Origin of the sequence: Vibrio pectenicida, from assembly GCA_024347015.1 — a bacterium.
Classification (GTDB): Bacteria; Pseudomonadota; Gammaproteobacteria; order Enterobacterales; family Vibrionaceae; genus Vibrio; species Vibrio pectenicida.
In genome coordinates this window covers 403,435-518,777 of sequence record AP024890.1, presented here as the reverse complement: position 1 = coordinate 518,777, position 115,343 = coordinate 403,435, and the positions used below count along the sequence as shown (strand labels likewise).

Sequence of the window (115,343 nt, the reverse complement as noted above, 5' to 3'; positions counted from 1 at the left end):
AATCACTGTCTGTATATTCGGTAATGGTTTCAGATTGAAAGTCCCTGTACTGAGCTGGTTTTACTTTGTCTAATGCAGGTTGATTGATCCAAATTTGAAAACCATGCAGATCACCGTCTTCCATAATCGGCATTTCACTGTGGATCACACCTTTACCAGATGCCATCCACTGGGCACCACCTGAGCGTAATTCGCCAATATTGCCCATATGATCTTTATGCTGAAAGTGGCCTTTTAGCATGTAAGTTAGAGTTTCTATACCCCGGTGAGGATGTGGTGGAAAACCTCCAATATAGTCATCTCTGCTATCAGATTTAAGCTCATCTAACATTAAAAATGGAGAAAAATTTGGTTGATTAAATCCAGCTACACGACTAATTTTCACCCCGTCACCATCAGAAGTCAGCCGAGAACGGATAATTTGAACAATCTCTCTTCGATAATTCATAGCAAAGCTCCTCAGTTGTAATAGCTACAGTCTATTGCTTAAAAGCGGAAACTAAATCACAAATCATCGATTCACTCGTTCAAAATATTTGAATGTCTAATTATCAATATACTTTGAGCAGTTCCCCATATGCCTATAGGCACACTATATGGGTACAATTTGCTTAAACACTCAAGTTGAGCTCAAAATAACCATTAAGATAGCGATCAAATGTTGGTGTTCGCTCGTGCAAATCGTATAATTTGGTTATTAGTCTGTTGTATCTGGATTCTGCATATGTCTTCAAAGTTTATTGAACGAGCTTGGTCTCATTCCTGCGTGACCATGGAAGAAAAACTTGTTCTGCTCGCCTTAGCAGAGCTGTCTGATCGTAGCGGTGCCGTCATCACTACCATGGCTGAACTGCAAGCCATGACTAATGGCTCTGAGTCAAACATTGATCATATACTAGGAAAACTCGCTATTGAGCAAGCCATTATATCACTGAACAAAACACAGACTCGTAAACAAGGAAGTATCAAGTGCAAAATCAATGTTGGTAATCAACATTCGCTCCCTGTCTATGCGACATCTGAGCCTATTGCAAAAGTCCCTCAGTTTCATAAAACCCAAGTTAAACCGCTACAAAAGTCAGAATCCACAGGAAAAACCATCAATATAATAGAACTTTCTCCAAATATCATAGAGTCTTGGGCTGAGGTGATTATGTTTAGGTCTGGGTTCGCTAGCCAAACCAATGTTTGGGCAAGTTTTGTTGAAAAAGTGAAGGATCTTGGACAGCCCTTGATGAGCCAAGATGACATTAATAGCCGCCTTCATGCTCATTTACATTCAGAAAAAAGCTATGGACAAAATAAAGGGTTCAAAAACAAACAAAATACTAGCAAAATGTCACCCAATCAGGCCTTCAAGAAAAAGATGGCGAACTTCAACTTTGATTTTGACGATTAGGTAAGTAATGAAAAACATCAACGAAATCGCCTCTAATTGGCAGGAAAAAGGGCAAGATAAATCCTTTCGCGTCACTAAGCCAAACACTAAAAAAGAAGATACCACAAACGTAACGACAGCTACGTCTGTAACGACACCTCCTGCATCAAAGCAAATAAGTGGCGAATTCAATCAGAATCTAAAAGATGTCTTACGCCCATACTCAGTTGAGCAACGCAAGCATATCATCGCTTTTTTCGGCAAAATGCAGGAAAACTTTTCAACTCAATTCACGCATATGTATGGTTCAGAGCCTGATGACGAATTTGCAGCATTTGCTGCTCAATTGTCTGTCGAGGACGTAGAAAGGATCGTTTATCATCTACGTGAACGCTTACTCGCTGGTAAAGAATGGCCGCCTGCACTTGCCTTACTTTCAATGCTAAAAGACTTACCACTCAATACTGAAGTCCTGGAAGCTCGCCATAGAATATTGATCAAAAAAGAACCGACTACTCGAGTGGAAAAGTATATTTTTAATCGTAAAACCAGCTACCTCAAGTCCCTATCCGAGAAGAACCTTTCTGAAGAATTCAAGCTGTTATATATCAGCGCCTATCAGGAAGTACAAAATAACCTTGATCTGAGCTTGAACCAAAAAGAAAAAGACGTTGAACAAAATGTCCTCAAAATAGAACCGACTCAAATCGATCTTGAGGTGCAGCGACGAATAGAGCAAGGCATTCGGCCAAATGGAAACGTCGGTCACCTTCTTTCACGAATCGACAAGCTTCGCCATGATCACCGCCCAATTTCTCAAGAGCCTCAACCTTTATGGCAAAACTCAGCTCAACCAAGCCAAGATGTTAACAAAGAGAAAATTGATAATGAACAGCAAGCTTTAATGGAGCAAATTCTACGCGAGACTAACGGTGATAATGAGAACGTTTAATATTTTAAAGAAAGATAGAGATTTTTTTCTCGCCTCGATTGGTAAGTCTCATTGTAAAATCATTATCGATGACTACAGCCGTGATCTACCAATTGGAGAGGCCTCGCTTCATGTCGAAGAAGTCTCCAATAAATATAAATACTATTCAAACGAGGCCATTTTTAAGCTTACTTTACCCTTAGGTGAGCAAAGCAATATCGATATATGCACATTAAGTAGTGGACGAAAGAATCAATTCATCTATAAGAAATGCCTTAAGTTAGGTGGGAAATGGGAACCCATTCTCGGTCAGTGGGTTTTTTCAGCGTCTGTAGAAAATAAAGTACGTGAATTGGAAAGTATCATTCGCTCAGAAGAACAATATGTAGAGGTCACATTTAAAGAAACGGTGACTATTAATAATCAAGATCTCACATTATATGGATACCCGATAGTGCTTTCGACTAATCCGAAGTCAGTTAAGACAAAAAAAGGAGTCAAATTGCACAGAGGTGATATCGCAGTGATGGGTAAAAGTACAACTGTAATTGCTGGAACTAAAATTCGTTTGTTTGTACCACACGCCATAAAAGAGCATCCCGATTTTCGTGAAGATTATCTCTGCGCAACTCAAGTTGCAAAAAAACGCAAACCGAATAAAAGAAAAACTTACTCTTGGGAGTAAGTTTTTCTGCTGAATCAACCATACCTAATACTATACTGCTAACTCATTGATTTTTAATCTTTCATCGTTCCCCTCTTCTTGCATCTCGCTTTGATTTTCTGCGATCAATTCATCTAAAACTTGGTACAGCTGAGTAGGATCAACGGTGGTTTGCCCAGCAATAATAATGTGCGCAATATTGTTGGAAACCGCTAAATGATATTTACGCCACAACGCCTCCGAGGGCTTCGGAAACACGACTATCGGAGAGTTTGCATGACGCCAGGCAGAAATACCGTTTTTATTCAATGTTATAACTACTTGCTCTGCAAGCTCCAAACAGTCATACACACGCTGCTTTTTTTCCTGTTCACTACTACTTCGGATAAACTTCCACAAGAATAAAGGTGTTAAGCCGCTTCGAGAACCTGTTAACGTCTTATCTGGCGCAGCAATGTACTCAATTTGATGGCTGACTTTGTCCGTATGCTTTGTTAACGCTAGGACCATACCACAAGGGATAGGCGACCCTAACATCTTGTGGCCTGAGACAGATATAGAATCAATGCCATGCTTAAATGAGAATCTTGGCGGATTATCTAGATATGGAACGATCATACCATGGCAAGCAGCATCGGCATGGATATAGTATTGCTCACGGGGAATGCCGACCTTTTGCAAACGCTGCTGAATTTGCTTCAAGTCATCAATGGCGCCCAGCATAGTGGTCCCTATGTTCGCAAATATAACCGGTGATTTACCTATATTTGCTCTGAGCGAAAATTCAAGATCGTCATAATCCATTTCTCCCATATCATTCGATGCCACCATCTGATATTCAATATTTAGAAATCGAACAATTTTCATCACTGAATAATGAGTATCATCGGAAAAATAGACAATACCTGATGGGAATTTTTCTCTGGCAAGATAACAACCATACATATTGCCCTCTGTACCACCGTTCGTTACATAACCCCATGCTTCATCAAGTGTGGTGTGATAGAGCTTACAAAAATATTCAACTACATCTTGCTCAAACTCAAAGGTGTCCATCGGGTAATTTGATGGTTCAGCCCAGTCACCAATATTATTAATCGAAAACTGAAAAAATGACCATAGATCTCGATAATCGTAATCGGTAGCAACTGGATAGCCAAGCATCTGATGCTGACTTTCAGTACACACTTTATATAAATCCCTAAGCCTTTGAGTATCCACATAAGAAAGCGGCATTTGTAATCCCTTACATTGATTTTATTAACGCTTTAATGCCTGTTTTGTGGCCCAATTACAATCATGCTTAAGGATTAAACTCTCATTCTGTGAATCAATAAATATATTCAACACATATCAATTAAGAATATAACTCAACCTACTTACTCCATCGATACAATAAGCATCAAGCTTAATGAGGAACGTTAGTAAACGCATCGGCTGCGTATCTTCTGCAAACGTCAAAGCAAGCTTATTTTTGGACGAGAAAAGCGCATTATCTACCATAACTAAAGTACTTCCATCTATCACAAGTTTGAGCTTTTCTTGATCATGTTGAGCCAATGCCACCATACCAAGAGGAGTATGCTCGATCCACGCTTGCTCCGGAACATGTTGTGCCAAAAAAGCGACCACTCGCTGTGCATTATCGATATTAGCCCCATTTAGGTAAACTACAGCTTGGTCTGTTAACGAACCAAATTTCTCAGGTGCAAGAATTTTTGCCTGTCTCACTACGTCAGCAACATCACCAGAGTAAAGTTTTGAGAAAGCGGCGATGATTTGAGGTAAGTATTGTTTTGAAAAGTTAAGCGTCAACCTAGAAGTAAACAAGGGATCAACTTCAGGTTCAGTATAAAAAGTTTCTGGGATGAAGCGTGCTGATGTGGCGTAACGTATAAAATCATTTTTCCTAACGTTAGCGATTGAACTCTCATTAAACCCTTGAACATTAATTCGAAATTTTTCTGATGACAGGTTTTTCTCAATTAATAAACGATATACATTTTCACTTTCCTGCTGCGTGAGTGGCTGTAACACCTTTGGCTTATCTGAAGAATAAGCATCGTAAAAGTTTTGATGAACCCTTTCTTTAAGAAAGATATAGTTTTGCCGCATATTTATCGTCCAATGACCGTCTTTGGCCAAACCCTGTTTAATATTTTGTATCAGCTGTTGGATTGTAGAACTTGCTATAATGCTGTTTCGTGTTTTACGCATGACATCAAGAAATACATCAAACCCTTTTTGGTACTGGCTTTGCTCAATGGGTAAACTCAATAAGTAGCTAGAGTTTACTGAATTGATATCATTACTGTTGTTTGAATTAACCGAATATGACGTAAGAAATAGTGAGGAAAAAACCGTTGATATGATTGTTTTTTCATATTACTTTTAAGTAAACACAAGCAAAAAAAATACAAATATCAAATATCAAATATCAAATATCAAATATCAAATATCAAATAAATTAAAATCAATAAAATCAATAAAATCAATAAAATCAATAATCAAAAAGAATAGATCTGAGTAAAAATAAATTTACTTTTCTTATAAATGGATAATAAAAATTTTCTATTTATTTAAAATAATTAATTGGTGATGATTTACAGTTCATCACCATATTTATTACTTATTTATTTAGAATACCTTTCAAACTCTCTGGAAGTTCTAGCATCCAATAATTACCATACTTTTTCAAGATTACTACTTCATTCCTTGTGATTACTTTACCAAATATTTTTTCTCTTTTCTCAACATTAATGTACTGCTTATCATTATATTCAAATACATTGATTACTTGAAATGACTCTAAGTTAGCCGTGTTATTACCTGATGAATGGGCAATAATAGAAAGGAACTGATTCATAAAATCAGCAGCTGCCATTAGAGCAATATCTTCCTTAGTGATCGATTTACCAAAAGCGATATCTCTTATAAGTTTCATACTAGGATCATTATTTTCAAGTCCCAATACAACCATGTCTTTCAAACTGTTAATGTCATCGGGGTGATAAAATGCTGCAGATTGATCAAATCCAACTTTATTAATAAAATCATAATATTGCTGGATAAATTCTTTAGGTATCTGTGATAAAGATAATGTTCCATCAACAATTACACGTACATCAGTTATAACAGACGATGATGAGCTATAAGGAGTAAAGGTCATATTCTTGTCGGCTAACCAATTCTCGTACACCCAGTTAGATTCATCAATACAATGTTCAGACACTCTGTCTAAGTTGATTCTATCACCGATAGTCGTATTGTTGACTTTTTTTCCATTATTGTCTTGTGCATAAGTATAAATAAGTACACCAGATTGAGGTGAGTCCGTATATTGATCGATATGATTGTATGATGTCTGAATGCAGACTCGCTCAACACTAGTCAAAGCAATAGGAAGTTTTGCTATTGCCTCCGCACGTTGCTCTAAATAACCTTCTGTCAAATCGAAATAATCAAATTGAGGTTCTTGGTATAAAACAGGCTCACTAATAATAGCAGGTAAACCATTTTTTATATCTGGCACAATAGATAATGTATCAGCAATAGATGGTACAGAAAAAAATAATATTGCTAGTATGTTATTTTTATTCATTCATTACTCCTTAATTTCAAGGTGCAATATCAAATATTATATGAACTCTTTCAAGTTTTAATTTTAAAACACAATATATTAATATTTTTATGTGATTATTATCAACTAATATTGAAGGTTTAAATATAAATAAAACAATACCCGATTTAATTTATTGTAATTTACACAGTAATAGAAACATTAAAATAAATATTAAAAATCAGTAACCTCTATAAAAATATTAGTTTTTTAACCCATACTTAAGCCAGCGTTGTGCCGGTACTTCAATAAATGTGTAGATGATATGCGCTGCAAGTAACGATATCCCAACATACGCTAGGGTAGGGAGTAATAAAGCGACACCTGACCAATCAGGCAACAATCGACCAAATGCACTGTTTAGAACCATAAAGACGACTCCATGACATAGATAAACTGAGTATGAGATTTTACCCAAATAAACAGCAGCACTGCTGGACAACCAACGACTAGCAAAGTGACTCTCATCGGTTAAAGAGAACAAAAGCAAACCAAACGCTATGATCAAAACCCAGTCCCAACGACTAGGAGTATTGAATAGGCTCATTAACACAATAACCGCTAGAGCCACTAGGGCCACAGGAAACAAAGTACGGAACTTAGAAATTTGATAAATTCTAAAAATTATCATCCCAACTACAAACTCACTCAGTACTCGCAGCAGAACAAACTCCCAGCCTGCAAAATAGCTTTGCCTACTTGTTAAAAACCAACCCAAACTGATCGTCAATATAAATATTGCACCAATAATAGAGATACACTGACGTACGGAAAGCGGTGTTCTAAATATTGATGCCGCCAAAAATGGAAAACACAAATAAGCGAAAAACTCACTACTCACCGACCATGAAGGAGCGTTCCAACCAATGGAGTTCCCAATACCCATACCATTAGTTAAGCTCAAACTAAACAACAGTTTGGGCAATGAGAAGGCGTCCACAGCAGACTGATAATTGAATTGACTACTTGCTAGCAAAAAAATAGGTATCAATGCTAGCGTTGTCACTAAATGAACAGGATAGATCCGTGCAATACGAAGCCACATAAAACGTCGCCAAATCGAAAAAGAAATCTGATTGCTAAAGTCATTATGATGTACATAAGCAATCACAAAGCCGCTTAAAAGAAAAAATAAATCAACGCCAAGCCAGCCTTTTTCAGCAATGTTTGTAATCAGATGAGGTAATTTTCCTTCGAGCGGATATTGAGTGACCAAGTGGTGCAATAAAACCCACAATGCAGCAACCCCTCGAATCCCTGTTAGTGCACCTATGTGCTTCTTTATCATGCTCTATTCTCTCTAGACTCTGCTTGTTAGAGTGTAGCTAGCCATCAATAAATTGCCGAGTGTTACAAGACAAGATTTACTTTAAACCAGATCGGTCAGCAAAACCAATAGAATTCAATATACTTCTGATTTACACTTTAAGTGCTAATCCGACACACCGATCTATTATGCTTAAAATTTCAAATACGGTTACACTTCAGGCTTGGGAAATTAGGCTCACTGCGATACGAGCACAAGGTGCTGGTGGGCAAAACGTTAACAAAGTCTCTTCTGCGATACATCTCCAGTTCGATATTATTCACTCTTCACTCCCTGCCATCTATAAAGAACGCTTAATGTCACTCAGTGATACCCGAATTTCAAAGCAAGGCGTGATCACGATTAAAGCCCAACAATTTAGGACAAAAGAACAAAATAAGGAAGATGCGCTCCATCGACTCACACAGATAATACGCAGTGCTACAGAAGTACCCAAAAAACGCCGCCCAACTAAACCTAGCAGAGCGGCTAACGAAAAGCGCCTAAGATCGAAAGGAACTCGCTCTCAAACTAAATCTCTTCGGGCGCGAGTCAATCATTAACAATTTAACCCAGTGAAACATTTTATTACCTTGATTCCAACGGGTAAGAGCGATAGCTCCACATGCCGTAAGTTCGTAAAGCATCACGATAAATACCAAGCAGCTCACTATCACTGATCTGTCTTAAATCTTTAAGTGGTTTATCCGCGTATGCGACGGTATCAAAGGTAACTCCTGTTGGGCCGGTTTGCCAACTGGCAACCTCAAATAGAACCTGACCACGACGGACATGACTGGCCGAACTGATGATTGTTGCGTGTTTGATCTTATGTCTTGCAAGCGCATAGCTGCTAAATAGCGCGTTGCCCACTGTGCTAGTAGCATAATTTTCTTCAATAATACGATCTGCTCTCACTCCTTTAGCAATCAGCCAATCAGCCATGAGTTTTCCTTCCGTTTTGTGGTTTTGTGGTACGCCCCCTGTCAGAACAATAAGTGCTTTAGGATTCGCTTTAGCAAGTTTTAACGTAGTCTCAAGCCGCTCAACTAAAATTGGGTGCATTGAGCCATCTGGGTTTAACGCATACCCCAGCGTTACGATTGCTCCACGATCACTAAGCACGCCCTTATCCGCTTTCTCTTTCAGCGGCGTCGCAACCACTCGGTCAATCGTTTGTAAAATTCGGCTTAAATCTTGCGCTTTGCCCGTATTGAGCTTGATCAGAGTCTGTCTATGCTTTTGTGATTTTTCCTCGTTACCCTTAAATTTTTGCCACACAGCCAAATACGTGTGTAAATCAATATCATCAGGCACGGCTGATAAAGCTTGCTCAAATAACTCAATCGCTCGATCAACATTCTTGTTATAGATTTGCGCATTCGCCGCTGAAATCAACAAATCCGTTCGGTAAGGTTCGAGTTGGTATGCTTGCAAGAGGCGATCGGTCACTATTTCCATATTGCTTGGCATTTTCGCTGTAAAACCAGCGTGAGAAACTCGTGCAGGCGACTTAAATGCGCTTACCGCATCATTTAAAAGCTTATCGACTACCTCACGTTTTGTTACCAAATCTGTGTATTGCGCAGAGGCTTGTACGGCTTGCTCTGAATCTGCGATTGCAGGTGTTGACGCACCGAGTGTCAGTGCACTTGCGAGTAGTAGCGAAATCAATGTTTTGTTCATGCAAAGTCCTAAGGATCTTATTTATCTCAATACGAAGTGTGAAGTTTATAAAATATTTACAGAAAAACTGTGATGAAAATTAAGTTTTTTCATCTCGAGAGCAACAAAGAACTCAAAGCCAGTGAGGAAGAGAAAATGTCGAGACATGCAACAAATACCAAAATCAGACAACCTTTTTTGCCAAAAGAGCTAACTAGGTGTGGTAAGACTCAATGGGGTCTACTTCTTAGTATGCCCATTGAGCTTTATTGATTGTTTTTTATTCAGCAATGACGTTTTGTATCTATTACACTACGGTATGTTGGACATACCTTACATCCAAATGTTAGGGAGACACAACCTTATCAACTGGCGGTACTATGTCATCAGAAAAAAGAACTTCTTGGCTTGTTTCATCTGCTACCTGGCCAACGCTGTTCTCACCATTTACTGCGATAAGTAATGTACCTTGCTGCCACTGGGAAATATCTTCATCAATAGTATGCCAAAGGCCATCAGGCCCAACCTTTGCTTTTTTTGTATAATTCTGACTAGGAATATTTTTTGTAGTAACACTAATCGTTAGCTCAGCATTATTTTCAAATCCCTTTGAACTGCCAGAAACAGAAAACATCCTTGTATCACTCGCCAATAAGTCATCAATAGGATCCATAATGAGCACAGGCTTGAGTGCTATTACTTTACTAAACACCATACCCTCATGAGGCTCCAAAGCTGTATCTTCATACCCAGAAACATCCAGTACAGATGTAGCAGTATTAGTAGGTAACTCCAGCACATCTACCCTACCGACCCAACTAATTGAAACATCTTCCATCATCGGTTGATCTTCAAAAATAACACTTTGCCCATTTAGTGTTGCCGTAGGCTGCGTAACTCTCTCATTAAAAGCCAAGGTTACTAAAGCGGATTGACCATCTATAAGTACTTCTTGCATGTCACTCACTTTTTCTAGCGTAGTAGGCAATACTTCTATCACAGACTGGACAACTTGGGGCTGGATATGATCCACATATCTAGATCGTTTATTGGCTGTGACCTGACCTACCGAGAGAATTTCTGGGCCCATGACATGCACTGTAAAATCAGCTTCCTCCCAAAACGTCATATTTTGAGAAGGTGTTAGCCAACTACCATCAGGACCATTTGTTGTAACCTCTATAGGACCAAATTTATCTTCAGGACGTTTATCGGAAGCAACGGCTACAGTCAAGGTGGTACCACTCTCATAACCTTTAGTGGTACCACTAAATACAACTTGTGTAATCTCATCATTTTCACCATTAACGATATTATCTTCAGTAACGTCATCAACTGTGATCGTGGGAGTAACAAGAATTTCTTCTATAAATTCCTGATGGTGGTTATTCACTTCATCATGGTAAGTATCTTTAACAATGAGTTGTTTTGACGCTTCATCGGCTTTAAGTGTAATAGGCTCAGACGTCTCACCAGTCCAAACAAATTGATACTCCTCTGCATTTTCAAATACAACATCAATTCCATCAAAGGTCGCTTCAACATCAGCTACTGGTTCTGAGAACTCGATAGAGAAAGATACGGTGTCATCCTGAGTTGGAAACTCCGGAGATACAAGAACACTTGCTTTTTGTGGTGCTTGGTTATCAACATAATAAGTTGATACTATGATAGGGCCTATTCTATTTTCTACCCCATCTTTTGCAGTGACTTCAATTTCAAATTGTTTGACATCCTCAAAAATTACTTCTTGAGAATCAATAACAAAATCATAAACTTTCCTATATTTTGTAGACTCATCGCTATTCACAAAATCAATATCAGTAATTAATTTTTTTTTTGAATTATCGACACCAAAAACCTTTAAACTCTCAACATCAACTGTTGCTGAATCTTCAATGATCAATGTTGAAGTGACTTTGCCAGCTATTTTGAAGTCATTTCCAGAGCCAGTAGTAGTAAATGCTCCTTCTTCTTGTACCTCATTTGGCGCAAGAGTAACTAGCGGCGGTTCTCGATCAATACTACCACCTTCATCATCAAATACAGTAACACTGCCATATGTAGGGTTTGCTGTAGCAAAGTGATCTGCTTGAGCAAGTGCATACTGAGATTCAATACCCGCATCAGTGACTATCTCATAATAATACCTAGCCAAACTATCTCGATAAATTTCAGAATTCAGCTCATCAAAACCAACAAGGATTTGACCGCTTTCTCCTTGCCCGTCAGCCTTACCATCATAAGATAAGTCTTCATAAAAAGCGCTAGCGTAATCAATGGAGCTGGCGTCACTTGCGCTGTTTTCATGTGCCATCTCTGTCAAACTTTCAAGCAAAAAGCGGTAGATATATTCGTCACTCAAAATGGGGGGGAGGCTAGAACTCAGCATTTCATTAGTCGCATAAGGAGTACCAACAGGATCAAAACCAAGCATTGAGTTTGCTTGATTGTTCAATGCACTTTTTACCTCCACTAGTATTTGTTCAGCTTTCGCTACCGTTTTTCACCTGAATCCAAACTATCCCATTGGCTATCGAACAAACCTGTGTGGTAACTTGAAAACTCGGTAATATAAAGTGTTGTTTTATCAGCAGAAGAAAAATATGCACCAAGGTTATCATTTGTAGAAATAGCGACCGGTATTGATTCATCTTTACTCCACTGATAGTAGTGAGTACGACCATCACTCTTAACAAATACTCGGAAAAACTCATAGTCAGCCGAATCATAAGTTATCGTACAACTTGCCACATCATGTGCTTGACCTACTTGCTGTGTAGTACAAGATTTAAGATAATTGAATGCGCCGTTAGACTTAAGTCCTTCGAGCCTTACTTGAGCATTTATAAAGGGTGAAACAATGGTCACCTCTGGCATATCAAATGTTGACCTAAAATAAACTTCTTGAGGAGCGCTCTCATTGCCAGATGCATCAATTACCGAAATAACCAACTTCTGTATATCTTCGGAAGTCTTATCCCCAAAATATAAATCAAGAACCTCCTTTGAATAAGGTATGTGGTATGTCATTCGAGGAACATTACCATCAGCATCATACTCAAGAGCTTCAAACGGAATGGCTACATTTTTTCCGGATGCAGCATCACTAGCTTTTTGCGTGGTTTCTGTCTGGTATATGAATGAATCTCCCCCTTGTTCCTTTGAAAAATACTTGACCTTTAAAGTCAAATTATCAGCAGATGAACCATAGACATTTTCATCACTAGTATCGTCAAAGATTGTAGCGCTTACAAAAGGTAAGGAGACATCAATTAATGACTGCTTATTAAAATCTGTAAAATCTAACTCTGGATGAACTACCGATACCCCTCTTGATGCATAATCATAGAGTATCTTCAGATACTGAGTTGAGCTTCCGACAGACAAGTTATTATACGTTGCCTCTGAATATTCCGCATCAAAGCTAATTCCCTGATCATCTTCAAAATTAAAGAACTCTTTTGGATATTTCACCTGCAAAATAGGTACAACGTTATCATTATATAAAGTAAAGTTGGATTCACCTATATTCCCATTAAGGTCTTCAGTCGTTATCTTAAAATTGGCTGTATCCCCAAATGCTGCTGTCGAGTAACCATTAGTTTTAAACTCACACCATGTTTGAGAACCAAAGATTTTTGCCGTACATAAATAAGGTTGTGGCGCTCCACTCGATAGTGAAACGTAAACAAACCCATTAACTAACGACTCGGGGTCTTCTTTTACTAACCCTTCTAGAAGGTAGGTCGGTGTTGATTCATTAATTGTCTGTGCCGAAGTGATCTCAATAATTGGCGCTATGTTATCCCAAATGAGTGGTAATAAAGTGCCGGACATATCTTCATTACCCATGACATCAGAAGTTTGAACCAGTAAATAGGCTTCTGGAGATAAACTTTCATCCTCAGAATCTAAATATGTCGTATTTATATTGACTTTTAGACTGGTTTCCCTAGGTCCAGTAACAAAATCACTATCATCAATCCAACATAAAACATCAACTCTATCCCTATTAGAGCTACAAGTGATGTCGTTCCATTGCTCTGATTCATCGAATCTATGCCGAAGGGTGATTTGGGTATCAGACACTCCTGTATCATCGCTAATGAGCAACTCTACTGTATCCAAACCTTTAAGAACAGAGTTGCCATCACGCTCAGCACTAGGGGGAGTTTCGTCAATCTCTATTTTAGTTCTGGATAAAATGACTCCTTCATTACCTTTAACACCTCTATTATTAAGATAATTTGCCATGCTCTGGTAACGATCAAAAGCCGCACCATCCATAAATTTGTCAAAATGTTCACTATCTAGCCCAGATGCTAAGTTAATCTCTGGATCGGTGACGACAATCATTACCTGCTGAGCAATCGAATTAGTATAAAAATCCGTATCAATACGCTCATTACCAAAATAGATGGGCTGCGAAAACGAAGCTGTTCTATCTAACTCTTTTCCATCAAGATATCCATCCGCCAAAACATCACGATAACCAATGTCGGATAAATTCATAGAGGTATACGCATCCCCTCCATTAGCACTTTCTTTCAATAAATCGTAAGCAAATGAGGCGTATGCTGTTAACAACGCACCGTATAAATGACCATCAGTTGCAACACCAGAAACACCACCTTTTGTGATATCAATGGGTAAAACAGAATTAATGTTAAGTTCTTCAGCTCCGTACATAGAACTGACGGTACTTATCGAATCATCAATGGCTTGTGCAGCTGGAACCCCATTTTTTATCTTAAACTCAGCCAAGCCAGTAACAATGTAAGTTAGAGGGGTTACCATTACCTGTTGAGATATTCCCTCTGTATAATTGAATACACTGGCCATATGTATCGGTTTACCATTACTGAACTCTACGCGATCTCCCGAAAGTGGATCTTCATATATCCCTCCCTTCACTTCAATGTATAAAGGCATCGAAGCTGAGTCGACATCAATTACATACTCCCCCTTTACAGAAGTCGATACTGTACCTAGCTCACGCCCTAGCAAACCATTGTTAAATTCGTATATTGTCACATCAGCTTTTGATACTGGCGCATCAAATACCACACCTGTAATTGTTGCTGTTGTTCGAGAACGAGGGGATGAATCACCTCCTCCATCTCCTCCACAAGCACTAAGAATCAACATCGATATAAAAACAAATATGAATTTTTTAAAAGGTAAAAAAACCAGCATAATAAAATATTCTTGTTAGTTAAAACTATAAAAAATTATATTTACAGTGAGTTCAATAACAACAAGACAAAACATCTAAAAATAGACACCAAAAACAGTCAAATATTTAAAATAAACATTTAATTCGAATTTTACCTAAAAAAAATAACTATATGAGCAGTTAATTTGACTTTAACATATGGTAATTAATATCTATTTTATTTTATATTTAGGACGCAGGTAACACATTAAAATAAATTTTATCAATGTCTATTTCATAAACATAACGATGCTATATTATTTGGTAAATAATATATTTAACATTATAGCTTGTGGTGATTTTTATTGGATTATTTATATTTTAAATAACAAATTTAGGGTTCAATATTTAAAATGTATATATGAAATATACATATTGAAATTTTCATCAGATTATATGATGTTAGAATTTAAAATAGATTATTCTACTATTTAGTAACATTTAAATGTTCAAAAATAAAAAAGCAGCGAATGTTATTAATTTTCGCTACTTTTTTATCATCAATATTTATTCGGTGGGAGAAATCGTCACTGGTTTAAAGGTTGCTACAACATTACCACCAGCTCCGGGACGCTCAACATAAGGAGTGTTTTGCATCAGGGTATAGTAAGAATCAAGATAGTCATCATCGTTGGTTAATACACCGTCTGGAATAACATCAATAATTCTATTAGTTATTTGAGCAATGATGGCATAACCTTGAATTTCTGGGTCAGGGATCATTTTCAAAATATCTCCTGCGGCTTTGACTAAGATTTTCGCCAGCTCTTTATAGTCAGTCCCGTCGTCTTGCTCCATCAAGATCATATCCACAGCACCCCAACGATAACGTGGCCAGAAAATCATGGTTTGGCTTGGATAGTAATCTTTACCATCGTAATCTAAATACGGCATATCAACCAAGTCAATTTCAGGTTCGACTCGGCTTGGATCGACACCTGTAATAATGGCGTACACTTCTGCCTTGCCTGAGATCCATGGCTCTTCATCATCATCAAGTCGAATTTTAGTTAATTGCGTAGTATTAAGTGGTTCCACATCGCTGAGTTTCGCCGATCGGTTAATGTCTTTCTTGGCATTAGAAAGCGTTTTAGAGCTGTCATTGGTGATCAAATTAGAATCTTGGCCCAAGCGATTCATCTCAGCTCGCATTGCCATTAGCCCAGCACGAAGCTCTTTCGCTCCATTACTGTCAACCACAAGTACTGGCACATCTGGCATTTGGTAAATATCCAATTCATGGACTTGCCCGTAAACATCATAAGCTTCGATGTATTGCCAATTTGAATCATCACCTGAAGGTTCAAATGCGAACAGCGGACTTTCTCCTTCCTTCCAATCTTTAACCATTGACGCATCGGCAATTCTTAGCTCCATAACAGAATCGGTATACCGGGTAATGCCTTTAGTTTGACGGTATTGATAGTCTGCCTGTTGCATCTGCTGTTTGAACGCTGAGTATGGTTGAGCACTGTCTACAGAATCCAAACCAGTAGCCAAATTTTTCTCTGTGATTTGTGATTTGATTGATTGCTCTAAATCGGCATAGAGCGCACTAATTTGCAAAGCAAGCGCCTGTTTCTGTCGTGCAATCTCCTCAGATTTTGATTGCGAATCTGTTGTGTTTACAGTTTTTGCATTCAACTGGAAGCCAACCATAGTTGTCGCAAGCATCAAGCTGATAGGTAGGTTTGGTCTCATAAAAATGGTCCTTATTTGAATTTTTATCCCTAATAGAGCTTTGCCCTACCCCTCCCAACCTATCACCTGAATCAATAAGTGGAACAAAAACGATCGATTTTTGTTCTATTTTTCAGATAGAGATCACTTAATGAACAAATTGTTCGAAATTCAATCTATGCCGACTTGGAATTTTAAAATTGATTAATCAATTAATATGCAAGGGATAGTATTATCAGTTAAATTAGTAAGTTAGAGGTTAAATGCACCTTAATGTAAAGTCATTATTACAAGCTTTACAGCCATGGTAACGATTGATATTCTTGAAGAGTAAATACTCTATCTTTACAAAAATCTTTAAATGTGGATAAACAAGAACAATGATAGAGGTGGAGCACAGGTAACAATTCATTTTAATCTATTGATAACGAAAATAGTCTTTGCGAAATTTACTGATTTCTTTCTCAGTGTATGTTTGCCATTCACTATCTGACAGGTTTGTGATCTGCCTTTGAGCTCTTAGAGATTCGTTTAGCGCTGAAAGCTTGGTTTGGTATTGGTCTACCTTGTCATTTTGCTGCACTACTTGCTGCTCTCTTGCAATAATTGCACTGAGGTCTTTATCGGTTAGATATCGCTTCGCTAGCTGGTTTTTTATCTCTTGAACCTGATCTGGTGAATATGTGATTGGGATAATACTGACACCCTTTTCATATTTTGAGTGATCACTTTCAAGCACCAACAATACCTCTTGTCTTTGCCATTTGGCCAATAGTGCTTGGTAGTCATCAACAAACTCTTCCACTGAAGTATCAGATAGGCTACCTAGCTCAAGGCTAAAATCATAAAGAGCAAATTCATCGGCAAAAATCACATTAGCAAAATCACCCCAAACCATAGCTGCAAACTGCTTAAATTCTGCCACCTTATCCGAAAGCGAAACCAAATGATTAAGTTCAGTATCTACCCAAATTCGTTGCCAGTCTTTATTGAGATCAAGATAGCGCAAGAGCAACTGATAGCGAGACTTAGATAATTGCAGTTTGAGGTTGGAGAGTTGGAGTGCGCAGTCATCAAGACGCTGACACTCTCGCCAAAATTGCTCTAAAGCGACAACTAGCTCCCTGCCTTGACTATTGGCTAATTGTACCTTCGAAGACGTTTTAACTGTCTCTACTGCATAAGTGGAAGGCGTTTTGACTGTTCGGTCTGCTGAGTGCTTGTTCATTGCCTCTAAACTCAACTCAAGTTGTTGCGCATTAGTCTTTCCCGCAGCATCAACTCTGACCTCTTCTTCTGGCCAGAGATAAATGCCCGCTATCACCGCGAGCATAAATAAAATATAGTGATAAGCCATCACTTAATCACTGCGCTAACGGGAAAATGATCTGACAGGTTGTAGTGCTTCCAAAGCCTCTCATCGGTAGTACGAGGTACATCTACACGATTATTGTTATGCATTTTCATAGCATATTCGTTGCTCACCATAACATAATCGAGGTATTCAACATTTTCTCCGCCCGATAAAGCCTTACCGGAAAAGTCATTAATACGGGGATCAAACGTCGATTCTGTGTACCCCGAGTAATCAGGTTCTATAACACTCAGATTTTCCATCATACGTTGATAGTCAAAGGGAAATTTCAGTTTATTAACATTAAAATCACCACTGTAGACTACCGTTTCTTGAGAAGGAATTTCTAAGGATTTAGCCAGAGCACGGATCTGTTTAAACTGACGCTGACGATATTCTCTAGCTTTATCCGTGTCAGAAGAGGCCGTATGTGTAGCAAACACATGATAAGCCTTGCCTCCTTTGATTATCTCTGCGTAGTTAACACCTTTATCAGCAAAACAATCTGTGCCCGCACAATCTGGAAATACATACTGCGTCTGTCTCACAATAGGAAAACGACTGACAATGATGACACCACCATCGTGTATGTTCGGCCCCTTCTTATCTAACATCTCAGTTTGGTATGGGTATTCCTTCGCCAACTCACGCAAAAATTCATTACGTCCACTGGCAAACACTTCTTGCAAAGCCAACACATCATAGCCCAGTACATGATCAGGAATAATGTCGTAGCGATCGCCTATATGAGAAGCCATTACCGGTAAAGCCCAGATATTATACGTCATGATCTTGAGTGTATTTTCGTCCGGTTCGGATACCTCTCCAGTTTTCACTGGCGTAATCGTATAGTGAAGGTCATCATAGCGAGCAGTTTTAGAAGACTTAAAGCTTAGCTCCGCATTGTGTTCACCAAATGCAGAGGTACTAAAACGGTGCACTTCTCGATCATCTCGCAAAGCAAGTGCCAAATCTGAAGAAGACACACCATATTGAATTGTGGAATTATACCAATGCCCATTCATCACCTGATTGAGCTCTATACTTTCCCCAACGGGGTTCGAAACCACTGTGCTGAATCTATATATTTGGCCCGATTTTACCCCTTCCCAACGATTAAAACTCAAAACCGATTTCGTTTCCCATGGGCCGAGTGTCTCTATAGGTTGCTGCCATTCCTTCCCATACTCCAATGTGTCAGAACCATCATGACTCACTTGTATGGTTAATGGCTGTGATGAATTATTGGTCAAGTAGACGTCTGTATCTGCCATAACAGGCATTACAACGAGTGAAACTAGCAAAATCTTCCACTGCTTAAAACTCATGTTATCTTCCTTTATCTGAATTTACGGTTAAAATTTAGACTAAATATGTTTCATATTTGTTATAAATAAATTAAGAGACATGATTTATAGTGTTAATTATAAAACGTGATGACAAAGGGCTTTTTAACACATTAAAGGCTCAAAGTTTGAACTCGTTTAAACATTCAGAACTCTCAATGCAATCATTGTTTTTATCAAAATGAAGCCCGAAAACAAGTATCTTTGGGTATTAGATTTTTCACTATTAAGAAAAATTTCAAGATTCAAACACTAGTATGAAAATTGTTCGATATTGGAGCTGGATAATTGCTCATTAAAAAGGGATTTTTAGGCACTGTATGCTTATGAAAAATTTAAAGAAACTCAGTCTTTTTCGCCACTTTTTAGTGCTAAATATAATTTGAGCTGTAAGCAAAAAAAAACCACCAAAATGGTGGTTTTTCTGGATATGATGAGTTGAAAAGCGCAAATATTATCGCTTTAGACCTTATTTTATTCAGATGATTAACTAAATTTAATCATCGTCTTTAGGTAAGACTTTCTTTTTCGGAATAAATACCGAATCACCTACAGCAACATTTTGGTAAAAACCTTTGTCGCGTTGCGTTGGTTTTTTGCTCAGTTTTTTATTATCTGGCTTAGACTTCTTGACCACTTTATTCTTAGTCCGGTAGTCTGTTTTCTTGGGTTTTAAGCCTTTGAACTTACCTTTAAGCCCTTCTAATTCAGAAAAAGTGATATCTTGCTGTAAATAGGTTTCAACACGCTTAAAGCTATCCCAATCTTTGGGGCCAACTAAAGAAAGAGCATCACCTTTATTTCCCGCTCTACCTGTACGGCCAACACGGTGAACGTATTCTTCTGTATGCTTGGGCATATCAAAATTGACTACATGTGTCACATTAGCGATGTCCAGCCCACGAGAGGCTACATCCGTTGTAACCAAAATTTTAAATACCGCACGCTCAAATTGGCTCATGATCGTGTTGCGCTGAGTTTGATTAAGATTGCCACTTAAGGCGACAGCTTTTAGCTTATTAGCATTGAGCTTCTCCGTCAGACGCTCAGTATCAACACGAGTTGCTGTAAATATAATCAACTGTTTATACTGAGCATCCTGTAATATACGTTCCAAAATCAGCTCTTTGTGATCGAGGTGATCACAAAGATAAAATGTCTGCGTAATGTCCTTATGTTGCTCGTTCGAAACTCCAATCGCAATTCGCTTGGGAGCATCCAACATTTCAAACGCAATACTGTTTACTTCAGCATGATCAAGTGTTGCTGAGAACATCAAGGTTTGGCGGCGACGATGCTTGGCTGCACTGCTAATCCGGCGTAATTCAGGGGCAAAACCTAAATCCAACATACGGTCAGCTTCATCTAGGATAAGAGTTTCCAGCCCATCCAAATATAGCGAGCGATGTTCAAGATGATCAGCTAAACGCCCAGGTGTAGCGACAATAAACTTTGGATAACGGCGTAACGCTTTAACTTGGTCGTTAAAGTTTTCACCACCAACAATTAACGTTGCCTCGTACGACAATCCAGCCAGCATAGAACGTAGCTCACCATACACCTGTTTTGCCAATTCTCGGGTAGGAGCAAGAATAACACCTCGGGGGTCTTTGGCAGAAAATGCTTTGTTCTTTAGAGACTTGTGTAGCATAGGTAACACAAACGCAAGCGTTTTTCCTGAGCCTGTTTTTGAAGAAGCAAGTAGATCTTTTCCAGCGATCGATACCGGTATGGCCTGTTGCTGGATTTCTGTAGCTTGCTTAAAATCAAAATGCTTAAGATTTTTCAATAAGCGATTGTCTAACCCTAACTCTCTAAAGTGCAAAGTATTCTCCAGTTTAATATGTGTCTCAGTCTTGTTCTTGATTTAAAACCAAACACGGAAATTTTAAAAAACGCGCCATGATACCCTGAAAGCGTAGGAGTGGATAGAGATCACATAAAATTATCTATTTCAGCTGGGTTTGGTACTCATTCTAGTTAGAACATTAACATTTACATCCACTGGCTGTGAGACATGTATCAATTAATTCGATAATTGCTTAAATTCTTGGGTTTTTTTGACTTTTTCTTGCTTTTTGACAGGCAGAATAGAGTCTACACTTTAGGAATCGTCACTATATGAGCGTAAAAGTATAGGACGTCTTTTTGATACTTTACATGCAAGGAGTTCTTCTATGAACAAAATGTTGATCGCAGCTGCGGCCTCTTCTGTACTTTTTCTCGCAGGTTGTGCTTCAGGCCCAGACAAAGCATCTTCAGCAAAACTTGACGAGCTAAGCAATCAGGTTAGCCAACTAAGCAAAGATGTACAGGCACTTAAATCTGAGTCAATGTCAGCTCGTGAAGAAGCTGCACGTGCTAACGAGCGCATCGACAACATTGCCCAGTCTTACACAAAGTGAGTCTGTCAATATTCGATTAGAAAGGGCCTGCTAACACAGGCTCTTTCTGTTTTTGTCAGCAGCAACTCATCAATCGATAAAATCAGGTGAAACTACCTCAACAGGTACACCATTTTGGGCAAGGATGACCGCTTTTGCTTTAACATCAGATAGGTCAAATTCATCTAACCACCAGCGTAGCTCCTTAGGTAAGACTAATGCTTTTTTACTGCCATCGCTACGCGTCAATGGCTCATGCGCTTCAACAAATACGCTCCGATCAGGCTCAAGTGCAACTTTGATTGGCTCATTAATGATTCTCACTTTTTCGCCTAAATTCACTTTTGGAAACAACCAATCAATATCTTTCGGATCCATACGAATGCAACCAGAGCTTACACGAAGCCCAATGCCAAAATCTTTGTTTGTCCCATGGATAAGATATTCACCAATGCCGTACGCCAGTCGCATAGCATAATCTCCAAGCGGGTTATCAGGGCCGGCTGGTACAATGTTTGGCAAGTCGATGCCTTTCTCTCGGTATTCTTTGCGAATTGATTTTGGCGGCTTCCAGGTCGGATTACGCTTTTTCTGGCTGATACTTGTCGCCATTTCCGGCGTATCCCTACCAATTCGTCCAATCCCCACTGGAAAAATATGCACCACATTATTTTCTGGCTGGAAATAGTACAAGCGAAGCTCAGCAAGATTAATAACAATACCTTCTCTTGGTACACTCGGAAGTATGATACGAGTTGGGATAATCAAGACATAGTTTTCAGCAGGCAAGAAAGGGTCGACACCTTTGTTAGCCGCCATTAAAGATAAAAAACCGACATCATAGCGCTTTGCTATGTCTGAAAGGCTTTCACCTTCTACCACTTGGTGATATTGGGTGCGCCCAACAATATTGCTCCCTTCTGCTGGCATTTGATAAGTTACCGCCAACACATTCAGACTAAAGCAACATAAAAGAGGGAGAAGAATACGCAGCATGTTAAGCGTCCTTAGCTTCCTTATAAAGGCGTAAGGTTACTTCCCTCTCGACCTTATGATCAACTATTGGATCAGGATATGACACGTTTCTTACATCCGGACACGCCCAAGGCTTATGAATATAGGAATCTGGTACCTCGGCTAATTCAGGTAACCAGTGTCGGATGAAGGCTCCAGATGGATCAAATCGCTCTCCTTGCGTAATAGGGTTAAAGATCCTGAAATAGGGTTGTCCATCGCACCCAGTAGAAGCACACCACTGCCACCCTCCATTATTGGAGGCGTAATCACCATCAATAAGATTATTGATAAAATATCTTTCACCTATTCGCCAATCAATATGCAGGTCTTTAATCAGAAAGCTGGCAACAATCATTCTAAGGCGATTATGCATCCATCCTGTATGATTAAGTTGTCGCATTGCAGCATCCACTATTGGGTAGCCCGTCTGTCCCATTTTCCACTCTTCAATCCATTGGCTATCGTTGTGCCAAGTTAAACGTTCACCCCAGTTAAGAAAGCAACGTCCCTTACTAAGCTTAGTTTCAAAATGGATAAGGTGCTGGTAGAACTCTCGCCATATCAACTCACTTTGCCACACTGCTCGACCTTGGCTTAAAGGTAGTGTTTGACCATACATAAGTCGAGCCATACATTGGCGAACCGATAAAGCCCCTATTGCTAGATAAGGTGACAACCTACTGGTTCCGGAAATTGATGGAAAATCACGATCACTAGCATATTGATCCACATGCTGAGCATCAAACTCTCTTAGCTCAGCTATGATGGAGCTTGAATCTACCTTCCATACCTTACTGTCTTTTCTTGGGTAACTAAAAGGAGAGTCTTGGTTAAACAACAGTAACCTCACTACATCTGGTAGAGGTCCTAGCTTTCCCTTTTGGGTTTTTTTAACCTCAAACGACTGCTGCCCGAGCTTTACAAGATATGCATTTTTAAACGGAGTAAATACTTTAAAATAGCTGCCTTGTTTATTGACTATTGTTCCGGGTGCAAAGATACACTTGTCTTCACAGCATTGAAAACGAATATGATAGGCTGCTAATTGACTAGCAAGGCCATCATCACGCTGACATTCATTAACTTCATGTTCACGGTTTACAAATACTGTGTCAGCATTCAGGCTTTTAGCAACATCAGCAACCCGTGAAGCACTGTCCGAAAACTGTGGAACTTCGTCGTATAACAACTCAATATTTAACGCCGCCAACTCTTGACTAAGTTGCTGTAACCTGCGAAATATTAAGTCGGCTTGAATAGGCGCTAAACCATGGTCTTTCCAAGTTTCAGGCGTTGCGATATAAATACAGACAACAGGCTGGCCATGGCTAAGGGCTTCAATTAACGCAGTATTATCATCAGCTCTTAAGTCTCGTCTTAACCAAACAAGCTTCACTGTTCACACCGTAACTGTTTTAGGAGTTCAGAAACGACTATTTGTCCTGAGAACTTTGCCTCTAGTTGGTTGAGCGCCGTCAATTGAGCTTCACCGATCGCTCGGGCACTATAGATGCCAATAAGAGAAAACTCTTCAATTGCCGGATGAATAAGTAATCCTGATAAGTCCTCTACTTCTTTCAACATGGTAATATTAAATCCCTTTTCAACCAACGACAGTGCCATCAAGCAAGAACCTATATCGGCATTACCTAATATACTAATAAATAAAGCCTTTCCAGAGCGAGTTGCTTTATTTTCAGCATCGATGATCGAGTTAAGCTTATTCAGCATTAATGACTGAAACAAGCCAAGTTGAAGTGTGCGTAAACATTGTCTAACGGAAGATAGTGCTTTCAATATCGGTTGAATGAACTGTCCATCCACGACCTTAAGAGGGTATTCTTTTACCACAGCATTGATAAGAGTTTCAGCCTTACCTCTATTTAGATTGGCTAAAGCATCAAGTACAGGTTCAACATCATCTAGTTGAGCATCGTTATATGTCATATCGATAGAATTGCCGTTACCCGACTCAATCAAAGCTTTGATTTTGCCAATTGATACTCCTTTGTTCAACCATCCTTGAATTTTGTCAATTAGGTCGATATGTTTTTGGGTATAGAGCCTGTGCCCTTTTGGCGTTCTTTCAGGTTCAATCAAACTGTATCTTCTCTGCCAAGCCCTCAGGGTCACGGGTTTAACCCCTGTCATTTCAGAGATTTCTCTAATAGCGTATTTCTTCATTTTATAATCCGTATCTCAACCTCATTTCCTGAGGGTGAGGCTGCAAAAATTTTTGCTCTAATAAATACTCGTCAGGGAAAGCTGCTAAATAATGCTTAATTAGAGTAATTGGAGCCAGCAGGGGTAAAATCCCCTGACGATATTCCTCAATAACTCTGCATAATTCAACTTTTTGCTCTTTACCTAGCACTCGTTTGAAGTAGCCTTGTAGGTGCATTAACACATTAGTGTTGTTTTTCCTGCTCGCCCGATGTACAACAGCTTTCATTAAGCCTTCTCTATACATTTGGTAAAAATTAATTAAGTCATAGTCTTTGATGTTCGCGACTAAGCGACCCAAGTCTTTGTAAGATTGAGGATGGTGAGACATCAAGGTCAATTTGTAGCGTGAATGAAAGGCCACTAATTTTCCTGCGGTAGGTTCATCTCCCATCGAGTCATAAAAATCTCTCAACACAAAAATACGTGCAATAAAATTTTCTTTTAGCACCGGATCATTTAATCGTCCGTCTTCCTCAACAGGTAACCAAGGCATTTGCTTCATCAATTCCTGAGTAAACAATCCTACGCCAGTATTTTCCGCCCCCCCTTTGCGATATATTTTGACTCGCTCCATACCACAGGTAGGTGATTTAGCACACACTATGTATCCACACAAATCTTGACTCTTCAGTTCCCCAACTTTTTGCTCGGAATAATCCAGCATTTTAGCCGTGTGTTCAATGTCAGGATTTTTGGTCTCTACAAGAGCAACCCTTTCTTGATTAGATATCAGGCGAATTGTAGGGCGAGGTACAGGCATTCCCATGCCAACTTCAGGACATACAGAAACAAATTCAAAATACGGCGCTAATTCTTTGGTCACAAATTTGCTGGTTTTATGCCCAGAGTCAAAACGAACGTTTTCTCCTAACACACAAGAGCTGATACCCACTTTAATCGAGTTTGTCATTTTCTGATTCCTCAGTTGGATAGTATACAAAAATATATATTGTATAAGAAATAGCACAAGCTCATTTATTTGTACAATATTTAAATTTGTATAATTTAAAACTTGACACGCATTCACAACACTTTGAGGTCAAATAAAAAACAATCCTCTTTTGCAAATCGATTGCTTTAACTCTTTCAACATAAAAGGTTATCACCACCAATAACAATAACGATAGCAGTGACTTTTGTGATGAATATCTCATGGTAATACGCTAGATCTAGCTAGTATTCACCTACAAATTTCAAATCAACACAATTAGTAATCAGAAGTTAATATTTCTAATCATTCGGAGTAACGACTATGGCAACCCCACACATTAATGCTCATCCAGATGATTTCGCAGAAACGGTTTTAATGCCAGGCGATCCGTTAAGGGCTAAATACATTGCGGAAACTTTTCTTGAAGATGCCAAACAAGTTTGTGATGTACGCAATATGTTCGGCTATACAGGTTCATACAAAGGACACCGTATTTCAGTTATGGGGCACGGTATGGGAATCCCATCATGCAGCATCTATGTACATGAACTGATTACAGAGTATGGTGTGAAAAATATTATCCGAATAGGCAGCTGTGGTGCCGTAAGAGATGATGTTAATTTAATGGATGTCGTCATTGGTATGGGCGCGTCAACAGACTCTAAAGTAAACCGTATCCGCTTCAATGACCATGACTTTGCTGCAATTGCAGACTTTGAGCTATTAGAACAAGCAGTTAAACAGGCACGGTCACAAAATGTGTCAATCAAAGTTGGTAACGTTTTCTCAGCTGATCTTTTTTACACACCTGAATCTGAGATTTTTGAAAAGATGAAAAAGCTCGGTATCTTGGGTATCGATATGGAGGCTGCTGGTATTTATGGCGTTGCAGCTGATCATGGAGCAAGAGCACTGACTATTCTGACTGTCTCTGATCACATTATACGTGGCGAAAAACTCAGTTCAGAAGAACGCCAAGAATCTTTCGATGACATGATGAAAGTGGCACTAGAAACGGCCATCAACATATAAAAAATCATATTTTTCTACCAAGCGGGTTGCTTAGGTAGCTCTGATAATCCCGAGGGGGAAATAGTGACGTCTGGCAAACTGCCCAAGGAAGCAGATGGGTTGCAACTCAATTTTTGTAAAACATTAGCGTGTAGCAATTTTGGACTGAGTGAAGCACATAGATATGTGTTGCAACATGCAAACCCCAAACGGCCGACGATGGTTTGTCGAGAATGTGGCGCTTTTCCCCCTTTACTTAACAACCAAGAAGTCATAAACGAGTTACAACGTTTAAGGCAACTTCACAACGACGGTTTACCCGCCTGCCGAAATAGTCACTGTGAACACTTTGGTCTTTCTGTTCATACTCACAAACACGTCTATCATGCTTTTGGCTATAGTGGAGACCGCCAACGTTATCGTTGTAAACTATGTCAATTAACCTTTGTTGATAAATGGTCTGGCACTAATCATAAACTCTCTTTCCAAGAGAGCTTACTGGGTTTTCTTTTTACTGGATACTCTGTGCGGGAGATTTGTCGCAAGTTAGAAATCAACCCAAAAACCTTCTATGACCACTTAGATCATATTGCCAGTAGATGCCGTCGCAAACTGGCTATGTTCGATGCTCGTTGGGTTAATCACGCCAATCAATATGAATTAGCATCCGATTACCTACCGCTACAACCTAAAAGCAATAATGGTGTTCTTTGGTTCGTTACTGGTGATGCTCAAACTGGCTACATTCTATGCCAACACGTTAATTACTCTGGAAATGAGGAGCCACAGGGCAGTATTGACCACGACCCCTATCAGCCCTCTTCACGGCTTGTAAGTCATGAATATTCACTAGAGGCATATACACCAATTCCCTCAGGATCTATGATATTGAAAGAGCGAATTGATCAAAAATACCAAGCCATTCTAGCAAGAAGTAATGTCGAAGATCCCATAGGTAACTTAAGCCAACTTAATTACCCTACCAAAGGTGCTCTAATCAGGCCACCTTACACCTCATACGCGCACTTTTTACATGTTCTTTCACATTGTAACAATGAACGAAGAGTGACTATTTATCTCCCACAAGACCCTATTTTGCGCTCTGCTGCATTAAGCGTTGGTCTCTCAAGAATCCAGCGTCAAAATATCGACCTTATGTATGTAGAGGAAGACAAATACTGGGAGAATAATAATAGTATCGACAAAATTGATATTCTTCATATGGGATGGTGGCGAGACCGCTGGGCAATCACCACCGCCGAAGGTTCTTCTAAGGGCATTTGTTATCTTGCGGGAAATAATAATCAACCTAAAGAATGGCTTAGAAAAGCAAGCGTGCGCCAAACCTCCTTTTATCAGCATAGGTTTCAAGCACTTTTTGAAGACTTCATCAATGAGCCTAGACGTAAACTCCGCCCTGGAGGTTTATTACCATTACTGGATATATTCAGAGCATGGCATAACTTATGCTATCAAGATAAGAATGGTATGACAGCAGCGCAAAGCCTCGGTTTGACTCAAATGCCTCTAACATTGAGAGAACTGCTTTCATAATTGCTATATTTGAAATAAGCCATTAAGTCTTAAGTGTATTCGTGCTGCAGCTGTACCAGTCAATCTTTATGTAATGGCGATGAATACATATTGTATATTTGGCAGTGAAGGGGTTGGCTCATTGGATAAAAACCAGAACCTTTTAGATACAGAAATTGAACAGCTTCGAGCACGCATTGAGCATGAACCGGAGAAGGTTTTAGCTATCGCAGAACAATGTGTCACTCGTGCAAATCAGGTTTTATACCCTGAAGGTGCGGTGCAATGCCTGATTATTATGTCTCGATGCTCTTTGTGTCTGACGGACTACAAACTTGGGCTCAAATACATCAAGTCAGCTCTTAACACACTCAATACGCTCGACACCGATGACTATTTGGCTGAAATCCTTCATATCCACGCCCTCCACTTTTGGGGGCAAGCCAAATATTATTCCGCGCAACAATTTTGGATCAACGCACTTGAGCAAGCAACGTTAGTAGATGAGATTAAGATTCAGATTGAATGCTTAATTGGGTTGGGCAATGTTTGGCGTATCACCCATCAATATAACCTAGCTAAAACGACTCATGAGCTAGCGGTTATTGTTGCCAATAATGCTCGTATTGCTTCTCTTGAGGGCAAAGCTCGAATACTTCTCGCTTGGGATCTTTATCTTCTCAGCAATTATGTCGAAATGCTTACTATACTCGACGGGGCAACTGAGACACTAAAGCAACATGACAATAAAACATGGCAGGCAGAAGTTTGGGATTTTAGAGGACTTGCTTTACTTGGACTTAAACGAATAGAAGATGCAGAAGTGGCGACAGCAAAAGCACAAGCGCTTGCTGAGGAATATAATCTAGTCTGGATGAAGGCAAATTCTTATGTCAGCTTAGCGCGTCTAGAGCTCATGAGAAAATGTCCAGACAAAGCAGCACAGCTGTTAATTCAGGCTGAGCGCTCTGCCCACACTTTTGACAATGGTGAATTACTTTCACAAATCTGTTTTCAGCAATCAAGGGTTGCAGAAGAACAAAGCGATTACAAAGCCGCTCTCAACGCATTTCAGAAATACCGTAAATACTCCATTAGCAACTTAAAAGAACAAATGGCACGCGTCACTAAAGACAAAGCTTGCGCATCGAAAAATCAATTAGAGCAACGAGCACGTAAGCTCATCAATCGAATTCGCGGGCAGCACGAGTATGGCCCAGAAAAACAGCTCAGCCAGATGGTTTCTGAAATTTATTGGTGGGAGCAACTTATACTATCTAAGATGGAATTAAAGCGATCTAATCATGCTGTTATCACTATCCAACATAAGGATTCCGACTACATTGAAGTGTGTTCTGAACTTGCCCATTCATTATGTACCCAGAAAGATTTACTTTCCCGCTTAAGTAACGATAGGTTAGGTATTCTCCTTGCTGAAAAAGGCGATGCCGCTGCGCAGGTATATCAAGTATTAGCTAATATGATCGAAATCTATCCTTGGCATCGAAAAGGACTCGACAAACCTCTACCCAAAGTTGAACTACAAGATATCTTAATGTTCCCTTTTACTCTGGAACAGTTAGAAGACGACCAACTCATGGAAGAATAAAATGGAAGATTTACTACACAAGATTTCTGAGTCTGGGCTAGATGCCTCTTCCGTATTAGGTGAAGAAGCGATTATTTTTTGGAATCACATCCTCCAACATATCGCCACAACTGCTCAAGAAAAAGCAATCTGCTTAGCAATCAGTGCAGAATATCGCAGACAACTAAAACAGCCAAAATCATGTATTGAAGAGCTCAAACTTGCGACAGAACATCTCATTTTACCCAATGATTCTGAGCTTATTCTTGAAATTAGACACTGTTTAGCAGAGCGACTAGTAGAAAGCGGCGAGTACTCAGCAGCGTTGCAAGAATATATTAGCTGTTCAACTATCGCCGTCGATAATAGTCATATCGACGCCTACGTATTAGCTGTAGTAGGCATGGGAAATTTATGCGCTACCTATGGAGACCATGCCCGTGCACTAAGGTACTACCAGAAAATTGATGCTATTGATCATGCTATATCCAGTCGTTCTCTGCGCCTAAGATATAAGCTTTACATACTTACTTGCTATATTGAACTCAATCGTACAACAGCAGCCAAGGATATTCTCAAAGAATGCTCAGAACTTGCAATATTGGTTAGTGATAAAACCTTTACTAGCCAGGTTTTTCTTTATCAAGCCAAGCTCTACCGTAAACAAAGTGAGCACGGCAAAGCTATGGAATGCTTAGGTAATATTCAATATACGGCTGGGAATGTGAATTCAATGTGGTTATCTAAAATGGTCCGTTTTGAGTTGGCCCACTGCCTAAACAACACAAACAAGCCACACCTTGCTAACTGGGTATTGGACTCAGCGCAAAAAAAAGTGACTCCTTATACTTCTCCGATACTTGCTCTCAAACTTAATACGGTATTAGGTGAACTATATGAACAACAAGGAAAATTCAGACCAGCGCTAGAATGCCAAAAACGCGCATTTCGAATTGAAAGCGATCTAATGAAACAAGTGCCCATTGCCGAACTTGGTGCATCTCAGCTACGTCGCCTCGCCAGATTTGAGTTACACCTAAAACTTATTTTGTCTGAAATAGAAAATCGGGAGCTAAAAGAAACCACAGAAAATCAGAAAAATACCGTTGCCAAGCTTAAGCAAGATGTATTTACTGATCCCCTAACCAATCTAAGTAACCGCCGCTGGCTAGACGTGAAACTTAAAGATTTACTGCTGCATGATGTTCCATTTGCATTACTGATCGTCGATATCGATCACTTTAAATCGATTAATGATGAATTGAGTCATCTCGTCGGTGATAAAGCCATAGTGAATGTATCAAGTGAACTCGCTACTTACTTCAAATTCAGAGGAGCATCTTGTGTACGCTTTGGAGGTGAAGAGTTTCTAGTCATCATTGAGCGATGTACAATTGAGCAAGCCACTATGCATGCAGAAAGCTACCGCGAACGTATATTTCAGTTTGGTTGGCAAGATATACTTGGCGAAAGAGGCCTCAGTGTTAGCATCGGTATCACCTTACATCGTGAAGGTGAAAATACCCAACGGACCTTTCATCGAGCAGATAAAGCACTCTACAGAGCTAAAGCAAATGGCCGAAATCAAGTCTGTACTGAGTAGCAAATTTCTCAATTTGTTAAAAGGTAAAGCTATAAAAAAATAACTAATTCATTATTCTTACTAAAATATCCACTTAAATCATGATTAAAATTAGCTACAAACATAAAGAGGGAGCAAATTTATGTTTTTGGATTACTTCGCACTTGGTCTATTGATCTTTGTCGCGCTGGTTATATTTTACGGCATCATTGTGATCCACGATATCCCCTACGAGATTGCAAAAGAAAGGCAGCATCCACATCAAGATGCAATCCATTATGCAGGGTGGGTCAGTTTATTTACACTCCATACAATTTGGCCTTTTCTTTGGATATGGGCGACCTTGTGGCGACAAGAAAGAGGTTGGGGGTTCCAAAAACTCGAAGAAGAGCAGCATGACATTCATCATAGAATGGACCGAATTAGTGAACAATTAGGCCATTTGCAGCAGCAAATTGATACGATAAATATCAAATCAAAACCCCAAGCAGAAATATATTCTGAAAATAATGAGGAGAAACAATAATGGATTTACTCCTTATCTTAACGTACGCCGCTTTATGTATAGCTATTTTCAAAGTATTCAACATTCCTCTCAATAAGTGGACTGTACCCACAGCGGCTCTCGGAGGTGTGGTGCTTGTCGGCACTTTGATCTTACTAATGAACTACAATCACCCTTTCACACAGCTTGGGAACCAGGTGTTTTCCACCACACCGATTGTTTCTGGCGTTAGAGGGCGAGTTATTGATGTACCTGTTGAAGCCAATAAATCTCTCAAGCAAGGAGATGTGCTCTTTGTTATCGACCCTACGCCTTTTGAAGCAGAAGTAGATAAGTTAAAAGCTAAGATCAAAGAAGCTAGTCAAAATGCTCTTAGCCTGCAAGCTGATGTTCTGGAGGCTCAAGCAGCTTTGACCCAATCGATTGCTGATCGTGATAAGGCACAGCGAGAATTTTCGCGCTACAAACGTGGTTATAAGAAAGGGGCGTTCACTGAACAAGAGCTTGATACACGCCGTCAAGAATACAAAGCATCCGAAGCTGCTGTCGATGTATCGAAAGCGAGGGTTAGCCAAGCAAAAATTGCACTAAACTCTGATATAGGCGGTGAAAATACACTAGTTGCTCAATATCTTGCAGAACTTCGCCAAGCAGAGTTCGATTTAGAGCAAACTATCGTGAGGGCACCAACTGATGGCTTTGCTACCCAACTAGCACTACGACCTGGTGTGATGGCAGTGCCTCTGCCACTTGCCCCTGTGATGACTTTTGTCCATACAGAAGACACTCTATATGCCGCCGCATTTAGACAAAATTCCCTTCAACGCCTACAACCTGGCTATGAAGCTGAGTTTCTCTTTAGAGCCATTCCGGGCAGAGTATTCAAAGGAAAGGTCGTAGAGGTATTGCCTGCCATCGGCGAGAGCCAATTTCAAGCTCGAGGTTCTCTACTGGGTACTGAGGCACTTCGCACCAGCGGCCGTGTTTTTGTCACCCTAGAGATTACCGATGATCTATCTAGTTACCACCTACCAATGGGTACTGCCGTAGAAGTCGCTGTGTATTCAAATAAGTTCACCCATGTTTCAATCATGCGTAAAGTACTGATCAGAATGAAGAGTTGGCAGAACTATTTGTACCTCGACCATTAAGCCGAATATCTATTATTAAATACTGCAATAAGCCCCAGCTTAACTTCCAAACTGGGGCTTATTTGTTGAGTAGCCTCGGAATTGGTTTAACCTATAAGTGAGATGTAGCCCTGTAGAATAATCAGATTCACAATGTCGATAAAAAATGCACCAACAATTGGCACAACAACAAAGGCTTGAGGAGATGGGCCATACTTGTTCACCAATGACCCCATATTCATCACGGCGGTCGGGGTTGCCCCTAAGCCAAAGCCACAATGGCCACCCGACATAACAGCAGCATCATAATTCGAACCCATTACCTTAAAGGTAACAAAATAGGTAAACACACCTAACACCACTGATTGCACAGACAATATGATTAAAAATGGTATAGCCAGATCAAATATATTCCAAAGTTTCAGGCTCATTAGAGCCATTGCCAAAAAAAGTGACAAAGATACAGTACCGAGAATATCCACGGTTTCAACATCCATTCGATTGACTTTGGCCACTTCCATGACGTTAGTAATGAATACACCGATAAATAGAGCATAAACAAAATCCGGGATCATTAACCAACTAATTTGCAGGCTAGTCACCCATTGCTCAAGATACTTTGCACCTGTGACACAAATCAGCAAGACAAACAAAATTTCAATGACCTTTTTTGCTGTAACCTTATCTTCTTCGTACTCGTTATAGGTCACCAAATCAGGAAACCTTTCATGGGTGTTTGCCCCACTCCCATAGTCAGACTCAAAGCCATTTTTATTAATCAATTTTTGCGCAACTGGGCTACCAATAATTCCGCCAACAATTAGGCCAAAAGTTGCAGATGCCATGGCAATTTCTAGGGTGTTACTAAGCCCATAAGTCTCTGAAAAAGTCTGCGCCCATGCAGCACCAGTACCATGTCCTCCAGATAAAGTAATTGAGCCTGCAATTAACCCCATTAAGGGATCTAGGCCAAGAATCGTTGCCAATGAAACACCAACAGCATTTTGGATAATAATGTAAAAAGAGGCGACCGCGAGAAAAATAAACACCTTGGCCCCGCCTTTTATCAACTGAGTATAATTTGCCGCGAGCCCTACAGTGCTGAAAAACATCAGCATAAATGTATTTTGTAATGGCAATGAAAACTCTAGGTTGATCCCTTCAAAGTGCATCATTGTGATGACAAACGCCACAATTAATCCACCGACAATTGGCTCTGGAATGTTAAATTTCTTAAGAATGGGGAGCTTTGAATTTACAAAATGGCCCAGAAATAATACACAAATAGCGATTAAGAAAGACTCTAATGGCCCAACTGAAATTACCTGATTCATATAACCTCTTTATTGTCTGTCGCCCACCTTCCATAACTAGGCAACTGCATAACGTTTCGACATCTTTGCTAACCTATACCCTAGTTAGTCAACGAGTATTAGTTGCGCAATTCTAAACTGAAACCTATCGCCAGCTATCTCTATTAAAAATACATTTAAACAATAAAACCGTATGCATACCGTTTTAAATGCAAAAACAAAGCGCACATTATGGATATAATCTAAGAGACTTGTCGAGATCTGACTAGAAATTTGTCTCTTTTATTGGTGTAAACTTAACCGAAGGTCAAAACCAAAAAAAAGCCAACCGCAACAATTGCGATTGGCATCTATATTTTGTGAACAAATCTATTCACTAACAACGTCAGTTGGCTAGGTGACCCTCGGCTTAATAAGGGTCAAACAGTATAATGCATTATGCGTGCCAACATAAAAAGCACATTAAAACGATACTTTGCTTCAGATTTTCATCCGGTTATCGTGATGGATTTGCAAAACGCAAATCGCATTTTGCAAATCCATGCAAATAAATATAAAATAAGACTCCTATTAATTTGGAGCCTTATTCATAATTTGGTACTGTTTGACAGTCATTATCGCTATAATCCGGTTACCCACACTAACTTGCTCTAAAGAATGAAATATCTATCAACTTTCGTAAAAGGTTTAGCCATGGGAGCAGCTGATGTTGTCCCAGGAGTATCTGGCGGTACCATCGCTTTCATAACGGGAATATACGACACTCTGCTAGAGAGCATTCGCCGTATTAACCCACAACTCATTGGTATTCTTAGGCGTGATGGTGTCAAAGCGGCTTTTGTGCATATCAACGGCTTTTTTCTTATTGCATTATTTGCTGGTGTTTTCACAAGCATTGCAACGCTAGCAAAACTCATTTCATGGCTACTAGTAACTCATCCGATTCCACTATGGTCGTTCTTTTTTGGCCTGATCGTGGTTTCAGTCTTTCATATGCTCAAACAAATAGAGAAGAAAAGTCTGAGCCGACTGTTATTACTTCTTTTCGGTATTGGCTTCGCGTACAGCATTACTATACTTCAGCCACTACAACTTGAACCAACCAATATCAATATCTTACTCGCAGGTGCCATTGCAATTTGTGCCATGATACTCCCTGGCATCTCAGGCAGTTTTATTCTCCTTCTCATAGGAATGTACACACCCATCTTGGGGGCAGTAAAGTCTGTAGATATTACTGTGCTACTGCTTTTCATTTCCGGATGCGTCACTGGATTACTGAGCTTTTCACATGTACTCACTTGGCTTCTCAAACATTTCAGAGACCTTACTTTGATTTTCCTTACCGGGTTAATGGTCGGGACATTACCTAAAATATGGCCTTGGAAAGAAACACTTAGTTGGAGAACTAACTCTAGTGGCGAGCAAGTACCATTGATTGAGCGCAATCTCTCACCCCTCGATTTTGAAGCAATAACTTCACAACCCGCGCAAATAACGGTAGCTATTCTTCTTATGCTGAGTGCGATTGTCTTAGTCCTAACTCTCGAAAAATTCGCTACATCTTCCAAAGCTCAATAGCATAAAAAATCAATAATTTAAGACAAGCAGCAAGTCTGCTGCTTGTCGCCTCCTCTATACTCATTCCAAAACTCATAACTCTCGACTTTTGTCAGTTGCGGATCTGCTTATTGTTGGACAGTATTAAAGTATCAACCTTTATGGAGCTCTCTCATGTCCAATGTATTTCATCGACACTGCCACAACATTTTACCTACCATCAGCCATGGTGAGGGTATGTATCTTTTTGATAAAAATGGCAATTCCTATCTTGATGCATGTGGGGGTGCAGCTGTATCAAACCTAGGCCACAACCATACTGCAGTAAAACAAGCGATTACAGAGCAGGTTAAACATATTCCGTATGCTCACACAGGTTTTTTTACCAACCAACCGAGTGAACAATTAGCCGCAAGGCTATGCTCTCTAATGCCTGCTCAATTCAATCGCGCCTACTTTGTGAGTGGTGGTTCTGAAGCTGTAGAAGCTGCGCTTAAAATGGCTCGCCAGTATTTTGTTGAACAAGAGCAGTCAAGTAAAACGGAGTTTATTGCGCGTAGGCAGAGCTACCATGGTAATACTTTAGGTGCCCTTAGTGTTGGGGGCAATGAGTGGCGACGTGAGCCTTTTAAACCCTTACTTACAACAGCCCATCATATAGATCCATGCTATGCGTATCGTTACCAACAGCAAGATGAGACTGAACTGGAATATTCAACTCGCGCTGCAAACCAGCTTGAGGAAAAAATTCTTGAGCTTGGCCCGCAAAATGTCATGGCATTCATTGCAGAACCTATTGTCGGGGCAACGTCAGGGGCTGTGCCAGCCACACAAGGTTACTTTAAACGTATCCGTGAAATTTGTGACCAATATGATGTGTTACTTATTTTGGATGAAGTTATGTGTGGTATAGGAAGAAGTGGAAGTTTATTCGCCTTTGAACTTGAAAATGTCGAGCCTGACTTGGTATGTATTGCTAAAGGTCTAGGCGCTGGATATCAACCTATTGGTGCAACGATAGCAAACGACAAGGTGTACCAATCTATCGCTAATGGGAGTGGATTTTTCCAACATGGACATACTTACATGGCTCATCCCGTCGCCTGTGCGTGTGCACTCGCGACCATTAATGCCATAATAGATGAGCAGCTTATTAGTTGCGTAAATCATTTTGGAAGCAAACTAAAACAAGCACTTATTAATGAACTTGGGCCTCTACCTAATATCGGCGACATACGCGGAAAAGGATTATTATTGGGCATTGAATTAGTCAAAGACAAACAAAGTAAAGCACCGCTCCCCGCCACTACTCAAGCCCATAACATAGTAAAAGCTCAGGCTATGCAAAACGGTCTTATGTGCTATCCGATGGCAGGCACAATTGATGGCAACAATGGGCATCACATTCTGCTCGCCCCGCCATTTATCCTTCAAGACCAACACATAGAAGAAATAGTTACCAAGTTAAAAAGTACTCTAAATGAGGTGTCGCAAACATGGATTTGACCTCATCTTATAATAACAACCACTCATATAGAGCCATTATTGTCGCACCCAACGGTGCTCGTAAAACCAAGCAAGATAACTCTAATATTCCATTAACTGATACGGAAATCATTGAAGAAGTTATCGCTTGTCGAGATGCTGGAGCCGCTATGGTTCATCTTCACTGCCGCGACAATCAAGGGGTTCACAGTCTTGATATCAACCTTAATAAACACCTTTACAAGTGTGTTAAGCAGGCAGTGGGGGGCAGTATGATTGTCCAATTGACCACTGAAGCTGTAGGTATTTACCATCCAGAACAACAGAAACACTTAATAAAATCAGTAAAGCCAGAAGCTGCCTCATTCGCACTGCGTGAGTTAGTCTCAGAAAGTATTCATCCCAATGATAGCCAAACCTTTTTTCGCTGGGTAACAGAGCAGGGAATCATCAGTCAAATTATTCTTTACGATCAGTCCGATATCTCAAGGTATTTTCAACTGCTCAAACAAGATGTTTTACCTAGCCAAAACCAACATGTGTTGATCGTACTAGGTCGTTACAAAAATAGTCATGATCCAGCCCCAGAAGACTTGGTTAATTTAAAACTCGAACAATTTCATCAACGAAATATTCGTGTTGCAATTTGCGCTTTTGGCAGGCAAGAGCATCACTGCCTAACCCATGCATTAAAACAAGGTCTGGATGCTCGTATCGGCTTTGAGAACAACCATCTTGGTCTCGATGGAAAACCTGCTGTCAATAATGCGCAACAAGTGATAAACCTCAAAGAATCGGACAAATTATTAAATATTAACTATCATGATGCATATAGTTTTCGAAAAGCTCTACTAAATAACTCACCATTTTCCTAGTAGCTTACAATGTTAAGAAGGAATGAATATGGCATCAATTAAAAGCGTATTTCCGGTAGTTTTTGCAACCATACTTTTGACTGGCCCCATATCCTCCTCGGCAAAAGACCAATATGTCACTATTGGCACCGGTGGTGTGACAGGAGTCTACTACCCTACTGGTGGTGCCATTTGTCGTCTAGTCAATAAAACCAAAGCTTCTCATGGAATTCGATGTTCTGTTGTTTCGACTGGTGGGTCCATTTACAATGTAAACACCATAAGAGCAGGGGAACTTGAGCTTGGTGTTGTTCAATCAGACTGGCAATATCATGGCTATAACGGTACGAATAAGTTTACCGAAGCCGGACCTTTTAAAGAACTTCGCTCGGTCTTCTCTGTTCACCCAGAACCTTTTACCGTGGTTGCTCGTGCAGACTCAGGAATTAAAAGCTTTGAGGACTTAAAAGGCAAGCGGGTAAACATAGGTAACCCTGGTTCGGGTCAGCGAGGAACTATGGATATATTAATGGAACGATATGGGTGGGGGGAAAAGGACTTTAAACTGGCATCAGAACTAAAAGCCTCTGAGCAATCCAGAGCTTTATGTGACGGAAAACTCGATGCAATGATCTACGTAGTTGGTCATCCCAGCGCTGCTATTCAAGAGGCCACAACTTCATGTGACAGTAAAATTATTGAAGTTACCAGCCCTATAGTTGACAAGTTAGTATCGGATGCAAGCTATTACAGAGACGCTAACGTACCTGGTGGTATGTATAAAGGTAACCCCGATAGTGTTAAGACATTCGGTGTGGGTGCCACTTTTGTTTCTTCTACCGCAGTACCAGAGGATGTAATTTATCATGTGGTTAAATCGGTATTTGAAAACTTCAACAACTTTAAGAAACTGCACCCTGCCTTTGCTCACCTAAAAAAAGAAGAGATGATAAAAAGTGGACTTACAGCGCCACTTCATTCTGGTGCACTCAAATACTATCAAGAAGTCGGACTTATTGAATAATAACTTAACCATAAATATTAGCAGAACCTAACGATTTGGCAGGAAAACTTCACCCAACATACAACGCACGCTGCCACCACCAATTGACTCTATTGTTTGCACATTAAAATGCATCAGTTTAGCGTGGCTGGACAATTGAGCTCTCTGAGCTGGAGAAAAGGCATCATAAGCCGATTGCGACATAGCAATCACCTTATCGCCAGTCCTCGTTTCCAATTCAAGGATATTGCCACAAAACTGGTTCATCTGCTCAAGACTAATCGATATCACTTGCTTATCTTTCGCCAGTGACTTAGTCACAAAACGACGCTCAAACTCAGGGATAACTTCATCACAAATCACACAGAAATGCTCACCAATCGCCATCATTACATTAGTGTGATATATCGGTTTGCCAGAAGGGAGTGCGGTTTGGAAAGACACCACGCGATCATAGCCAATTCGCTCGGCATAATCTTCTAACACTTCACGATCACAACGCTGAGAAAGTGCGGCATAAATGGTTCGATTAAGGTGATCGATAACCATAACACCTGTGCTTTCTAAGTGCGCATCCTGTTCCAGATAATCAACTAGTGAATCTTGTGACTCAACATTGCGCCCTGCGCTTTTTAAGGCAGCACGTAAAGCATCAGGCCTAACCTCTTGCTGACGGTTCTTACACGCCATCGGAAAAGTATACAAAGCCCCATCAGAGGTGGTGCTAAACCAGTTGTTTGGGAACACCGCATCTGGCGTTTCAATCTGACCGATTGGATAATCAAATTCGATCACTTGTACGCCAGCATCACTAAGCTGATCAGCCATGACTCGAAACTCTTGCAGTGCCAATTTTCGAACTTGCTCGGTCGTTTGGTTTACCTGATGCTGAAACTCATTATCAAGAGCAGTCTCCGCATTAAAAGCAAATTCCTTAGGTGGAACCATCACTACACAATTAGCGTTTTGCACTGTAGAAACGGCTTTTTGTTGTTTTGGTTGTTGTTTTAACATTGCAATAGCTCATAGTTCTTCACTCACTTGGGAGAATTGTAGACATAATGTTAAAATAACAATCACTGTAATAACTCCCATTTATGTTATAGAACGGGCAATATTACTTAAAATTTCATATATCTCAGTTATTTTTTCTGAAAAGCGGCAGATTTAAGATTTTCGGCTGGATATTATGCAGCAATTCCGATAACAAAAAGTTGATAGATGGTTACATTCTAAATATTAACAAGATACCATTGACACAATACGCTATTGGTTTCAATGGCTTTTCAACGTCGTAGATTTGAAGGCTAGTTATGTTTAAGATATTTGAAGGGTTTACAAAACCTTTTCCTAACAAAGAACCAGCACAGCCACCCCATGGGGTTTTGGCATTTTGTCGATATTATACTCGAGGCTTTGAACGCCCTTTAATACTGATGTCTCTAATGGCGACTATCATAGCCATTGCAGAAGTTTCCTTGTTTGGTGCAATGGGAAATCTTGTTGACTGGTTGTCAAGCAGCAGCCCAGAGACGTTTTGGCAGGAAAATAAAACCGAACTAATGCTATATGGAGGTCTGCTGCTGATCATAATGCCCATCCTAGTGATCGCTTATTCCCTCGTTATTCATCAAACACTACTTGGCAACTATCCGATGTCTGTTCGTTGGTTAGCCCATCGCTATCTGCTTAAGCAAAGCCTCAATTTCTATCAAGATGATTTCGCGGGACGTATTGCAACCAAAGTCATGCAGACATCACTAGCAGTGCGTGAAACCGTGATGAAGACCATGAACGTGTTTGTTTATGTAGCGGTTTATTTTACCGCCATCATCGTATTATTAGCTCAGGCAGACTGGCGTTTAATGGTTCCGATGTTGGTTTGGCTAGTTTGCTATATCTGCATTCAGCTTTATTTCGTACCTAAATTAAAGAAAGTTGCGTCAAAACAAGCGGATGCACGCTCGACTATGACAGGTCGAATTGTCGACAGCTATACCAATATCGCCACGGTAAAGCTATTTTCTCATAGTAAGCGTGAAACCGACTACGCAGAGAAAGGCATGCAAGGCTTTCTCGACACTGTGTATCGTCAAATGAGACTGGTTACGGGGTTTGATGTTGCGGTCGAAATTACCAATTATTTGCTCGTATTTTCCGTTGCATCGCTGTCAATTGTACTGTGGATGGACAGCTCCATCAGTATTGGAGCAATTGCAATTGCCATTGCCCTAGCGCTACGTATCAATGGTATGTCAATGTGGATTATGTGGGAAGTCGGTGCCTTGTTCGAGAACATGGGCACAGTGGTAGACGGCATGAAAACACTATCTAAGCCAATTGACATTCAAGATAAAGACAATGCTAAGCCGTTGAATGTTCAACAAGGTGCTATTACATTCGATAATGTGAGCTTTCATTACGGTGATGAAAAAAAAGGGGTTATTAGCAATTTGAACCTCAATATAAAACCTGGTGAGAAGGTGGGATTAGTCGGCCGTTCAGGCGCTGGAAAATCAACCTTAGTTAACCTATTACTGCGCTTTCATGATGTTGAAGGTGGCAATATAAAAATCGACGACCAGATCATCTCTGATGTCACGCAAGACTCTCTGCGCTATAACATAGGCATGGTGACTCAAGATACGTCACTCCTTCATCGCTCTATTCGTGACAATATCCTCTATGGCAACCCAAATGCGACAGAAGAGGAGCTGCTTCGAGCGACCAAGCAAGCTCATGCCCACGAGTTTATCCAAGCCCTTAATGACCCCTTTGGCAATCACGGCTACGATGCTCAGGTGGGCGAACGTGGAGTCAAACTCTCTGGCGGTCAAAGGCAACGTATCGCCATTTCACGAGTCTTACTGAAAGATGCCCCGATCCTTATTCTTGATGAAGCCACATCAGCGCTTGATTCCGAGGTCGAAGCCGCTATTCAAGAAAGCTTAAATGAATTGATGCAAGGCAAAACCGTTATCGCAATCGCGCATAGATTATCCACCATTGCAGCCATGGATCGCCTGATCGTGCTCGATAAGGGTCAAGTCATCGAACAAGGCACACACAGTGAGCTTATCCAAAACGAAGGCATTTACGCTCAGCTCTGGGCACATCAAACGGGCGGGTTTATTGGAGAGGAAGCCGAGCAAAAACAAACCGCTTAATTGACCAAACAAATACCCCAATACTAGAAGCTTACCTTAGGAAAAGTCCAATATTGGGGTTTTGGACAGAACCTTCTTGGCTTAAATGACTCAGTAGCATCAGTTCAGATAAGAAAAAGTATCTTGAAACCTTAAACGTTTGTTATGCGATTGGGCACCTTTTTAGTGACTTTGCAAAATAAAAGTCTTTAGCACTTTCAATGCTTTGCTTATTAACTGCTGCCACTTCTTTGTAAGTTAAAAGCTTGTCGGGTAAATTTGCAGCAAAAACAAATTTAGGCGAAACAGGAATAATACAAAGCTCATGATAACTGTCTGCACATAAAAAGTGCCCTTTCTTCGCTTGTAGTAATCCCCAACGAGTATTTTTAAATTCCAGCATTAGTTGGTCAATACCAAGCTGAATTTGACTACCTGTAAGTTGCCTAGCCGGAATTTCACCATCAGAGTTCACATAACCAACATGCATCACTTCTAAATTTTCTTGCTGTTCCTTTGTTAAGTCTTCACCTGAAATTCCATTTAGTTGAGCATTAGATAAACGATTTAAGTGCGCTTGGTGACGAAGCCGCCACAAATTAAAATATCTAGATATTGCAGAGTGATCTCTTTCCGCAGCCGTACCAAGGTTATCTATTTGAGCATGAAAGTCATGCTCGATATTTGCCATATACCCATGCTCAGCTCGTTCATCCCAATTTCGCTTGGTACAGAATATTTTAGACCTTTTACGTCGAGGGAACGTCGACGAAGTGGAGATTTTAAATATTTCAACGCTTTCATTATGATCATGAAACTTACCGATTGAATGAGCACTATGGAAATGCTGTTCAATCGTGATTCCAAGAGGATTTTTCTTTCTGGGTCTTTCGTATTTCACATTTACCTCTTAAATCACATAGCATTCTTAATAACAGGCAGTCTCGTTTTTCTGTCTGCCTGTTTATCAAAATAATTTATCATAAACCACTAAAAATTAAAGCAAATACATCGAGCTATGTATTCTGTCATCATATAAAAACGCTCCAGCGTGTTATCACTTTTTAACAGTGCCTGTTATCTAAGGCATTATTCTCACAAACATTATAACAAACAATAGTTTACCAAACATTCCATTGACAAAACGAGACTAAGCACTCAACAAAACAAGCCATTATTCCATACTCAAACCAGATTAAAACTTAATAAACTGTATAGATACACAGAAAAGAAAATAAAGATGATGAGTAAATTATCCAAAACTTGATATTAGGATTTGTAGGGAAAACGCACGCCCTTAAAATGTGTAGAGCATTTGATCTAACAAGTTTTGGGGCAAAAACATTCTAGATCTGCACCACCAAGGTGTCGGCTCACCAAGAGATTCTATATCTGGGCTTGGCGGTATTGCTGCCCCAATTAAAGGGGCGAACCTTACTAATCACAAAATCTCTGATACAGCCAGCGGTTTCCTAACTAGAGCTAGCGGTTTGCCCTCAATACAAAGTATTGATAGGTAAAGTCTTTAGCAGCGCTTTGCTCATATATTGAAATCTCTTTCTCGATATCTGCAATGGCTTGAGAATTGGGCATACTAGGTTTTAAATCCTCAATTCTTTGCTTGAGCGGTAGCCAGTAGTTTTTCCATGCTTCAATATCTAGTGAGAAATGCTCCACCACCTCATAGCCCTGCTGCTTAAAAAGCGTGAGCCGCTCAGGTATCGAGCTAATATCCGGATAATCTGCCAGCCAAAATTTCATGGCGTCTTCATCTGGGGTATCTGTCAGCCACACCAAATCACTCACCATCAGCATACCTTGATCTTTTAGTAGCGGTTTCCACTGCTTTAGAGCGTTTTCCATACCCATAATGTACACGCAGCTTTCGGCCCAAATAGCATCAAAGCTTTTTTCCTTAAATGGCAGCTCCGTCATTGATGCACAAACTGGAGAGATTCGTTCCTCAAACTTCAAGCTTTGTACTCTTTGGTGAAGATGCTCAATGGCCATGGGTTCGTTATCGACGGCCGTAATATGCGCTGTACTATTCTCGGCAAGAAGTATGGTCGATAGCCCTTTACCAAATCCTACTTCAAGTACTTGGGACATTGACTCTAGCGATATCAAAGATAGAGCTCTTAAAGAATCCTGTGTACTGCCTGGGCCCCATCGATCTAATGTTTCAAATACCGTCATAAAGTCTTGCATATAAGTATCGTGTTGGTTCATATCTTTTGATAACCATTTTAATCTGAGGGCTTCTTTCTCACTGTAGCCCTGTGCATGTAACCAATTGAGATAAGCGTTAGGCGCATTTTTACCGAGAGATTGATGTAACTCTCTTTGTGAACCTTTTCCAAGCAATGCCATCAGTAATTCACGAGCATACTGCTTTTTCTCAATCTCCTCATTGAGTTGATTTAATCGGCTCTCCAACAAGCTTTTATCCATCTTGGCTTGCAAACATTCTTGACACTCTTTGAGTGAAAGGCCTGCACTTTGCAATTGCTGAATAAGAATCAATCGCTGAAGGTCGCCTTCACTGTAATAACGGTATCCATTATCAAGGCGCTGCCCTGTCACTAACCCCAGTCTTTCGTAATAAAGCAAAGTAGTGCGAGATACCCCTACCTTTGCCGCCAGTTCTGATATTAGATACATGTTAAATACAACCCAATTGTGTTTAATCTAGAGAGAGTATGAAGTGTAAAGCGGTAGACAGGTCAAGTAGATTAGCGGAATTTTTAATGTCGATTGGATAACAGGCGACGAAGTACAAGATCTCACCTATAAGGTCAATGTTTAACCACAACCATTGATTGCAAATTAAGTTCATTTGGTCAAACACATTTAGACTATGTGAGCTTAACTTTATAGATTGACTCTGGCTACAGCTCAACTAAAGAGCATAAACCCAGATTGAGAGATCTGGGTTTATTATTGCAAATTAACAGCACCTTCTCTTTAACAGCCTAACTGTGGCTATCCATAAGAGATTGCAACAAGGTGATTTCTTCGACCGTAGCACCTCTCAAAGGGCGGCGGGGTAAACCAGCAGAAATACCTTTTAGTACCAACCCTGCTTTTATGGCTTTAGGGATGCCACCAGAGACAATAAAGTTCAACATAGGGAGCTGCTGATAAAATATCTCTCTTGATTCATCAAGTTTACCTGCGACAACACTTTGGTAAAGTGCCTTGGGTTGCTTGCCAATCAGGTTGGGGGCAGCAGAGCACCAGCCTGATGCTCCTGCACAAAGAGCCTCTAGGGCCAGAGGATTACTGCCATTAAAGAAAGGCAGCTTGCCAGAACTCAGGGTATACAACTTGTGCATACGCTGAATGTCTCCGCTGCTCTCTTTCACCATGGTGACATTGTCTATTTCATTAAACATCTGAACCAGCAATTCAGGGGACATATCAATGCCGCTGGTTGCTGGGTTATTGTATATCATGATAGGAAGGCTGATGGATTCAGATATTTCTTTGTAATAATTAAAAATTTCTTTTTCGGTCAGCTTCCAATATGAAACGGGGATAATCATCACGGCATCGGCGCCGATAGACTGCGCATATCTTGCTTTGCTGATCGCCTGTAGAGTCGTTAACTCAGAAATACCCACGATTACAGGCACTCGACCTGCGACAGTTTTCACCGTGAAGTCAGCGACTTGACGCCACTCTTCTAAGCTCAAATAAGCACTTTCTCCTGTGCTACCCAATGGCGCGATAGCGTCGCTGCCATTTTGAAGAAGAAGTTCCAGCGTCTCACCAAGAACATCAAAATTGATGCTGCGCTCATCGGCGCTGAATGGAGTAATTGGATAAGAAATAATACCAGATAGTTTCACGTTGTTGTCCTTATATACAGTCGGAATGAGTTTTCAGTACTTGCCTTACGTAGTAAGCAAAATTCACTTTGTTTCGTTTGTCTGTGGATACCCAATCGTGAGCTTCATTAGCGAGTGCCGGTGGAATGGGTTGGATCTGCCCAGCTGCCATCGCGAGCAATTGCAACTTTGCTGCTCGCTCAATCAAAATGGCGAGGTTGCACGCTTCTTCAATGGTTTTTCCTGTCACCAACTGCCCATGATGAGAGAGCAAAATGGCTCGGTTGTTTCCCAGCGCATTCGAAATAAGGACACCTTCTTCATTACCTACAGGGACGCCAGGCCAATCACCAAGGAACGCACAATCATTGTAGAGGCCACACGTATCCATATGAGATATCGTTAATGGAACTCTAAGCATGGAGAGTGCGGCGACATAGGTTGGGTGGGTGTGAATGATGCAATTCACTTCGGGGTGTTCTTTGTATACCCAAGTATGAAAGCGATTGGCTGGGTTGGCCATCCCTTGCTGATCCAGTGGCTCCAGATCTTGGTCTACTTCAAGAAGATTATCAGCGGTGATTTCATCAAACCCTAGACCAAATCTTTGAGTAATGAAGGTATCTGGTTTATCTGAGCGACAGGTGATTTGTCCTGCCAGTCCTGAATCATGCCCCTTGGTGAATAAAATCCGGCAGGTTAATGCAAGCTTCTGCCGATCGGTTAAATAAAGATCAGGGATGGTGGCCTTCATACTGTTCTTGGCTATTTCCATTAGGGCTTGTTTACTGAATGTGTCAGTCTTCATTATCTTTCCTCCCAAAACTGTTGCGTCTTCTAAATTTCACTCTCATAATATTGACTCTCTGGACCCTTATTAACCGCCAGATTATCTTTCCTTACTGGTCCAGATGGAGGTGTGTTTGTTACGTCCTTGGCAGACTAAGATTTGGCTTTCACGCAGAAGTGGAGAGTCCATTTATACAACGCTGAGTAATCAGATCGCAGAAGACATTTGTTCTGGGCGTTTGGCTTCTGGTCACATGATGCCAGGCTCTAGAACCTTGGCGCTACAATTGGGGATTAACCGTAAAACGGTTCAGCAAGTCTATGAAGAGCTGGAGTCTCAAGGATGGCTGGTTTCCAAACCACGTCGTGGAACCTATGTGGCTGAAATGTTGCCAGAGCTGTCTTTGTCGTGTGAAAACCAAGAGTTAGTAAGTCGTGCACAAGCCGCTTTGACCACGGGAAACTCGTTCGAAGAAAAACTGCTTTCATCCCATAATGCGATGGAGTCCAGTTCTATTAATGACGGTGTTCCTGATACGAGGCTGATTCCATTTGAACTGCTGTCACGTGCTTTTCGTCGAGCAATAGTACAAACGAGCAGACAGCCTTATTTGGGCTATGGCGATCCCAAGGGCACTGACGCTTTACGTCAATCACTCCAGCATATGCTCAATATGGATAGGTTTATGAATGTCACGACAGACCAGATTTGCGTTGTCCGTGGTAGCCAAATGGCGATTTATCTCTCATCAAAGGTGATGGATCCTGCGCAAGGTGTCATGGTGGTTGAAAGCCTTTCTTACTCACCGGCAGTGGCTGCATTTGAATCCAACGGATTTAACGTTGTTCGATGCCGACAAGATGAGCGGGGATTGGATGTTGAAGACTTGGAAAAGATCTTATCGTGTTATCAAGTTGCGGGTGTCTACACAACGCCACATCATCAATACCCAACGACAGTCAGTCTAACCATGGATAGGCGCCTTAAACTTTTGCAGCTCTCCAAACTGCATGAATTTGCCGTATTGGAAGATGATTATGATCACGAATTTCACTATGAGAGTCGCCCCATTCCACCGCTAGCCAGCCTCCCAAATAGTGAGAACGTAATTCATATTGGATCATTATCGAAAGTATTTGCCCCTGGATTAAGGCTTGGATACATGGTGTCCAGTCCGGTATTTATCAACCGTGCTGCTGAGGAAGTTACCCTGATTGATAGGCAAGGCAGTACGGTAACTGAACTGGCTGTGGCGGATCTGATGCAATCGGGCGATGTCAAAAGACACATTCGTAAAGTTCGTAAGGTATACCAAGCTCGGCGAGATCATGCAGCAAGTGAATTACAGCGTATTTTCAACAACAATGTTTCGTTTCGCCTACCGCTGGGTGGGTTAGCACTATGGATCGATATTTCGCAACTGTTGACAGTTTATGGTGATGATAAGTCAGAAGATTTTTTATCAAACTTACCCGTTTTGTCAGGCAGCAAACTGTTTACCAGTGCAGAGTCAATATTGCCAGCACACGTAAGATTTGGTTTTGGTGCACTGACAAAAGGTGAAATTACCACTGCTCTGGAACAATTTGCTGGGCAAGTGATGTGAAGGCGATGAAAAAAGAAGTTCAGGACGTACACTAAAAGAGCTACTAGCCTAAATCGACGACAATATTTCTCAAATGTTTTGGTTCGTCAAAACAAACCGAAAGTGCCAAGCGTTGTGAATCCGTCTTAAACGCTATGTTTAGTGCTTAGGGTTGTAGAGTGGATGAACAAGTACAGAGCAAAGCCCATTGTTTCGCGCCCCCACTTCAAGCACGCATCAAATGCGCCTTTAGGCAGCTCAACATCTTTGAATGCAGCAGTATGAAAGGTAACTTGATCTAAATACGAGTCCAAATTTTCCTTTGCTTTAGCCATTTCTAATTCGTCTATTTCAATGACAACCGCCTGGCAGTTAAACTTGTCTAAAACCTTTTTAATTAATTCACCATTCCCGCAGCCAACATCTAAGACTAAAGAGTCCTCATTGAGCCATAGCTCATCTAGTAAGTTATCTATACAGCTTGTGTTAATAGGATTGTTATACTTCACAATTACCCTCCATGGGATCTTTTAATTCAGACACTTAAAAGAATTGTTGAGATCACGAGTACCTTATATTCTTAATACCAGTCAGTCTGGTTTTTCTATAGGCCCAACTTTCGGTAAATCTACCATAACCCACTAAAAACTAAAGTAAATGTATCATGTTGTTAATTCTGTCATCACGTAAAAACATTCCAGCGTGTTATTACTTTCTGATAAAGAACGTTATTTGACCTGTAACGCTAATCGCCCCAATTTGGGGCGATTATTCAAGGTAGATTTGGTTTTCTGTGGCGCTAATCCATCGCTTGCTAGAGCACCTGTGACATACCTGTATCATGGCTACTAACCAATAATAAGCCGATGGCGATTAGGAGTAAGCCACCAAAAAGCTGCACATAATAGCCAGCAAGCTGCCATGGCGCAGTGTTGTCACTGCTGGTTGCAGCAAGGTAACGTTTGACTATCTTCTTACTGGTCAAGGTTAAGATCGCAATGATTGAGGTTGTCAGTGCAGTTCCACCAGCCATGGCAAGTGCACTCATCACGCCTAACCAATAGGTGCCTACCATATTGGCAAACAACAGCGCCATAATAGCACCAGTACATGGCCTAATCCCTATGGTCGCAACAATACCAACGTATTCCCTCATCGTTGATGCCTCGTTAATCGCATCTGCACCGGCTACATGTTGGTGCCCACAGCCACATTTGTCGTGAGAGTGCTCAGTGGTATACAAAACGTTTTGCGGCATAAGTAACGAACCAGGGGCACTCATCGACATCGCTGGTTGCGCGGCAATTGGGGTCAATGCTTTCACTTTCAGCTTAGGCGCTCGAATAGCTCGATAAATCTGCTTGCTCGCTTTCCAACAAATCAGAAGGCCAAGCACCACAACCAAAACACAGCTGAGCGCGACAAAAGTAGCCGCTTTTTCATTCACCACTCGCATTGACGCATTAAAGCCCCAAATTAAAACACTCACCAACAAGATGGCAACCAAGGCTTGGCATATGGCGGAAATAATGGTCAGCATCAGACTCGCTCTTACTTTTGCTGGGTGCGTCGCTAAGTAGGTAGACACGATCACCTTGCCATGACCAGGCCCAAGCGAATGAAGCATCCCATAAAGAAAGCTGAATCCAACCAAATAGCTACCCGACACCAGTGGCTCACTTTGCGCACTGTAGAGCAGGTCAGCAAGTTGGCCATTCACTTCTCTCTGCCATTCAATGGCCGCCAACACCAACGAGGGCCAGATGAGCCATACCTGATAGGCACCGATCATTAGCATCAATAAAGAACTGATAGCAACTAACCAACTTGTTTTTATTTTTTGACTTAGTTTCATAGGACTAAACCTTTTTATATTGCAATGAAAATTCACGCTTTGGAATTAAAAGAGACACTCTGTGACCACTAACTAGCGACCAGAGCACAATGCATTTTCACCATCTGCGTGAACAGCTGCCCAAGGGTATTATCAGGATCTGAATCAGCAGGTAATGACATGACATACATCATTTGCTTAGAAGTAGGATGAGGCTCCACAAGCTCCAGTTGACATTGTTGTGCTAAGCCTTTAGAGAGAATAATGTCTGACTTTGAACGCCATGCCATATCAACATAGTAACTAGAGTCAAACACCAATAAACGCAGTGTATCCCTTGTTAATGATTTGGGTTTGGCGAGCGGAAGAGTGAAACTCAGCTTTAGTTTTGACTTTTCACGCTCTAGTTTTTGGTCAAGAGCAAGGTGATATTTGATCGGCGTTTCACCATCATAAAAATAAGTAAAATAATGTTCACTTAACATGTTTTTCACAACCGTTTTAGCAATTTTATCTAAAGTGCTGTTGGCATTTTTCGGTGACATATCCTCCCCATCAAGCAGATAGGCAGACGTCATAGAATCAAACGTCCACTCCATTTTCAGGCCACTGACAATACCATTCTCACCTTCAATATACGTTTTCATGTCTACCCAAGAATGAGGGTGAGCATTTAGAGGTGCCGAAATATATAGTGCTACCAAAGCAACTAAACCGGACAACCTATAACGCCCAAAAGATCGAGCCCACTTTTCAAATGTCAAAAAATGCATCAACATTACTCCTTTTTTTATCTTGATGAGATTACTCATACCCACTCCTTTGCGACACAACATCCATATTCCGTATAACACCACTTTTTTAACTCGCGCGAAGCGGTTTGTCTTTTTCACTCGCTGGCAAGGAATTTGGGGTACTGGTTTTTTTCCAAGACAATGCAATACAAGCGACCACAATCAGGCAACCACCGAACACTGTCATCCAACTAGGTATCTCTTGCCAAAAGATAACACCCCAAAGCACATTAAATACCAAACCGATATAGCGAGTGCCCGCAACCACTGCGGCGTTTTCATGGGTAAAGGCCTTAGTTAAGAAGATTTGACCGATAAGGGACACCACACCAATTGCGACGAGATAAAACCATGTCTCACCCTTTGGAATAATAAAGTCATCTTTCATTAGGTAAGCGGATACCAGCATGGCTGTCATTAGAAAATAAAAAACGATTTCATAGGTATGGTGGCGCTTACTCAAATGCCGAATAGTGATGGATGCACCAGCGGCAAAAATGGCACTGGCTACACCGGCTAAAGCGTATATATTGAACGATTGGTATTCGAATGGATTAATCACTAATCCAACGCCAACGAGTACCAAGGGAAGCAGAAATTTAGCTTTAGCTGGTAATCGCTCTCCCAACAAAAAATGCGATAGCATAATCACAAAAAAAGGCGACAGATAAGCCAAAATTGCTGCATCAGCCAATGGAATATGCGCAATGGTGTACACAAATGCCAATAAATAAAACGCGCCGAGTAAGCCTCGAAGTACTAACAGAGAGACACCAGTGCGAGAGAAAGACACCTTAGCTTGCCACATTAAACCTAAGATCAGCACGCTGCCAATGGCACTGCGAAAAAATACAATTTCCGCACTTGGTATAGTGATGCTTGCGGCCTTAATCAGCGCATTCATCACGCTAAACACAAAGGCTGAGAAAATGGCAAGTGCCACACCTTTATTCATAATTCACTCCTAGGTCAGAAGGCAGCCATGTGAGGCCTTGACTCGCTTGGTCTTGATTGGATTGGGTAAACGGGTTTTCTAGCCCTTGATCAAGTAACCATTGCTCAAAAACACCCAGCACTTGGCTAATCGAAGCACAATCAATACCGCAATAACTCGACAGAGATTGCAGCCAATACAGTGCTTGTAAGTCTTCACTTGGAATTCTGGGCCAATATCCTTTTTCAAGATTGCCTTTGGCAAAAGGCACCGCCGAGAAATCAAAATACCGTCCATCCTTATCTGGAGTGGAAAAAGGATCAATTAAGATCGCGCTATAACGCACATACAGACGATATTCTTGTTCAATAGGCATGCAGTCCGTAAAGGTATCAATTTGATAACGAGACAAACTTTCTTCACGAACAGGATAATTATCATCGTTTAAAAACTGTAATAAGTTAAATGACTCACCGCCAAGCTTTTCAATCAACGAAGACATATCTCGCCACAACAGGACTAAGGTTTGCATCGTAAATGTCGTGATCGGCCCTTCAGGGAATAACTTGTACATGTACTTTTTATCCCCCCCTACGCTAAAAATATGATCAAGCGAAAAAGGGTTAATAAACAGTGCTGAGTGGACATAAAGTGTAATATTACGTCCTTCGACACTAAATCCATTTTTCAATGTCTGAATTTGAGAATCGACCTGACTTAATGCCTCATTAAACAGAGAGAAAATTCCATGTTTATTCTGGCTAACATAGGCATAAACCCGTTTTTTAACCGCCTTAGTGATCACTCGTAGTGTATGTTCTTTTTGCTCAAATTTCGTTGCCGCAAAGTAGTTAGAAAACACCAGTACGCTGGGTGTTAATCCATGCTGTTCAAAAAAACCTTGAGTAATTTGATGACCACCAAACCAAGACGAAAGCAGAACTACTTCTTTTACTTGCGTCAGACTGTCTACAGGTAACCCCTTTAAGACCGACACCAAAGCATAAGCGGGAGTGGCAATAATAATACTATCCCACTCTCCTTCAACAAGGTCGAGATCTGGGTATACAGAATTAATACATGCCGACTTTACAAAGCAAGACAAGTTATCTTTTGCTACGTCAACTTGGACGGCTTCACCATCCTGTAGCCGCCGGGCACGGGTTTGCCAATGGGCAGAACGCCGACTAACCATGCCAAGGTGAGAACAATGTGGTCTGAGTAAGGCGGCGGTTTGAAACGCAGCTGGCCCTGCCCCAACAATCAATAATCGCCCCAATTGATGAGTCATTTACATTTTCTCCATTACCACTGTATCATAAATGGACGCTTGATTATTAAGACGACGCGTCTCCCAACCTTCCATCAGTTCTGGATTAAATGGGTAGTTAAACGCAGACTTAATTCCATTACCAAAGCGTACCAACACGCGATGAGAAGGGGTTAAAAAGGGTTTCAGACGGTTCAATATCTCCCATTTATGCTCGACTAACGAAGCAACCAATATATGAGTCGGCTTAAAATCATTAAACTCGGTGAGCAAGTCCTGACAACCAAAGCTGGTTGGCAATGCATAATGATCAAGATCGTTAGCCATACTCACTGCGTGCTCATCAATATCAACGCCGTGTACAGCTGCGCCAGTCAGCTTTGCTATGGTAAACGCAGACAAAGGGTAGGATCCTGAACCGATAAACAAGACTCGAGAGTCAGATGTCACACTGGCACTATCGAGCTCGATATGTACAGTATTAGACAGCCGATTTAAGTAGTCGGTGATATCCAACTGATGAGACTTAGCGCATTTAGACTGGTGCTTTTCTAACACACATAGCGCTCGAATCGATGTTTCACGCAAGCGTTTTAGCTGCCTGTCATGTTCAGAGTGATATCCGAGTTCATCACTCAGATTTTGTATAGATTCGGTCATTATCCAAGCGCAAAGCTCATCCAACTTTTTTTGCAGCAAAGTAAAGCAATCACAACTCTCGACACTGTATTGAGTGAGCTGTTCTATCTGAGATTCAAATGTCGAAATAGCCACTAAGAGTTCATAGTGGCGATACATCATCGGCATACGTTTTTCCTTGTATATTATTCTGTTTATATGTTGGCTAAAGACAATTTGGCGTTACATGGAGATGGCCTTTACTGCACCGGCCGACATCCACATCGACTTGATACACCCGGCTGAGGATCGTCTCATCAAGCACTTCTCTCGGCGCTCCCGCTTTTTGCACTTTACCTTTATCAAGCAAAAGTAAGTGATCGCAGTAACGCGCAGCCATTGATAGATCGTGTAATACCGCGATGGTGATGCATTGGTGTTCAAGCGTGTAGTCCCGCGCTAAAGCTAAAACTTGCACCTGATGTTTAAGATCTAGCGCACTGGTTGGCTCATCTAAAAGCAATACCGATGGTCGCCCAACTAATGCTTGAGCCAGTGAAACCAGTTGCTGCTGACCACCACTTAACTGAGAAAAAGTGCGAGTTGCCAGATGCAGTAGATCTAAATCCCTTAAGAAAGATTCTGCCACTTGTTCTTGCTCTGGGGTAATGCGCCAATTCAGCGAATGTACCAGCCCCAACAGCACGACTTCAATCACGGTAAGCTGACTCGAAGACTTATTGAGCTGACATAAATAGGAATAACAAGTACGCGGGATACTTTGTCCATCATCTAAGAAGGCACCATGCGTGCCTGTACTAGGAACCAGCCCCATCATAGTTTTTAACAAGGTGGTTTTCCCTGCTCCATTAGGACCCAAAATGGCTGAAAACTCGCCTGATTTAAATGTCGCGTTTATCGGTGTAAGTATCGATTTTCCACCCATATTGACCGCAACATCATTGAGCGACATATACTTCACAAACTCCCCCGACGATTAAGTAACAGATAGAGAAGAAATGGCACGCCAACTAAAGATGTAATAATACCGATCGGTATTATAGTGCCTGGAATAATCACCTTGCCAACCAAAGAAGACATACAAAGTAACAGTGCGCCCATGAGTGTCGACAAAGGTAAATACATGCGCTGATCCTCACCTACTAGCAAGCGAGAAAGGTGTGGCGCAACCAACCCAACAAAGCCAATGGTGCCTACAAAAGATACCGCGCCTGCGGTAAGCAGTGAGCATAGTAAGAACATCTCTAGTCTAAGCTTTCGAGTATTGATTCCCAATGCTTGAGCCCGTTCCTCTCCTGAAGATAGGGCCGTTAATGCCCAAACTCTTGGAAGAGAAAACACCAGACCAATCACCAGTATTACTCCTGCAACAGCAAAAGAAAGCCAAGACGCTTTTAATAAACTACCAAATAGCCAAAAAACGATTTGCTGGAGCACTTCAGGTGAGGCGAGATATTGCACTAAAGATTGCAGCGCTTGAAAGAAAAATAACACCACAATTCCAGCCAGTATGAGAATTTTGGCATCCATATTATGTGAACGACCAATAAAATAAATAGCCATGCTTGCAAGTACAGAAGCGGCAAAAGCCGCTATCGGTACACCGAGCCAAGCCAGTCCGAAAATTGAGAAGCCAGTTAACAAAGCAGTCGCAGCACCAAAACCTGCAGCAGCAGAAATACCTAGTGTATACGGGCTTGCTAACGGATTAGCCAGCAAGGTTTGCATCAAACCTCCCGCAAGCCCCAACGATGCTCCTACTACCAGACAAGTAAGAGTAACTGGCAGCCTCAAATGCCAAACAATCGTTGTGGATAACGCTGTTCCTTCAGGGCCACCAAGCAGAGCATCAACAACACGTTCTATGCTTATCCAAGAAGACCCCGTGCTGATATCCAGCAAGATGGCAACACAAAGAACCATAGTGGTGATCAATAAAGCACGATATCTTTTCTGCTGAATCTTTCGATAAATACCACATTGGTGCGTATTCGCCTCATCGCTGTGAACACTAGCTTCCGCGTTGTCTAACATGGCTTAACTATCCACCTTGATCATAAACGTTCCAGAAAGTTTTTGCGGCATATATTGCTCAAAGAAGGCTTGGTGGTGTGCCATAGGATCCACGTCCTGAAATGCTTCCGGATAGATAGATTTAGCAAGGAACTCAAGAAATATGTGATCGTAGATGGTGCGCGTACCAGAATGGTACATACCAAAGACTTGGCCTTGCTTGACGGCTGTTATGTGTTGCCAACCAGCCCGCTTAAGATACGGATGATAAGTCGCTTGTGCTTGTTCTGATTTGGTTCCAAAGCCTAACAAAGCACTCTCATTATGCTTAGCCCAATGTGCTCCAGAAATAAAAATCACTTCAGGGTCTTGGCTTAACACGTACTCTGGTGTGAGATGTGCTGAGCCATCGATTTTTCCATTTGCAATGTTGTTAGCTCCTGCAAGATTAAGCAGGTTTCCCCACATAGCATTGGCGTATGACTTGCCGTATTCTACTGCCCCACCGGTGCCAATTTCCACGTAAACTCGTCTTTGTGGATGCTTGCTCAGATACTTAGCCACACGCCTTTGTACATCCTTGACCGTTTGCTCATAATCTTGAGCAATGGCTTCTGCGCGCCCATCAGTCCCCATAACTTTGCCTATCACTCTGGCGCTTTTTAAATGCCTTTCTAGTGTTTGTGCATTAAAATCAACCACTACAACTTTAATACCGCTTTTTTCAAGCAGAGCAACCTTGTCACCTAACGCATCGTATTGCCATGCTGCTAACAAGGCGACATCTGGTTTGGTGGTGAGGAGCTTTTCAAAATCAAAGGTTCCGCTATAAATGGAGCCAGAGTCTGTGATGGTTTCAATTTCAGGAATAATGTCACGGTACGTTTGCCACTGAGACTGGCGATAATCTTGCCAAGAATGACGCGGGAAAATAGCCACTTTCTTATAAGCATCAGGGCCAGCTAGGGCCAAGTAATCTTCAAAATAGAAGCCTAAAAATATGCGCTCAGCAGGTGCTTGCAAAGTGACATGCCGACCTAATACATCTTCGATTTCGATTTTAGCCAAGGCCGGGAATGCAAAGCCTAACAGGAGAATAACTACCAAAAGGTACTGATTTATTGCCTTTTTCATCTTTAATACTATTTGAAAATAACCATTGTTTGATATGTTATATCATAACATTATAATTTGAAACAAGTTCTATAGACTGTGGCATTCGCATTGTTAATGAAAAAGATATTATTAAACTTGAATTACTTAGGAGAACATAGGCTTTCTGGCCTACCGCTTACATTGACTTTCTTTGAGTTTCGTAATTCAGGGAGATAACTCACCTTTTGTATTCTATTTGTCGCTCTACTCTGACAAACCCATACTGCAATTATTGTTTCTATCATTATATTCCTCGGGAAAACTTCGTTTTCATTTTGAGGTTACCGTGAAGCTTAAAACGTTATACAAGATTTCCAAAAAAATAAATGGTACACAAAATAAGTTCACTGTGTATCGGAACCACTGCAGATTCTGCTTTCGCTATATGATCGCGCCGAGTGCAGCGAGAGCCCTTCAATCTATGCAGGAAGATCAACATATTAAGGATCTTTTTGACCTCAGACCCAAGATGTACGATCAACCTACGCATCCTTATGTGTGCCTCAACTGGAATAAGGCAACCCGTTTAAAAAACCTTTCTGCCCACCTAAACTTTATGTCTACGCAGTTGGGAGAAAAAAGCAAGCACGCTTATTCAGAGCAGGGGTATAAGCTTTTTTCGATTCAAGGAAACAATGGCGAAGAGTATGATGTACGACTTTGTTCAGGCGAATGGCGAGAGGGCTCTCTGGGTTTATCCATCACCGATAAAGCGTTGCAAAGCATTTATTTCACGACATTTTGTGTAACTGAAAATGGCGACTTATTTATCGGCTGTATTCAAGGTGCCAGAGGCTCCATTGAAGATCGCTCTGACATTATTAAGTCTTTAACAAAAGCTCAACACGGAATGCGCCCCAAAGCGCTTATTGTTGAACTGACCATAATGTTTGCTCGCCACTTTGGTTTATCTAACGCCTATTGTGTCACCAACAAAGGTCATGTCTATAATGCGTCTGATTACAGAAGTAGAAGACAACGCAAAAAAATGATGTTTGACTATGATGCACTCTGCAGTGAAATGAGCGGTATTAAACAAAGTCCATATCAATTTCAACTGCCGATAGAGAGTATTCGCAGAGATTTAGACGATCTAAACCGGACAAAGAGAAAAATGTATCGCAAGCGCTACGAAATGCTGGATCACTATGAGGAAAAAATAAGACAATCCCTCGCAGCATAAACTTTACTCAAGTGGCCAAACATGGCTTAATGTTGGCAAGCGTTTTGACAAAAAATGACAACAGAAAATAGTAGCCTGACACGCAAAATACTGTTTTAGACACTCTAGAGGGTAGTCAATGATATACACAACAACAGACATGGTTCCTGGGAAAGAAATAGAAGCCGTATTGGGTATTGTGAATGGCAGTATTGTCCAGTCAAAACACGTCGGGCGAGACATAATGGCAGGGCTTAAAGGCATAGTTGGCGGTGAGCTCAAGGGCTATACCGAAATGTTAACTGAAGCACGCGAGATAGCCATTGAGCGCTTAATTGAAGAAGCCTCTAAATTAAATGCCGATGCTGTGGTCGGAGTGCGATTTACAACCAGCTCAATCACTGACGGAGCATCCGAATTATTGGTTTTTGGTACCGCCGTTAAGCTTAAAGCATAGAATGGTTTCAAGTACGGCTCCAATACTTAAGATTTTTCTATTATTGAGCCTTAACTTAGTTACTGACTTTAAGAAATGATGTAAGCCTTAAATAAGTAGAGATTATCGCTGTTTGGGCTTTTTTTTAAAAAGAGATTTATACACTTCTATAAAGAAATTAGCGAGAGCACTTTCAGGATGTGAGTTTGAATATTCTTCTATAACATGAATAAAATTAGATTTGTATTTTTCAATGGCTTCTTCACTCGATTGCGCGATTATCACATCACCATCAACTTCAAATCCAGCCTTTATCAGTTGCTGCTTCTCAACCAGAAATGTTTCATCTTCCATGTTAAGGTAAGTAAAGTTTTCTCTACCCCTGACTAAACTCCATCAATGCCGAAAGCGCAGCATTTGCTTTACCTGTTTGAACAAAAATGTGGTCGTGATAATAAGCTGCAATCACATTAGCGCTGATGCCTTTTGATGCTAACTTGGTCGATACTGCCGCGGTAAGGCCAACCGCTTCTAAGCTCGAATGTACTGTTAATGTTATTTGGCTATATGAGCCTTCAAAGATTAAATTCTCTTTTTCCGCAACACTCCGCTCAAGAACAAGCGTTAAGCCCTCTGCTTCTATAAAGCTTGCTACTGGTTTTAACTCAACATAGTCTTTGAGTTCCCCCTCTACTACTGTACAAAAAACAAATTCAGCATCTTTCAGTTTGGGCCGTATCGAACAAAGCAATTGATCTAAATCTGTAATGCCTGACATATTTGATATCTCTTTAATAATCCACTTAATAGGCATATTAGAACACATGCTTTTTGACATGTCAGGAGTTCTTATATTTCGCTCTTAAATCATCTTGTATGCCTTCTTCAATCAACTTATCCAGTGCTTTTTGAAGTTTTTCAATCGTCTCATCATCCACTTGTCTGTTACAAGCGAGTCCCATTTTAAGGGCAAATATATCTAACACTTTTTCTATCGGCTGACCTTGTTCCACCATAGTGAGGTAACGAGATTCAGCTAAAGCCACCATATCTACTCTGCCAGCAAGTAATTTAAGAATCGATTGGTCAGCATTAGCTGCGCTATCAAGGCTAATAAATCCCTTACTTTTTAAATAGGTTCCTGCAACATCCTCATTTTGGATACCAATTCGATATTGCATCGCATCCTCAAGTATGCTGACATTAACTCTGCCCTCTTTGGATTTAACCAAAATTGACATATTCAGTGATAAAGGTTCAACCCATTTAAATAACTCACTTCTTTCTGGAGTATGAGAAGTGGTAAAAACACAGGTGTTGGCTTCGGTTAGTGCTTTGTTATAAGACCTTGCCCACGGGAAGACTCGCATTTCATAATCAATTTGTGCGATATTCAATATTGTCTCGACTTGCTCGGTAGCAATCCCCTTCAAACTTCCATTGTCTGTATAGCTCAACGGCGCATACTCTTCAGTATTAATGATGAGTTTACTCGACGCTGAATTGGCAAACAGAGCCATAAATAGACTAAAAAAAACAGATTTCATACTGTTCCCTACAGGTAGTTCCTTCAATTTCTATAGACGTAAAAAGCCCTATGCTCAATATTTATACTTCTCGCATACTGGAAAATCGCGTTCATTGCAGGCAAAGAATTCCATTCCATGAGCAGAAAGAAAAAGCCTAACTCGCAACTATTTCTAGTAAAGTTCTATAATTCGCTAAGTCAAACAAAATCATAAAAAGAGTCTTATTATGCAAAAAGTCATACTTATTACAGGGTCGACAGACGGTATTGGCTTGGAAACCGCTAAAACACTAGTCACTCAAGGTCATCATGTGGTCGTCCATGGCCGCAATGCGTCAAAAGTGGTAGACGTAGAGAAAACGCTAAACATAATTGGAAAGGGTAACGTTGAATCGCTTGTTGCAGATTTATCCTCTTTTGATCACGTTTACGAGATGATTAATACAATAACCAGCCGCTTTACAAAAATAGATATACTTATCAATAATGCTGGCATTTTTTCAACTCAAAACACTAGGACTGAAGCAGACCTAGATGTTCGCTTTATGGTGAATACCATTGCTCCATACTTAATCACTAAGATGATCCAACCTCTTTTAAAACCACTCGGTCGTGTAGTAAACCTCTCATCAGCAGCGCAAGCATCAGTGAATTTAACCGCTTTACAAGGCGAGGAGCAACTTAATGATGGTGAAGCTTATGCCCAAAGTAAACTTGCTCTAACCATGTGGTCACAGCAACTAGGGCTTGAATGGCAAAATACTGGTCCAATGGTCGTAGCGGTTAATCCGAAGTCTTTCTTAGGTAGCAAAATGGTCAAAGATGCTTATGGGGTAGCAGGTGGGGATATCCAACAAGGTGTAGATATTTTAGTCAAAGCTGCCCTCTCAGATGATTTCTCTCAAGCATATGGCAAATATTTCGACAATGATATTGGGTCTTTTACATCACCACATCGTGATACTTTGGACAACATGAAAGTTAAGGCAACAATAATGGCGATAAACGACATTGTCTCAAAACACGGTGCCCCCTAAGTTCAAGCTTCTCGAAGAATGCATGCAAGTACTATCTCTGGGCAAAAAACATTCTAATTTATTGCCTAAACTAATAAATAAACCAATGGTTTTGTTATAACAATGTAATGTGGGTACACAATGAAGGGAATTATAATTAGCTTATTCGTTTTGATATACAGCCCGTTATCTCATGGAAAAGATCTCGTGATTGGTGTGGAAAACATTGATTATGACCCTATTTACTCAATTAAATCAGGTCAATATACTGGTTATGCTAGAGATCTCCTTGACCAGTTTGCAAAACAATACCATCACACTATAACGTATCGGCCATTACCCATTGTGCGCCTTTTTCATGAACTCGTTGAAGAAGAGATAGATTTAAAATTTCCTGACAATCCAAACTGGGGAAGTGACTTTAAAAAAGAAAGTGCGATATCTTACAGTCAATCAACACTTAGCTATATCGATGGCATCATGGTACCCACCAATAAACTGGGCCAAACTAAACTCAAAACTTTAGGTATAGTAAGGGGTTTTACACCTTATGCAGTCATTGATGAGGTGAATCAGGGGACAATCAAGGTTAAAGAGTTCAACAGCATTAAAAATCTTTTTAGCATTTTTCTTGTTAGAAACGATGTAGAGGGAGTGTATTTTAATACTGCCATCGCAAGCTATACCATGAGATCGCTTGGGATCGATGATGAAATGATTGCTTATGACCCTTCTCTGCCACACATCAATGGTGATTACTTTCTATCGACAATAAAACACATAGATATCATTAAACAATTTGATGAATTCTTGGAAAAAAATGCTTCGTTTGTTAAAAAGCTACAAGAAAAATACGGGCTCAATTAAAGAGCTCTAGACAAGTTTATTTTACCAACAATCTCACTAAGACTAAATAGGAAGTCATTGCTCAATTACATTCCTTGTACATTCTTTTGCCCGCAAAATTCACAAATCTATTTCCTAAACAAATGAAAATAAAAAGAAAAGTAGCCATAAGTATTTAGGTGAATACAATGGCGAAAAATTTGTCACCCAAAGAATACAATTTGATAAAAGGATTAATCATTTTGACTATTTTAAACGGTCCAATCGAGGTCTTCTCTGAAAAATCATGCTCTGGCTTACTTAAAGAAAGTTATTTAAAATTATTCCAACAGGCCCCTTGGGATAAGTACTTACATAGACAGTCTCAATTAGACTGGATAGCAGACCAAGAGCCTAGTGCTGGTTCATCAATGCTTACTGCTCAAGATAGAAATGAGTTTTACCTTGGCATTTTATCAGCCAAAGAGCTTGTTAAAAAATTAAGCTGTAATCTTGACTTGGAGGGAGTTAAACACTCCCTAGAAATGATAAAACCCTCCAGAAAAAGATTTATTAGCAGTGCTATCGCAACCATCATTGACGGCAACATAACAGGCCTCCAGAGGATTAAAACTAAACCATTTGGTCAAGCCTTGGCAGAGATTGAACATAGCGAAAAGATCGATTTCAGAAGCTTACCGCGTGTCTTTACCGAATTACCGCAGCAGTATTTTAACGATGATCTTGTACGATTTATTGAATCCAACATTAAAAGAGCAGCGAAAAGTAACCCAAGAATCAAAATGTTAAACATCACTGTTCATCATACTTGCATTGTCTGTGACAAGGATAATTACGCGACAAACTCTCCAGAAGGTATACACCAAGATGGCAGTGATTATTTAGTATCGGCTTATGTGCTAGAGCGCAATAATATACAAGGTGGTGCTAGCGTTATTTTTGGTGAAGATAAATCAACCGAAATACTGCGTACAACTCTAGATGCCGGATATGGAATATTCCAGCCTGATCTCCATACCAACATATGGCATTATGTCGAACCTATTGAAGTGGCTCAAGGGGCATCATTCGGTTGGCGTTCATCTGTAGGTCTAGATCTCGATATTATGGAATTACACCCCTGACAATTAGCGCTGTGGGCATATAAATCCTAACGGTCGTTATGCTATGTTAGCTCTAGTGATAAGCCTAAGCTAAAGATTCTTCGAACATGCAGTTAAATACCTTAATCGCAAGACAAATTGTTGAGCGAGCAACCAAAATCATTCAGTACCCAGTTAATGTCATGGATGAGAATGGACAAATTATCGGTTCTAGTGACCCAAAACGGTTGCACAAGGCTCACGATGGCGCTTTATTGGTAATTCATGATAACCGCACCGTCGAAATTAGTGGTGAAGCTGCACATACTTTGGTTGGCGTTAAAGAAGGAATCAACTTACCCATCTTGCATCAAGATAAGGTTATTGGCGTCGTCGGCATTTCGGGCAAACCAGACGATGTACGGCGTTTTGGCGAAATGGTCAAAATGACCGCCGAGTTGATTGTCGAGCAAGCTGATTTAATGGCTCAGATTCAATGGAATAAGCGCCACCGCGAAGAGCTACTTCTTCAACTCATTCAAGGCTCAAAGTTAAACGAAACTCAATTACTGTCGATTGCAGAAAGATTAGATTTAGATTTGACGCAACCACGGGTTGCCGCTGCAATCAAAGTGATACCCAAGCAAGATACAGCGCTGACATTAGAACAATTGCAAAAGCTAGTCCATCTACTGGAATACCCAGAGCGAGATAATATAGTCGGTATTGTATCTGTATCGCAAAATGAAGTCGTCGTACTTAAACCCATTACCTTAGTTAACCAAACGTGGAGTAAAACAGAGGAAAAAAAGCGGGTTAAGCGCCTACTCAAGCGAATTGCTCAAGAGACTGACTTTACCATTAAAATCGCTATTGGCGACTACTTCCCTAGTTTAGCGGGGTTATCTCGTTCTTACGAAACAGCGCAAGCCACACTAACGTGTAGCAGCACAAAAGAAGCTATCCTTTTTTACCAAGATCATAAGCTATCAGTCTTAATCAAAAGTCTATTACAAGACGATTGGCGTAGAGAGCAAATCAGCCACCCGATCAAAATTTTGCTCAAGCATGATGGCAAAGGCGTTCTCGTAAAAACATTAAGCATGTTTTTTGCACAAAATTGCGATCTTGCTCAAACCTGTGCAGAGCTCCATATCCATCGCAACACATTACGCTATCGACTTGAAAAGATAGAACAAATTACATCATTAAAAATCAACAATTTAGATGACAAAATTCAGCTTTACTTAGCTTTGAAATTTATCTGATTACTTTATAAAAATGTTCATATGCACAAAAGAAATCCGTTTATTACCCAAAAGTTCTGTCATTTTGCATAAAGCATTTATCTTACTCTACTTTTAGTCTGCACTCAGTTAATTCAATATTCGGGCATAACAACAACATGATAGAAGTCACTACTCTTGGCGCATTAACCGCTTTGGTTGTCGCCATTACACTTATTCTTAAAAAAGTACCACCAGCGTACGGTATGATCATTGGTGCGCTCATTGGTGGTGTTGTTGGAGGCGTATCACTCACAGACACGGTTGGCCTGATGATAGGCGGCGCACAAGATATTGTAACTGCGGTGCTAAGAATTCTTGCTGCAGGGGTTCTTGCTGGTGTATTAATTGAATCTGGCGCCGCTACTTCAATTGCAGAAACCATAGTTAAAAAAGTTGGTGAAACAAGGGCCTTACTCGCACTGGCTATTGCAACTATGATCCTCACCTCCGTAGGCGTATTTGTTGATGTTGCCGTGATCACTGTTGCCCCTATTGCTCTTGCAATTGCTCGCCGAGCTGATATTTCTAAAACGGCCATCTTACTTGCTATGGTTGGCGGGGGAAAAGCAGGCAATGTAATGTCTCCAAACCCTAACGCTATTGCTGCAGCAGACGCTTTTAACGTACCACTCACCTCTGTCATGGCTGCAGGTGTTATTCCTGGCCTATGTGGACTGACCCTAGCGTACTTTATTGCCAAAAAATTGGTCAATAAAGGCTCCAAAGTAGAAGCAACTGAAGTTGTCGACGTTGACCATTCTCGTTTACCCTCTTTTAAAGTCGCTATTGTTGCACCTGCTGTAGCCATTATACTTTTGTCTCTGCGTCCAATAGCCAATATTAGTGTTGATCCTTTAATTGCACTTCCATTAGGTGGGCTTATTGGCGCAGTAGTAATGGGGCGCTTTGCCGATACCAACCATTTTGCTGTTTCTGGTCTAAGCCGCATGGCTCCAGTCGCCGTAATGCTACTAGGTACAGGCACATTAGCAGGTGTTATCGCTTATTCTGGACTTAAAGATGGTTTGATTGAAGTGCTCACAGCCTCAGGTTTGCCCTCATTTCTGCTTGCCCCGATTTCTGGCGCTATGATGGCATTGGCAACCGCATCAACTACTGCTGGTACAGCCGTTGCCTCAAGTGTATTTAGCGATACCATCTTGCATTTAGGTGTACCAGCTCTTGCTGGAGCCGCTATGATTCATTCAGGTGCCACTGTACTCGATCATATGCCACACGGCAGTTTTTTCCATGCCACTGGTGGTGCCCTGCACATGGATATTAAAGAACGTCTAAAACTCATTCCTTACGAGTCGGCAGTAGGTCTAATGATCGCCTTTGTCTCAACAATGATGTTCGGTGTTTTTGGTTTATTCATTTAGTACCCACAATTGCTTAAATGTGTGTTAACTGTGGTTTGAGGATTGAAAATGAAAATTGTCATTGCGCCTGACTCTTATAAAGAAAGTTTGACCGCCATGGAAGTCGCCACTGCGATAGAAAACGGCTTTAAAGAAATAATTCCAGATGCAAAATACACTAAGCTGCCAATGGCAGATGGCGGTGAAGGAACAGTTCAATCATTAGTGGACGCCACTCAAGGGAAGGTTGTTAGTGCAAACGTCACGGGCCCACTTGGCGAACCCGTAGAAGGGTTTTATGGTGTACTGGGCGATGGCTCGACAGCTGTGATCGAAATGGCTGCAGCTTCTGGTCTACATCTCGTTGAGCCTAGCAAACGTAACCCGCTTTTCACCACCACTTTTGGCACAGGTGAGCTGATTAGGCTGGCGTTAAATTCAGGTATCAAGCACATTATTCTTGGTATTGGTGGCAGTGCAACCAACGATGGTGGCATGGGGATGGCACAAGCACTTGGCGCTCGTTTCTATGACAAATCAGGCTCAGACTTGGGATATGGAGGTGATGCTCTATCTGAACTAGCAAGAATCGATCTATCTGGCTTGGACAAGCGTTTAGCAGATGTAATACTGGAAGTTGCCTGTGATGTTGACAATCCCTTATGCGGCCCCAAAGGCGCATCCCATGTTTTTGGCCCACAAAAAGGCGCCACACCAGAAATGGTAGAGAAACTTGATACAAACCTTGCCCACTTCGCTGATGTGATTCGTCAAACGACTGGTATAGAAGTGATCAACCAAGCGGGAGCTGGTGCAGCAGGTGGGCTAGGTGCGGCACTGCTTGGTCTATTGAATGCAAAGTTGCGCGCTGGAATCAATATTGTGACGGACTTTGTAAAGCTTGAACAAGAAATCAAAGACGCCACTCTGGTGATTACAGGTGAAGGGCGTATCGACAGCCAAACCATTCATGGAAAAACACCGATAGGCGTCGCTAAAATTGCTAAAAAATATCACCTACCTGTGATTGGTATTGCAGGGAGCGTATCTAAAGACTGCCATGTGGTCTATGACCACGGCATCGACGCTGTATATAGCGTCGTGCTTGGCGCCACCGAACTTTCAACCGCGTTAAAAGAAGCAAAATTAAACATAGAAATAACAGCACGAAATATAGCCACAGCGCTTGCGCTCCGTCTAAAATAACCCCTAAGTTTACAGTGTAAAGGCCGCTATTTTGCGGCCAGTGGCACTTTTGTGTGACACCCGAAGGTAACCTCACACTGGAGTTAGCATTGGCGGCTATTCAATATTAATGACCAAATAGGCCGAGCCTTTAATATCAATACTTTTTATTGTTTTGTACCCAAAGCTTTCCCCATAGTCTGTCAGCATAAATACCGTGGCTTTAACGTTATCTGTCGCTAAAAGCGTTTTAAATGCCTCTGGATTACTTTCAAGCGTTACTCTTATTCCGTTCGCACGCGCGACCCTACCTCCGATAGCGTCAATCACCTGCTGTGTACCACTATTTTCGATGCTCGCTTGAATCGACATTGTTAAGTTCTTAGCATCGACTTTGGCTGCTAAGTACGCGTTATACATAATGTCAGCATAAGTTAGTGTCTTACTATAATCATCACTTTTATAAGATGATGACGTTGTGATTGATTTTCCATCTTTTGATACATACAAATCATAAGCAGCTTTAGGTAGTTCTCCTTCGGGTGTCTGCTTAGCGCCTATTTTGAAGTGTTCGGTCTCTCCATCAATAAATTCCTTCACATTCACCGGCGGTTCTGATTTCTGGCCTATTTTAACGAAGTTTTTGTAGTTGGTTTCGAAGGCACCCGCTGTACTTTTCGCGGGCCCCTTTTCTAGAATACTATCTGTCAATCGTGTCCAGTTTCTATCACCTTTTGCATACATTTCCGCAAACCATGCATCATTTTCACTAGGTTTATTAAAAGTTTTGGCTAAGCTAAATCTTGTTTTTGTCGGTACTCCTTGACTCGAAAATGGAGGCAGTCGGTTCGGTATTGAAGGTGGCCGAGGTACTGGTGGCGGCACAGGTAACCCCCCAACAGGTGGAGCCGGCGGTGCAGGTGCCCCGCCTATTGGTGGGATAATGTCATCAGGCAGCCTCGGTGGATTGGGGTTACCTAAAAAATATCCAAATTTTCCATTGACCCGGCCCGTTTTTCCACCGGTTTTGAATTTAAAGAAGTTAAACACTTTTGCTGTGGCTGGTCTCGTTGGTACAGGAAGAGGGACCAAGGCTTCGTATAAAGCGGCCGTCATAATGACCGCACTTTTCTGAGAAGCTGCCAATACTTTAGTACTCATTCCACGAGCCACATATCGAATCAAGCGCCCGCCTCTCAAACCTTTTGCCATTCCAGATATAAGTGCTCGCATGCCTTGTTTACCTAATGCGGCTGACAATTTTCCAACTTTACCCACGGCGCCAAATAAAGGTATGACCGAAAGTAAATCGAGTAAAATAGTTCCACTGTTTGCAATGTATCGCCTATCTGTAGTGCGGTTGTAAATCGTCTCATAGAAAGGCACTATCGCCTTAACAAATTTGTGAAATCCATTGGTATCATCAAAAGCCGCTTGAAAATCAATCGCCAGCGTATCAAGTGCTTCTTTTATCCCATTTGGCAAAGTATCTGGCGCACTAGAACCTATTTTTATTGGCTTAGCTTGAGTATCTTTTACCAGTGTATAAAAAGGATGTACTGCATGTTCAAATGGATTGGTATCACCATCATAAAGCAGAGAAACAAAGTTTTTTGCAGCCCAATCACAAAACATCCCCGTGTATCTTTTGAAATGCCTTGGTGCCTCCTCTGGCATCAACCATGCTTTTTCAAACGATGATAGTCCCGATTTTTCTATCGAACCCATAAATCGAGATAACTCCTCTTCTTCTACTACAGTTGACTTGGGATCCCCAAAAAAGTTCGCAAATAAAAGGTATCGTCCGGAAGACAACTGCATGATGACACATCTTCCTGGGATATATTGACAAGGATTGGATTCTGGTCGAATTGTCCCCCCTCGACCATCACCATATTCACTTAATGATCGTCCCATAATAACAAATGACTTCAGCGTCTTTGGCGGTTCTACTATTTCTTCAATGCTCAAACCGTTATTTGCTAATACTAATGCTGATATTTGGCTCGCATCAAATTCACTACTGCCATTTTCTTGGTAGTTATAGAACTGATTATTGTACTTTTCTCTACTAGTCGACTGGCTGTATTTTATAAAGTCTGAAAATGTTCTGTATGCTTCTGGTTTTGGCTGATTTACCAGATCTCTAAAAGGATTATGACTTTCTCTGTCTGTGTAAAACACATCAAACATTTTTTCTAAACTAAAATGCGTTAAACCTTCATTTATCATTAGGTGATAGATAAGTGGCTCAAGAAGGCGAATTTCTTCATCTTTGCTAGATAGAGTCTCGGCAAGCTCACTAGGAAAGACAATATCTTTATAATTATTAGTGGTTTTGTACTCTTTTATCTGATCTATGATTTCTGATGAGTTTAACAGTCTTACGCAAGAAACTAGATCGTGATAATCTTGCTCCACATAACCAATGAGCTCTGTTTCATTCGGCCACAGAGAAGGAGGACACTCTACTGTCAACTCGTCTAACTTTTTCTGGATGTTTGCCATTCCATCCACTGATAGAGGTACTGGAAAATCACTAATTCCGGATACTGATAACTGAAAAGCTCTAATCATTACCCGTGTTTTGGCCTGAATTAATCCCTCATAAAGTTCAGCATTAATACCCGTATTGTTATTACTCAAAACTGATAGCATGATGTTAACTTGGCATAAAAAGTCAGCAACTCCGGGAAACGTTTGATTGTTACCTAGACGATTTACCTCGACTTGAATCAAGCGCTCCACTTTATCAGGCAAATCATCTACATGGATAACGTCATATAGAAGGTAGTCTTGATATACCTTATTGTTAGTAACGTAGAGGCGACCTGCATACTCCCTTGTAACCTTGCCAATAGAAGTTGAGATGCGTTTAGCCCCTTCATCCGACTGCAACCAAGCCAACACTTGTGATTCAAGCTGCTTTTCATCAAAACTACGGCTAAATGGTAAAAGACGAATCTTAGTTAATTGTTCAAACTCTCGTTGAGACATTCCCACAGGTGGTGTGAGATTAGACTCTATCCACTTAAAGTACTCATACAATGCATATTGCCGCACTCGAAGCGTCTTCATACCTATATTTGGCGTTATACCACGCTCAATTTTACTCTCTTCAATGGCTAAACGTTGAAAAGTGTCGAAAAATCCATGTTCCTTCACTACTCGCTGCATTCGAAGCATAGAATTTATGTATATGGAGGCCAGTGTCTTATGTTTTTGTTTCTCTTTGAGACGCCGGCTTACCAACCTTCGTCCTTCTCTCAATTGCTCTAAACGGGCTCGCTCTTGCGCCGATAAGCTACCCTTTTCATTACGCTTGGCTTTGAGCTTGTTAATTTTCTTTAATTGACGAGCAAGTTTACGTTTAAGTTCTCTAACTTGATCCCCATACTGCTTGCGCAGTATGACTTTATCTGTCCCTATTGCTGCTTCAAATACTTTTTCATTTATCAATGAAAATACATGCTCAGTGGGCAGAATAAGCTCACTCTTCAAGTTAGGGCGATCATGGTTTATTCTCTCAATTAAGTCCTCAGAATCAGATAGTTCGACGAGCTTATCGGCGACGACTGAACTTGCCTTCTTCAAACACCAAAGTTCATCATCTTTACTATCTTGATTCTTATTACAAAGAGCGACCAATATGGCATATAGTTGACATATATACTCTCCATTACCTGAGAATGAAGCTTGGTTTTGCATCTTGGACACTTCCGAGTCAACGACTTCCTTCACCCTTCTGAGGTACTGACTCAGATCCAATTCATTGAGATAGAAATCGAGTGTAAAATCACGAGCTAACAAACCATACTTTTCGGTATGAATAGTGTCAGCGAACTTAACTTCAGACGCATTAATTGCTGCAGCAAACTCTTGTTCAGATAAACCTACAATGTGACTTGAGGTTTCACGAGTATCACGTCGAGATCGATGAATGGAAAGTGGGGGTGTAGCAAAAGCATCATTTTTTTCTTCAATATTGGGAAAGATAGATAATGAAATCGATTCAAGATTTTGTACTACTTCATTAATATCACGGCCATCATCAATAGAAGAAAGCCCTGAACCAGAAAAAACTAATGGCGTAGAATCAGAAGAATAAGGTGCCCTAGCTAATTTGTAGGGCAAAGGAGTTTGAGAACCAGTAGACACGATGGGGTATCCTTATTAGTATCATTATTTAGATACACACAAGATAACTAATAAAAACGACGATAGAGCGTATAAAACAAACATTCATATTAATTAAGCAACAGAGATAATATTCGAGCTTGTGATAACGACATACCAAGCTATCTCAATTACTCACTAAACCATAGAACTGATACCTTTGAACCTTAAAGAAACTATTATTAAGTCACGTAACGCTGAGGGAGCTTGCGGATGCTGCCCATCAACAACTTCATCAAGAATGGTAAAAGCACCTGGGTACAACATCACTGGTAATTTTTGGTCAAATAGACAGGAAAATATGGCAAATTCCTCTAAGAAATATTGAATAGAGTTTTGTACCTGAGGCGTATCTTCTATTTTAGTTATAGCAACAGGCGCGATTTTCTGAAACTGTATTGCTGATGAAATGACTGAGTTCTTAAAAGATAACTCTTCACTGTAGAGCGCTTGTAAAGATTGATAATAACTCATGTAAAGATCCGTTGTTTGTATCTCTGAACATCGGATAAATTGGAAGGTTGTCGGCAAATTAAGTCTATCTATGATAACTTGTGCTTGCTCAATATATTGCCTTCCCATATCTAAGGCTTGATCTAAACATGCCTGCTCCGTAAGGCGGGAGGATAGATGGATTAGATTTAAACGATGAATGCTGTCTCCCACTAATAAAGTACATGAATCAAATCGCTTAGAAATCCATTTTAGGACGGCCTCAAGTTTTAGTGGCGTAAAGTGATGATTACTCAGGCTAATACCAAGAAAACAGCTCTCTAATTCATGGAAACTACTGCGCTTATCACTAGGATAAACACGAGATACTTCCGTTCTATAACGTTTTCTTTTGGTTAAATTTTCTTTTTTTCTACTGTTACATCAATCATATAAGCCCTATAATTTAAAAATATAAATATTATTTTATTTTTAAATAAGAATAATATAATTATTATTTTTATTATCATAAAATATTAAAAAACCAATACTATACACCCAGTAAAAATCATCAATTAAATACTTCGAATATAGTATAAAATTGTGACTTTAAACCATATCATTTAGTCATTTAATTCATTGTTTTATATCTAATATACAAGTAATCTTGATATATTAGATATAATTATCCTGCATAAATTCAACAGCTAATTATGCCAATGACGTCTCTAAATGAGATTTATAGTGACTTTGATAACAACACTCACTAAAGATACACACTCCGACCGGTTGGTATGTGTTCCAGACGATCGCTTAGCACCTGCTTGAGAATGGCGTATGCTTTCATTCCTGTGTAATGCCCTATATAAAACTTATCGATTGGATACTCAGCTAAAACTTGGCCAATGACTTCAATACCTTGTTTAGAACCATCTATGCTATTAAATACCGGTAGGCCTACGAGATGAAAACCACCCACCACAGCTTTAATTTTTTGCTCTGGAAACAGATTAACTACAGTTTCAACCATATTAAGTACACCGCTGTGGGCACACCCAGTAAATACAACTAGGCCATCCTTCTCTTTAATAACGAGAATAAGTTCGTGATTAAACTTATCGCGCTCAAAACCTGTTTTTGATTGAGTATAAAGATATTGATTACCTAAAGGCTGGGGATATTTTTTATCGATTTGAGTGACAATATAGATGTTAGGCGCAATCTCAGTAGTATTTTTAATAAACTCAATTCTATGGCTATTACGCTCTAAAATCGCTTTGTCCATACCTACACTGGTCCTAATACCAAAAGCCTGAAAATAATAGTTCTGATCCTCACAGGCTCTCATATAAATTTTTGCTTTGCCATTTATCTCTATGAAATGTGAGGTTCCATTGCAATGATCATGATGCCGATGGGACAACACTACCAAGCCAACTTCGGCAATATCGACATCTAGTAAACGTGCATTATCACAAAATGTTCTTCCGTTACCAGTATCGAATACTATAACCACAAATATTGCTCTATATCCTTGTTCAATCTCAGTTGTCACTTGGTGTATACTCGCACATTATTATCCAATCATTGTTTTAGAGAAAGCATGAACAAGAGTTTACTAACTAATATCCTCGCACTGGCTTTGTTAGCTGGTGGCTATCAAACTGACAACACCATTGCCTATTACGCTGGATTATTCGCTTTCTCAGGCGCGATTACTAACTGGTTAGCCATCCACATGCTGTTCGAAAAAGTGCCTGGCTTGTATGGTTCAGGTGTCATTCCTGCTCGATTTGAGGAATTTAAGGCTGCAATCAAAAGCCTCATGATGGAGCAATTTTTTACCGAAGAAAATATAGACCGTTTCCTTAACAAAGAAATGTCTGGAGGAAAAAGCCTCAAACTTGAGCCCATTTTAGAAAAAGTAGACTTTAATCCAACATTCGACTCCTTGGTTAATGTGATTGCAGATTCTTCTTTTGGTAGCATGCTGGCCATGTTTGGTGGTACTGAAGCCCTACAACCGCTCAAAGAACCATTTGTAGAAAAAATGCAGCAAGCCGTCGTCGAAATAAGTCAAAGTGACTCAGTAAAAGAAGCGCTAAAAAGCCAATTAGAGTCGCCTGCAATGATGGAAGAAATTCAAGCGAATATCGAGAATATTATTGATCAGCGGCTTAATGAGCTAACACCTAAGCTGGTTAAAGAGATAGTGCAAAAAATGATTAAGCAACATCTAGGTTGGCTTGTTGTTTGGGGAGGCGTGTTTGGCGGCCTGATCGGTATTGCCTCTGCGTTTGTAGCTTAAAGTTTGCAAGATAAGAAGGGAAGCATAACTTCCCTTCTTATAAAGTCATAATCAAATCCGCATTAACTCCAAAACTGGTTTTATGTTCTTCAATCACCACTTCACTTCGTGTTTGAATTACACCAGGTAGAGAGCCAAGCTTACTGGACATAAAATCCTGATAAGCTTTCATGTCTTTGACACGAACCTTAATCATGGTGTCGAAATCTCCCGATAAGGAGTAACACTCTTCAATTTCTGGCATGTCTTCGACAGCTTTGGCAAATTTATCAAAAATTGAAAAGCTGGTCTGATCAAGGCGAATATGGATAAATACCTGTACATCTAGCCCAAGCTTTTCTGGATTTAACTCCGCATGATAGCCTTTAATATATCCCTCTTTCTCAAGGCGCTTTACTCGATCTGAACAAGGTGAGGTCGTCAAGTTCACCGACTTAGCTAGCTCAACGACAGGAAGACGGCCTTTGAGGTTCAAGATGCGCAAGATCTCACGATCAATTCTATCTAAGCTCATTTACCAACCTAACTATAAAGGATTATTGCCATGATAATAATCCAAACCAATAAATTAAGACCATGACAATTGATCATTAGTGCTACACGTAGCACTAAATATCATATCGGTAAGGTAATCATATACAAGGTAAGATGGTGGCGTGCGAAAGGTACTCGCATACCACGAAGAGTTAAAGTTCGAAACACTTAAGATATATGGCGCTTTGGAGTATCTGACTATCTAGTCAGATACTCTTAAAGCATAGGGTTACATACTATAAAGCCGCTTTTTTAGCCTCAGATACCCACGCATCAAACTGTGAACGATTAGCTTTTATCCACCCATTTACGTGTGACTCAATATCAGCAGAACTATTTTTACCTTGGCTCATCATCATATTTTGTGCACTAACATCATTAATATCTAACTTAATGATTTCAAAAAGCTTAGCTGCCGCAGGATTCTTATCTGTAAAGTCTTTATTCGCTACAATACGCATCGAATTCATTTCAAATCCATAGTTCTTTCCATTCGCCAAAGTAGTATCTACATTTTCACGCTCACCGGGCAACGCAGAAAATGGCACTTCAAGCCAAACAACATCTTTTCTTGGTACTAGTACGCCGCTTACCCAGTATGGTGTCCAAGTATAATACAAAACAGGATCACCCTTTTTATAGCGAGATATTGTATCGGCAATGATTGCCGCATAGTTGCCTTGGTTGTGAGTAACCGTGTTTTGTAGTCCAAAAGCGTTTAACTGCTTTTCGATAACCATTTCACAGCCCCAACCCGGATTACAACCAGTTAGGTCTGCTTTGCCATCACCATTAGCATCAAAAAGCTTAGCTAATTTAGGATCCTTCAACTGCCCGATATTGGTAATATTGTATTTTTCTGCTGTCTTTTTATCTATCAAATACCCTTGTGCAGCACCACTAATATATTGACCTTGTCGATAAAACTTATCGTCTCCACCTGCCATTGTGTATTTATCAGCATGAAGTGGAAACCAACCAACTGCAAGGAAAGTTGCATCCCCTTTAGCGATAGATGTATAACCAACGTTATAATCTACTTCTTTTGTTTCTTTGACCTTGTAGCCCAGTTCTTCTAGCGCACGATTCACGATCAAAGTTTGGAACGTTTCTTCAGCAACTGTAGATTGCAAGGGCTGAATCGTCACTCCTTTACCGGGAAGACTACCCGCCAATGCATGAGCAGAAAGTGCCACCGTAAATAAAGTACTTACTGTCAATAACTTCTTCCATGAATGATTCATTTGTAGTTCTCCTCTAGGGATGCTTTGGGATTTTTCGTTTGTTTGAAAAAGTGTAAGACAATAGATATTGGCCCAGATTGGTACCAACGTGCCTTAGTATTTGCTGCATTTTTACCCAACTCTTGGGTTATTCGGTCTAATAAGATCGCAAGTATTACAATGCCTAAACCACCGACGGCTGCCAGTCCCATATCTAATCTTCCTATGCCTCTCAGTACCATTTGTCCCAGCCCACCAACTGCAATCATTGAAGCAATCACCACCATTGAAAGTGATAACATTAAGGTCTGATTGACACCCGCCATAATGGTCGGTAAAGCAAGGGGTAATTGGATGCGATATAGCATCTGCTTTTTACTCGCACCAAATGAATGCCCCGCTTCTATTAGCTCTTCCGGAACTTGTTGTATACCCAAGATGGTTAACCGAATAACAGGGGGTAACGCAAAGATGATCGTCACTACTACTCCAGGTACATTCCCTATCCCAAATAACATAACTATGGGGACGAGATAAACAAACGCTGGCGTTGTTTGCATTGCATCAAGTATCGGCCTAACAAATTTAGCTGCCGTATCACTCCTAGAGAGCCAAATGCCGACAGGCAAACCTATCAATAAACAAAAAAACACAGAGGTCATTACGAGTGACAGGGTCGTCATCGACTGAGACCAAACACCTATAAGACCGATAAATATTAATGACAAAAAAGTCATAGCGCCAAGTCGTAAACTTGAAAATTGCCAAGCAAGCAATGATAAAATAACGAGCATTATTGGTGCGGGAGTTGAAACAAGTACAGCTTCGAATGACGTTAAAATAAAATCAATCGGTACACGAATCGCTTGAAAAATAGGGCGGCCATGCTCCACAAGCCAATTTAAGCCTGACTCAACCCAATTATCTAGTGGTAAAAAACCATCTTCAAAAGGGTTCAGTAAGTCAAAAGGCTTTTCTTCTACTACTTCTGCATTTAACCAGTCACTAGCCTGATCTGTTTGACTGGAGCCCCAAGGGTCAGTTGTGTTTTGCGTAGATGACATGGTTCTACTCCTTATCCAAGACTTGCAGTAATCGCGACTTACTGATCACGCCAAAGTAATTACCACCTTCATCGACTACAGGAACTGCGTAGGGGACACCAGCGACGGAACCCAAAATACTATTTATCGGTTGTTCTGGTTTAAGAGTGACTGAATCATCAAGTTCAGCGCTTGTAAGAGAACGACTTTCTCTGTGCGCCAGTTGGAGAGAGTCTAATGACACAATACCAGAATAATGGTTTCCCTTATCAACAATAATCCCAAACTCTCTGTCGCTATCAACTAACAATTGCAAGGCTGAAGCAGGACCATCATGCTCTGATTTTTTGAATACGGCTGCAGGTGCTTTTTTGGCAATATCTTTAGCCGTCAGTGCCGAAGCCAAGTTGACACCTCTAAAAAATGCAGCCACATAATCATTAGCTGGTTTTTGAAGAATCTCATCCGGTGTTCCAACCTGAACAACCCCACCATCTTGCATAATGGCGATACGGTCACCGATACGCATCGCTTCATCTAGATCGTGGGAGATAAATACTACTGTTCGCTTATCATCATTTTGCAGACGTATTAGTTCATCTTGCATTTCCGTCCTTATTAGTGGATCAAGTGCTGAAAAGGCTTCATCCATTAACAAAATATCTGGGTCACAGGCTAATGCACGAGCTAAACCAACCCGTTGTTTCATACCTCCAGACAATTCGTCAGGGAATGAATCACAATAAGCTTCCAAGCCGACTCTTTCTAACGCATCAAACGCGACCTTCTTTCGTGCATCAAGCCCCAAACCAGCCAGCTCTAAACCAAATGCTGCATTTTCGAGAGTCGTCATATGGGGCATCAGCGCAAAACTCTGGAAAACCATAGAAATATTTTTTCGGCGAACGGCTCTAAGCGCTTCTTCAGAAATATGAGAAATGTCGTCACCTTTGAAGTACACACTTCCTTTGGTCGGTTCGATGAGACGGTTTAGTAAACGAACTAATGTCGATTTACCTGAGCCTGAGAGGCCCATAATAACAAAGATTTCTCCTTCATTTATTGAAAGAGAGACATCATTTACCCCAATAGTTAGACCTGTCTTTTCAAAGACCTGGTCCTTATCCGCACCCTCATTCATCATTGTAAATGCGCGCTCAGTGTTCTCTCCAAACACTTTGTAGAGTCCCTTAACTTCAAGTATGGGAATCATATGATTTATCCTTTGCTAGGTGCACAAACGCACAAACACTTTGTACTCTAAACAAAAATATAGGATATTTCAAATTCCGAATTGTTGTAATCGGTTGAATTAAGACTGGTAAGTCACACTTTAAACATGTAATAAAAACCTAGAATTAGCACACAAAACATTGAAAAAATTAAATAAAACTAAAAAACCTTACAAAAACACATTCGATTTATAAATTTAACAAGTTGAGTTTATATATTCACAACTACTTATCAGTCTTGATCAGCATATGACCAGACAAATTAATCATTTATGTACTAAACATTAGATGTCAAACTTTATTTCAATTTTATTACATAATAAAAAATGGTATTTAGGTCTCAATATAAGAATATTATTAGTGAAACTTAGTATTCCACATTATTTTTGAGCAATAATATGCTGGGATATTTGTTTAGAGCACAAATAAAGAAGCATTTCAAAGTCACATAAGACATTCATCATGCGAGACGAAGATTTACCTGTATAATGACAAATTATCAAAGGTAAACTTGTTGATAATTATTGGTCACTACTCATGCTAAACCCCATTTGGCTTAACACGTTTAAAACATTGGTTGATATTGGTCATTTCACCAGAACCGCTGAGCGGCTTAACATGACTCAACCTGGTGTGACTCAACATATCAACAAATTAGAAACAGCCTGTGGCTACCCGCTGATAAGGCGGTTCAATAAACAGTTTGAGTTAACTCTATACGGGCAAAAAGTTTATGATTATGCGCTAAGCCACTTTGATAAAGAATCCAAGCTTCTACAAAGCTTAGGATCTGATGAGGCGTTTAAAGGTCGGTGTATAATTGGCTGCTCAGGCACATTTGCTTGGTTACTTTACTCCCCTTTACTTGACTTACAATCTAAGTATCCAGACTTGTCGATTGAGCTTGAAGCAACGCCAAATCAGCGTATTTTTGAGCAGATAAAACAAGGTACACTTGATATAGGCATAGTCACAAAAAAACCTGAACCTAAATATTTCTCTAGCCTGATGATCGGCTCTGAACGCCTTGCTCTTGTAGTGCCTCATAGTGTCGAGTGTCATCCACCAATAGATACATTATTAATGAATTTGGGGGTCATTCGACATCCGGATTTGGAGCACTATTTCCAAACCTATACAGCTCAGGCAAACCATGAACTCCTAAACAGAATCAATCTCGATGGAGTAAAAACCCGAAGCTATATCAACCAAGTGCATCAAATTTTGGCACCTGTAGCGAAAGGGATTGGCTTTACCGTAGTACCTGAGTGGTGTGTGGACTTATTCCATGATACTAGTCGACTAAAAGTTGTTACGATAGAAAAAGATATTATGGAGCCCGTTTACTTAGCCTATAAACTTAATACTTCACTTAGCAAGCGATATGACAAAATCATCAACATAATTAAAGAAACCTTACAAACCGCATAAGTGCTATTATCTTAATTCTTGGTAAAAGGCTCCTTCGAGTAACAAGCCTTAAACTTAAGTATCTTTATATTATGTAAATGATCTACTCATAATCAGAAGCATACGTTTCTTCATAAGAATGAGAATATAGCTCAAACAGATTACCAAAGGGGTCTTCTAGATAGACCATTTTGGCGGGTTTGCTGTCATCTTCAGGGTGATAACGCATTACGTCCATGCGCACTTTACCACCCAAGGACTCTACTTTTTCCATTACGCATTCAAAATCATCAGTTTGGAAACAAAAATGGAAGATCCCCAAACGTGAAAAGTCAACATGGTGACGATCTTGACGTTGCTTCATTTCAAACAACTCAACTCCAATGCCATCGGTTGTTACAAGGTGAGCAATATTAAAGCCTTGAAAGCCGTCGCCAAAAACCGCAATACACATACGGCCAATTGCAGACTCACGCTCTTCGATAACTTTTGTATTATCCATAACAATTCTTAGGCCAAGCGCCTGGGTGTAAAACTCAACAGCTTTGCCCATATCACCCACCATAATGCCCACGTGATTCATCTTCATAATTGGCTCCAAATATATAAATAAGTTTGTGGTTTTGTTTCAGTGAAAGCAGTATAGAAACCATCTATGATAAAATATAATTATCATTTTTTATTAAAATAATAACTATATATTTAGTATGACTTTTATAATGTAACGCTTACTATGTCGTGATTTACTTGTCTGATACCATAGATAATAAATAGAACTACTCTGTAAGGCTAAAAATGAAACAAAGTATTATCCATATCGCTTTGGTAGTTGATGACTACGACGATGCCATTGATTTTTATATCAATAAGCTTAAGTTTGAACTAATAGAAGACTCCTATCAACCAGAGCAAAATAAACGCTGGGTGGTGGTTGCTCCACCAAATTCAAGTGGTACGACTTTGTTACTCGCCAAAGCCTCTAAACCTGAGCAGCGAAATTTTATCGGCAACCAGTCTGGTGGGCGTGTATTTCTGTTTCTAAACACTGACAACTTTTGGCGTGATTACGAAAGAATGGTTTCAATTGGTATTGAATTTATTAGAGAGCCTCAGCAGCAAGACTACGGTACGGTTGCCGTCTTTAAAGATTTGTACGGTAATCTGTGGGATCTTTTACAGCTAAACCATTCCCATTCCATGGCCAACAGGCTTAAATAAGACTGAAACAACATTACGATCCAATTTTCTCTTGCAACCAAGCTTTAAATACAAGTTGTAATTAGAATTCTGGTTCACGCCCTTAATCGGTTTAATAAAGCACTCAGCAATAAGTGTTTGCAAAATCAGGTTTTGAATAAAAACCAAAAATTCTTCACCATAACTGAGATTACTTTATGAAATATGGTATTGGCTTGATCCTTTTCCTATCAATCAGCGTTTTTTCTGCCGATCTAAAAGAAAAGATTCCTGATAAGACTGAAGAAAACGGTTACGTTGAACCCTTTAAGATGTTCGATGACCTCTACTATGTTGGCGATAAATGGGTTTCTTCCTATTTGGTCACCACGTCAGATGGGCTAGTTCTCATTGATTCATTAGATAGCCCCTATGGACGGTGGATCCCACAAAATATAGAGAAACTAGGATTCAACCCTAAAGATATTAGATACATTTTCATTACCCATGGTCACTCAGATCACGTCGGTTCTGCCGAATACATCCAAAGACATTTTGGGGCAAAAGTGATCATGTCTAACATAGATTTTCGCTTAGCTAAATTCACGGCAAAACAACCCCTTTATCGACCTAGAAGGCTTCCAAGCCTTTTTGGATGTGTTAGAAGAGCGTGGAAGTAAAAAATTAGCGCAAGAGGAACTTCAAAGCCGCGATTAAGCAGAAAAAGCCCCGAAGTCGGGGCTTGTAGATAGTTTATTAATCCAACTCAACCAACTGCTTTTTGAACTTAGCATGTTGAGCTTTAACAGATTCATCCGGTTCAGCGGTTAATAAGCTAACAACAACTATCGCAATTGTTGATAGTATGATCCCAGGTACAATTTCATATACATCAAACCACCCCCCAGTTAACTGCTTCCATACAACAATGGTCACACCACCAACAATAATACCTGTGAGAGCACCATTACGATTCATACGTGACCAATATAGGCTAAGAACTATTGCTGGACCAAATGCTGCACCAAAACCCGCCCAAGCGTAAGAAACAAGGCCAAGGACTGAGCTTTCAGGGTTCATAGCCAAAATCAGAGCAACAATTGAGATTGTCACCACAGCGATACGGCCTACCATCACAATTTCTTCTGAACTTGCATCTTTCTTAATTAGCTGTTTGTAAAAATCTTCTGCCAACGCCGAAGAAGATACTAAGAGCTGAGAATCAGCAGTGCTCATCACTGCCGCAAGAATCGCGGCAAGAAGTACACCTGAAACGACAGGATGAAAGATTGAATTAACCAATAACATGAAGATTTTCTCTCCATCATCAATTGTCACGCCAGAGTTCTTGACATAAATCAAACCAACCAAACCAACCAGTAGAGCACCGACCATTGATAATGCAGTCCACACGACCGCAATTCGACGTGCTGTCGTTAAGTCTTTATTGCTACGAGTGGCTTTAAAACGAGCCAAAATATGTGGCTGACCAAAGTAACCTAGCCCCCAAGCAACTAGTGAGATAATAGCGATAGCGGATAACGGCTCGCCTTTTGTATCATTCCACAAGGTAAGTAGTTGAGGGTTAATATCTGACAAATCAGTACTAAGTTGACCAAAGCCTCCCTCCATCGCAGCAATCGGCACCACCATTAACGCCGCGGCCATAAGTAGCCCCTGAACAAGATCCGTCCAAGATACCGCTAAAAAACCACCAAATAGTGTATAAGAAACAACACATAATGTACCAATAGTAACAGCAATTCTGTAATCTAGTCCAAATACAGTTTCAAACAATTTTCCACCGGCCACTAAACCTGAGCTGGTATAAAAAAGGAAAAATAACAAAATAAAAAATGCAGAAATAACCTGAATCGACTTAGATTTATCATTAAACCGACGAGACAGGAACTCTGGCAGTGTTAAAGAATCCGTGGTGATACTATAAGTACGTAAGCGTTTAGCATTAATCAACCAGTTCAACCAAGTTCCAACAAGTAAGCCGCCAGCCAACCAGGAGGCTTCAATGCCAGCCGCATAAGCATAACCAGGAAGGCCTAATAGGAGCCAACCGCTCATATCAGAAGCTCCCGCAGAAAGTGCGGCAGGCCAAGGGCCCAATGATCGACCTCCAAGGAAGTAGTCCGTTGAGTTTTTCGTTCGTTGGTATGCAATAACGCCAATTGCCATCATTAAGATTAGATACGCAATAAACGTGGTCGTAATAGCAAAGCTATTTTCCATGTGTTTGTCCTCATAAAAAAATCACCTTCCATGAACGCCCTTACTTACACTGAGTAAGGGCTCTCCGAGAAAGGGTTAGTGGGCTTCGCTGCCAAGCTCTAGCAAGGTCGCATTGCCACCCACAGCAGTTATATTTATTGTTCTCGTTCGCTCTGTGATAAAACGAAGCGATAAGTATGGATCGTGAGCGACAGGAATAGTCTCTACGTCCGTTTCTGAAACTAGGCCTACTATAGCACCAGTTCGTTTCGCAAGTTGACGGTTGACATTACGCTCAACCTCTTGATTACCTATATAACCGACACTTCTTACATCTGACTCCAACAATTGGTGATAAGCATCAAGAGAAGCAAATTGTAATAGGTTTATCGGTAAAGAAGCACTTTTAGCAGCCGATTCTAGAGCTGTGATAAAGTCAATATCATCACTACACAAAATTACGCTGTTACCCGCAATTAATGCTGCTGATAATTGTGCAATAGCCGCCTTTTGCACAGGTTTAGACATGTGATCTTGAATGATTAATGCCACACCTCGACCAACGGTATATAGCTCATTGGTTTCCCCTGTCGGCCCCGGCATCTCATGCGTTTGAGACAACAAACTAGCTGAATGCTGATAATGGTAATCGATTACAGCAGCTAAGGTAGGCTGCTCACTCTGCAAAGCTTGTTTAAACGCAAGTAAACACTCACTTTTTGCATCAAAGTTTGTGAGATTCCAATTCTCCCATGCTGAATAAGCATCAGAAAAACGAGTAACTTGATGAACCATAATTTTTCTCCTTGCCTACAGATTAAGAAAATGACGTCTGTGTAAATCGGAACAGGTAATGCGGGCCGCCTGCTTTGGGACCTGTACCAGATAGGCCTTGACCGCCAAATGGTTGAACCCCAACGACAGCACCTACTTGATCACGATTTATATAACAGTTTCCAACACGAGCATGTTTTTCAATCCAGCGATAAGTCGTTTCATTACGGCTATGAATCCCCATTGTGAGACCAAAACCAGTACCATTTATTCTTTCAACGACTTGATGCAAGTGACTCGCTTTAAAGCGAACAATATGCAGAATTGGACCAAATTGTTCTTCGTCTAAGCAAGAAATATCATCAATTTCAAATGCACACGGCGCAACAAAATCGCCATATTGATGCAATTCATTTAGCTCTAATCCAGCAATTTTTTGCTGAGTAGCCGTCATGCGTTCAATATGTTTGAGAAGCTTATTTTTAGCATTTTCGTCAATCACAGGCCCAACATCAGTCGAGTGCTCAAAAGGTAAACCGACCTTTAACTCTTGCATCGCGCCTTGTATTAAAGCGATGATACGATCCGCAACGTCTTCTTGTACATATAAAACTCTTAATGCACTACAACGTTGTCCCGCAGAAGCAAAAGCAGAGCGGATAACGTCACGGACAACTTGTTCAGGAAGCGCCGTACTATCAACAATCATCGCATTCTGGCCACCCGTTTCAGCGATAAAGGGAACAGGTGCTGTATCTCGACCTGCAAGAGTACGATTAATGCGCTGGGCTGTTAGCGTTGAACCAGTAAAAGCGACACCAGCAATAGCAGAGTGCGATGTCAATGCCGAACCAATATCGGCACCACGGCCTGGTAAGAGCTGAATGGTTCCATTAGGGAACCCTGCTTCAATCATAAATTCGACAGCGCGCGCGGCTATCAAACTGGTTTGCTCCGCGGGTTTAGCGACTACGGTGTTACCTGCCACCAAGGCTGCGGTGATTTGCCCCAAGAAGATAGCCAAAGGGAAATTCCAAGGGCTAATACAAACAAACACACCACGCCCATTGCGTGATACTTTACGAATCTGAGTATCAAAGTCTTGAATTTCAACCTCACCTAGAGTGTTGACTTGGTTGGCATAATAACGACAAAAATCAACAGCTTCACGCACTTCATCAATGCTATCATGAATTGTTTTCCCTGCTTCTTGATGGCATAAAGCGACCAGCTCGGCGAGATTGTTCTCAAGCAAGTCAGCCAATTTTTCTAGTAGCTTTGCTCTCTGAGCTGATGAGCTAGCTTGCCAATTGCTAAAGGCATTTTGCGCACCTTTAATTGCTGCGGAAACATGATCAAGGTTAGAAAATGACACCTGGCCCACTTGAACACGTCTGTCGTAAGGTGCCATGACTTTCTCTGTGGTCGCATTTTCCTTGATCATGCTTTCAGTAAATATTTGACCATTGATTATAGGACCTGCAAACCATTGTTTATCTAAAAATCCTTCAACTTGCTGCTCAAATGTTTTTGCTTGGGATTCAATATCGATATTGACGCCATACGAATTGCTACGTTCAGAGAATATCTGTGGCGGAAGCGGAATGCTTTTGTTATTGAGTGTTTCAAATGCACCAAGCATATCTACAGGATGCTGGGTAAGAGATTCAATAGGACAACGCGCATCGACTAAGCGATGAACAAAGGAACTATTTGCACCATTTTCCAATAAACGACGCACTAAATAGGGTAATAATTCCTTATGGCTTCCAACAGGTGCATAAATACGCACTGGCTGCTGGTAGGCTTCCATCACATGATTGTAAAGAGAATCACCCATGCCATGCAAACGCTGAAACTCATAGTTTTCGTGCTCGGCCATAACAGCAATTGAAGTAACGGTCTGAGCATTGTGGCTCGCAAACTGCGGGAAAATATTGCCTCGAACATTGTTAGATAGCAGAAAGCGAGCACAGGCTAGGTAAGCAACATCAGTCGCTTCTTTACGAGTATAAACCGGGTAGTTTTCATAGCCAGCCTGCTGAGACCATTTAATTTCACTATCCCAGTAAGCACCCTTAACTAGACGAAGAGGAATAAGATCGCCCTGCTCTTGAGCCAAGCCATTAATCCAAACTAAAACTGGCAGTGCCCGTTTTGAATAGGCTTGAATGACGAGACCAAATTTCCCCCAACCTTTAACTAAATCACTTCGATAGATTTTTTCAAAAAGTTTTAGTGATAATTCAAGACGATCTGCTTCTTCTGCATCAATAGTAATCGCCACATCCACTTCAATCGCTTTACAAAGCAGTTGCATCAAGGTGTCAGCTAGCTCGGTCAATACTCGCTCTTCATTGGCCACTTCATAGCGCGGGTGTAATGCCGATAATTTAATTGAAACCGAAGGAGCAGGACTTGTATCTAAACCATAATTATCACGGCCTACCGCTTCAATAGCCATCAGATAGTCATTAAAGTATTTACTCGCATCTGCTGTCGTTAACGCAGCCTCCCCTAACATGTCGTAGGAGTATGTGTAACCCTTATCACGCATACTACGCCCATTTTTCTGGGCTTCGGCAATAGAGCGCCCAAGAACGAACTGGTGCCCCATTACTTTCATCGCCTGATGCATAGCTTTACGTATAACAGGTTCAGACATTTTATTAACTAAACGATTTACTGCTGAGACTGGGCTGCGTGATTCTGATTCAGATAATCCAACCACTTTACCAGTCAACATTAAGCCCCAAGTCGATGCGTTAACAAAAACCGAATCAGAACTTTTTAGATGAGATTTCCAGTCAGCAACACAGAGTTTGTCACGAATTAAGGCATCAGCAGTCGCAGCATCTGGTATACGCATTAAGGCTTCAGCCAAGCACATCAGTAAAATGCCTTCTTGGGTATCCAAACTATACTCAAGCAGCAAGGCATCAATCATTTGAATTGATTTTTTGTCTGCACGGATAGCTGCTATCAACTCAGTCGTTTTTATCGACATTTGCTCTTTTTCAGCATCTGTCGGTGTTGCTAGAGGCAATAATTGCTCAAGCCATTGGGATTCGTCCACCATGTAAAGTGGAGAGATCAGCGACCAAAGATTATTCAGCGGCTGCTCAACAAACTCGGCATTCAACACATCAGTTGCAGTAAACATGCGTTTTCCTCAATCTCAAACCTGATAAATTCATCAGAGTTATTACAATGGTTTGAAGTGTATTTTGAGCGGGAGAGGATTACTTGTCAAAAACTCCGAGTTTTTTGCTTAAAACTCCGCTTATTAACAAAACAAAAACAGAATCACATGTAATTAGATAAAATTTTAACTAAATTTTTTCTTATACAGAGATGGGGACACGCCCTGTAAGCGAAAGAAGGTATGGCTAAAGGTGCTCTGGCTAGAAAATCCGGTAAACTCAGCAACCTGGCCTAAAGTTAAATCACCTTTTTCAATCAACAACTTGGCCATGTCAACTCGCTTACCCAGCACATATTGGTGAGGCGTTATCCCAATGTATGATTTGAACAAATGGTGGAACTGACTTTCTCCTAGAAAGACACTCCCAGCCAACTGAGCCACCGAGATCTTCTGACTCAAGTGCTGCTCAATATAACGGTCTATAACTTCAAGATCGAAGCGTGATTCTTTGTATGATGTTGCAAACGTTGACATATGCCGTTGAAGTAAGGCAATCAAAGTATCATTACAAGCCCTGCTAAGAAGTAAGTCTTCCGGTCTCGACTGCATTTCTGTGACTAACATTTGGATCAATTTCTGAATCTGGCGGTCTAGCTGAAAATAGGTTTCACGCCGACTCAGTTCATTTAGTTTCTGCAACATTAATGGGTCATCAACGCTTGGAAATGGCATATTGAGTACAAGGATATCTGACTTCTCAACAACACCACCAAAAGCGTGACCTGATCCAGATGTCACCACACAACCTTGCCCTGGGCCAACTAAGTTACCAAAACCACTAACTTCAAACTCAGCTTTTCCCTGTAGGCCAATAACGATCTGAGTATAACTATGATCATGACAGTCCATGTGCGATGGCAAGGTGACGAGTTCTGCAGGCTTGGGTAACGAAAGTTTGTCTTGTTCGCCGATTAGAGACGGAGATTTGAAACAGCTCATGAGACAGTTTTTGACCTCAGGTTTTATTAACATCATATGGTATACCAAAATTATCTCGATTCGAAATTTATCACCATCCGTCAGTAACACATCCAACCAACATAATTTACATAGCAAAGAAGGTAATTATGGTCATTCACTAACCAACACATGTTCATCGGAAGAATGATCAAGTGCACATAAATTACGGTTTATGTCACTTCTAGCAACTTTCTTTTTACAGATACTCAATCTTCACTTGCATATTTCCCCAATCAACTCAAAATGATAGATAGCATCCAAGTTTTATATACGTTAAATTAGGCCAATCTGCATAAAGCTGGTTAATATTTAAGAAGAGAAAGATGCAGGGTTGAAGTAAACTTGGAAGAGACAGGAACACAAGGACTGTCAAGAGTTTGTCTTTTTTTTGGTTTTTTACGTTGGTCAATAAACGTTAATTGTTGCAGGGAAATATGATAATACGTCGCATCCCAGCGCTTTTAATTGCGCTAAGCCCTTTATGGGCATCAACTTCGATTTTTGCGGAAATGGTGGACTCTGCCGATCCTGTCGCAACTATCGATAGTAAATTAGAAAACAAACAAAGTGAATTACAGGAGCTTGGTTCTGAGTTTGAAGCTGAATCATCACGTATACAAACGCTTAGAGCAGAGCTAAGTAAGTATCAACGTGAAGAGCAAGAGCTCAACGCTAAGCGTAATCGAGCCAAGTCAGCACTGGACAAACAATATAACCGTCTTCTCGATGATCCAGATGTTGATTTACTCTCTTTTCAGCAGGAATACCAAGAGGCTTGGGCTTCGTTAAAGAAGAACCAAACACAAATCCTTGAACAAGAGCAAAGTATTACTGAACAAGAGATGCGCTTATCTCAGATCAAGCAAAAACGTTCAAGGATTAACTCTGAGTTATCTTATCTTAAAGAGCAGAAAGTCGAAGCCCGTGTAAAACGTCTTGATGCAGAATTACGAGAAAGCGATGTTTTGAACACAGCATTCAAAACAACCTGTTCAGCAACAATGACGTTGGGTGAGTGTACGAATCAAGGTAAATACTTAACCAAACAGCGTGCGGTTAATTCCTTTAAGACAAAATTACTCGATAGCTTAACAGAAGCCAATATCGCCAAACAAAACATGAAAGGTGTCCAACTGAATGTATTTGTTCAAGAGAGCCAAATAATCCGCTCTGGCTTTGAAGGTAACAACAGCTACTACACTGAAATGCAGGCACAACTTCAGGCTCGCCCGGAGGCTTCTGCCGCATGTAAATTACTCAACGTATCTTCACGTTACTGTCTTAATAGTGCCAGCGTCGCTAAAAAAGAAAAGACAAATACACAGCAAAGCTGGGCAAACATCACGATTCGATCAGATCAGTACCAAGACCGAGTTACTATCAATGGTGTTAATTATGGTAGTACCCCGATAGAAGTCGTTCTACCAAAAGGCAAACATCAGTTTACCGTATCTAAAGATGGTTTCCAGACATACAACCGTATGATTGCTATTGATGGTAATGATACTGTCTGGGTTAAGTTACGCCCAAATTCAAATATTTAACCCACTTCTCTTTTTCAGTAGAAGTGAGCTGCACAAAATTGACCAAAAACGCCATTTTGTCGTAAGTTATAAGGGAATAACTTACGAAAAAGTGGCGTTTTCGTTTAGAATAAGTTCATTAGATTAAAATAATTGTAGAAATAGATAATGCGAACTGGTTTACCAACCTTCCTTCTTGCTCTGTCACCTTACTTTATCTCCGCTGGTATTGCAGCTGAGGAAGCGCGCGACCCTATCGTAAAAATCGATCAGCAGTTGTTCGACAAACATGAAGAATTAAAGTCGGCCACTCAACGCCGAGATGACAAACAAACTAGCCTTGACGAACAACAGCAAACTGTCGCTGAAGTGACTAAATTGGCTAAATCACTCGATAAAAAATTCAACGAGGCTAAGAGGCAGCTTGAGGCTAATTATGCTCGCATGATTGACGACCCAGCTGTCGATCTCTCAGCCAGCCAGAAAGCCTATCAAGACTCTTGGTCAACACTGAAACAAAACCAAAAACAACGTTTATTTGAAGAACAGATATTACAAGAACTAAAACATCAACTTAATCTTGATAGTAATGAGCTTGAAGCCATCGGCCAAGGTATTGAGTCTCTAGAGCAAGCTAAACTGAGAGCACGTGCAGAACGTCTGCAAGAAGAACTTAAACAGCCATATTCCCTTTCTGTCAGCTTTACAAATCGCTGTCAGGCAAATATGACTATTGCTGAGTGTGACCGCCAAACACGCGACCTAACTGTCCAAAAAGCGGTTAAACAGTTTCAATCTGAGCTAATTAGCAGTACAAGCGAGCCACAGACTATCAAGCCAAACTCTAATAAAGTCCCTTTTAATATTCATGTTTTACGCTCTAAAACCAAAGAATCTGGCTTTTATGACGGTATCCGCTATCGCAGCATAATGGACGTTGAAATGCAGGCTAGGCCAACTCAGAGTGCGGCATGTACGCTTTTAGCAATCAATAAAAAGTACTGTTTTGAACCTAAGCGTTCAGATGATAAAGAAAATTCCGTGACCAACCAAGAAGTTGCATGGGTGACCTTAAATATTCGTTCAAACCTATACGATGACAAGGTAACTATCGACGGAGTCAAGTATGGCAGTACCCCAATAGAAGTCATGTTACCTGTAGGTCAGCACACAATTTCCATTAGGAAAGAAGGCTATCGAGACTTCCGTAAAGATTTATCGATTAAACGCGATCATAACCTCCGAGCCGTTCTAATAGAAACTGCAAATCCACTGCGTGAAGGTGACAAATTCGCTGACTCTTTGGGTTCAGGTAACCAAGGCCCAGAGGTATCGACTGTCCTTCCCGGTCGATACATGTTAGGAGAACATGGCTCCAAGCAGTTAAAGCTAAATCAGCCATTTGGATTTGGCACCACACCCGTAACCGTAAGACAATTTGAATCCTTCGTCGACTCGACCAATTATCAAACAGATGCCGAGCTGACGAATACATGTACTGCGATAGTCAAAGGTGAAGTGACACCAATTTCCAAAGGATACTGGCGTAATCCAGGCTTTAAGCAGGCTGCTAATTCGCCCGTGGTCTGTGTCAGTAAAAATGATGCACAAGCCTATGCGCAGTGGTTAAGTAACAAGACTAATCACTATTATCGATTGCCTAGTGAAGATGAGTGGGAAATCGCAGCCAGAGCAGGTTCAGAAAGCAATTATTGGTGGGGTGACCATTTTGCACCAAGTCAAGCAAATACTGGCTGGGGAGGAACCCCATGGTCAAATAAAAGTACTTCTCCCGTCATGGCTTTTCAACCAAATAAATTGGGTATTTATGATACCGTAGGTAATGTTTGGCAATGGACGAATGACGCGCGTGGCATTCTAAAAGGTGGGGCTTGGAACTTCTCTCCGGAAATGGCCGCAGCACATGAGCAGTTGTCTTTATCAAACTCGTCAGCAGCAAACTACGCCGGATTTCGAGTCTTACGTGAAATAAATTAACTTTTAACTCACGTATTCATAACCCAATTAAAAATGCCGCATTAAGCGGCATTTTTAATTTATGTCAAAGGTGCTTATTGGTTGTCTAAGGAGCAAGCCTATCAATCTGCCAAGTATTTTCTTGCTTAGAGAATAAGAATCGATCGTGTAAACGATTATCACCACCCTGCCAAAATTCAATAGATTCAACTTTAATCCGAAAGCCTCCCCAAAAGCTTGGCACAGGGATCTCACCATTAGCAAACTTCTGCTTTAACTCAAGGAACTTCCCTTCGAGTACGCCACGAGTAGATATTCGGCTGCTTTGTTTACTCGCAATCGCTGCTAATTGACTTTCTTTCGGCCTTGAAGAGAAATATTTAATATTTTCAGTAACACCTAACTTCTCAGCGATACCCATGATATGCACTTGGCGTTCAAGAGGGTGCCACGGAAAATGCAAACTAACTTTGGTATTACTCCCCATCTGCTGCGCCTTTCGGCTACCCAAGTTGGTGTAAAAAACAAACCCACCTTCATCGATATGTTTGAGTAGAACAATGCGCTGAAAAGGTTGACCATTTTCATCTACTGTAGCAACGGTCATAGCCGTAGGGTCTGTTAACCCAGCATCAATCGCCTGCTGCAACCAGAGGTTGAATTGATCGATAGGGTTTTCTTTTAGATCTTTTCTGCGTAAACCGCCTTTACTGTATTCACGGCGGATATCTTCAAGTTCCATCTTCACTCCTGAAACATTTTTGCCGATTGTGCTGTTATATATACAGAAAGACAAGGTGATAAACCAAACCTTAATCACAAATTCATCATGCTATTGGTTCAGGCAAGCTAAGTATCGATAAAAGAACTAGATACCTGTCGTTACCCCCACTCAACTGAACTTGAACTTATATCCAATATTTAAATGCCTGAAATACTAAAAAGAAATGTTTTGCTCTGCGCCATAAACAAAACACCTCAAAATAGACTTAAATGCTTCAAATTAAAAAGTTACTGGTACCGAGTACCTGGAAATCCTAGATGCAATCCCGTTGATATTACTTCATAGCGATCTGGACTGAAATTTGGAAACGGTGAAAACACAGCTCTTGGTAACCTTGGGAGTTGTACTAAATAACCCTTAGGCGCGGCGAGGAATCCAACATCTATACCTGTTTTTTTAAGTGCCCGTTCGAGTTGAGTCAGGTAGAAGCCTCCTCCTACATTACACGACTGTACTTTTAGCACACCAACCTGACGTAGCCCTAAATCAAATAATTTTCTTGCTAAGCCTGATGGCGTTAATGATGTTTCTAAACCATTTTGATCACTGCATATTGGGCCATAGGGATTACCATGTGCAACTACATCTAAACGATGATTAAAAGTTAGTGATGACAGTTGCCCCGATGACGCTTGAGGGAACATTCCGTTTAGTCGGTGTGAGGTTACGTCACCATCACTCGCCATATTTCGTTGAGGGACACCATAGCGACTCTTTACACTCTCACCGTAATGACGAAATAACGACTCAGGCTGTCCCTTACCAAGCAATAATACATGTCGATACTCACCCGAGGATACCCAATTTCTCAGGCTATTTGCTGTTTGATTTAATAACCAACCTGCCGCACCGGATCGCGCTACTTTATGCACTCCTAATGATCCCATTCCACCAAATAACGCATAATCATCAGTCAATGGGAAACGCCTTACCCTTTGCCAACTACCTTCCACATTAGCCACATAGTCTGTACCTTCAATTGCATCAATACCAAGATAGTGATTGAGGCCAGGTTCAATTTCACCTCCAATAGCAGAAGAGCTGGTGACTTTACTCAAAGACAAAGCGATACTTTGTGGCAAAATTGCGCCAGGCCTCGCTGTTTCTTGGAGCGCAAGTTCAACAAATTCATCAGTGTAAGCAGCATCTGCAACCCTCGCTCCAGTGAACATGGTTCTGGAAAATATCAGTGCTTGAGCAACCTCACCAAGTGCTAGTTCACCTAACAATTCTGGTACTACTAAAGTGGCTAATGTCACTGCGGCAAATGTTGGAAAACTCCAACGACTATGATGCTCTTGCTGCTTGTGCTGGCGAAAATGATTGACTACTGCCTCTCCTAGCATGGAATAGCCATATTTATAACTAGGCAGTTGAGTGGCTTGCTCATGCCAGTCGCCTAAAGCTTCACGCTCATCTTGTCTTAGTGAAGACCACTTGTTCAATAGAGTACTTTGCATCATAGCCCCCACTCGTGCATATGGGTGAGGGCCGTGTAATGATTGAGAAAATTCGTCATATGCTGGCTTCCAATTCACCGAAAACTGTTTTAGCTCCTCAAGTAAAACCAGCTCTAGTCGCTCTTTAAACCGGCCTCCTGCTGAAAAGTTAGCGATTAAGAATTGGCGAAGAGAATTTGAGTTCCTGCTACTTGTTTGATCTGCAAGCTTTTGAACAAGCTCGCTCTCTCCATATTCTTCTAAGCTTATATTTAAAGCTATAGAATAAAGAGACAAGCCAAGGGGATCGCTTTCATAATACCTTTGCAGATACATTGCCTCGTCTTCCGCCATTGGATAAAGAACTTCAAGTTCCATAGCCAAATTGGCTAAGAAGGTTTGAAGCATGTATTGAGAAGGAAACAATTCGTGGTGAGGCAAATCGGGTGCTTGAGACATAACAAATACTGTCGCAGCCTCGTTGATTATCCCAAGCTCTATAGTAGCTAATCCACCTGTATCGAATTGATGGTTTGTAACTTCACTTAGCCGAGTCATAAATAAACTCGACATGTACTCAGTACCATGTTTTTTCTTCGCCACGTTTAGCGCTTCAACAGCAGTTAAAGAATGCTCTTGAGATTCCCAGTCCACCCATTGGCTGACTTTATCTCGCATAATCTGATGATGGTTATATTGAGTGAATGTCGTCTCTGTTGCGCCCACTGAAATAGAAGCAGCAAGTAAAACAAGCAATAATATTTTTTTCATATTTTTATTCACATGATATGTCGGAGCAAAACAGACGCTCCATACATGGTAAACGGGAAGCAGTACTCTCACTTAGAACTGAGGTGCTACGGTGATGGGCATATCATTTTTACGGTAAGAGTCCCCGCCCAAATGATCGTCTTTAAATGCAAGCCTCGAGTGCTCTTCACATGTTATTTGTTGGAGCAATTTAGCTGATACCACCAGTTTCCATTGTTCAGTCTCATGCAGGAACTAGACTAAGGATAAAAACTAGAATAAGCCCTCAGGCACTTGAATAAAATAAAGTAACTGGGTTATTACGGAGCTAAAACACCACAAAAAATTCACATGCAATTAACATACGGGAAATATATATCATCACCAAAGCTTCAAACAATCCGCATAACACTATTATTTTTGTAAGAAATCACTTATGCATTTAAAAAAATAAAAATATTAAGAATCAAATAGTTAGATAAATATTTTAGAAAAATGAATAAAACAAGGTAAAGAATAAAATTGACATCAAAAGAAAAAGATAAATATATAAGAGTAATATTTAAAAATAACAGATACTTATAGTGTATATATCATCAATTGATAGTATATACGCATTTATATTGTGGATATTTATTGTTTATGGCTAATTTCTCACAAACTAGCAACTAATGAATATTCGAGAATTTTATTTCAATAAATCGATATAATGGTAATCCGATAACCGACCCTAGTTTGAAACACTATCTAGCCTAGTAGTTGAGACTAAACCGAAGCACTAACTCATCCTGATCGTAGTCATTAAGTTTTTTTTGCCACTCAAGTACTACCTCAGCTTCATTCTCATAGCCCAAATATCTATCGTAGTGAAATGAAGATAACCAACCGACACCAAAGCCCGTTTTTAGATTACTATCATTTTCTTCACCCACCATGTCAGCACTAGCTTGTAGCAGCCCATAGGCCCATATGCGTTGATGGTAATTCTCAGTAATCCCCCAGACTGGACCAGATTCTCCTCTGACATAAAGTAATGATCTTTCGTCATAAAATTGGTAGAAAGCATCAAAATACAAACTATGCGACCAACTTGATCGCCGTTCCCCTTTCCAAGATTTGTCCCAATTTAAACCGGAGAAAAAGTCACCGTTAGCTCTAACATAAGCACTGGTAAAATCATCATCTCCGAAATACTGGCGAATGCCTGAAGAAATCGAGAGATCAAACATTTGAAAGGGTTTCAGCATCCCCCCGAAGTCAATTCCGGTCGTCTCAAAGCTCCCTGAACTCAGCAAACTCATTTGCCCAAACAATGAAGGCAGCTCCTCAAATTGATAACTGGCACTAACTTGATAAAATCCATTATTGCTAGAATCTTCAAGAAGTTCTTGAAAAGGGCTACTTCCCCCAGATTCTCCACTCAAAACAAATTGCCAATTTGAGTCAGCATTGCGATTTTCAGCCCTAAGCTGTTCAATAAGTTGGCTATCTTTCTCAGGCACAGTCGTTAACTGGTCAATAAGCTCATGATACCCACTTTGTGCTTTATCCCGACGCCCGATTTTTTTATACCCTTGCGCTAATTGATAATAAGCCATAACTTGATTATCACCTTTTAACTTCGAAACAACCGACTCAAATAATCTGACCGAACGTTCTGGCTCACTAGGAAAATACGCATAGGCAAGTTCAGTGGTAATATAAACATCATCAGGGCTAGATTGATGCTGGCGAGAAAGATAATCAATAAGATTTTTCTTTTTTCCCATCGACTTATAGAGTTTTACGTACCTAATAACAAACTGAGGATTATGATTAAATTTTTTTTCTGCTTCCTCTAGAATACCTTTAGCTTGATCAAATTTTTTTTGACTAATGTAAATATCAGTACCTAGCGACCACCATTCTAAAATACCTTTTTCATCGCTTTCTCCCCACCAAAACCTCGCCCTTTCATATTTCCCAAGCTGATGATAAGCACTAGGGACCAAAAGTCTAATATATGGAGACCGTAGTTGTTGCCATTCAGGTAATAATACATTAAGCACCTCTTGGTAACGTTGCTGTTCAAAAAGCATCTGAGCTTTAATACTCATAACATCAATCCGACTTGTTGCTGACTTTTCTAATAACAAAGCATTATCGGTATAACCAATGGCTCTTTCTGGACTTTCTTCATAACTACAATATCCTAAAACTTGCCAACCAAATGCAGTTTTTGGATTAATAAGTACTTCCTTAGCAATCCTACATCCATCATTAATTTGCCAAAGATTTGCAGTACAGAATGAGTCAATATTAATATCAGTCAACTGCATTACTATCTCAGGGTTAAAATTCTCTGGGTGTTTCGCATATAAGTAAAGGAGTTGCTCGGCAAGATTTTTTCTAATGTCTGAGGGCAGAGAACCATCAGACAATAGACTCTCAAATTCGCTTATTAATTGAGTCTCAGTTAATGCTTTTTTCATCACCTCAAGCAAGCTTTTCAGATCAGATAATTGGTCAGATTCATTGTAAACCCTTTCCCATTCAAGCATCGAATTCCTGAACTCACCATTTTTATCATACGCTGACGCTAGTAGTTTTCTCGAATGAATAGAAAGAGACATCGACGACAAAATATCTATCACCTTTTGGTACTCAGCTTGATTGTATTTGTTCCAAGCAATAACTACGCTTTGCCTGTAAACTAATCTTGAACCACTAAATGATGCACTTTCTATCATGAAGGTTAGATTTAGTTCTTCAGCTAAGCTTAACCATAATACAGGTGACTCAAATGTGGAGCATGATGCTAACTGCTCTTTAGCTAAATCCCGATTACCTAATCTTGCGCTAATGAGTGCATTTTCAGTACAAGAAGTGTTAGAAATTTTTTTCTGGTAACTTCTCGCAAGATCCCAATCGCCTACGTTTATAGCAAGCTGAAAGGCTTGCGAATAGTCTTCTGATGTAAGGACATAATATTTTTCAAGCCATTTATACCACATTAATGCTCGGCTATACTGCTGGTCATGTATGAAGTCAGATATCAATTGTTGGGCTAGCAAAAATCCACTTGATCCTCCCCTTGATTCTTTAAGCAATGATATTGTTTCTTCTATTCGTTTGCTTTTGAGTAATGCAAGACCTACTAGATATTGTTCCCTGCCTGACAAAGCTCTTCTGTCTCTTATTTGATTAATAGAATCGAGTACTTGCTGGTAATTTTGACGTTTTAACCAAGCTTCTGCTTCATATAGTATTGCCTGATCAGGCTTTACTGATAGCGCTTGAGATATACTCCATTCTAACGATAATGTTTCAGACTGGTCTGCGAGCCAATAGAGGCGATACAGATATACCTGCTTTTGAGATCCAAGAGACAAACCATCAAGTAATAACATAAAATCTGGGTTAGATAAGGTGATACTCTGTATTGACATTTCACTTCTTAAAGTGACTAGTAACCTTATTCTTTCATGCACTGGTAAATCTTTCAGCGTAGCCTCAGCTTCTTTAAACAGCTTTGCCCGTAACTGGAGTTTAAATAGGTAACGTAAAAATGGGTGATATTTAGGGGCAATGTTTAAAGCTCTGTTAACTTGAGTGATCGCTTCCAAAGTTTTATCTGAACGCTCCAAAGCAAACGCTCTATTCAAATAAGGAAAAGTACGAAAATGGGCTGAATCACTCAAAGTGGAAGCCAGATCAATGGTGTTATCTCTCACCGCATCCAACGCTGGCGTAGTTAGCAATGAGATAACTATTATGGTTATTTTTATGTAGCGTATTATCTTCATAATTCATTTCCTTATTTTTTCTTATTTTCAATATCAGGAAAATCATGTTTAGTTTTATCCCACGATATTTTCATTACATTATCTTTAGAAATGACAAGATATATTGCTCTTAAATTTGCAAAGAAATTTATTATATTACCCCATATTGTTCTAGGAATTGAAGTCAAAGCATTTAAAAAACCATAAAACCTTCTAACAAATATAAACCTATGAGTAACTCTATTTATAAAAAAGAAAATATTTGTATAACTTAATATTTTTATTAAAGTATCATCATCAAATATTGAAATAAAAAAATAGCTACCATCAAAAATAAATTGATAAATCACTATACATATAACTTGAAATAAAACAGCCATGGATAGAAAAGAGACGATATTAGAAACCACACAGCGCCTATCTCTCCAAAGAAAATAGTTCATCTTCCAATCTTTAGTCCAACCGATATTCTTCCAGCCTTGAAATACTATCCCAACAATCCAACGACTTTTTTGCCTAACTGCGGCATTAAATGTACTAGGGAAGAACTCTCTAACACAGATTAAAGATGCATCCTCATTACGATGAGAGTTAAGGTAGCCATTTTTGGCTTTAGCACGAACAAATATCTCCTTCATTCCCCATTGCTTTAACCTTACACTAATATCATAATCTTCGGTTAAAGAAGCGCAATCAAACGGCAGACCTCGACCAGATCTTGCTAATCTCAATATTGCTCGGCGACTTAAGCAAGTTCCAACACCAGCACTCGGGACATGTCTTGCCATTGACATACGAACCATTAAATCTTTCTCATGTAATTCAGAAAATTCATCAATGTAATGAGAGGAAGTAAATTGATACCAGTTTCTTACATATGGGTATACTGGTATCTGTATGAGATCATTATGAGGAATATAGGTATTAAATAGTTCAAGTTCAGAGGAATGAACCACATCTTCTGAGTCATGCAAGATAAATCCAGAGAAATTGATATTAGATTTTATTTCCACTCTCAATATATAGTTAAATATATTATTAAGACAGTCTGCCTTACTTGTGGGTCCCGGTTTTTTACAAATTACATTATGAACATTGTCAAATCTTTTACACACCTTATCGATACACTTTTTTGTTGCTAGATCATTTGGATAAGTACCAACAAAAATATGAAAATTATCGTAATTACAAGATGAGGCTAGAAGAGAAACCATTTTATCAACAACACCATACTCTTGCCATGCAGGAATCATTATAGCCAAATGCCGTTGATGGTTATCAGTTGATACTTTTAGTTCTATATCATTTATATTGGAAAGTTTTCTTCCGACAAGTCTCCTGCACCAATATAATATGTCGATAATAAAATCATCTAATCCAAAATAAAAAAGAAATAAAAGTAAGAATATAGCTAGATACTTAAGAAAGTATAGGTATAATAAAAAATAATCAAAGACTAACATTTAAACCTCCCAAAAACCGAGAAAATATAGTCATTAATATATAAATCATGGTAATAAACAGTTTTTCTTTTATAATTAAATTCTTACCCGAATAGATTGACATACTTTACCCGTATATAAAATACACGTTATAAAATTAAGATTTAAATAAAGTAACAAATACAACAAAATACTAGATAGTTTAAAAATGCCAATAATAAATAAAAAACAAGTATCTTTACTAAGATACTTTGAGAAACTGGATGAAATATTTTATTGATAGGAAAAAAAAGAATTTAATCATATGATCACAAAGGCAACTATTTACTTTTATAACTATCGGGAATATTATACTTCCTAAATATAAGATATCCATTTTCTATATTCATAGATAGAGAATTACTGTTGAAGCCTCCATAATAACGTTTTCTTACAATCAGATCAGATATTGAGCTGGCACCAATTATTCTTTGTTCATATACTCTTTGTAAATACTTATACTTTGTCATAAATCTCTGTTGGTATTATTTCCAATCAAACATGGTAGCTTTAGGCCATCTTCTATACTAACAAGTAATATGAAATGGTTTGATGATAACTCTACTACACGATTTGGAATTTAAGCATAACTTCATAGTGCTGATACAATATCATTTAGTAAAAAAATAAACATGATTTTTTGTGATTTAAGTATAAAACATTATTACCATATTAAATATTAATGATTATCCCTTATTGCATAATTAAATATATTATAGGACAGAAATTATTACATTAGGCAAATATTACTAAATAATAATTATTTTATAATAAACAAACATCATTATATTAGGTATTATACTTCTCTGTTCATACTCATTTTTACAAGTATAGGAAGCCATATGTCTAATCAAGATTATACGACACTGCAAAAATTTTCAGACCAACCTACATCAATAGCAGAAACTACCTTGTCTGAAACAATAGGCTTGACCATGCATAACTTGGTCGCAAACCAACAGCAGTCTCAAGTCACTACTTCAGCTTCGGTAACCAATGCATGTGCACGGTTACTTGCCATTCCTCAAGCATCCACACAAAAATTAAGCGTAGGTGATGATTTTGGTATTAGTGCACAACGAGAAAGAGAGAAAAAGAAAAAAGGCGGAATAGCTGGCTTCTTTTCACGCTAATAACGTGGTTGGAGCATCTTGAATAGCGCATAAGCCTAATGGCAGATGAACAGAATAACTACATCGATCAAGCAACATCGATAGCTATTCAAGATGCTGTCGACAATATACGCAATGTCACTGATATCTGTAACACCGCGTCTGGTGTCGCTATGGCAAAGCTACTGGAAGGAGGCGACAAAGTTACATGCCTCTCTACAATCGCAGAATCTAACCAATTGATTGAAAATGCGATTAAAAACTATGAAAAAATCGTGTCTCTATCAATCGAATGCCGCCAGAAAAATGCTGAAACATCATTAGTAGCAAAGCAAAAGAAACGGTTCTTTATTTTCTGACTTATTCAAAAGGTAACAAATGGAAGACATTAAATATCGTATTATTCGGCGCACAACTCGATTGGGCCCCATAAGGAAAAAGACTGTAACATATAAATATAGCCCAGTACTGAAAAGTGATTTACAGCTGGAAGAAGACGTTTTCAATCTGCTTGATAAAATCATAGATACATATAAACAAATGAGTAAAGATAAGCAGAGAGATTGTTTTCCACAAGTGCAATCTAGATTAGATACTCTATGTGACAAAAGTGAAAACCCTTTAATAAAAGTCAGAAGAGAATCCCTAGAAATTGACTAATTAATAAGATTTCATTCTACTCATCCAAAAATATTGGTATCAACCTTACAAGCTATAGAGCAAGTTATGGCTTTTTAAATCTAGATATTAAAATACCTTTCTCTCTTTTACTCATAGGCACAAAATTGTTCATATCAGTATCGAGTAGAACTTCGTTTCTTTTAGGCTGAAGTGGGTAGTCTCTCGGGTAATAGTATTGGCTTTCAACAATAGATGACAATGATAAATACCCCGTTTTCTCAATTGCTTTATGAAAACAACGATATGCTCTAAAGCACGCCTTAAGCTTTCTACTCATTATCCTTACTCACTGATTTTCTTATAATAATATTTTATTAACCTAATTTATTTCACAGGTAAAAAGAATAGAAGGGTTATAAAATTTCAAAAATATATAAAAATATTTTTTAAATTCCCCATAGTTAGGAAACTTATCTATTCGTATAAGAAATTTTTTGTTAAGTTGTTCTTATCAATGGAAAAAATATGCTCAAAGCCTTATATAGGCTGGTATCTCATCAAAATTAATTTTTCTAAAAATGGAGTGTAAACATAATATTTTCATTTTTATTCATCACGATAAATTCTGTATGAATCAATAATTACTTAAAAACTAATAGATGTTATGATTTTCAAACAAAAAATAGATTCAAATAATATATGTATACTTAAATGTATCTTTAACGACAAGGCTAGAATTTACCTGAACTTAAGCATTTTGTATCTATTACAAAGATCTTAAGCTATTTAGTATATTCCTCATAAGTTTTAGATAGTAAAAAGTATACTTATTGAACAAGTGGGATTATATAACAATGAAAGAAATGAAATTTTTACATAACGTTGAACTGCACAAAGACGATATCATCATTAGGACAGCAAAGCCTTCAGATGTTGAAATAATCACTAATTATTACATATTAAATAAATCCCACTTAGCTAAGTGGGAGCCAGAGAGGGATGAAAATTTTTTTACAAAAAAAGGATGGCACCAGATTCTTTGTAAATTTGATGAACTAAGTAAAAATGGGTCACTGGTCTATTTTATTATTCTAGATCGTCAATCAGCTAGAATGATTGGCACTATAACTTTTAGTAACATCTGTCGTTTCCCGTTCCACTGCTGCAATTTAGGCTACTCATTAAGCAGAACTGCACAAGGTAGAGGGATCATGACCAAGGCCTTGCGTATGGCTGTTAATTATATGTTTCAAGTACAAAATATACATAGGATATCGGCTTCAGTTATGCCTCAAAACGCTAGAAGTAAAGCCGTGCTAAATCACCTTGAGTTCAAAGCGGAAGGATTTGCAAAGGACTACCTATTAATAAACAAACAATGGGAAGGCCACGAGTTGGTATCCCTACTCAATCCCGACTGGATCAATCCTCATGTTGGCTAGTAACCAAGTTCAAGCACCTCCATCTTGAACAATCTGCTTAGAAAAAAGCCTATATAATATGCGTTATTTTATAATAAATATGAGCTAGATAGAGTGTTTGTGTTCTTTAGCACAAACACAAAATACCTCGGATTATAAAATTCATGACGGTGAAAAGGGTTACTTGTCTAGATATCCCCCCCCTCTAATCAGGGTGATAAATCACTTACTAGAAAATCCATTAATAACATTTAATATACTTAATATTTTTTTAGAAACTTGTTTTTCAAAAATAATAGCTGACTTTTCAATAGTTTTTATAAATGTTTCTACACCCCAACCTAAAATTATACATAGAAACTGAACTGGAATACTTTCAAGATTAATTGATTTTGACATAAGGACAACAATTGGAGGCCATACAACAGAATAAATTATATATTTATTTCTTTTAATCCTAGCGCTATTATAAGTAAGAATGCAACCATTCAAAAGAAATACAATACGTAATAAAACTGACATCAATGCAAATATATAAGGATTTATATACTCCTTAACTAAATAATATCCTTTGGTATATGTAAACTTAATAAGATTCTCTTCATCTACAGACACTAATATAATATCGTTATGGTGTAAATATACCAACATGATTATAAAAGAAATTAATAGGAATATAAATACTTTTAAAAACAAACTCAAAAGTTTATGAGACTCTACAGAAGCCATATAATATCTATTAGATATTTGATCCATAGAATGCTCTTTTGTTAGTTCTAGCAATTTATCCCTCAGAGAAAATAGCTCATCTATTTCTAAATTATCTATATTTTCAATTTCACTAAGATCAATGTTAAGATCTTCCTTTTTTTCTAATGTAAGAATTTCGCTATCAAATACAAACCAAAGCAATTTCCTTATATCAGATATTATTAGCTCTCTTATGTCCATAATCCTCACTTACATATTTTTACCCTATCATTCTAGATATATGAGGGACGGTTAATAGTAGAATCCAACACAAAATTATCAAGTCTAACCATCTAATATACATTCTTTGACCTTACTTCTTTTATTAATATAGCCACTATATCAATAATATAATGGCTATATTTTTACCTATCAGAAAATATTTTTATTATTTATCACTCTGAAATTAACGCTTCTCAATAATTCCTTCAGCAGTTCGGCCAACAATTGATCCACCCACTGACATTAGTGCATTGAAACCTTGTATGGTTGCAGCATGCATAGTGATCTGACCTTGTTGCTGAGCTGATGTTACATTATGTGCACCAGTACTTAAAGCATGTGAAGTAGAGACTAGTAAGTTGCCCATCGCCATTGCAGGTGTTTCACCAACTACTTTAGTGTTAACTTGAGTTACAGAATCCGTAACTTGACCATTCACTTGAGTTGCTGCTGTATCTGACATGTTATTTTCCTCTCTTATTTATTATTCAATTTACTTTTTCGCTAATTATTAGCCTTTCTCGATGATTTCTTCGCTTGTTCGACCAATGGCCGCAGAACCAACACTCATTAATGAGTTAATTCCTTGAACTGTTGCTGCATGCATAGTGATTTGACCTTGCTGCTGAGCAGACGTCACATTGTGCGCACCAGTGCTTAAAGCATGCGAAGTAGAAACCAATAGATTACCCATTGCCATTGCAGGCGTTTCACCCACAACTTTAGTGTTAACTTGAGTTACAGAATCGGTGATTTGGCCGTTAACTGTAGATGGTGCCGTATCTGACATATTTTGATTCCTCTTTATTTATTTCAGGGAGTTTGATTATATGAAATTACAAATTAATTCTTTTCGATGACTTCTTCACTTGAGCGACCAATTACAGCTGAACCTACACTCATCAGTGAATTAACACCTTGAACTGTTGCTGCCTGCATAGTGATTTGTCCCTGCTGCTGAGAAGATGTCGCGTTATGTGCCGCATTACTCAAAGCGTGAGAAGTTGACATAAGCAAGTTACCCATAGCCATTGCTGGTGTTTCACCCACAACTTTAGTGTTAACTTGAGTTACAGAGTCTGTAATTTGTGCGTTTACCGCAGATGCTGTATCTGACATAAGTCGTTTCCTTTACTGATTTAATTGAGTATTGATTGAATTAATAACTATTATTTTTTCTCGATAATTTCTTCACTTGTACGACCGATAACAGCCGAACCTACGCTCATTAGAGAATTAACGCCTTGAACTGTTGCTGCGTGCATAGTGATTTGACCTTGCTGCTGAGCAGAAGTCGCATTATGTGCGCCAGCGCTTAAAGCGTGAGAAGTTGACATAAGCAAGTTACCCATAGCCATTGCTGGTGTTTCACCCACAACTTTGGTGTTAACTTGAGTTACAGAGTCTGTAATTTGTGCGTTTACTGCTGATGCTGCATCTGACATAAGTCGTTTCCTTTACTAATTTGATTGATTATTAATTGAATTGAGCGCTATTATTTTTTCTCGATGATTTCTTCACTTGTGCGACCTATAACAGCCGAACCTACGCTCATTAGAGAGTTAACGCCTTGAACTGTTGCTGCATGCATAGTGATTTGACCTTGCTGCTGAGCAGATGTCGCGTTATGTGCACCCGTGCTTAAAGCGTGTGAAGTTGACATAAGCAAGTTACCCATAGCCATTGCCGGTGTTTCACCTACGACTTTAGTGTTAACCTGAGTTACTGAATCAGTAATTTGTGGATTGACGATTGTTGCTGCTGTATCTGACATAATTAATTTCCTTTTTTACTTAGTTAAATAAATGATTAGACGCTTCAGATTGGCTATTAACCTTTCTCGATAATTTCTTCGCTTGTACGACCAATTACGGCAGAACCAACACTCATTAGAGAATTAACGCCTTGTACAGTCGCTGCATGCATAGTAATTTGTCCCTGTTGCTGCGCTGAAGTTGCGTTGTGAGCACCGGTACTTAGAGCGTGCGAAGTAGAAACAAGTAAATTACCCATTGCCATTGCCGGTGTATCACCAACCACTTTCGTATTAACCTGAGTTACTGAATCAGTGATTTGTGCATTTACCGTAGTTGCTGCTGTATCTGACATACTCTATTTCCTCTTTGATTTAATAGTTTTGTTATTAAAATAACGTTATTAATTACTTTCGATTATTTCTTCGCCAGTTCTACCAATAACTGATGAACCAACACTTATCAGAGCATTAACTCCCTGAACTGTTGCTGCATGCATCGTCGTTTGACCATGCTGCTGAGCTGCTGTTACGTTATGAGAACCTGTACTCAAAGCGTGAGAAGTGGATAGCAAAAGGTTTCCCATAGCCATCGCTGGCGCATCGCCAATCACCTGTGTATTTACCTGAGTGACGGAGTCCGTCATCTGAGCATTCATTGCTGCTATTGCATCAGACATAGTTTTCTACCTCCTTTGTTAAGATGATAATTAAGCCTAAGACGAGTTAACTCTTTTCAAGCACCGCTTCACTGGCAAGACCAAGTGCTGCTGAGCTTATGCTTACCAAGGAATTCACTCCCTGGACCGTTGCAGCTTGCATCGTGATCTGTCCTTGCTGTTGAGACGTTGTGGCGTTATGTGCTGCATTACCCAATGCATGTGACGTAGACATCAGCAGGTTACCCATTGCCATAGCTGGAGTATCTCCAACCACTTTTGTGTTTACTTGTGTAACAGAATCTGTAACTTGAGAATTTACAGCTGCAACAGTGCCTGACATTTTTATGCCCTCATATTTTCATTTAGTTGCCACTTAATAGTGATAACAAGTTTTTATTTTAAGAGTACTTATTTAGATATAAAAATAAAAAAACAATGTAACTAATTAATAGATATTCCTTTCTTAATTAATTCAATATTGAATAAATGACCAGATTCAATAACTGCCATTTTTTGTATTAAAATTATATATTCATCCTTACCAATAGATTCATTCCTTGGTATTCCCGTCATTATCGATATTTTATTAATTATACTTTCTGTATTGTTTTCATTAGGTGGTGAAAATCTTTTCACAATACCTTCTATAGTTTTAATGTCATATTTATTTCTATATGTCATCAATGTTTTATATCCAGCTCTGAAACCAAACTCAACACTAACAAACTCTTCAAACTCAGAGTCTCGCTTCTTTTTAACTTCTCCCAACCATCTGTTTTTATTTGAATTTCTTATATTTAAAGGATTGTTATTCCTAATTCCTCGGCTACCAATAGCATTAGCATTAGCATTAGCATTAGCATTAGCATTAGCATTAGCATTAGCATTAGCATTAGCATTAGCATAATTATCCACTGATACAAAAAGACCACTATTTTTAAAATACACTTCACTATCATTAATAAAATAAAAAGATATTAAAACAAAAATTAAAAAATTAAAAAATAGTGAAATTGATAACAATATTTTAATTTCTATATAGAATCCTTTAAAATTATCAGAACGATTCAAAAGAAAATCCCGTATCTCTCTTCTTGTGGTAATATTATCTCCATTTGCTAACATCAAGATAGTCAAAAATAATCAAGTTATCATACAAAACAGAGATAAAATAAAAATAAAAGCGGTAAATAACTATATTTAAACATTAGGATTCGTGTGTTATTGCGATAAAAATAGGTGTTGACCGATATAGTTGAATTTTTCACTTAAGTGCCTTGGAGGTTAAAGCAAATACGCGCTAAATATAAAGTATCAAATAAACTTAGTAGGCCTGTTCGTAATAAATTGAGGCCATAGTACTTGGGATTTATGCGATCCAAAGACTGAATTGATTAACAACAACCATTGAAGTTACTAAATAGGTCAATAGAGCAACGCCATTAATCATGCTCAGATACACCATAAGACAATAAGGTGTATCTGGTCATTATTTTACTCATAGTGGAAAAATGAAGCTCAAGCTTTACTTAATAAGCCAAATATTGGATTTACTTTCTAGTCGTTGCTTTCTTCTATTGACATTAGATCGGCTGAAACAGGTTGAACTTTATTGCGAAGAGCCTTCCGCTCAAAGAGAAGTGCCAGATTATCTAATGCACTTTGAGCTACACTTTCAGTTACTAGGTTTGCACTCATTTGAGCTCTTTTATGCGGCAAGGTAGATTGAGCAAAATATGAAGATGCTAAGATGGCCTTGTTTATCGCATCAGTATCATTTTTGCAATAACATACTCCTGTACTTACTACTCCTGTTTTTACATCACCTTTTGTTTGTTTGTAGGCGATTAATTCAGGACATGTCGGATAAACCTTTCCTATTACAGATTCATCAGAAGCTAATATCCAGTTTGTTCCTTGACTCATCTCAATCAAGCTCTTTCTGTCTTCATCATCAAGATCAAACACAGGTAAGTCTGTATCAAACCCCAAATTTCTCTCAACAATGAAAATTTCTACGCCTTCAGTTAACTTTTGAATTGGATTTTGAATATCTTTTGCATCGTATTGATTAGAATAGATATCCGACTTTAATGGTCCATCGAAATCAGAGGTTAACGACCAACGAAATTGAGCCTCAGGAAAATAGACTTCCTCTCCTGGAGAAAAATATTGTGTATCTCTTAGAGCACTAAGAATTTTTTGCCAATCAATATTATCATTTTGACATAAAATTGCTAACGTTAAGTTGGGATATTTTTCTTTAACACGTCCCTTTAATTCTATTAATGTAAACGTAAATTTTGATGTAGATTTTGTATTAATCACCGAACAAACTCCTTTATAGATGTTTTGAAAATTAAATCACATTAACGAATTTTATTCTTGTAATTATTACTTAAATAAATATATATAAATTTGATATTTTATTACTATCTAAAAAATATATTTTGTTTAACTATTACTATATTAATATTTAATGGTGGTTTATTTTGAAAAATCCTAGTAACGATCATATTGATTGTATCGAAAAGTCATATTTATTATATAAAGAAGAATATGAAACTACATCTTATATTTTACATGATGCTGAAGATGATATTTTAATGGAAGACAATACATTAGATTGGTCACTCGATAATGACTACCTAAATGTTTATGATAATCTCGATTCTGTCTATTCAGAAAATGGCATCATGAGTGGAGATGAATTTGAATCTGATTATTAGAAGACCATCATAAATAATGTAAACATTCAAAGTTCATGCTCTGAATTGTACGAAAAAAATCATTATTGGATCTTATTTTACTTTCTATAAACAAGCTTGATATATATATATTATTTAAAAATTTAATATTCATAATATAAATACTAGCCAAATAATGTGGTCGTAACCCAAAAATTGAATCAATATGACTTCAAATGTGAACTCGGATATGGGCATTTATTAAGTGCAGCGTTTTGTGGGCCAGGACCAAGGATTTATTTCAATCTAGTTTAATAAGTAAAAAAACATAAACGGATTATTAGCTAGTATTTACCTAATGTTAGTCAAAATTGACAATAATTCGGTGAATATTAATGTGAAAATTTTATCAAAGTTACTTCATTGGAGTTGAACATGATAAACAACGGAATCATAAATGAAATGAAAAATTGCCCTAACTCAATATTGAATAAGCATATTCATATGGCTCATCAATCCAAGAATAAATTAATAAGCATTTACTGTAGAGATGAGAAACTAACCAAGCTTCACGTTGAGAGCTTCCACCTGAATATTGATAACAACTATGGTAATTTTATAGTTGTTGAGGGAGACAGTGATGTAAGAAATGTCATTACTAAGCTTAAATCATTATTAAAAACCAAAGATAAACTTACATTATTTATCAATGGTTTAGATTTTTTTGAAGAAAGCGATTACCACCAGTTACTCAAAGTTATAAGAAACATTAATGACGATAAATCTATAAAGATCATTTTTCCTTTCAATGATACATCGATAAAAAAAGGGTTAGTCGATATATTTCTAAGTGATGAATTTTTCAATATTTACATACCTGTAGAGCAAAACACTCATACAGTTGGATATGATGAGACATGTGATGATGAGCAACAGCTCAAACAGATATTAAGTTCTGAAGAGTATATCGAGCATCTCAAAAAGTACCATACCTCTCTATATCTTGCGGTGTCATATATCTACAAGAACTTATCAAATGACATTACATTAGAGGAAGTAGCAAAGTCAGCATATGTCAGCCCTTCTCATCTATCATATTTATTTAGAACTAAATTAAATACCAAATTTAAGAAAGTTTTGTTCATTCTTAGACTAAATAAAGCAAGAGAAATTATCACTCATAACCCAAGAGTTACCCTAACAAATGTCGCGATTCAAGTGGGTTTCTATGACTTAAGTCATTTTGGTAAAATATATAGAAAGTACGAAGGTTCAAACATAGGTGAGTTTAGAGATTCAGTTCGAAAACAAAGTTAGGTTAATACTATGTTCATCGACTTTTTTAATATTGATGATAATGATTTTTCAATATCATTACTGTCTGTCTCAGATAGTAAACCAATCACTGAGTATTACAAGAAAAATAATGCATACCTTAGCCAGTGGGAACCAAGGACCAATGAAAACCTTGAAATACAATCAAGGTGGCAAAAGTATATATCATCCATCATAAAAGATTATAACTTAGCTAAGTTTTTTTCATTCACGATAAAGGTCAACAATGAAATAGTTGGATTGATAAACATTAGTGATATAAAGAAAAACCCTAATTACTCTTGTAATATTAGTTATTCAGTTGATAAACGATATCAATATAAAGGAATAATGAAGTCATCAATAATAAAAGTACTAGGGTGGATGGCTAAGTATCAAAAGATTAGATCTGTCACTGCATATTGTATGACAAATAATAAAAAGTCATTAAAGCTTTTAACCTCACTTAACTTCAATAAAGTAGGTTTATTTGAAGACTACGCAATAGTAAATAAAGAGTGGACAAACTTCTTTTTACTCAAAAAAAATTTAACTCAGGCACTTTAAATTTGTTAAACAAAACGGAGCAAGATTATGCCAGATTCAGTATGTGAACAGATAACCGACTCTGTTACTCAAACCAATACAAAAACTGTTGCAGAGACTCCTGCAATGGCGATGAGCAACTTCATTATGGCGACCAACACAGCGGTAAGTAACAGTAACCATAATGCCACTGCAGCCCAGCAGCAGGGTCAAATGTTAATGCAAGCAGCGACTACACAAGGTATCAACGCGATTAATGCAATTGGTACAGCGTCTATTTCAAAAGCCGCTGAAGCTATTTTGGAAAAATAACTCTCCCTATTTTAGAGGCAAGTAACGATGAATGAACCACCAAAGCCCATTGAAAGCGCAAAGAATACGGCAACACAGTCAATCGCACAGTCATCGGCAATGGCTTTATCTGATGCAACAGACAACCTCAGAAACCTATCATCCATTGGCACAACAGCGATAGGAGTAGCCCTTGGGCAATTTATCGAAACAGGCGATCCAAAATATTTGGATGGTATTGATAAAGCGGGCGAAGTAGTCACGCAAGCAATTAACAACTTCTCGGAGCTTGGCACTAAAGCAAAAGAGAACATCAACTAAGTCTAACGTTTATACGTTAGTAGGACATAGCAATATCAGATGCTAAAGCAACAAACCAGTTTGTAGATGTCCAAGCTTTTAAATCTAATATTTAAAACGCAACAACCCGAAACTTAAAAAAAGGATCCATCCATGTCAGATACAGCAGCAACAACAGTAAACGCGCAAATCACAGATTCAGTGACACAAGTGAACACCAAAGTCGTTGGTGAAACACCTGCCATGGCAATGGGTAACTTGCTTATGTCAACGTCACATTCACTGTCTAATGCTGCTCATAATGCGACTACAGCCCAGCAACAAGGTCAAATCACTATGCAAGCAGCTACTGTTCAGGGAATCAACTCCCTTATGAGTGTAGGGTCGGCTGTGATTGGTCGTACAAGTGAAGAAATTATCGAGAAAGGTTAATTATTACCAAGCAATACCATTGGGCCTGACCTTCTATCTAAATCGGCCCAATTTCTAACTGTCATTAAATATTTTAAGAGGAACTAACCGATGTCAGATACCGCAGCAACAATCGTAAACCCACAGATCACCGATTCTGTTACTCAAGTTAACACTAAAGTCGTGGGAGAAGCCCCTGCAATGGCGATGGGCAACTTGCTAATGTCTACCTCACACGCTTTATCTAATGCTGCACACAATGCAACAACAGCTCAGCAACAAGGGCAAATAACTATGCAAGCGGCGACAGTACAAGGCGTCAATGCCATTATGGGTATTGGCTCTGCTGTGATTGGACGAACTGGTGAAGGTATTGTTGAAAAAGGCTAATTCCTTTAATACCTAACTACACTATCGATTAAGCGCAGTAGCTATCTTTTATACTGCGCCTCTAGTGAAACTCCTATTTTTCATTTATTATCAATCCCTTCTTGATGGATTAGGCGTTTGTTCATGTCTGAAATGTACACCAAGTATGCCAACCAGTATGACACAGCGGTTCAGGTATCTATGCTAACTGGCTACCCACTCATTCAAAAAGCTAAGTCGAAATTGATTACCAGGGGATAAGCATGGTTTCAGGCCTTAATCACATCACTCTTGCAGTAAATAATTTAGAAATATCCCTCGCATTTTATATTCAAGTCCTTGGTTTCAAAGGTAAGGTAAAGTGGACAAAGGGCGCGTACCTTTTTGCTGGTGACTTATGGCTATGCCTGTCTTGTGATATCCCCTGCCCGAGCCAAGATTAAAGCCATATCGCATTCAGTGTCGAAGAGAAGGATTTTTCGACACTTTACCAAAAGCTTGAACAACACAATATCAAGCAGTGGAAAACCAATTACAGCGAAGGACTGTCAGTCTACCTGCTCGACCCCGATGGTCATAAGTTGGAGATCCACTGTGGTAGTTTAGCGACACGATTGGAGAGTTTACGAACCAAGCCTTATAAAGGTTTAGAGTGGCTGTGAACTAACTACAAAAATATCAACCTAAGAGCTTCTCGATTTTATTAACAAACTTGCGATTATCTCTAGTTACTGTAATTTACTTTCTATATGTAGCCGACTCCCTCTCAGGGTTGGCAATTAGTAAACTTTAGGTAAACCTTGTATGTCGCTTATGGATATTAAATTCGTTGCTTCCGATATGGATGGCACTCTGTTAAACGAAAACGGTCAGCTTAACCCAGAGTTTTTTACTGTTTTTGAACAACTTGAGCAGAAAAATATTCGGTTTGCTGCTGCTTCTGGCCGTCAATACTACAGCTTAAGAGATACGTTTGAGCCGATTAAAGATCGCATGATATTTATCGCAGAAAATGGCACTCTGGTGATGCATCAAGATAAAGAGCTATACTGCTGCACTATTCCTTCCAAGTCCATTGAGGCCATTATATCCCAAGCAAGAGAGATCGCAGACGCGCACATTGTGTTATGTGGCAAGCGCTCAGCCTATATTGAAACTCAAGATCCACAAGCACTTGAGGAAATTTCTCATTATTATCACCGCTGCCAAGCTGTCGATGACCTACTTAGTGTCGAAGATGAGTTTATTAAAGTCGCGATATGTCATTTCAACGGAACGCAGGAACACGTTTTTCCAAAAATGAACATCCAGTTTGGTCACTCTCATCAGGTGGTAGTTAGCGCTAAGATATGGCTGGATGTGATGAATATAGATGCTTCCAAAGGAGCCGCCATCAAATATCTTCAGCAAACACTCGGGTTTAACCATCAACAAACTATGAGCTTTGGTGATTATTTGAATGATTTAGAAATGCTTGAAGAAAGTTACTATTCTTACGCAATGGACAACGCTCACAATAAAATCAAGCAGATAGCAAAATTCACTGCGCCCAGTAATTGCGAAGATGGTGTTCTCAAAGTACTTAAACAACTTCTATAACACTTCCCTATCGTTAACGATAGGGAAAAACGTTTCACTCAATATCAGACTTTTTATTTTCTTGATGTTGAGCAAGATATACTTTTGCCTCTTCGCGTCCCATGTATTTTCCAAGGGTATTAACAGGCACTGCCGTTAAATCCACAACGATTAGCCCATCTAATGCAAAGTTAAATGCAGGATCGACGTTAAAACATACTAACTTACCGTGTAAACCTAAGTATTGCCTTAATAGTACTGGCACTCCCATTCCTTGATCTAACCGGTCCAGCACTTTCGAGAGCAAAGGTAAATCAGCGAGAGAACTCAACATATCTGGCCGCCAGAATTCGTTGCCACTTTCTTTAAGTGGTGTGGTCGGAGACACTAATTTGGCTTTCTCTTCATCGTAGTAATGAATTGACATGACAGAGGCAATAAGCTGTCTTGCCACTGGGCTATAATCATTACTAATACTCACAGGGCCAAATAGATGCGTATATTGAGGATGACGCTGAATGAATTTAGCAATGCCTTTCCACAATAACAGCAGAGAATGTATATTGCGCTGATATTGCTTCGCCACAACAGAGCGACCAACTTCAATCGATTGACCCAATGTTTGCAAAAAATCGAGATCATAATGAAATAGGCTGGTTGAATAAAGCTGCTCTAGCCCACCACTCGCTATTAATTCATCAACTAAACCGAGTCGATAAGCCCCTACCAGATCTTGTTTTTTTTTGTGCCAAACAAATAATTGATAATAATGAGGATCGTATTTATCGATATCACAAGCTAAGCCGCTACCTTCACCCACTTCACGAAAGCTTTGCTCTCTCACTCGTCCTATTTCATTCATCATGTACGGAATAGCAGCTGTAGGAGCACAGTACACTTCAAACTCCCCCTGCTCTATAAGTTTATAATGTTCGATCTGAGTCAATTCATTCTGCAAATAATATGTTTCTACGGGGTCAATAATAGCTGCTAAGCCAGTATCGACCATAGGTTCATTCACTGGTGACTGACCACCCATACTACCCATTAAATAAGTATTGAGGCGCAAATATTGGGTAATATCACTCTCTTTCTCAAAACCTTTGAATTCTGAGAATGGGATAGCATTACCCACTGACACTGAAATGGTTTGCCCTGCTTTGTTTAAAAGCTCCCGTCCCAATAAGGCAGTTCTAAGTAGAGGATGAATTCTTCCTGCTTGATAGAAGAGTTTGCTGTTTCTGCCATTAATAAAGATCGGGACCGTAGTCGCCTCCGCGTGCTTTACAAACTTAGCAACAGATTTACTCCAAACTTTATCGGTTATTTTGTTATCATGGGGCTGCCAAGCAGATACCTCACCTGCTGGGAAAAGGATCAGTACTCCCCCTTGTTTCAAATGCTTATGGGCTGATTTAATTGCTTTACTGTTTGTTAGCCTAGCTTGTTTACCGCCAAACACATCAACGCCAATAAAAAGGTCGTCCAATTCAGGAATACGCTTTAAAAGTTCATTAGCAAGCACTTTAACGTCTTTACGCACCTTTGAAATTAGTGATGCAAGAATAACCCCTTCGATTCCTCCAAATGGATGATTGGCAACAATGAGTAATGACCCTTCCATGGGTATACTATCAAGGCTGCCATAATCAACTCGATACTGTGTACCGATACGCTTAAGAGCTTCATGCATAAAATCGAAGCTATCTTCAGG

At 39.7% G+C, this 115,343-nt stretch carries 104 protein-coding genes and 2 pseudogenes (2 of these 106 only partly in view); 44 read left to right on the top strand and 62 right to left on the bottom strand.

Annotated elements, in window-relative coordinates:
• A protein-coding gene (locus OCV27_RS17340; protein WP_125322470.1) for a pirin family protein crosses the window boundary here: on the bottom strand, nt 1–448 show its 5' portion. Its footprint begins 401 nt before the window's first position; 448 of the gene's 849 nt are visible here — the first part of the coding sequence; the start codon lies at nt 446–448; its stop codon lies off the left edge, out of view.
• A gap of 276 nt (nt 449–724) precedes the next feature.
• Here OCV27_RS17340 and OCV27_RS17335 point away from each other — a divergent pair, with 276 nt between their 5' ends.
• Genes OCV27_RS17335 through OCV27_RS17325 form a run of 3 tightly spaced genes read left to right on the top strand, consistent with a single transcriptional unit; the run spans nt 725 to nt 2,994 of the window.
• Nucleotides 725–1,399, top strand: a complete 675-nt coding sequence (locus OCV27_RS17335) for a hypothetical protein (protein ID WP_125322469.1) — start codon at nt 725–727, stop codon at nt 1,397–1,399.
• A gap of 7 nt (nt 1,400–1,406) precedes the next feature.
• Nucleotides 1,407–2,330 (top strand): hypothetical protein, encoded by a 924-nt coding sequence (locus tag OCV27_RS17330; protein ID WP_125322468.1) that lies wholly within the window; start codon nt 1,407–1,409, stop codon nt 2,328–2,330.
• Nucleotides 2,317–2,994, top strand: a complete 678-nt coding sequence (locus tag OCV27_RS17325; protein ID WP_125322467.1) for a hypothetical protein — start codon at nt 2,317–2,319, stop codon at nt 2,992–2,994. The genes OCV27_RS17330 and OCV27_RS17325 overlap by 14 nt, the downstream gene beginning before the upstream one ends.
• A gap of 30 nt (nt 2,995–3,024) precedes the next feature.
• On the opposite strand, the gene OCV27_RS17320 is transcribed toward OCV27_RS17325, so the two are convergent.
• The 4 genes from OCV27_RS17320 to OCV27_RS17305 all read right to left on the bottom strand — a co-directional run bounded on the left by OCV27_RS17320 (nt 3,025) and on the right by OCV27_RS17305 (nt 7,880).
• Nucleotides 3,025–4,209, bottom strand: coding sequence for a histidine decarboxylase (locus OCV27_RS17320; RefSeq protein WP_125322466.1), 1,185 nt, complete (start codon nt 4,207–4,209; stop codon nt 3,025–3,027).
• 117 nt (nt 4,210–4,326) lie between these two features.
• Nucleotides 4,327–5,250, bottom strand: coding sequence for a T3SS effector HopA1 family protein (locus OCV27_RS17315; protein WP_337969477.1), 924 nt, complete (start codon nt 5,248–5,250; stop codon nt 4,327–4,329).
• Nucleotides 5,251–5,602: 352 nt separating this feature from the next.
• Entirely contained in the window at nt 5,603–6,574 is a 972-nt protein-coding gene (locus OCV27_RS17310; RefSeq protein WP_125323490.1) for a hypothetical protein, read from the bottom strand.
• A gap of 220 nt (nt 6,575–6,794) precedes the next feature.
• Nucleotides 6,795–7,880 carry an acyltransferase family protein gene (locus OCV27_RS17305; protein ID WP_125323225.1) on the bottom strand — a complete coding sequence of 362 codons (1,086 nt, stop codon included), beginning with the start codon at nt 7,878–7,880 and terminating at the stop codon, nt 6,795–6,797.
• A gap of 167 nt (nt 7,881–8,047) precedes the next feature.
• On the opposite strand from OCV27_RS17305, the gene arfB reads away from it, so the two are divergent.
• Nucleotides 8,048–8,461 carry an alternative ribosome rescue aminoacyl-tRNA hydrolase ArfB gene (gene arfB / locus OCV27_RS17300; RefSeq protein ID WP_125323226.1) on the top strand — a complete coding sequence of 138 codons (414 nt, stop codon included), beginning with the start codon at nt 8,048–8,050 and terminating at the stop codon, nt 8,459–8,461.
• 25 nt (nt 8,462–8,486) lie between these two features.
• On the opposite strand, the gene OCV27_RS17295 is transcribed toward arfB, so the two are convergent.
• From OCV27_RS17295 to OCV27_RS17265, 7 genes are all read right to left on the bottom strand, one after another.
• The gene (locus OCV27_RS17295) at nt 8,487–9,584 is read right to left on the bottom strand and encodes a YdcF family protein (RefSeq protein WP_125323227.1); all 1,098 of its coding nucleotides are present in this window, start codon (nt 9,582–9,584) and stop codon (nt 8,487–8,489) included.
• A gap of 325 nt (nt 9,585–9,909) precedes the next feature.
• Nucleotides 9,910–12,021 carry a hypothetical protein gene (locus tag OCV27_RS17290; RefSeq protein ID WP_125323228.1) on the bottom strand — a complete coding sequence of 704 codons (2,112 nt, stop codon included), beginning with the start codon at nt 12,019–12,021 and terminating at the stop codon, nt 9,910–9,912.
• Between the two features lie 38 nt (nt 12,022–12,059).
• Entirely contained in the window at nt 12,060–14,762 is a 2,703-nt protein-coding gene (locus tag OCV27_RS17285; protein WP_125323229.1) for a hypothetical protein, read from the bottom strand.
• A gap of 526 nt (nt 14,763–15,288) precedes the next feature.
• Complete coding sequence (locus OCV27_RS17280) at nt 15,289–16,482, bottom strand: DUF3103 domain-containing protein (protein WP_125323478.1); 1,194 nt, start codon at nt 16,480–16,482, stop codon at nt 15,289–15,291.
• A gap of 397 nt (nt 16,483–16,879) precedes the next feature.
• Entirely contained in the window at nt 16,880–17,818 is a 939-nt protein-coding gene (locus OCV27_RS17275) for a chromosome segregation ATPase (protein ID WP_125323444.1), read from the bottom strand.
• Nucleotides 17,818–19,143, bottom strand: a complete 1,326-nt coding sequence (locus OCV27_RS17270) for a sphingomyelin phosphodiesterase (protein ID WP_125323445.1) — start codon at nt 19,141–19,143, stop codon at nt 17,818–17,820. The genes OCV27_RS17275 and OCV27_RS17270 overlap by 1 nt, the downstream gene beginning before the upstream one ends.
• 514 nt (nt 19,144–19,657) lie before the next feature.
• Nucleotides 19,658–20,998 (bottom strand): DEAD/DEAH box helicase, encoded by a 1,341-nt coding sequence (locus OCV27_RS17265; RefSeq protein WP_125321341.1) that lies wholly within the window; start codon nt 20,996–20,998, stop codon nt 19,658–19,660.
• 340 nt (nt 20,999–21,338) lie between these two features.
• Between OCV27_RS17265 and OCV27_RS17260 the strand changes: the two genes are divergently transcribed.
• Nucleotides 21,339–21,566: an Lpp/OprI family alanine-zipper lipoprotein gene (locus OCV27_RS17260; protein WP_125321340.1), complete on the top strand. Its 228-nt coding sequence runs from the start codon at nt 21,339–21,341 to the stop codon at nt 21,564–21,566.
• Nucleotides 21,567–21,635: 69 nt separating this feature from the next.
• Here the strand turns inward: OCV27_RS17260 and OCV27_RS17255 are convergent, their stop codons facing one another.
• From OCV27_RS17255 to OCV27_RS17240, 4 genes are read right to left on the bottom strand one after another with little or no spacing between them, the layout of a single operon-like run.
• Nucleotides 21,636–22,541, bottom strand: coding sequence for a L,D-transpeptidase family protein (locus OCV27_RS17255; protein ID WP_125321338.1), 906 nt, complete (start codon nt 22,539–22,541; stop codon nt 21,636–21,638).
• Nucleotide 22,542: 1 nt separating this feature from the next.
• Complete coding sequence (phrB, locus tag OCV27_RS17250; RefSeq protein ID WP_125321337.1) at nt 22,543–23,958, bottom strand: deoxyribodipyrimidine photo-lyase; 1,416 nt, start codon at nt 23,956–23,958, stop codon at nt 22,543–22,545.
• Complete coding sequence (locus tag OCV27_RS17245; protein ID WP_125321335.1) at nt 23,955–24,746, bottom strand: MerR family transcriptional regulator; 792 nt, start codon at nt 24,744–24,746, stop codon at nt 23,955–23,957. The genes phrB and OCV27_RS17245 overlap by 4 nt, the downstream gene beginning before the upstream one ends.
• Before the next feature lies 1 nt (nt 24,747).
• Nucleotides 24,748–25,698, bottom strand: a complete 951-nt coding sequence (locus tag OCV27_RS17240; RefSeq protein WP_125321333.1) for a YbgA family protein — start codon at nt 25,696–25,698, stop codon at nt 24,748–24,750.
• 342 nt (nt 25,699–26,040) lie between these two features.
• Between OCV27_RS17240 and deoD the strand changes: the two genes are divergently transcribed.
• The 6 genes and pseudogenes from deoD (at nt 26,041) to OCV27_RS17210 (ending at nt 33,089) form a co-directional block, all read left to right on the top strand.
• Nucleotides 26,041–26,751, top strand: a complete 711-nt coding sequence (gene deoD, locus OCV27_RS17235; RefSeq protein ID WP_125321331.1) for a purine-nucleoside phosphorylase — start codon at nt 26,041–26,043, stop codon at nt 26,749–26,751.
• Between the two features lie 63 nt (nt 26,752–26,814).
• The gene (locus OCV27_RS17230) at nt 26,815–28,284 is read left to right on the top strand and encodes an IS1 family transposase (protein ID WP_125321329.1); all 1,470 of its coding nucleotides are present in this window, start codon (nt 26,815–26,817) and stop codon (nt 28,282–28,284) included.
• Between the two features lie 121 nt (nt 28,285–28,405).
• Nucleotides 28,406–29,872 (top strand): tetratricopeptide repeat protein, encoded by a 1,467-nt coding sequence (locus OCV27_RS17225; protein WP_125321345.1) that lies wholly within the window; start codon nt 28,406–28,408, stop codon nt 29,870–29,872.
• A 1-nt stretch (nt 29,873) separates the two neighbouring features.
• The gene (locus tag OCV27_RS17220; protein ID WP_125321327.1) at nt 29,874–31,454 is read left to right on the top strand and encodes a GGDEF domain-containing protein; all 1,581 of its coding nucleotides are present in this window, start codon (nt 29,874–29,876) and stop codon (nt 31,452–31,454) included.
• Nucleotides 31,455–31,575: 121 nt separating this feature from the next.
• A pseudogene (locus OCV27_RS17215) lies at nt 31,576–31,852 on the top strand (DUF3302 domain-containing protein); the annotation flags it as partial.
• 106 nt (nt 31,853–31,958) lie between these two features.
• Nucleotides 31,959–33,089 carry an HlyD family secretion protein gene (locus OCV27_RS17210; protein WP_125321323.1) on the top strand — a complete coding sequence of 377 codons (1,131 nt, stop codon included), beginning with the start codon at nt 31,959–31,961 and terminating at the stop codon, nt 33,087–33,089.
• An 86-nt stretch (nt 33,090–33,175) separates the two neighbouring features.
• Here OCV27_RS17210 and gltS read toward each other — a convergent pair whose 3' ends face one another.
• Nucleotides 33,176–34,402 (bottom strand): sodium/glutamate symporter, encoded by a 1,227-nt coding sequence (gene gltS, locus OCV27_RS17205; protein WP_125321321.1) that lies wholly within the window; start codon nt 34,400–34,402, stop codon nt 33,176–33,178.
• Nucleotides 34,403–35,038: 636 nt separating this feature from the next.
• Between gltS and OCV27_RS17200 the strand changes: the two genes are divergently transcribed.
• From OCV27_RS17200 to OCV27_RS17185, 4 genes are all read left to right on the top strand, one after another.
• A complete protein-coding gene (locus OCV27_RS17200; protein ID WP_125321320.1) occupies nt 35,039–35,962 on the top strand; it encodes a polyprenyl-phosphate transporter in 924 nt (307 codons plus the stop codon).
• A 153-nt stretch (nt 35,963–36,115) separates the two neighbouring features.
• Nucleotides 36,116–37,447: an aspartate aminotransferase family protein gene (locus tag OCV27_RS17195; RefSeq protein ID WP_125321318.1), complete on the top strand. Its 1,332-nt coding sequence runs from the start codon at nt 36,116–36,118 to the stop codon at nt 37,445–37,447.
• Complete coding sequence (locus OCV27_RS17190) at nt 37,438–38,301, top strand: beta-keto acid cleavage family enzyme (RefSeq protein ID WP_125321317.1); 864 nt, start codon at nt 37,438–37,440, stop codon at nt 38,299–38,301. Before OCV27_RS17195 ends, OCV27_RS17190 begins: the two co-directional genes overlap by 10 nt.
• A 28-nt stretch (nt 38,302–38,329) precedes the next feature.
• On the top strand, nt 38,330–39,304 hold the full coding sequence (locus OCV27_RS17185; RefSeq protein WP_125321316.1) for a TAXI family TRAP transporter solute-binding subunit: 975 nt from the start codon (nt 38,330–38,332) through the stop codon (nt 39,302–39,304).
• Nucleotides 39,305–39,331: 27 nt separating this feature from the next.
• Here the strand turns inward: OCV27_RS17185 and OCV27_RS17180 are convergent, their stop codons facing one another.
• Complete coding sequence (locus OCV27_RS17180; protein ID WP_125321315.1) at nt 39,332–40,297, bottom strand: arginine deiminase-related protein; 966 nt, start codon at nt 40,295–40,297, stop codon at nt 39,332–39,334.
• Between the two features lie 299 nt (nt 40,298–40,596).
• On the opposite strand from OCV27_RS17180, the gene OCV27_RS17175 reads away from it, so the two are divergent.
• Nucleotides 40,597–42,450, top strand: coding sequence for an ABC transporter ATP-binding protein (locus OCV27_RS17175; protein WP_125321313.1), 1,854 nt, complete (start codon nt 40,597–40,599; stop codon nt 42,448–42,450).
• A 142-nt stretch (nt 42,451–42,592) separates the two neighbouring features.
• Here OCV27_RS17175 and OCV27_RS17170 read toward each other — a convergent pair whose 3' ends face one another.
• The 4 genes from OCV27_RS17170 to OCV27_RS17155 form a co-directional block, all read right to left on the bottom strand.
• The gene (locus OCV27_RS17170; RefSeq protein ID WP_125321311.1) at nt 42,593–43,330 is read right to left on the bottom strand and encodes a hypothetical protein; all 738 of its coding nucleotides are present in this window, start codon (nt 43,328–43,330) and stop codon (nt 42,593–42,595) included.
• Nucleotides 43,331–43,911: 581 nt separating this feature from the next.
• A complete protein-coding gene (locus OCV27_RS17165) occupies nt 43,912–45,090 on the bottom strand; it encodes a MerR family transcriptional regulator (RefSeq protein WP_125321309.1) in 1,179 nt (392 codons plus the stop codon).
• A gap of 311 nt (nt 45,091–45,401) precedes the next feature.
• On the bottom strand, nt 45,402–46,280 hold the full coding sequence (locus tag OCV27_RS17160; RefSeq protein WP_125321307.1) for a dihydrodipicolinate synthase family protein: 879 nt from the start codon (nt 46,278–46,280) through the stop codon (nt 45,402–45,404).
• Nucleotides 46,281–46,290: 10 nt separating this feature from the next.
• A complete protein-coding gene (locus tag OCV27_RS17155; RefSeq protein WP_125321305.1) occupies nt 46,291–47,067 on the bottom strand; it encodes an aldolase in 777 nt (258 codons plus the stop codon).
• A 115-nt stretch (nt 47,068–47,182) separates the two neighbouring features.
• Here OCV27_RS17155 and pdxR point away from each other — a divergent pair, with 115 nt between their 5' ends.
• Nucleotides 47,183–48,655, top strand: coding sequence for a MocR-like pyridoxine biosynthesis transcription factor PdxR (pdxR, locus tag OCV27_RS17150; RefSeq protein ID WP_125321303.1), 1,473 nt, complete (start codon nt 47,183–47,185; stop codon nt 48,653–48,655).
• A 125-nt stretch (nt 48,656–48,780) separates the two neighbouring features.
• On the opposite strand, the gene OCV27_RS17145 is transcribed toward pdxR, so the two are convergent.
• The 9 genes from OCV27_RS17145 to OCV27_RS17105 form a co-directional block, all read right to left on the bottom strand.
• Nucleotides 48,781–49,143, bottom strand: coding sequence for a class I SAM-dependent methyltransferase (locus OCV27_RS17145; RefSeq protein WP_245986735.1), 363 nt, complete (start codon nt 49,141–49,143; stop codon nt 48,781–48,783).
• Between the two features lie 305 nt (nt 49,144–49,448).
• Nucleotides 49,449–50,489, bottom strand: a complete 1,041-nt coding sequence (locus OCV27_RS17140; protein ID WP_125321302.1) for a nickel/cobalt transporter — start codon at nt 50,487–50,489, stop codon at nt 49,449–49,451.
• 68 nt (nt 50,490–50,557) lie between these two features.
• Complete coding sequence (locus tag OCV27_RS17135; RefSeq protein ID WP_245986734.1) at nt 50,558–51,280, bottom strand: DUF1007 family protein; 723 nt, start codon at nt 51,278–51,280, stop codon at nt 50,558–50,560.
• Between the two features lie 49 nt (nt 51,281–51,329).
• A complete protein-coding gene (locus tag OCV27_RS17130) occupies nt 51,330–52,217 on the bottom strand; it encodes a DMT family transporter (protein ID WP_125321300.1) in 888 nt (295 codons plus the stop codon).
• Complete coding sequence (locus OCV27_RS17125) at nt 52,210–53,487, bottom strand: opine metallophore biosynthesis dehydrogenase (RefSeq protein ID WP_125321298.1); 1,278 nt, start codon at nt 53,485–53,487, stop codon at nt 52,210–52,212. The genes OCV27_RS17130 and OCV27_RS17125 overlap by 8 nt, the downstream gene beginning before the upstream one ends.
• The gene (locus OCV27_RS17120) at nt 53,488–54,273 is read right to left on the bottom strand and encodes a nicotianamine synthase family protein (RefSeq protein WP_125321296.1); all 786 of its coding nucleotides are present in this window, start codon (nt 54,271–54,273) and stop codon (nt 53,488–53,490) included. It lies immediately after the preceding gene.
• A 37-nt stretch (nt 54,274–54,310) separates the two neighbouring features.
• On the bottom strand, nt 54,311–55,057 hold the full coding sequence (locus tag OCV27_RS17115) for an ABC transporter ATP-binding protein (protein ID WP_216602229.1): 747 nt from the start codon (nt 55,055–55,057) through the stop codon (nt 54,311–54,313).
• Nucleotides 55,058–55,062: 5 nt separating this feature from the next.
• Nucleotides 55,063–56,139, bottom strand: coding sequence for a FecCD family ABC transporter permease (locus OCV27_RS17110; protein WP_125321293.1), 1,077 nt, complete (start codon nt 56,137–56,139; stop codon nt 55,063–55,065).
• 3 nt (nt 56,140–56,142) lie between these two features.
• Nucleotides 56,143–57,252, bottom strand: coding sequence for an ABC transporter substrate-binding protein (locus tag OCV27_RS17105; protein ID WP_125321291.1), 1,110 nt, complete (start codon nt 57,250–57,252; stop codon nt 56,143–56,145).
• A 406-nt stretch (nt 57,253–57,658) separates the two neighbouring features.
• On the opposite strand from OCV27_RS17105, the gene OCV27_RS17100 reads away from it, so the two are divergent.
• Together OCV27_RS17100 and OCV27_RS17095 are read left to right on the top strand one after the other, a co-directional pair.
• Nucleotides 57,659–58,456, top strand: coding sequence for a DUF535 family protein (locus OCV27_RS17100; RefSeq protein WP_185759865.1), 798 nt, complete (start codon nt 57,659–57,661; stop codon nt 58,454–58,456).
• 118 nt (nt 58,457–58,574) lie between these two features.
• The gene (locus OCV27_RS17095; protein ID WP_125323465.1) at nt 58,575–58,892 is read left to right on the top strand and encodes a heavy metal-binding domain-containing protein; all 318 of its coding nucleotides are present in this window, start codon (nt 58,575–58,577) and stop codon (nt 58,890–58,892) included.
• A gap of 102 nt (nt 58,893–58,994) precedes the next feature.
• On the opposite strand, the gene OCV27_RS17090 is transcribed toward OCV27_RS17095, so the two are convergent.
• The 3 genes from OCV27_RS17090 to OCV27_RS17080 all read right to left on the bottom strand — a co-directional run bounded on the left by OCV27_RS17090 (nt 58,995) and on the right by OCV27_RS17080 (nt 60,418).
• Complete coding sequence (locus OCV27_RS17090; RefSeq protein WP_337969476.1) at nt 58,995–59,225, bottom strand: hypothetical protein; 231 nt, start codon at nt 59,223–59,225, stop codon at nt 58,995–58,997.
• 22 nt (nt 59,226–59,247) lie between these two features.
• Nucleotides 59,248–59,649 (bottom strand): ACT domain-containing protein, encoded by a 402-nt coding sequence (locus tag OCV27_RS17085; RefSeq protein ID WP_125322936.1) that lies wholly within the window; start codon nt 59,647–59,649, stop codon nt 59,248–59,250.
• 61 nt (nt 59,650–59,710) lie between these two features.
• Nucleotides 59,711–60,418 carry a substrate-binding periplasmic protein gene (locus tag OCV27_RS17080; RefSeq protein ID WP_125322935.1) on the bottom strand — a complete coding sequence of 236 codons (708 nt, stop codon included), beginning with the start codon at nt 60,416–60,418 and terminating at the stop codon, nt 59,711–59,713.
• A gap of 208 nt (nt 60,419–60,626) precedes the next feature.
• Here OCV27_RS17080 and OCV27_RS17075 point away from each other — a divergent pair, with 208 nt between their 5' ends.
• The 6 genes from OCV27_RS17075 (at nt 60,627) to OCV27_RS17050 (ending at nt 67,199) form a co-directional block, all read left to right on the top strand.
• A complete protein-coding gene (locus OCV27_RS17075; RefSeq protein WP_125322934.1) occupies nt 60,627–61,436 on the top strand; it encodes an SDR family NAD(P)-dependent oxidoreductase in 810 nt (269 codons plus the stop codon).
• 186 nt (nt 61,437–61,622) lie between these two features.
• Entirely contained in the window at nt 61,623–62,282 is a 660-nt protein-coding gene (locus OCV27_RS17070) for a type 2 periplasmic-binding domain-containing protein (RefSeq protein ID WP_185759831.1), read from the top strand.
• A gap of 167 nt (nt 62,283–62,449) precedes the next feature.
• The gene (locus tag OCV27_RS17065; RefSeq protein WP_125322932.1) at nt 62,450–63,385 is read left to right on the top strand and encodes a 2OG-Fe dioxygenase family protein; all 936 of its coding nucleotides are present in this window, start codon (nt 62,450–62,452) and stop codon (nt 63,383–63,385) included.
• A gap of 86 nt (nt 63,386–63,471) precedes the next feature.
• Complete coding sequence (locus OCV27_RS17060) at nt 63,472–64,611, top strand: sugar diacid recognition domain-containing protein (RefSeq protein WP_125322931.1); 1,140 nt, start codon at nt 63,472–63,474, stop codon at nt 64,609–64,611.
• A 137-nt stretch (nt 64,612–64,748) separates the two neighbouring features.
• Nucleotides 64,749–66,014 carry a GntP family permease gene (locus tag OCV27_RS17055; RefSeq protein WP_125322930.1) on the top strand — a complete coding sequence of 422 codons (1,266 nt, stop codon included), beginning with the start codon at nt 64,749–64,751 and terminating at the stop codon, nt 66,012–66,014.
• Between the two features lie 48 nt (nt 66,015–66,062).
• Complete coding sequence (locus OCV27_RS17050; protein ID WP_125322929.1) at nt 66,063–67,199, top strand: glycerate kinase; 1,137 nt, start codon at nt 66,063–66,065, stop codon at nt 67,197–67,199.
• Nucleotides 67,200–67,295: 96 nt separating this feature from the next.
• Here the strand turns inward: OCV27_RS17050 and OCV27_RS17045 are convergent, their stop codons facing one another.
• From OCV27_RS17045 to OCV27_RS17035, 3 genes are all read right to left on the bottom strand, one after another.
• Nucleotides 67,296–71,336 carry a hypothetical protein gene (locus OCV27_RS17045; protein WP_125322928.1) on the bottom strand — a complete coding sequence of 1,347 codons (4,041 nt, stop codon included), beginning with the start codon at nt 71,334–71,336 and terminating at the stop codon, nt 67,296–67,298.
• Between the two features lie 156 nt (nt 71,337–71,492).
• Nucleotides 71,493–72,104, bottom strand: coding sequence for a tRNA-dependent cyclodipeptide synthase (locus tag OCV27_RS17040; RefSeq protein ID WP_245986835.1), 612 nt, complete (start codon nt 72,102–72,104; stop codon nt 71,493–71,495).
• A 448-nt stretch (nt 72,105–72,552) separates the two neighbouring features.
• Complete coding sequence (locus tag OCV27_RS17035) at nt 72,553–73,341, bottom strand: MBL fold metallo-hydrolase (protein WP_245986877.1); 789 nt, start codon at nt 73,339–73,341, stop codon at nt 72,553–72,555.
• 48 nt (nt 73,342–73,389) lie between these two features.
• Between OCV27_RS17035 and OCV27_RS17030 the strand changes: the two genes are divergently transcribed.
• A complete protein-coding gene (locus OCV27_RS17030) occupies nt 73,390–74,094 on the top strand; it encodes a DUF445 domain-containing protein (RefSeq protein ID WP_125323295.1) in 705 nt (234 codons plus the stop codon).
• A 37-nt stretch (nt 74,095–74,131) separates the two neighbouring features.
• Here the strand turns inward: OCV27_RS17030 and OCV27_RS17025 are convergent, their stop codons facing one another.
• From OCV27_RS17025 to proV, 4 genes are all read right to left on the bottom strand, one after another.
• Nucleotides 74,132–74,608, bottom strand: coding sequence for an Lrp/AsnC family transcriptional regulator (locus OCV27_RS17025; RefSeq protein WP_125323294.1), 477 nt, complete (start codon nt 74,606–74,608; stop codon nt 74,132–74,134).
• Nucleotides 74,609–74,864: 256 nt separating this feature from the next.
• A complete protein-coding gene (gene proX / locus OCV27_RS17020) occupies nt 74,865–75,872 on the bottom strand; it encodes a glycine betaine/L-proline ABC transporter substrate-binding protein ProX (RefSeq protein WP_125323293.1) in 1,008 nt (335 codons plus the stop codon).
• A complete protein-coding gene (gene proW / locus OCV27_RS17015) occupies nt 75,869–76,915 on the bottom strand; it encodes a glycine betaine/L-proline ABC transporter permease ProW (protein ID WP_125323292.1) in 1,047 nt (348 codons plus the stop codon). The genes proX and proW overlap by 4 nt, the downstream gene beginning before the upstream one ends.
• Nucleotides 76,916–76,919: 4 nt before the next feature.
• Nucleotides 76,920–78,107, bottom strand: coding sequence for a glycine betaine/L-proline ABC transporter ATP-binding protein ProV (proV, locus tag OCV27_RS17010; RefSeq protein WP_125323291.1), 1,188 nt, complete (start codon nt 78,105–78,107; stop codon nt 76,920–76,922).
• A gap of 556 nt (nt 78,108–78,663) precedes the next feature.
• Here proV and OCV27_RS17005 point away from each other — a divergent pair.
• Complete coding sequence (locus tag OCV27_RS17005; protein ID WP_125322732.1) at nt 78,664–79,557, top strand: LysR family transcriptional regulator; 894 nt, start codon at nt 78,664–78,666, stop codon at nt 79,555–79,557.
• 82 nt (nt 79,558–79,639) lie between these two features.
• On the opposite strand, the gene OCV27_RS17000 is transcribed toward OCV27_RS17005, so the two are convergent.
• Nucleotides 79,640–80,125, bottom strand: coding sequence for a VOC family protein (locus OCV27_RS17000; RefSeq protein ID WP_125322733.1), 486 nt, complete (start codon nt 80,123–80,125; stop codon nt 79,640–79,642).
• A gap of 206 nt (nt 80,126–80,331) precedes the next feature.
• Between OCV27_RS17000 and OCV27_RS16995 the strand changes: the two genes are divergently transcribed.
• Both OCV27_RS16995 and OCV27_RS16990 read left to right on the top strand, forming a co-directional pair.
• Complete coding sequence (locus tag OCV27_RS16995; RefSeq protein WP_125322734.1) at nt 80,332–80,754, top strand: VOC family protein; 423 nt, start codon at nt 80,332–80,334, stop codon at nt 80,752–80,754.
• A gap of 176 nt (nt 80,755–80,930) precedes the next feature.
• The gene (locus tag OCV27_RS16990) at nt 80,931–81,392 is read left to right on the top strand and encodes an MBL fold metallo-hydrolase (protein WP_125322735.1); all 462 of its coding nucleotides are present in this window, start codon (nt 80,931–80,933) and stop codon (nt 81,390–81,392) included.
• Between the two features lie 76 nt (nt 81,393–81,468).
• On the opposite strand, the gene putP is transcribed toward OCV27_RS16990, so the two are convergent.
• The 4 genes from putP to OCV27_RS16970 form a co-directional block, all read right to left on the bottom strand.
• A complete protein-coding gene (putP, locus tag OCV27_RS16985) occupies nt 81,469–82,956 on the bottom strand; it encodes a sodium/proline symporter PutP (protein ID WP_125322736.1) in 1,488 nt (495 codons plus the stop codon).
• 75 nt (nt 82,957–83,031) lie between these two features.
• Nucleotides 83,032–83,730, bottom strand: a complete 699-nt coding sequence (locus OCV27_RS16980; RefSeq protein ID WP_125322737.1) for a 1-pyrroline-5-carboxylate dehydrogenase — start codon at nt 83,728–83,730, stop codon at nt 83,032–83,034.
• A 22-nt stretch (nt 83,731–83,752) separates the two neighbouring features.
• Nucleotides 83,753–86,872: a bifunctional proline dehydrogenase/L-glutamate gamma-semialdehyde dehydrogenase PutA gene (gene putA, locus OCV27_RS16975; protein WP_125322738.1), complete on the bottom strand. Its 3,120-nt coding sequence runs from the start codon at nt 86,870–86,872 to the stop codon at nt 83,753–83,755.
• 165 nt (nt 86,873–87,037) lie between these two features.
• A complete protein-coding gene (locus OCV27_RS16970) occupies nt 87,038–87,853 on the bottom strand; it encodes an AraC family transcriptional regulator (protein WP_125322739.1) in 816 nt (271 codons plus the stop codon).
• A 455-nt stretch (nt 87,854–88,308) separates the two neighbouring features.
• Between OCV27_RS16970 and OCV27_RS16965 the strand changes: the two genes are divergently transcribed.
• Together OCV27_RS16965 and OCV27_RS16960 are read left to right on the top strand one after the other, a co-directional pair.
• A complete protein-coding gene (locus OCV27_RS16965; protein WP_125322740.1) occupies nt 88,309–89,418 on the top strand; it encodes a PEGA domain-containing protein in 1,110 nt (369 codons plus the stop codon).
• A gap of 147 nt (nt 89,419–89,565) precedes the next feature.
• Nucleotides 89,566–91,395 (top strand): SUMF1/EgtB/PvdO family nonheme iron enzyme, encoded by a 1,830-nt coding sequence (locus OCV27_RS16960; RefSeq protein ID WP_125322741.1) that lies wholly within the window; start codon nt 89,566–89,568, stop codon nt 91,393–91,395.
• Between the two features lie 85 nt (nt 91,396–91,480).
• Here the strand turns inward: OCV27_RS16960 and pdxH are convergent, their stop codons facing one another.
• The 4 genes from pdxH to OCV27_RS16940 all read right to left on the bottom strand — a co-directional run bounded on the left by pdxH (nt 91,481) and on the right by OCV27_RS16940 (nt 99,574).
• Nucleotides 91,481–92,116 (bottom strand): pyridoxamine 5'-phosphate oxidase, encoded by a 636-nt coding sequence (gene pdxH / locus OCV27_RS16955; protein ID WP_125322742.1) that lies wholly within the window; start codon nt 92,114–92,116, stop codon nt 91,481–91,483.
• A gap of 269 nt (nt 92,117–92,385) precedes the next feature.
• Nucleotides 92,386–94,368, bottom strand: a complete 1,983-nt coding sequence (locus tag OCV27_RS16950) for a hypothetical protein (protein WP_245986823.1) — start codon at nt 94,366–94,368, stop codon at nt 92,386–92,388.
• Nucleotides 94,369–95,099: 731 nt separating this feature from the next.
• A complete protein-coding gene (locus tag OCV27_RS16945; protein WP_337969475.1) occupies nt 95,100–98,132 on the bottom strand; it encodes an NfrA family protein in 3,033 nt (1,010 codons plus the stop codon).
• Between the two features lie 11 nt (nt 98,133–98,143).
• On the bottom strand, nt 98,144–99,574 hold the full coding sequence (locus tag OCV27_RS16940) for a glycosyl transferase family protein (protein ID WP_337969474.1): 1,431 nt from the start codon (nt 99,572–99,574) through the stop codon (nt 98,144–98,146).
• An 860-nt stretch (nt 99,575–100,434) separates the two neighbouring features.
• Here OCV27_RS16940 and OCV27_RS16935 point away from each other — a divergent pair.
• The 4 genes from OCV27_RS16935 (at nt 100,435) to OCV27_RS16920 (ending at nt 102,767) form a co-directional block, all read left to right on the top strand.
• The gene (locus OCV27_RS16935) at nt 100,435–100,725 is read left to right on the top strand and encodes a RebB family R body protein (RefSeq protein ID WP_125323481.1); all 291 of its coding nucleotides are present in this window, start codon (nt 100,435–100,437) and stop codon (nt 100,723–100,725) included.
• Between the two features lie 38 nt (nt 100,726–100,763).
• On the top strand, nt 100,764–101,063 hold the full coding sequence (locus OCV27_RS16930; protein ID WP_125323480.1) for a hypothetical protein: 300 nt from the start codon (nt 100,764–100,766) through the stop codon (nt 101,061–101,063).
• Nucleotides 101,064–101,082: 19 nt separating this feature from the next.
• Nucleotides 101,083–101,364: a hypothetical protein gene (locus OCV27_RS16925; protein ID WP_125323479.1), complete on the top strand. Its 282-nt coding sequence runs from the start codon at nt 101,083–101,085 to the stop codon at nt 101,362–101,364.
• Between the two features lie 815 nt (nt 101,365–102,179).
• Complete coding sequence (locus tag OCV27_RS16920; protein WP_125323494.1) at nt 102,180–102,767, top strand: GNAT family N-acetyltransferase; 588 nt, start codon at nt 102,180–102,182, stop codon at nt 102,765–102,767.
• A gap of 201 nt (nt 102,768–102,968) precedes the next feature.
• Here OCV27_RS16920 and OCV27_RS16915 read toward each other — a convergent pair whose 3' ends face one another.
• From OCV27_RS16915 to OCV27_RS16865, 11 genes are all read right to left on the bottom strand, one after another.
• Nucleotides 102,969–103,697 (bottom strand): hypothetical protein, encoded by a 729-nt coding sequence (locus tag OCV27_RS16915; protein ID WP_337969473.1) that lies wholly within the window; start codon nt 103,695–103,697, stop codon nt 102,969–102,971.
• A 205-nt stretch (nt 103,698–103,902) separates the two neighbouring features.
• Nucleotides 103,903–104,181 carry a RebB family R body protein gene (locus OCV27_RS16910; RefSeq protein ID WP_125323424.1) on the bottom strand — a complete coding sequence of 93 codons (279 nt, stop codon included), beginning with the start codon at nt 104,179–104,181 and terminating at the stop codon, nt 103,903–103,905.
• 48 nt (nt 104,182–104,229) lie between these two features.
• Nucleotides 104,230–104,508 carry a RebB family R body protein gene (locus OCV27_RS16905; RefSeq protein WP_125323425.1) on the bottom strand — a complete coding sequence of 93 codons (279 nt, stop codon included), beginning with the start codon at nt 104,506–104,508 and terminating at the stop codon, nt 104,230–104,232.
• A 53-nt stretch (nt 104,509–104,561) separates the two neighbouring features.
• Nucleotides 104,562–104,837 carry a RebB family R body protein gene (locus OCV27_RS16900; RefSeq protein WP_125323426.1) on the bottom strand — a complete coding sequence of 92 codons (276 nt, stop codon included), beginning with the start codon at nt 104,835–104,837 and terminating at the stop codon, nt 104,562–104,564.
• Nucleotides 104,838–104,887: 50 nt separating this feature from the next.
• Complete coding sequence (locus tag OCV27_RS16895) at nt 104,888–105,163, bottom strand: RebB family R body protein (RefSeq protein WP_125323427.1); 276 nt, start codon at nt 105,161–105,163, stop codon at nt 104,888–104,890.
• 50 nt (nt 105,164–105,213) lie between these two features.
• Nucleotides 105,214–105,492: a RebB family R body protein gene (locus OCV27_RS16890; protein ID WP_125323428.1), complete on the bottom strand. Its 279-nt coding sequence runs from the start codon at nt 105,490–105,492 to the stop codon at nt 105,214–105,216.
• A 56-nt stretch (nt 105,493–105,548) separates the two neighbouring features.
• On the bottom strand, nt 105,549–105,827 hold the full coding sequence (locus OCV27_RS16885) for a RebB family R body protein (protein ID WP_125323429.1): 279 nt from the start codon (nt 105,825–105,827) through the stop codon (nt 105,549–105,551).
• Between the two features lie 48 nt (nt 105,828–105,875).
• On the bottom strand, nt 105,876–106,151 hold the full coding sequence (locus OCV27_RS16880) for a RebB family R body protein (RefSeq protein WP_125323430.1): 276 nt from the start codon (nt 106,149–106,151) through the stop codon (nt 105,876–105,878).
• Nucleotides 106,152–106,197: 46 nt separating this feature from the next.
• The gene (locus OCV27_RS16875; RefSeq protein ID WP_125323431.1) at nt 106,198–106,473 is read right to left on the bottom strand and encodes a RebB family R body protein; all 276 of its coding nucleotides are present in this window, start codon (nt 106,471–106,473) and stop codon (nt 106,198–106,200) included.
• A 101-nt stretch (nt 106,474–106,574) separates the two neighbouring features.
• Entirely contained in the window at nt 106,575–107,258 is a 684-nt protein-coding gene (locus OCV27_RS16870) for a structural protein P5 (RefSeq protein WP_337969472.1), read from the bottom strand.
• A 432-nt stretch (nt 107,259–107,690) separates the two neighbouring features.
• Nucleotides 107,691–108,461 carry a hypothetical protein gene (locus OCV27_RS16865; protein ID WP_337969471.1) on the bottom strand — a complete coding sequence of 257 codons (771 nt, stop codon included), beginning with the start codon at nt 108,459–108,461 and terminating at the stop codon, nt 107,691–107,693.
• 278 nt (nt 108,462–108,739) lie between these two features.
• On the opposite strand from OCV27_RS16865, the gene OCV27_RS16860 reads away from it, so the two are divergent.
• The 9 genes and pseudogenes from OCV27_RS16860 (at nt 108,740) to OCV27_RS16820 (ending at nt 113,650) form a co-directional block, all read left to right on the top strand.
• Nucleotides 108,740–108,862 (top strand): hypothetical protein, encoded by a 123-nt coding sequence (locus OCV27_RS16860; RefSeq protein ID WP_337969470.1) that lies wholly within the window; start codon nt 108,740–108,742, stop codon nt 108,860–108,862.
• Nucleotides 108,863–109,255: 393 nt separating this feature from the next.
• Complete coding sequence (locus OCV27_RS16855; protein ID WP_337969469.1) at nt 109,256–110,137, top strand: helix-turn-helix transcriptional regulator; 882 nt, start codon at nt 109,256–109,258, stop codon at nt 110,135–110,137.
• A gap of 9 nt (nt 110,138–110,146) precedes the next feature.
• Nucleotides 110,147–110,701: a GNAT family N-acetyltransferase gene (locus OCV27_RS16850; RefSeq protein ID WP_337969468.1), complete on the top strand. Its 555-nt coding sequence runs from the start codon at nt 110,147–110,149 to the stop codon at nt 110,699–110,701.
• Nucleotides 110,702–110,728: 27 nt separating this feature from the next.
• Nucleotides 110,729–110,992 carry a RebB family R body protein gene (locus OCV27_RS16845; protein ID WP_125323113.1) on the top strand — a complete coding sequence of 88 codons (264 nt, stop codon included), beginning with the start codon at nt 110,729–110,731 and terminating at the stop codon, nt 110,990–110,992.
• 27 nt (nt 110,993–111,019) lie between these two features.
• Complete coding sequence (locus OCV27_RS16840; RefSeq protein WP_125323112.1) at nt 111,020–111,292, top strand: hypothetical protein; 273 nt, start codon at nt 111,020–111,022, stop codon at nt 111,290–111,292.
• 132 nt (nt 111,293–111,424) lie between these two features.
• On the top strand, nt 111,425–111,703 hold the full coding sequence (locus OCV27_RS16835) for a RebB family R body protein (RefSeq protein WP_125323111.1): 279 nt from the start codon (nt 111,425–111,427) through the stop codon (nt 111,701–111,703).
• Between the two features lie 90 nt (nt 111,704–111,793).
• Nucleotides 111,794–112,072 carry a RebB family R body protein gene (locus OCV27_RS16830; protein ID WP_125323110.1) on the top strand — a complete coding sequence of 93 codons (279 nt, stop codon included), beginning with the start codon at nt 111,794–111,796 and terminating at the stop codon, nt 112,070–112,072.
• A 242-nt stretch (nt 112,073–112,314) separates the two neighbouring features.
• Nucleotides 112,315–112,713, top strand: a pseudogene (gene fos, locus OCV27_RS16825) (fosfomycin resistance glutathione transferase).
• A gap of 142 nt (nt 112,714–112,855) precedes the next feature.
• Nucleotides 112,856–113,650, top strand: a complete 795-nt coding sequence (locus OCV27_RS16820; RefSeq protein WP_125323109.1) for a Cof-type HAD-IIB family hydrolase — start codon at nt 112,856–112,858, stop codon at nt 113,648–113,650.
• Nucleotides 113,651–113,684: 34 nt separating this feature from the next.
• On the opposite strand, the gene OCV27_RS16815 is transcribed toward OCV27_RS16820, so the two are convergent.
• Nucleotides 113,685–115,343, bottom strand: the 3' portion of a protein-coding gene (locus OCV27_RS16815) for a lysophospholipid acyltransferase family protein (RefSeq protein WP_125323108.1). It continues 117 nt past the right edge of the window; 1,659 of the gene's 1,776 nt are visible here — the last part of the coding sequence; its start codon lies off the right edge, out of view; the stop codon is at nt 113,685–113,687.

Excerpts from the sequence above, each read along its gene's own strand:
- OCV27_RS17335 (WP_125322469.1), top strand. The coding sequence starts at position 725 with ATGTCTTCAAAGTTTATTGAACGAGCTTGGTCTCATTCCTGCGTGACC.
- OCV27_RS17330 (WP_125322468.1), top strand. The coding sequence starts at position 1,407 with ATGAAAAACATCAACGAAATCGCCTCTAATTGGCAGGAAAAAGGGCAA.
- OCV27_RS17325 (WP_125322467.1), top strand. The coding sequence starts at position 2,317 with ATGAGAACGTTTAATATTTTAAAGAAAGATAGAGATTTTTTTCTCGCC.
- OCV27_RS17320 (WP_125322466.1), bottom strand. The coding sequence starts at position 4,209 with ATGCCGCTTTCTTATGTGGATACTCAAAGGCTTAGGGATTTATATAAA.
- OCV27_RS17310 (WP_125323490.1), bottom strand. The coding sequence starts at position 6,574 with ATGAATAAAAATAACATACTAGCAATATTATTTTTTTCTGTACCATCT.
- OCV27_RS17305 (WP_125323225.1), bottom strand. The coding sequence starts at position 7,880 with ATGATAAAGAAGCACATAGGTGCACTAACAGGGATTCGAGGGGTTGCT.
- arfB (WP_125323226.1), top strand. The coding sequence starts at position 8,048 with ATGCTTAAAATTTCAAATACGGTTACACTTCAGGCTTGGGAAATTAGG.
- OCV27_RS17295 (WP_125323227.1), bottom strand. The coding sequence starts at position 9,584 with ATGAACAAAACATTGATTTCGCTACTACTCGCAAGTGCACTGACACTC.
- OCV27_RS17285 (WP_125323229.1), bottom strand. The coding sequence starts at position 14,762 with ATGCTGGTTTTTTTACCTTTTAAAAAATTCATATTTGTTTTTATATCG.
- OCV27_RS17280 (WP_125323478.1), bottom strand. The coding sequence starts at position 16,482 with ATGAGACCAAACCTACCTATCAGCTTGATGCTTGCGACAACTATGGTT.
- OCV27_RS17275 (WP_125323444.1), bottom strand. The coding sequence starts at position 17,818 with ATGGCTTATCACTATATTTTATTTATGCTCGCGGTGATAGCGGGCATT.
- OCV27_RS17270 (WP_125323445.1), bottom strand. The coding sequence starts at position 19,143 with ATGAGTTTTAAGCAGTGGAAGATTTTGCTAGTTTCACTCGTTGTAATG.
- OCV27_RS17260 (WP_125321340.1), top strand. The coding sequence starts at position 21,339 with ATGAACAAAATGTTGATCGCAGCTGCGGCCTCTTCTGTACTTTTTCTC.
- OCV27_RS17255 (WP_125321338.1), bottom strand. The coding sequence starts at position 22,541 with ATGCTGCGTATTCTTCTCCCTCTTTTATGTTGCTTTAGTCTGAATGTG.
- OCV27_RS17245 (WP_125321335.1), bottom strand. The coding sequence starts at position 24,746 with ATGAAGAAATACGCTATTAGAGAAATCTCTGAAATGACAGGGGTTAAA.
- OCV27_RS17240 (WP_125321333.1), bottom strand. The coding sequence starts at position 25,698 with ATGACAAACTCGATTAAAGTGGGTATCAGCTCTTGTGTGTTAGGAGAA.
- deoD (WP_125321331.1), top strand. The coding sequence starts at position 26,041 with ATGGCAACCCCACACATTAATGCTCATCCAGATGATTTCGCAGAAACG.
- OCV27_RS17220 (WP_125321327.1), top strand. The coding sequence starts at position 29,874 with ATGGAAGATTTACTACACAAGATTTCTGAGTCTGGGCTAGATGCCTCT.
- OCV27_RS17210 (WP_125321323.1), top strand. The coding sequence starts at position 31,959 with ATGGATTTACTCCTTATCTTAACGTACGCCGCTTTATGTATAGCTATT.
- gltS (WP_125321321.1), bottom strand. The coding sequence starts at position 34,402 with ATGAATCAGGTAATTTCAGTTGGGCCATTAGAGTCTTTCTTAATCGCT.
- OCV27_RS17200 (WP_125321320.1), top strand. The coding sequence starts at position 35,039 with ATGAAATATCTATCAACTTTCGTAAAAGGTTTAGCCATGGGAGCAGCT.
- OCV27_RS17195 (WP_125321318.1), top strand. The coding sequence starts at position 36,116 with ATGTCCAATGTATTTCATCGACACTGCCACAACATTTTACCTACCATC.
- OCV27_RS17190 (WP_125321317.1), top strand. The coding sequence starts at position 37,438 with ATGGATTTGACCTCATCTTATAATAACAACCACTCATATAGAGCCATT.
- OCV27_RS17185 (WP_125321316.1), top strand. The coding sequence starts at position 38,330 with ATGGCATCAATTAAAAGCGTATTTCCGGTAGTTTTTGCAACCATACTT.
- OCV27_RS17180 (WP_125321315.1), bottom strand. The coding sequence starts at position 40,297 with ATGTTAAAACAACAACCAAAACAACAAAAAGCCGTTTCTACAGTGCAA.
- OCV27_RS17175 (WP_125321313.1), top strand. The coding sequence starts at position 40,597 with ATGTTTAAGATATTTGAAGGGTTTACAAAACCTTTTCCTAACAAAGAA.
- OCV27_RS17165 (WP_125321309.1), bottom strand. The coding sequence starts at position 45,090 with ATGTATCTAATATCAGAACTGGCGGCAAAGGTAGGGGTATCTCGCACT.
- OCV27_RS17155 (WP_125321305.1), bottom strand. The coding sequence starts at position 47,067 with ATGAAGACTGACACATTCAGTAAACAAGCCCTAATGGAAATAGCCAAG.
- OCV27_RS17140 (WP_125321302.1), bottom strand. The coding sequence starts at position 50,489 with ATGAAACTAAGTCAAAAAATAAAAACAAGTTGGTTAGTTGCTATCAGT.
- OCV27_RS17135 (WP_245986734.1), bottom strand. The coding sequence starts at position 51,280 with ATGAGTAATCTCATCAAGATAAAAAAAGGAGTAATGTTGATGCATTTT.
- OCV27_RS17130 (WP_125321300.1), bottom strand. The coding sequence starts at position 52,217 with ATGAATAAAGGTGTGGCACTTGCCATTTTCTCAGCCTTTGTGTTTAGC.
- OCV27_RS17125 (WP_125321298.1), bottom strand. The coding sequence starts at position 53,487 with ATGACTCATCAATTGGGGCGATTATTGATTGTTGGGGCAGGGCCAGCT.
- OCV27_RS17120 (WP_125321296.1), bottom strand. The coding sequence starts at position 54,273 with ATGCCGATGATGTATCGCCACTATGAACTCTTAGTGGCTATTTCGACA.
- OCV27_RS17115 (WP_216602229.1), bottom strand. The coding sequence starts at position 55,057 with ATGTCGCTCAATGATGTTGCGGTCAATATGGGTGGAAAATCGATACTT.
- OCV27_RS17110 (WP_125321293.1), bottom strand. The coding sequence starts at position 56,139 with ATGTTAGACAACGCGGAAGCTAGTGTTCACAGCGATGAGGCGAATACG.
- OCV27_RS17105 (WP_125321291.1), bottom strand. The coding sequence starts at position 57,252 with ATGAAAAAGGCAATAAATCAGTACCTTTTGGTAGTTATTCTCCTGTTA.
- OCV27_RS17100 (WP_185759865.1), top strand. The coding sequence starts at position 57,659 with ATGATCGCGCCGAGTGCAGCGAGAGCCCTTCAATCTATGCAGGAAGAT.
- OCV27_RS17095 (WP_125323465.1), top strand. The coding sequence starts at position 58,575 with ATGATATACACAACAACAGACATGGTTCCTGGGAAAGAAATAGAAGCC.
- OCV27_RS17090 (WP_337969476.1), bottom strand. The coding sequence starts at position 59,225 with ATGGAAGATGAAACATTTCTGGTTGAGAAGCAGCAACTGATAAAGGCT.
- OCV27_RS17085 (WP_125322936.1), bottom strand. The coding sequence starts at position 59,649 with ATGTCAGGCATTACAGATTTAGATCAATTGCTTTGTTCGATACGGCCC.
- OCV27_RS17080 (WP_125322935.1), bottom strand. The coding sequence starts at position 60,418 with ATGAAATCTGTTTTTTTTAGTCTATTTATGGCTCTGTTTGCCAATTCA.
- OCV27_RS17075 (WP_125322934.1), top strand. The coding sequence starts at position 60,627 with ATGCAAAAAGTCATACTTATTACAGGGTCGACAGACGGTATTGGCTTG.
- OCV27_RS17065 (WP_125322932.1), top strand. The coding sequence starts at position 62,450 with ATGGCGAAAAATTTGTCACCCAAAGAATACAATTTGATAAAAGGATTA.
- OCV27_RS17060 (WP_125322931.1), top strand. The coding sequence starts at position 63,472 with ATGCAGTTAAATACCTTAATCGCAAGACAAATTGTTGAGCGAGCAACC.
- OCV27_RS17055 (WP_125322930.1), top strand. The coding sequence starts at position 64,749 with ATGATAGAAGTCACTACTCTTGGCGCATTAACCGCTTTGGTTGTCGCC.
- OCV27_RS17050 (WP_125322929.1), top strand. The coding sequence starts at position 66,063 with ATGAAAATTGTCATTGCGCCTGACTCTTATAAAGAAAGTTTGACCGCC.
- OCV27_RS17030 (WP_125323295.1), top strand. The coding sequence starts at position 73,390 with ATGAACAAGAGTTTACTAACTAATATCCTCGCACTGGCTTTGTTAGCT.
- OCV27_RS17025 (WP_125323294.1), bottom strand. The coding sequence starts at position 74,608 with ATGAGCTTAGATAGAATTGATCGTGAGATCTTGCGCATCTTGAACCTC.
- proX (WP_125323293.1), bottom strand. The coding sequence starts at position 75,872 with ATGAATCATTCATGGAAGAAGTTATTGACAGTAAGTACTTTATTTACG.
- proW (WP_125323292.1), bottom strand. The coding sequence starts at position 76,915 with ATGTCATCTACGCAAAACACAACTGACCCTTGGGGCTCCAGTCAAACA.
- proV (WP_125323291.1), bottom strand. The coding sequence starts at position 78,107 with ATGATTCCCATACTTGAAGTTAAGGGACTCTACAAAGTGTTTGGAGAG.
- OCV27_RS17005 (WP_125322732.1), top strand. The coding sequence starts at position 78,664 with ATGCTAAACCCCATTTGGCTTAACACGTTTAAAACATTGGTTGATATT.
- OCV27_RS17000 (WP_125322733.1), bottom strand. The coding sequence starts at position 80,125 with ATGAAGATGAATCACGTGGGCATTATGGTGGGTGATATGGGCAAAGCT.
- OCV27_RS16995 (WP_125322734.1), top strand. The coding sequence starts at position 80,332 with ATGAAACAAAGTATTATCCATATCGCTTTGGTAGTTGATGACTACGAC.
- OCV27_RS16990 (WP_125322735.1), top strand. The coding sequence starts at position 80,931 with ATGAAATATGGTATTGGCTTGATCCTTTTCCTATCAATCAGCGTTTTT.
- putP (WP_125322736.1), bottom strand. The coding sequence starts at position 82,956 with ATGGAAAATAGCTTTGCTATTACGACCACGTTTATTGCGTATCTAATC.
- OCV27_RS16980 (WP_125322737.1), bottom strand. The coding sequence starts at position 83,730 with ATGGTTCATCAAGTTACTCGTTTTTCTGATGCTTATTCAGCATGGGAG.
- putA (WP_125322738.1), bottom strand. The coding sequence starts at position 86,872 with ATGTTTACTGCAACTGATGTGTTGAATGCCGAGTTTGTTGAGCAGCCG.
- OCV27_RS16970 (WP_125322739.1), bottom strand. The coding sequence starts at position 87,853 with ATGAGCTGTTTCAAATCTCCGTCTCTAATCGGCGAACAAGACAAACTT.
- OCV27_RS16965 (WP_125322740.1), top strand. The coding sequence starts at position 88,309 with ATGATAATACGTCGCATCCCAGCGCTTTTAATTGCGCTAAGCCCTTTA.
- OCV27_RS16960 (WP_125322741.1), top strand. The coding sequence starts at position 89,566 with ATGCGAACTGGTTTACCAACCTTCCTTCTTGCTCTGTCACCTTACTTT.
- pdxH (WP_125322742.1), bottom strand. The coding sequence starts at position 92,116 with ATGGAACTTGAAGATATCCGCCGTGAATACAGTAAAGGCGGTTTACGC.
- OCV27_RS16950 (WP_245986823.1), bottom strand. The coding sequence starts at position 94,368 with ATGAAAAAAATATTATTGCTTGTTTTACTTGCTGCTTCTATTTCAGTG.
- OCV27_RS16945 (WP_337969475.1), bottom strand. The coding sequence starts at position 98,132 with ATGAAGATAATACGCTACATAAAAATAACCATAATAGTTATCTCATTG.
- OCV27_RS16940 (WP_337969474.1), bottom strand. The coding sequence starts at position 99,574 with ATGTTAGTCTTTGATTATTTTTTATTATACCTATACTTTCTTAAGTAT.
- OCV27_RS16935 (WP_125323481.1), top strand. The coding sequence starts at position 100,435 with ATGTCTAATCAAGATTATACGACACTGCAAAAATTTTCAGACCAACCT.
- OCV27_RS16930 (WP_125323480.1), top strand. The coding sequence starts at position 100,764 with ATGGCAGATGAACAGAATAACTACATCGATCAAGCAACATCGATAGCT.
- OCV27_RS16925 (WP_125323479.1), top strand. The coding sequence starts at position 101,083 with ATGGAAGACATTAAATATCGTATTATTCGGCGCACAACTCGATTGGGC.
- OCV27_RS16920 (WP_125323494.1), top strand. The coding sequence starts at position 102,180 with ATGAAAGAAATGAAATTTTTACATAACGTTGAACTGCACAAAGACGAT.
- OCV27_RS16915 (WP_337969473.1), bottom strand. The coding sequence starts at position 103,697 with ATGGACATAAGAGAGCTAATAATATCTGATATAAGGAAATTGCTTTGG.
- OCV27_RS16910 (WP_125323424.1), bottom strand. The coding sequence starts at position 104,181 with ATGTCAGATACAGCAGCAACTCAAGTGAATGGTCAAGTTACGGATTCT.
- OCV27_RS16905 (WP_125323425.1), bottom strand. The coding sequence starts at position 104,508 with ATGTCAGATACGGCACCATCTACAGTTAACGGCCAAATCACCGATTCT.
- OCV27_RS16900 (WP_125323426.1), bottom strand. The coding sequence starts at position 104,837 with ATGTCAGATACAGCATCTGCGGTAAACGCACAAATTACAGACTCTGTA.
- OCV27_RS16895 (WP_125323427.1), bottom strand. The coding sequence starts at position 105,163 with ATGTCAGATGCAGCATCAGCAGTAAACGCACAAATTACAGACTCTGTA.
- OCV27_RS16890 (WP_125323428.1), bottom strand. The coding sequence starts at position 105,492 with ATGTCAGATACAGCAGCAACAATCGTCAATCCACAAATTACTGATTCA.
- OCV27_RS16885 (WP_125323429.1), bottom strand. The coding sequence starts at position 105,827 with ATGTCAGATACAGCAGCAACTACGGTAAATGCACAAATCACTGATTCA.
- OCV27_RS16880 (WP_125323430.1), bottom strand. The coding sequence starts at position 106,151 with ATGTCTGATGCAATAGCAGCAATGAATGCTCAGATGACGGACTCCGTC.
- OCV27_RS16875 (WP_125323431.1), bottom strand. The coding sequence starts at position 106,473 with ATGTCAGGCACTGTTGCAGCTGTAAATTCTCAAGTTACAGATTCTGTT.
- OCV27_RS16870 (WP_337969472.1), bottom strand. The coding sequence starts at position 107,258 with ATGTTAGCAAATGGAGATAATATTACCACAAGAAGAGAGATACGGGAT.
- OCV27_RS16860 (WP_337969470.1), top strand. The coding sequence starts at position 108,740 with ATGGAAGACAATACATTAGATTGGTCACTCGATAATGACTACCTAAAT.
- OCV27_RS16855 (WP_337969469.1), top strand. The coding sequence starts at position 109,256 with ATGATAAACAACGGAATCATAAATGAAATGAAAAATTGCCCTAACTCA.
- OCV27_RS16850 (WP_337969468.1), top strand. The coding sequence starts at position 110,147 with ATGTTCATCGACTTTTTTAATATTGATGATAATGATTTTTCAATATCA.
- OCV27_RS16845 (WP_125323113.1), top strand. The coding sequence starts at position 110,729 with ATGCCAGATTCAGTATGTGAACAGATAACCGACTCTGTTACTCAAACC.
- OCV27_RS16840 (WP_125323112.1), top strand. The coding sequence starts at position 111,020 with ATGAATGAACCACCAAAGCCCATTGAAAGCGCAAAGAATACGGCAACA.
- OCV27_RS16835 (WP_125323111.1), top strand. The coding sequence starts at position 111,425 with ATGTCAGATACAGCAGCAACAACAGTAAACGCGCAAATCACAGATTCA.
- OCV27_RS16830 (WP_125323110.1), top strand. The coding sequence starts at position 111,794 with ATGTCAGATACCGCAGCAACAATCGTAAACCCACAGATCACCGATTCT.
- OCV27_RS16820 (WP_125323109.1), top strand. The coding sequence starts at position 112,856 with ATGTCGCTTATGGATATTAAATTCGTTGCTTCCGATATGGATGGCACT.